121 protein-coding genes, 4 tRNA genes and 1 other RNA gene (2 of these 126 running past the window's edge) are annotated in these 115,343 nt (G+C 53.1%); 112 read left to right on the forward strand and 14 right to left on the reverse strand.

Translation table 11 applies throughout. The features are described 5' to 3' along the window. The 27 genes from dnaJ to EL294_RS02950 form a co-directional block, all read left to right on the forward strand. On the forward strand, positions 1-383 hold the 3' end of the coding sequence (gene dnaJ, locus EL294_RS02820) for a molecular chaperone DnaJ (protein ID WP_126465046.1). Its footprint begins 742 nt before the window's first position; the window shows 383 of its 1,125 coding nt (coding positions 743-1,125); the start codon falls outside the window, past its left edge; its stop codon occupies positions 381-383. Beyond that, positions 383-1,294: a 50S ribosomal protein L11 methyltransferase gene (prmA, locus tag EL294_RS02825; RefSeq protein WP_126465047.1), complete on the forward strand. Its 912-nt coding sequence runs from the start codon at positions 383-385 to the stop codon at positions 1,292-1,294. Before dnaJ ends, prmA begins: the two co-directional genes overlap by 1 nt. Beyond that, positions 1,291-2,016 carry an RsmE family RNA methyltransferase gene (locus tag EL294_RS02830; protein WP_164715192.1) on the forward strand — a complete coding sequence of 242 codons (726 nt, stop codon included), beginning with the start codon at positions 1,291-1,293 and terminating at the stop codon, positions 2,014-2,016. The genes prmA and EL294_RS02830 overlap by 4 nt, the downstream gene beginning before the upstream one ends. Further along, complete coding sequence (gene mtaB / locus EL294_RS02835; RefSeq protein WP_126465051.1) at positions 2,016-3,311, forward strand: tRNA (N(6)-L-threonylcarbamoyladenosine(37)-C(2))-methylthiotransferase MtaB; 1,296 nt, start codon at positions 2,016-2,018, stop codon at positions 3,309-3,311. The genes EL294_RS02830 and mtaB overlap by 1 nt, the downstream gene beginning before the upstream one ends. A 2-nt stretch (positions 3,312-3,313) precedes the next feature. Further along, positions 3,314-3,652 carry a histidine triad nucleotide-binding protein gene (locus tag EL294_RS02840; protein WP_126465053.1) on the forward strand — a complete coding sequence of 113 codons (339 nt, stop codon included), beginning with the start codon at positions 3,314-3,316 and terminating at the stop codon, positions 3,650-3,652. A 113-nt stretch (positions 3,653-3,765) separates the two neighbouring features. Then, the gene (gene rpsU, locus EL294_RS02845) at positions 3,766-3,945 is read left to right on the forward strand and encodes a 30S ribosomal protein S21 (protein WP_126465055.1); all 180 of its coding nucleotides are present in this window, start codon (positions 3,766-3,768) and stop codon (positions 3,943-3,945) included. Between the two features lie 16 nt (positions 3,946-3,961). Next, positions 3,962-4,405: a GatB/YqeY domain-containing protein gene (locus tag EL294_RS02850; RefSeq protein ID WP_126465057.1), complete on the forward strand. Its 444-nt coding sequence runs from the start codon at positions 3,962-3,964 to the stop codon at positions 4,403-4,405. 80 nt (positions 4,406-4,485) lie between these two features. Further along, a complete protein-coding gene (locus EL294_RS02855; RefSeq protein ID WP_126465059.1) occupies positions 4,486-5,169 on the forward strand; it encodes an NfeD family protein in 684 nt (227 codons plus the stop codon). A gap of 40 nt (positions 5,170-5,209) precedes the next feature. Further along, positions 5,210-6,169, forward strand: coding sequence for a flotillin-like protein FloA (gene floA / locus EL294_RS02860; RefSeq protein WP_371828957.1), 960 nt, complete (start codon positions 5,210-5,212; stop codon positions 6,167-6,169). Then, positions 6,170-6,676, forward strand: coding sequence for a hypothetical protein (locus EL294_RS02865; RefSeq protein ID WP_126465063.1), 507 nt, complete (start codon positions 6,170-6,172; stop codon positions 6,674-6,676). It abuts the gene before it with no gap. Between the two features lie 10 nt (positions 6,677-6,686). Further along, positions 6,687-7,703 carry a PhoH family protein gene (locus EL294_RS02870; protein ID WP_126465065.1) on the forward strand — a complete coding sequence of 339 codons (1,017 nt, stop codon included), beginning with the start codon at positions 6,687-6,689 and terminating at the stop codon, positions 7,701-7,703. Then, on the forward strand, positions 7,690-8,154 hold the full coding sequence (ybeY, locus tag EL294_RS02875) for an rRNA maturation RNase YbeY (RefSeq protein WP_126465067.1): 465 nt from the start codon (positions 7,690-7,692) through the stop codon (positions 8,152-8,154). The genes EL294_RS02870 and ybeY overlap by 14 nt, the downstream gene beginning before the upstream one ends. Next, positions 8,141-8,845 (forward strand): diacylglycerol kinase, encoded by a 705-nt coding sequence (locus tag EL294_RS02880; RefSeq protein ID WP_126465069.1) that lies wholly within the window; start codon positions 8,141-8,143, stop codon positions 8,843-8,845. The genes ybeY and EL294_RS02880 overlap by 14 nt, the downstream gene beginning before the upstream one ends. Before the next feature lie 4 nt (positions 8,846-8,849). Next, a complete protein-coding gene (gene cdd / locus EL294_RS02885; RefSeq protein ID WP_126465071.1) occupies positions 8,850-9,266 on the forward strand; it encodes a cytidine deaminase in 417 nt (138 codons plus the stop codon). Then, complete coding sequence (era, locus tag EL294_RS02890; protein ID WP_126465073.1) at positions 9,259-10,155, forward strand: GTPase Era; 897 nt, start codon at positions 9,259-9,261, stop codon at positions 10,153-10,155. The genes cdd and era overlap by 8 nt, the downstream gene beginning before the upstream one ends. Continuing rightward, positions 10,136-10,849, forward strand: a complete 714-nt coding sequence (gene recO / locus EL294_RS02895; RefSeq protein ID WP_126465075.1) for a DNA repair protein RecO — start codon at positions 10,136-10,138, stop codon at positions 10,847-10,849. Before era ends, recO begins: the two co-directional genes overlap by 20 nt. A 13-nt stretch (positions 10,850-10,862) precedes the next feature. Beyond that, positions 10,863-11,750, forward strand: a complete 888-nt coding sequence (glyQ, locus tag EL294_RS02900) for a glycine--tRNA ligase subunit alpha (RefSeq protein WP_126465076.1) — start codon at positions 10,863-10,865, stop codon at positions 11,748-11,750. After that, complete coding sequence (gene glyS / locus EL294_RS02905) at positions 11,743-13,836, forward strand: glycine--tRNA ligase subunit beta (RefSeq protein WP_126465078.1); 2,094 nt, start codon at positions 11,743-11,745, stop codon at positions 13,834-13,836. Before glyQ ends, glyS begins: the two co-directional genes overlap by 8 nt. Positions 13,837-13,844: 8 nt before the next feature. Beyond that, positions 13,845-14,474, forward strand: coding sequence for a transcriptional regulator CcpN (ccpN, locus tag EL294_RS02910; protein ID WP_126465080.1), 630 nt, complete (start codon positions 13,845-13,847; stop codon positions 14,472-14,474). Then, positions 14,458-15,303: a pyruvate, water dikinase regulatory protein gene (locus EL294_RS02915; RefSeq protein ID WP_232006501.1), complete on the forward strand. Its 846-nt coding sequence runs from the start codon at positions 14,458-14,460 to the stop codon at positions 15,301-15,303. The genes ccpN and EL294_RS02915 overlap by 17 nt, the downstream gene beginning before the upstream one ends. Before the next feature lie 9 nt (positions 15,304-15,312). Further along, positions 15,313-16,329, forward strand: coding sequence for a deoxyguanosinetriphosphate triphosphohydrolase (locus EL294_RS02920; RefSeq protein WP_126465082.1), 1,017 nt, complete (start codon positions 15,313-15,315; stop codon positions 16,327-16,329). A 15-nt stretch (positions 16,330-16,344) separates the two neighbouring features. After that, positions 16,345-18,111, forward strand: coding sequence for a DNA primase (dnaG, locus tag EL294_RS02925; protein ID WP_126465084.1), 1,767 nt, complete (start codon positions 16,345-16,347; stop codon positions 18,109-18,111). Continuing rightward, positions 18,112-19,233 carry an RNA polymerase sigma factor RpoD gene (gene rpoD, locus EL294_RS02930; protein WP_126465086.1) on the forward strand — a complete coding sequence of 374 codons (1,122 nt, stop codon included), beginning with the start codon at positions 18,112-18,114 and terminating at the stop codon, positions 19,231-19,233. Continuing rightward, complete coding sequence (locus EL294_RS02935; RefSeq protein WP_126465088.1) at positions 19,230-19,898, forward strand: tRNA (adenine(22)-N(1))-methyltransferase; 669 nt, start codon at positions 19,230-19,232, stop codon at positions 19,896-19,898. The genes rpoD and EL294_RS02935 overlap by 4 nt, the downstream gene beginning before the upstream one ends. Then, positions 19,873-20,640 (forward strand): Nif3-like dinuclear metal center hexameric protein, encoded by a 768-nt coding sequence (locus EL294_RS02940; RefSeq protein ID WP_164715196.1) that lies wholly within the window; start codon positions 19,873-19,875, stop codon positions 20,638-20,640. The genes EL294_RS02935 and EL294_RS02940 overlap by 26 nt, the downstream gene beginning before the upstream one ends. A 10-nt stretch (positions 20,641-20,650) precedes the next feature. Continuing rightward, positions 20,651-20,977: RNase P RNA component class A (gene rnpB / locus EL294_RS02945), an RNA gene on the forward strand. Positions 20,978-21,029: 52 nt separating this feature from the next. After that, positions 21,030-22,187, forward strand: coding sequence for a CapA family protein (locus EL294_RS02950; RefSeq protein ID WP_164715197.1), 1,158 nt, complete (start codon positions 21,030-21,032; stop codon positions 22,185-22,187). A gap of 67 nt (positions 22,188-22,254) precedes the next feature. On the opposite strand, the gene EL294_RS02955 is transcribed toward EL294_RS02950, so the two are convergent. The 7 genes from EL294_RS02955 to EL294_RS02985 all read right to left on the reverse strand — a co-directional run bounded on the left by EL294_RS02955 (position 22,255) and on the right by EL294_RS02985 (position 28,695). Next, a complete protein-coding gene (locus tag EL294_RS02955) occupies positions 22,255-23,019 on the reverse strand; it encodes an ABC transporter ATP-binding protein (protein WP_126465095.1) in 765 nt (254 codons plus the stop codon). Continuing rightward, entirely contained in the window at positions 23,000-23,986 is a 987-nt protein-coding gene (locus tag EL294_RS02960) for an ABC transporter substrate-binding protein (protein WP_126465096.1), read from the reverse strand. Before EL294_RS02960 ends, EL294_RS02955 begins: the two co-directional genes overlap by 20 nt. A gap of 10 nt (positions 23,987-23,996) precedes the next feature. Then, positions 23,997-24,761, reverse strand: coding sequence for an ABC transporter permease (locus EL294_RS02965; RefSeq protein ID WP_126465098.1), 765 nt, complete (start codon positions 24,759-24,761; stop codon positions 23,997-23,999). Continuing rightward, a complete protein-coding gene (locus EL294_RS02970; protein WP_126465100.1) occupies positions 24,736-25,029 on the reverse strand; it encodes a thiamine-binding protein in 294 nt (97 codons plus the stop codon). The genes EL294_RS02965 and EL294_RS02970 overlap by 26 nt, the downstream gene beginning before the upstream one ends. Positions 25,030-25,151: 122 nt before the next feature. Beyond that, positions 25,152-26,507 (reverse strand): aspartate kinase, encoded by a 1,356-nt coding sequence (locus tag EL294_RS02975; RefSeq protein ID WP_197721111.1) that lies wholly within the window; start codon positions 26,505-26,507, stop codon positions 25,152-25,154. Between the two features lie 154 nt (positions 26,508-26,661). Then, positions 26,662-28,299 carry a zinc-ribbon domain-containing protein gene (locus EL294_RS08210; protein WP_126465104.1) on the reverse strand — a complete coding sequence of 546 codons (1,638 nt, stop codon included), beginning with the start codon at positions 28,297-28,299 and terminating at the stop codon, positions 26,662-26,664. Positions 28,300-28,413: 114 nt separating this feature from the next. Next, positions 28,414-28,695, reverse strand: a complete 282-nt coding sequence (locus EL294_RS02985; RefSeq protein ID WP_126465106.1) for a hypothetical protein — start codon at positions 28,693-28,695, stop codon at positions 28,414-28,416. 171 nt (positions 28,696-28,866) lie between these two features. Between EL294_RS02985 and dnaX the strand changes: the two genes are divergently transcribed. Genes dnaX through recR form a run of 3 tightly spaced genes read left to right on the forward strand, consistent with a single transcriptional unit; the run spans position 28,867 to position 31,389 of the window. Next, positions 28,867-30,456 carry a DNA polymerase III subunit gamma/tau gene (gene dnaX, locus EL294_RS02990; RefSeq protein WP_126465108.1) on the forward strand — a complete coding sequence of 530 codons (1,590 nt, stop codon included), beginning with the start codon at positions 28,867-28,869 and terminating at the stop codon, positions 30,454-30,456. Further along, positions 30,449-30,787, forward strand: a complete 339-nt coding sequence (locus tag EL294_RS02995; RefSeq protein WP_126465110.1) for a YbaB/EbfC family nucleoid-associated protein — start codon at positions 30,449-30,451, stop codon at positions 30,785-30,787. The genes dnaX and EL294_RS02995 overlap by 8 nt, the downstream gene beginning before the upstream one ends. A gap of 2 nt (positions 30,788-30,789) precedes the next feature. Next, positions 30,790-31,389 (forward strand): recombination mediator RecR, encoded by a 600-nt coding sequence (gene recR, locus EL294_RS03000; RefSeq protein WP_126465112.1) that lies wholly within the window; start codon positions 30,790-30,792, stop codon positions 31,387-31,389. A gap of 53 nt (positions 31,390-31,442) precedes the next feature. Here recR and EL294_RS03005 read toward each other — a convergent pair whose 3' ends face one another. Next, positions 31,443-32,120 (reverse strand): GerMN domain-containing protein, encoded by a 678-nt coding sequence (locus EL294_RS03005; RefSeq protein ID WP_126465114.1) that lies wholly within the window; start codon positions 32,118-32,120, stop codon positions 31,443-31,445. Positions 32,121-32,508: 388 nt separating this feature from the next. Here EL294_RS03005 and ftsH point away from each other — a divergent pair, with 388 nt between their 5' ends. Genes ftsH through EL294_RS03025 form a run of 4 tightly spaced genes read left to right on the forward strand, consistent with a single transcriptional unit; the run spans position 32,509 to position 38,601 of the window. Beyond that, a complete protein-coding gene (gene ftsH / locus EL294_RS03010) occupies positions 32,509-34,470 on the forward strand; it encodes an ATP-dependent zinc metalloprotease FtsH (RefSeq protein WP_126466302.1) in 1,962 nt (653 codons plus the stop codon). Positions 34,471-34,503: 33 nt separating this feature from the next. Beyond that, a complete protein-coding gene (locus tag EL294_RS03015; protein ID WP_126465116.1) occupies positions 34,504-35,877 on the forward strand; it encodes a 4-alpha-glucanotransferase in 1,374 nt (457 codons plus the stop codon). Then, entirely contained in the window at positions 35,867-38,233 is a 2,367-nt protein-coding gene (locus tag EL294_RS03020; protein WP_126465117.1) for a glycogen/starch/alpha-glucan phosphorylase, read from the forward strand. The genes EL294_RS03015 and EL294_RS03020 overlap by 11 nt, the downstream gene beginning before the upstream one ends. Beyond that, on the forward strand, positions 38,233-38,601 hold the full coding sequence (locus EL294_RS03025) for a helix-turn-helix domain-containing protein (RefSeq protein ID WP_126465118.1): 369 nt from the start codon (positions 38,233-38,235) through the stop codon (positions 38,599-38,601). The genes EL294_RS03020 and EL294_RS03025 overlap by 1 nt, the downstream gene beginning before the upstream one ends. Positions 38,602-38,786: 185 nt before the next feature. On the opposite strand, the gene EL294_RS03030 is transcribed toward EL294_RS03025, so the two are convergent. Continuing rightward, positions 38,787-38,862, reverse strand: a tRNA-Lys gene (locus EL294_RS03030). A gap of 165 nt (positions 38,863-39,027) precedes the next feature. On the opposite strand from EL294_RS03030, the gene EL294_RS03035 reads away from it, so the two are divergent. From EL294_RS03035 to EL294_RS03090, 11 genes are all read left to right on the forward strand, one after another. After that, positions 39,028-40,842 carry an acyltransferase family protein gene (locus tag EL294_RS03035; protein WP_164715198.1) on the forward strand — a complete coding sequence of 605 codons (1,815 nt, stop codon included), beginning with the start codon at positions 39,028-39,030 and terminating at the stop codon, positions 40,840-40,842. Positions 40,843-40,858: 16 nt separating this feature from the next. Beyond that, entirely contained in the window at positions 40,859-42,202 is a 1,344-nt protein-coding gene (locus EL294_RS03040) for an aminopeptidase (RefSeq protein ID WP_232006502.1), read from the forward strand. 68 nt (positions 42,203-42,270) lie between these two features. Then, positions 42,271-42,357 (forward strand) — tRNA-Leu (locus EL294_RS03045). A 1,033-nt stretch (positions 42,358-43,390) separates the two neighbouring features. Then, a complete protein-coding gene (locus tag EL294_RS03050; RefSeq protein ID WP_126465124.1) occupies positions 43,391-43,687 on the forward strand; it encodes a type II toxin-antitoxin system RelE/ParE family toxin in 297 nt (98 codons plus the stop codon). Between the two features lie 17 nt (positions 43,688-43,704). After that, positions 43,705-44,751: a helix-turn-helix domain-containing protein gene (locus EL294_RS03055; protein ID WP_126465126.1), complete on the forward strand. Its 1,047-nt coding sequence runs from the start codon at positions 43,705-43,707 to the stop codon at positions 44,749-44,751. 191 nt (positions 44,752-44,942) lie between these two features. Then, entirely contained in the window at positions 44,943-45,647 is a 705-nt protein-coding gene (locus EL294_RS03060; RefSeq protein ID WP_232006503.1) for a phage portal protein, read from the forward strand. Beyond that, positions 45,640-47,169: an ADP-ribosyltransferase gene (locus EL294_RS03065; protein WP_126465128.1), complete on the forward strand. Its 1,530-nt coding sequence runs from the start codon at positions 45,640-45,642 to the stop codon at positions 47,167-47,169. The genes EL294_RS03060 and EL294_RS03065 overlap by 8 nt, the downstream gene beginning before the upstream one ends. Next, positions 47,147-47,329, forward strand: a complete 183-nt coding sequence (locus tag EL294_RS03070; protein WP_126465130.1) for a hypothetical protein — start codon at positions 47,147-47,149, stop codon at positions 47,327-47,329. The genes EL294_RS03065 and EL294_RS03070 overlap by 23 nt, the downstream gene beginning before the upstream one ends. 490 nt (positions 47,330-47,819) lie before the next feature. Beyond that, on the forward strand, positions 47,820-48,017 hold the full coding sequence (locus tag EL294_RS03080; RefSeq protein WP_126465132.1) for a hypothetical protein: 198 nt from the start codon (positions 47,820-47,822) through the stop codon (positions 48,015-48,017). A gap of 31 nt (positions 48,018-48,048) precedes the next feature. After that, entirely contained in the window at positions 48,049-48,267 is a 219-nt protein-coding gene (gene relB / locus EL294_RS03085; protein ID WP_126465134.1) for a type II toxin-antitoxin system RelB family antitoxin, read from the forward strand. Next, on the forward strand, positions 48,264-48,530 hold the full coding sequence (locus tag EL294_RS03090; protein WP_126465136.1) for a type II toxin-antitoxin system RelE family toxin: 267 nt from the start codon (positions 48,264-48,266) through the stop codon (positions 48,528-48,530). Before relB ends, EL294_RS03090 begins: the two co-directional genes overlap by 4 nt. Before the next feature lie 47 nt (positions 48,531-48,577). Here the strand turns inward: EL294_RS03090 and EL294_RS03095 are convergent, their stop codons facing one another. Beyond that, positions 48,578-48,898, reverse strand: coding sequence for a YjgN family protein (locus EL294_RS03095; protein ID WP_126465138.1), 321 nt, complete (start codon positions 48,896-48,898; stop codon positions 48,578-48,580). Between the two features lie 257 nt (positions 48,899-49,155). On the opposite strand from EL294_RS03095, the gene polA reads away from it, so the two are divergent. The 49 genes from polA (at position 49,156) to EL294_RS03340 (ending at position 96,168) form a co-directional block, all read left to right on the forward strand. Next, positions 49,156-51,792 (forward strand): DNA polymerase I, encoded by a 2,637-nt coding sequence (gene polA / locus EL294_RS03100; protein ID WP_126465140.1) that lies wholly within the window; start codon positions 49,156-49,158, stop codon positions 51,790-51,792. Beyond that, positions 51,779-52,387: a dephospho-CoA kinase gene (gene coaE / locus EL294_RS03105; protein WP_126465142.1), complete on the forward strand. Its 609-nt coding sequence runs from the start codon at positions 51,779-51,781 to the stop codon at positions 52,385-52,387. The genes polA and coaE overlap by 14 nt, the downstream gene beginning before the upstream one ends. Next, a complete protein-coding gene (locus EL294_RS03110; RefSeq protein ID WP_126465144.1) occupies positions 52,374-54,035 on the forward strand; it encodes an ABC transporter substrate-binding protein in 1,662 nt (553 codons plus the stop codon). The genes coaE and EL294_RS03110 overlap by 14 nt, the downstream gene beginning before the upstream one ends. A 148-nt stretch (positions 54,036-54,183) precedes the next feature. Continuing rightward, positions 54,184-54,270: transfer RNA gene (locus EL294_RS03115), tRNA-Leu, on the forward strand. Positions 54,271-54,428: 158 nt separating this feature from the next. Further along, positions 54,429-54,515, forward strand: a tRNA-Leu gene (locus EL294_RS03120). Between the two features lie 153 nt (positions 54,516-54,668). Beyond that, entirely contained in the window at positions 54,669-55,820 is a 1,152-nt protein-coding gene (locus tag EL294_RS03125; RefSeq protein ID WP_126465146.1) for a hypothetical protein, read from the forward strand. A gap of 142 nt (positions 55,821-55,962) precedes the next feature. Beyond that, entirely contained in the window at positions 55,963-57,225 is a 1,263-nt protein-coding gene (locus EL294_RS03130; protein WP_126465148.1) for a carboxyl transferase domain-containing protein, read from the forward strand. A 9-nt stretch (positions 57,226-57,234) separates the two neighbouring features. After that, positions 57,235-57,450, forward strand: coding sequence for an acyl-CoA carboxylase biotin carboxyl carrier protein subunit (locus EL294_RS03135; protein ID WP_126465150.1), 216 nt, complete (start codon positions 57,235-57,237; stop codon positions 57,448-57,450). Positions 57,451-57,733: 283 nt separating this feature from the next. Further along, a complete protein-coding gene (rsxC, locus tag EL294_RS03140; RefSeq protein WP_126465152.1) occupies positions 57,734-59,059 on the forward strand; it encodes an electron transport complex subunit RsxC in 1,326 nt (441 codons plus the stop codon). A gap of 12 nt (positions 59,060-59,071) precedes the next feature. Then, positions 59,072-60,037 (forward strand): RnfABCDGE type electron transport complex subunit D, encoded by a 966-nt coding sequence (locus tag EL294_RS03145; protein ID WP_197721112.1) that lies wholly within the window; start codon positions 59,072-59,074, stop codon positions 60,035-60,037. Continuing rightward, a complete protein-coding gene (locus EL294_RS03150; RefSeq protein WP_126465154.1) occupies positions 60,038-60,619 on the forward strand; it encodes an RnfABCDGE type electron transport complex subunit G in 582 nt (193 codons plus the stop codon). It abuts the gene before it with no gap. 10 nt (positions 60,620-60,629) lie between these two features. After that, the gene (gene rsxE, locus EL294_RS03155) at positions 60,630-61,223 is read left to right on the forward strand and encodes an electron transport complex subunit RsxE (RefSeq protein ID WP_126465156.1); all 594 of its coding nucleotides are present in this window, start codon (positions 60,630-60,632) and stop codon (positions 61,221-61,223) included. A gap of 10 nt (positions 61,224-61,233) precedes the next feature. Further along, positions 61,234-61,809 (forward strand): electron transport complex subunit RsxA, encoded by a 576-nt coding sequence (gene rsxA, locus EL294_RS03160; protein ID WP_126465158.1) that lies wholly within the window; start codon positions 61,234-61,236, stop codon positions 61,807-61,809. Between the two features lie 12 nt (positions 61,810-61,821). After that, the gene (gene rnfB, locus EL294_RS03165) at positions 61,822-62,787 is read left to right on the forward strand and encodes an RnfABCDGE type electron transport complex subunit B (protein ID WP_126465160.1); all 966 of its coding nucleotides are present in this window, start codon (positions 61,822-61,824) and stop codon (positions 62,785-62,787) included. A 95-nt stretch (positions 62,788-62,882) separates the two neighbouring features. Further along, the gene (locus EL294_RS03170) at positions 62,883-63,263 is read left to right on the forward strand and encodes a NusG domain II-containing protein (protein WP_126465161.1); all 381 of its coding nucleotides are present in this window, start codon (positions 62,883-62,885) and stop codon (positions 63,261-63,263) included. Positions 63,264-63,267: 4 nt separating this feature from the next. After that, positions 63,268-63,774 carry a Gx transporter family protein gene (locus tag EL294_RS03175; protein WP_126465163.1) on the forward strand — a complete coding sequence of 169 codons (507 nt, stop codon included), beginning with the start codon at positions 63,268-63,270 and terminating at the stop codon, positions 63,772-63,774. A 2-nt stretch (positions 63,775-63,776) separates the two neighbouring features. Further along, positions 63,777-64,313, forward strand: coding sequence for a nucleoside triphosphate pyrophosphatase (locus EL294_RS03180; RefSeq protein WP_126465165.1), 537 nt, complete (start codon positions 63,777-63,779; stop codon positions 64,311-64,313). Positions 64,314-64,325: 12 nt separating this feature from the next. Further along, a complete protein-coding gene (radC, locus tag EL294_RS03185) occupies positions 64,326-65,042 on the forward strand; it encodes a RadC family protein (RefSeq protein ID WP_126465167.1) in 717 nt (238 codons plus the stop codon). 5 nt (positions 65,043-65,047) lie between these two features. Further along, positions 65,048-65,887, forward strand: coding sequence for a rod shape-determining protein MreC (gene mreC / locus EL294_RS03190; protein WP_126465169.1), 840 nt, complete (start codon positions 65,048-65,050; stop codon positions 65,885-65,887). Then, the gene (locus tag EL294_RS03195) at positions 65,884-66,378 is read left to right on the forward strand and encodes a hypothetical protein (protein WP_126465171.1); all 495 of its coding nucleotides are present in this window, start codon (positions 65,884-65,886) and stop codon (positions 66,376-66,378) included. Before mreC ends, EL294_RS03195 begins: the two co-directional genes overlap by 4 nt. Beyond that, the gene (locus EL294_RS03200; RefSeq protein ID WP_164715200.1) at positions 66,371-69,589 is read left to right on the forward strand and encodes a penicillin-binding transpeptidase domain-containing protein; all 3,219 of its coding nucleotides are present in this window, start codon (positions 66,371-66,373) and stop codon (positions 69,587-69,589) included. Before EL294_RS03195 ends, EL294_RS03200 begins: the two co-directional genes overlap by 8 nt. Position 69,590: 1 nt before the next feature. Continuing rightward, a complete protein-coding gene (locus tag EL294_RS03205) occupies positions 69,591-70,253 on the forward strand; it encodes a hypothetical protein (RefSeq protein ID WP_126465174.1) in 663 nt (220 codons plus the stop codon). A gap of 66 nt (positions 70,254-70,319) precedes the next feature. Beyond that, positions 70,320-72,179: a TIGR03960 family B12-binding radical SAM protein gene (locus EL294_RS03210; RefSeq protein WP_126465176.1), complete on the forward strand. Its 1,860-nt coding sequence runs from the start codon at positions 70,320-70,322 to the stop codon at positions 72,177-72,179. Beyond that, positions 72,154-72,837, forward strand: coding sequence for a TIGR03936 family radical SAM-associated protein (locus EL294_RS03215; RefSeq protein WP_164715201.1), 684 nt, complete (start codon positions 72,154-72,156; stop codon positions 72,835-72,837). Before EL294_RS03210 ends, EL294_RS03215 begins: the two co-directional genes overlap by 26 nt. Continuing rightward, complete coding sequence (locus tag EL294_RS03220; RefSeq protein ID WP_126465179.1) at positions 72,821-74,002, forward strand: ribonuclease E/G; 1,182 nt, start codon at positions 72,821-72,823, stop codon at positions 74,000-74,002. The genes EL294_RS03215 and EL294_RS03220 overlap by 17 nt, the downstream gene beginning before the upstream one ends. Positions 74,003-74,103: 101 nt before the next feature. Further along, on the forward strand, positions 74,104-74,412 hold the full coding sequence (rplU, locus tag EL294_RS03225; RefSeq protein WP_126465181.1) for a 50S ribosomal protein L21: 309 nt from the start codon (positions 74,104-74,106) through the stop codon (positions 74,410-74,412). Then, the gene (locus EL294_RS03230; protein ID WP_126465183.1) at positions 74,412-74,741 is read left to right on the forward strand and encodes a ribosomal-processing cysteine protease Prp; all 330 of its coding nucleotides are present in this window, start codon (positions 74,412-74,414) and stop codon (positions 74,739-74,741) included. Before rplU ends, EL294_RS03230 begins: the two co-directional genes overlap by 1 nt. Continuing rightward, positions 74,742-75,032: a 50S ribosomal protein L27 gene (gene rpmA / locus EL294_RS03235; protein ID WP_126465185.1), complete on the forward strand. Its 291-nt coding sequence runs from the start codon at positions 74,742-74,744 to the stop codon at positions 75,030-75,032. 126 nt (positions 75,033-75,158) lie between these two features. Beyond that, positions 75,159-76,430, forward strand: a complete 1,272-nt coding sequence (obgE, locus tag EL294_RS03240; RefSeq protein WP_126465187.1) for a GTPase ObgE — start codon at positions 75,159-75,161, stop codon at positions 76,428-76,430. Positions 76,431-76,438: 8 nt separating this feature from the next. Next, positions 76,439-76,729 carry a ribosome assembly RNA-binding protein YhbY gene (yhbY, locus tag EL294_RS03245; protein WP_126465189.1) on the forward strand — a complete coding sequence of 97 codons (291 nt, stop codon included), beginning with the start codon at positions 76,439-76,441 and terminating at the stop codon, positions 76,727-76,729. A 3-nt stretch (positions 76,730-76,732) separates the two neighbouring features. Further along, complete coding sequence (gene nadD, locus EL294_RS03250; protein ID WP_126465191.1) at positions 76,733-77,341, forward strand: nicotinate-nucleotide adenylyltransferase; 609 nt, start codon at positions 76,733-76,735, stop codon at positions 77,339-77,341. Next, positions 77,338-77,910 carry a bis(5'-nucleosyl)-tetraphosphatase (symmetrical) YqeK gene (gene yqeK / locus EL294_RS03255; RefSeq protein ID WP_164715202.1) on the forward strand — a complete coding sequence of 191 codons (573 nt, stop codon included), beginning with the start codon at positions 77,338-77,340 and terminating at the stop codon, positions 77,908-77,910. The genes nadD and yqeK overlap by 4 nt, the downstream gene beginning before the upstream one ends. Then, positions 77,907-78,803: an LCP family protein gene (locus EL294_RS03260; RefSeq protein ID WP_126465195.1), complete on the forward strand. Its 897-nt coding sequence runs from the start codon at positions 77,907-77,909 to the stop codon at positions 78,801-78,803. The genes yqeK and EL294_RS03260 overlap by 4 nt, the downstream gene beginning before the upstream one ends. A 30-nt stretch (positions 78,804-78,833) precedes the next feature. Further along, positions 78,834-79,184 carry a ribosome silencing factor gene (gene rsfS / locus EL294_RS03265; protein ID WP_126465197.1) on the forward strand — a complete coding sequence of 117 codons (351 nt, stop codon included), beginning with the start codon at positions 78,834-78,836 and terminating at the stop codon, positions 79,182-79,184. Continuing rightward, entirely contained in the window at positions 79,181-79,555 is a 375-nt protein-coding gene (locus tag EL294_RS03270; RefSeq protein ID WP_126465199.1) for a RidA family protein, read from the forward strand. The genes rsfS and EL294_RS03270 overlap by 4 nt, the downstream gene beginning before the upstream one ends. A 6-nt stretch (positions 79,556-79,561) precedes the next feature. Next, the gene (locus EL294_RS03275; RefSeq protein WP_126465201.1) at positions 79,562-80,167 is read left to right on the forward strand and encodes a ComEA family DNA-binding protein; all 606 of its coding nucleotides are present in this window, start codon (positions 79,562-79,564) and stop codon (positions 80,165-80,167) included. A 56-nt stretch (positions 80,168-80,223) separates the two neighbouring features. Further along, the gene (gene uvrC / locus EL294_RS03280; RefSeq protein WP_126465203.1) at positions 80,224-82,086 is read left to right on the forward strand and encodes an excinuclease ABC subunit UvrC; all 1,863 of its coding nucleotides are present in this window, start codon (positions 80,224-80,226) and stop codon (positions 82,084-82,086) included. Continuing rightward, positions 82,079-83,026 carry an HPr(Ser) kinase/phosphatase gene (hprK, locus tag EL294_RS03285; protein ID WP_126465205.1) on the forward strand — a complete coding sequence of 316 codons (948 nt, stop codon included), beginning with the start codon at positions 82,079-82,081 and terminating at the stop codon, positions 83,024-83,026. Before uvrC ends, hprK begins: the two co-directional genes overlap by 8 nt. A 113-nt stretch (positions 83,027-83,139) precedes the next feature. Then, positions 83,140-86,682, forward strand: a complete 3,543-nt coding sequence (gene nifJ, locus EL294_RS03290) for a pyruvate:ferredoxin (flavodoxin) oxidoreductase (RefSeq protein ID WP_126465207.1) — start codon at positions 83,140-83,142, stop codon at positions 86,680-86,682. Positions 86,683-86,808: 126 nt separating this feature from the next. Beyond that, positions 86,809-87,267 (forward strand): glutathione peroxidase, encoded by a 459-nt coding sequence (locus EL294_RS03295; RefSeq protein WP_126465209.1) that lies wholly within the window; start codon positions 86,809-86,811, stop codon positions 87,265-87,267. A gap of 125 nt (positions 87,268-87,392) precedes the next feature. After that, positions 87,393-88,388, forward strand: a complete 996-nt coding sequence (locus tag EL294_RS03300; protein WP_371828956.1) for a substrate-binding domain-containing protein — start codon at positions 87,393-87,395, stop codon at positions 88,386-88,388. A gap of 124 nt (positions 88,389-88,512) precedes the next feature. Then, positions 88,513-89,370 carry a phosphate ABC transporter permease subunit PstC gene (gene pstC, locus EL294_RS03305; protein ID WP_126465211.1) on the forward strand — a complete coding sequence of 286 codons (858 nt, stop codon included), beginning with the start codon at positions 88,513-88,515 and terminating at the stop codon, positions 89,368-89,370. Further along, positions 89,370-90,191, forward strand: coding sequence for a phosphate ABC transporter permease PstA (gene pstA / locus EL294_RS03310; RefSeq protein WP_126465213.1), 822 nt, complete (start codon positions 89,370-89,372; stop codon positions 90,189-90,191). The genes pstC and pstA overlap by 1 nt, the downstream gene beginning before the upstream one ends. After that, complete coding sequence (gene pstB / locus EL294_RS03315; protein WP_126465215.1) at positions 90,192-90,950, forward strand: phosphate ABC transporter ATP-binding protein PstB; 759 nt, start codon at positions 90,192-90,194, stop codon at positions 90,948-90,950. A 17-nt stretch (positions 90,951-90,967) separates the two neighbouring features. Then, a complete protein-coding gene (gene phoU, locus EL294_RS03320) occupies positions 90,968-91,639 on the forward strand; it encodes a phosphate signaling complex protein PhoU (RefSeq protein ID WP_126465216.1) in 672 nt (223 codons plus the stop codon). 1 nt (position 91,640) lies between these two features. Next, positions 91,641-92,318: a response regulator transcription factor gene (locus EL294_RS03325; protein ID WP_126465218.1), complete on the forward strand. Its 678-nt coding sequence runs from the start codon at positions 91,641-91,643 to the stop codon at positions 92,316-92,318. 113 nt (positions 92,319-92,431) lie between these two features. Beyond that, positions 92,432-94,036 (forward strand): PAS domain-containing sensor histidine kinase, encoded by a 1,605-nt coding sequence (locus tag EL294_RS03330; RefSeq protein ID WP_164715206.1) that lies wholly within the window; start codon positions 92,432-92,434, stop codon positions 94,034-94,036. A 42-nt stretch (positions 94,037-94,078) separates the two neighbouring features. Further along, a complete protein-coding gene (locus EL294_RS03335; RefSeq protein WP_126465222.1) occupies positions 94,079-94,759 on the forward strand; it encodes a response regulator transcription factor in 681 nt (226 codons plus the stop codon). Next, positions 94,756-96,168, forward strand: coding sequence for a HAMP domain-containing sensor histidine kinase (locus EL294_RS03340; RefSeq protein WP_232006504.1), 1,413 nt, complete (start codon positions 94,756-94,758; stop codon positions 96,166-96,168). Before EL294_RS03335 ends, EL294_RS03340 begins: the two co-directional genes overlap by 4 nt. A 174-nt stretch (positions 96,169-96,342) precedes the next feature. Here the strand turns inward: EL294_RS03340 and EL294_RS03345 are convergent, their stop codons facing one another. From EL294_RS03345 to EL294_RS03350, 3 genes are all read right to left on the reverse strand, one after another. Next, positions 96,343-97,275, reverse strand: a complete 933-nt coding sequence (locus EL294_RS03345) for an IS3 family transposase (RefSeq protein WP_232006515.1) — start codon at positions 97,273-97,275, stop codon at positions 96,343-96,345. Further along, the gene (locus EL294_RS08015) at positions 97,188-97,769 is read right to left on the reverse strand and encodes a helix-turn-helix domain-containing protein (protein ID WP_232006505.1); all 582 of its coding nucleotides are present in this window, start codon (positions 97,767-97,769) and stop codon (positions 97,188-97,190) included. Before EL294_RS08015 ends, EL294_RS03345 begins: the two co-directional genes overlap by 88 nt. An 88-nt stretch (positions 97,770-97,857) precedes the next feature. Next, positions 97,858-101,298 (reverse strand): pyruvate carboxylase, encoded by a 3,441-nt coding sequence (locus EL294_RS03350; protein WP_126465224.1) that lies wholly within the window; start codon positions 101,296-101,298, stop codon positions 97,858-97,860. A gap of 134 nt (positions 101,299-101,432) precedes the next feature. On the opposite strand from EL294_RS03350, the gene cbiB reads away from it, so the two are divergent. The 18 genes from cbiB to EL294_RS03440 all read left to right on the forward strand — a co-directional run bounded on the left by cbiB (position 101,433) and on the right by EL294_RS03440 (position 114,966). Next, entirely contained in the window at positions 101,433-102,359 is a 927-nt protein-coding gene (gene cbiB, locus EL294_RS03355; RefSeq protein WP_126465226.1) for an adenosylcobinamide-phosphate synthase CbiB, read from the forward strand. Continuing rightward, positions 102,356-103,114: a sirohydrochlorin cobaltochelatase gene (locus tag EL294_RS03360; RefSeq protein ID WP_126465228.1), complete on the forward strand. Its 759-nt coding sequence runs from the start codon at positions 102,356-102,358 to the stop codon at positions 103,112-103,114. The genes cbiB and EL294_RS03360 overlap by 4 nt, the downstream gene beginning before the upstream one ends. Then, complete coding sequence (locus tag EL294_RS03365) at positions 103,111-103,812, forward strand: SAM-dependent methyltransferase (RefSeq protein ID WP_126465230.1); 702 nt, start codon at positions 103,111-103,113, stop codon at positions 103,810-103,812. Before EL294_RS03360 ends, EL294_RS03365 begins: the two co-directional genes overlap by 4 nt. Continuing rightward, complete coding sequence (locus tag EL294_RS03370) at positions 103,758-104,813, forward strand: pyridoxal phosphate-dependent aminotransferase (RefSeq protein ID WP_126465232.1); 1,056 nt, start codon at positions 103,758-103,760, stop codon at positions 104,811-104,813. Before EL294_RS03365 ends, EL294_RS03370 begins: the two co-directional genes overlap by 55 nt. Beyond that, complete coding sequence (locus EL294_RS03375; RefSeq protein WP_126465234.1) at positions 104,806-105,426, forward strand: precorrin-8X methylmutase; 621 nt, start codon at positions 104,806-104,808, stop codon at positions 105,424-105,426. The genes EL294_RS03370 and EL294_RS03375 overlap by 8 nt, the downstream gene beginning before the upstream one ends. Then, the gene (gene cbiD / locus EL294_RS03380; protein WP_126465236.1) at positions 105,423-106,472 is read left to right on the forward strand and encodes a cobalt-precorrin-5B (C(1))-methyltransferase CbiD; all 1,050 of its coding nucleotides are present in this window, start codon (positions 105,423-105,425) and stop codon (positions 106,470-106,472) included. The genes EL294_RS03375 and cbiD overlap by 4 nt, the downstream gene beginning before the upstream one ends. Further along, complete coding sequence (gene cbiE, locus EL294_RS03385) at positions 106,473-107,084, forward strand: precorrin-6y C5,15-methyltransferase (decarboxylating) subunit CbiE (RefSeq protein ID WP_126465239.1); 612 nt, start codon at positions 106,473-106,475, stop codon at positions 107,082-107,084. Continuing rightward, positions 107,062-107,607 carry a precorrin-6Y C5,15-methyltransferase (decarboxylating) subunit CbiT gene (gene cbiT / locus EL294_RS03390; protein WP_126465240.1) on the forward strand — a complete coding sequence of 182 codons (546 nt, stop codon included), beginning with the start codon at positions 107,062-107,064 and terminating at the stop codon, positions 107,605-107,607. The genes cbiE and cbiT overlap by 23 nt, the downstream gene beginning before the upstream one ends. Beyond that, positions 107,604-108,356, forward strand: a complete 753-nt coding sequence (cobM, locus tag EL294_RS03395; protein ID WP_126465242.1) for a precorrin-4 C(11)-methyltransferase — start codon at positions 107,604-107,606, stop codon at positions 108,354-108,356. Before cbiT ends, cobM begins: the two co-directional genes overlap by 4 nt. Beyond that, positions 108,353-109,327, forward strand: a complete 975-nt coding sequence (locus EL294_RS03400) for a cobalt-precorrin 5A hydrolase (protein WP_126465243.1) — start codon at positions 108,353-108,355, stop codon at positions 109,325-109,327. The genes cobM and EL294_RS03400 overlap by 4 nt, the downstream gene beginning before the upstream one ends. Further along, complete coding sequence (gene cobJ, locus EL294_RS03405) at positions 109,324-110,052, forward strand: precorrin-3B C(17)-methyltransferase (protein WP_126465245.1); 729 nt, start codon at positions 109,324-109,326, stop codon at positions 110,050-110,052. The genes EL294_RS03400 and cobJ overlap by 4 nt, the downstream gene beginning before the upstream one ends. Further along, positions 110,049-110,783, forward strand: coding sequence for a precorrin-6A reductase (cobK, locus tag EL294_RS03410; RefSeq protein ID WP_126465247.1), 735 nt, complete (start codon positions 110,049-110,051; stop codon positions 110,781-110,783). Before cobJ ends, cobK begins: the two co-directional genes overlap by 4 nt. Next, positions 110,776-111,036, forward strand: coding sequence for a cysteine-rich small domain-containing protein (locus tag EL294_RS03415; RefSeq protein ID WP_126465249.1), 261 nt, complete (start codon positions 110,776-110,778; stop codon positions 111,034-111,036). The genes cobK and EL294_RS03415 overlap by 8 nt, the downstream gene beginning before the upstream one ends. After that, positions 111,023-112,099, forward strand: coding sequence for a nicotinate-nucleotide--dimethylbenzimidazole phosphoribosyltransferase (gene cobT / locus EL294_RS03420; RefSeq protein ID WP_164715207.1), 1,077 nt, complete (start codon positions 111,023-111,025; stop codon positions 112,097-112,099). The genes EL294_RS03415 and cobT overlap by 14 nt, the downstream gene beginning before the upstream one ends. After that, entirely contained in the window at positions 112,096-112,632 is a 537-nt protein-coding gene (cobU, locus tag EL294_RS03425; protein WP_126465252.1) for a bifunctional adenosylcobinamide kinase/adenosylcobinamide-phosphate guanylyltransferase, read from the forward strand. The genes cobT and cobU overlap by 4 nt, the downstream gene beginning before the upstream one ends. Further along, positions 112,557-113,345: an adenosylcobinamide-GDP ribazoletransferase gene (gene cobS / locus EL294_RS03430; protein ID WP_126465254.1), complete on the forward strand. Its 789-nt coding sequence runs from the start codon at positions 112,557-112,559 to the stop codon at positions 113,343-113,345. The genes cobU and cobS overlap by 76 nt, the downstream gene beginning before the upstream one ends. After that, positions 113,342-113,893, forward strand: a complete 552-nt coding sequence (locus EL294_RS03435) for a histidine phosphatase family protein (protein ID WP_126465256.1) — start codon at positions 113,342-113,344, stop codon at positions 113,891-113,893. Before cobS ends, EL294_RS03435 begins: the two co-directional genes overlap by 4 nt. Positions 113,894-113,979: 86 nt before the next feature. Further along, positions 113,980-114,966, forward strand: a complete 987-nt coding sequence (locus tag EL294_RS03440) for an S-layer homology domain-containing protein (RefSeq protein WP_126465258.1) — start codon at positions 113,980-113,982, stop codon at positions 114,964-114,966. 62 nt (positions 114,967-115,028) lie between these two features. On the opposite strand, the gene glmS is transcribed toward EL294_RS03440, so the two are convergent. Continuing rightward, positions 115,029-115,343: the 3' portion of a glutamine--fructose-6-phosphate transaminase (isomerizing) gene (glmS, locus tag EL294_RS03445; RefSeq protein ID WP_126465260.1), read on the reverse strand. The gene runs 1,506 nt beyond the window's last position; the window shows 315 of its 1,821 coding nt (coding positions 1,507-1,821); its start codon lies off the right edge, out of view; its stop codon occupies positions 115,029-115,031.

Raw genomic sequence — 115,343 nt, forward strand, 5'->3', positions numbered from 1 at the left:
GTACGGTGTACGTCTATCTGCATATCGAAGAGGACGCGATCTTTAAGCGCCTGGGGCAGGATCTCTACGTGGAGATCCCTATCCGCTACGAAGACGCGGTTCTGGGCGGTACGATTCAAGTGCCCACCCTAAAAGAAATCATCGACTACGAGATCCCCGCCGGCACCCAGGGCGGCGAGACCTTCCGCATCGAAGGCGAGGGCGTGCCCTATTTGCGCCGCGAAGGAGCGGGGGATCTCCTGTTTACCGTCAATATCCTGGTACCCAAAAAGATTTCCCGGGAGTATCGGGAACAACTGGAGTCCCTGCGGGCGGTCGCCGGCGGCAAAAAGTCGGAGGACGAAAAGGGATTCTTACAAAAGATTAAGGACTTTTTCGAGTAATGGACTACATTCTATTGGAAATTCAGGGACCCGACGCCGAGGAAGCCACCGCCGCTGCCGTACTCCACGGCGCGGGAATCGACGCCTTCGAGATCATTTCCCGAAACAGCGTGGAAGAACTGAATAGCAGCGAATTTACTTGGGATTTGGTGGACGAGAGCCTGCTCGCGGATGCGCAGGAAGGCTTTACCATCAAAGCGTATTTTGAACGCGGAGACGAAGCGATTGATGCGGTAAAGGCGCGGCTCGATGCGCGCGGCTTTTCGACGCGCATCCTTCCCGTAGAGGCGCGGGATTGGGCCAACGACTGGAAGCGGTATTTTCGCCCCATCGCCGTGGACCGGAGCCTCGTCATCGTGCCGAGCTGGGAAGACTACACGCCCGATGCCGACGAGGCCGTATTGTATATGGATCCGGGCATGGCATTCGGCAGCGGCAATCATGAGACGACGCTCTTTTGCGCCCGCTATCTGCGCCAATACGTGCGAGAAGGGGATCTAGTATTGGACATCGGCACCGGGAGCGGGATCCTTTCCTTGGTCGCCCTAAAGAGCGGCGCGGCGCGCGCCATCGCCGTGGATATGGACCCGCAATCAGTGGCCTCGGCCAAAGAGAACGCCGCAAAAAACCGCCTCGACGACCGAATCGACGTGCGACAAGGCGACCTGTTCGGCGTGGTGGAGGAAGTGGCGGATCTCGTGGTGAGCAATATCTTTGCGGAGATCATTATCGGCATGATCCCCGCACTCACAAAACACATCAAGCCCGGAGGCGTATTTATCGCCTCGGGCATACTCAAGGAAAAGCGAAAGAACGTAGAATCGGCGCTTATAGAATCGGGTTTTGAGATCCTGGATTCCGACGAAAAAGGCGACTGGGTCGCGATTGCGGCGAAAAGAGGAGTGCATTGAGACATTTTTTTGTAAGCGAACGACCGATACCGAAAAAACACGTCGCCCTGTCCTCGGCGGACAGCCGGCATCTCTTGCAGGTGCTCCGGGCGAAGAGCGGCATGGAAATTCAAGTCGCCTACGACGGCAGCTTATACCGGGGACGTCTGGTGGCGATCCGGGGCGACGCCTTTGTCGCCGTAGAAGAAGAGATTCCCATGGAGGGTCCTTTGGCCAGCGTGGTCTTGGTACAGAGCGTGGGCAAAGGCCAAAAGTTGGAAGCCGTCATTAAACACGCGACCGAATGCGGCGTCGATGCCTTCCTGCCCCTGCAGGCAAAGCGGAGTGTGTCGGACCTTACGAAGAAATACGAGTCCAAGCGTATTCGCTACGAAAAAATCGCGCAAGAGGCCGCCAAGCAGTCTAATCGCCGCCACATTCCCGAGATTTTGGACCTGGCGGACATGGAGTCCTTTCTCGCGTGCACTAAAGAAAACGACGAGATCCTCGTATGTTATGAAGAGGAGCGGCAGCAGGACATCCTCGACGTGGAGCTGCGCCTGCAGGGAGATGTGTACGTGGTCGTCGGGCCGGAAGGGGGATTCGATCCGGAGGAAATCGCGCGCTTAAAAGAAGCGAATGCGAAATTTGTGAGCCTCGGAGATACGATTCTCCGCACCGAGACCGCCGGCGTTATCGGGGGCTATATCGCCGCCCGATTGGTAGAAAGGCGGACGCGTTGATGCGTTTCAGCACATATACACTGGGATGTAAAGTCAATCAATACGAGACCGAAGCCGTAGAGGAGATGCTCGAGGCCGCGGGATACATTCGGGATCAAAGCGACGAGGCGGACATCGCCCTTATCAATACCTGTACCGTCACCAATACCAGCGATCAAAAGAGCCGCCAGATCATTCGGCGGCACAAGAGAAAGAGAAAAGATTGCATCGTCGTCGTACTGGGTTGCTACGCCCAAGTCTCCCCCGAAGAAGTGGCCGCCGTCGAAGGGGTGGATCTGGTTTTGGGCACCAAAAACCGGGCGAATCTGCTCGAAGATTTAGAGGCCGTGCGCCGGGGCGAAGGGCCGATCGTCGACGTGGAGGAACACGAACGCACGGATCCCTTCGAAGCCCTGCATGTGGAAGATGCCGAAGCGCGCACCCGCGCCTATATGAAAGTACAGGACGGTTGCAATCGCTATTGCAGCTATTGCATCATTCCCTATGCCCGCGGGTTTATCCGTTCCCGCGCCATTGATGACGCCGTAAAGGAAGCGCGGCGTCTCGCGCAAAACGGCTTTCGCGAAGTGGTGCTTACGGGAATCCACATCGGCAGTTATGGCAAGGATCTCGACGAAGCGGTCGAACTCATCGATCTGATCGAGGCGATCGGCGCCGTCGATGGGATTCTGCGCATACGCCTCTCGTCGGTGGAGCCGATGACGATTACGGACGAATTTCTGCAGCGCGTACAAAAGATTCCGAGCTTTATGCCGCACTTTCACCTCTCGTTGCAGAGCGGTTCTAAAAAAGTGCTCGAAGAGATGAATCGAAAATACACCCCGGCGGAATACAAAGAAACGGTAGAAAATATACGCCGCTACTTTCCCGACGCCGGCATAACGACCGATGTGATCGCGGGCTTTCCCGGCGAGACGGAAGAAGAATTCGAAGAGGGCCTCGCCTTTGTCCGAGACATCGGATTTTCGGACCTCCACGTGTTTCCCTATAGTATGCGGAAAAACACGCCGGCGGCAAAGCGAGAGGATCAAATTCCCAAGGCGATTAAAAATCGGCGCGCGCAGCGTCTGATCGAAGCCGGTAAAGAAATGCACAAAAAGTTCGCCGAATCCATGGTCGGCAGACGCTTCTCTGTTCTTTTTGAGGAAGAAAAAGACGGAAAGTACTACGGCTTTACGCCGAACTACCTGCGGGTTTTCGTCGAGAGCGACGAAGATCTTCATAACGCCGTGCGATGTGTTACAATACAGGGTATAAGGGAAGAGGAAATCATCGCTGTACTCGGAAAGGAGTGACCATGGACTGTTTGTTCTGTAAGATCGCGGCGGGAGAAATTCCGTCCGATTGCATCTACGAAGACGAGAAGATCTTTGCCTTTCGGGATATCGACCCCCAAGCGCCCGTACATTTTCTCGTCATCCCGAAAGTGCATATCGAATCGCTGGATGCCCTAAAGGATTCCGACGCCGGGCTGATCGGCCATATCTTTACGACCATTCGCGACCTGGCGAAAAAAGAAGGCCTCACCGGCGGCTACCGCGTCGTCAACAATATCGGAAAGGACGGCGGGCAGTCGGTCGCACACCTGCACTTTCACGTTCTCGGCGGCAGAAGCCTGCAATGGCCACCGGGTTAAATCTTTGAAAACTCTTTGCCGTTATTGAATTCACCTCCCGAATCGTGTATAATTGTAAGGAATTTAGCCAGACTCCTGGCTAATCACTCTTTTCTAAAGAGGGGAGGGAAATTATGTCGGAAATCCGCGTTGGAGAAAATGAGTCTTTGGAATCCGCCCTTAAGCGATTTAAGAGACAATGTGCTTCCAGTGGCGTTTTAAAGGAAGCGCGCAAAAGAGAACACTACGAAAAACCCAGTGTTAAGCGCAAGAAAAAATCTGAGGAAGCACGCAGAAAAAAACGTAAATACTAATTGAGAAGGTGTAATTTTGTCTTTAAAAGAAACCTTGATGCAGGATCTCAAGACTGCGATGAAGGAAAAGAACAAAAAAACGAAAGATACCATCACCTTAGTGCGCGCGGCGATCAAACAAAAAGAAGTTGACGAACGCATCGAACTGGATGATGAGGGCGTTTTAAAAATCCTTTCGAAACAAATCAAGGAAAGACGCGGAAGCATCGAAGAATTTGAAAAAGCCGGCCGGGATGACCTGGTCCGGGAAACCGAAGAGGAAATTCAAATTCTCATGCGCTATATGCCCGAACAATTGTCGGAGGAAGAGCTCGAGAAGCTGGTACGCGAGGTTATGGCGGAACACGACATCACCGAGAAGAAGCAGATCGGCCTTCTGATGAAAAATATTATGCCCAAAGTGCAAGGGCGTGCCGACGGAAAAGCCGTCAACGCAATAGTAAATCGCATCTTAAATTAAGATAACCCGGGGATTCATCTCCGGGTTACTTTTCGATTTGCCCGAAATTTCGAGGGTATAATACAAAAGGAGGTTTGTGTATGAAAAAGCGTATCCTTCTCTTTGTATTCTCTCTTGTCCTCTTGCCGCAAGCCGTCTACGCACGGGGCGTAGAAATCGCACCGTTTCTCTATTTGGTGCGCGCACTTCTCGTGATCGCGGGGCTTTCGAGCCTGGTCTACGGCTTGTTTTCCCGAAAGGGATCGGCCAGTTGGATTTTCGGTCTATTTTGCATCGTTTTGTACTTCGGACTGGGGCTTTACATCGGCATCGGCTCGGCCATTCCCTTTGTATTGTTTTTGCTGAGCGGCATACTCTTTGCCGTGGAGTTTGTGGTGCCCGGTTTCGGCATTGCGGGCATCAGCGGCATCGCCTTGATGGCCTATTCCCTCGCCGCTTCTATGGGGAATCCCTCTGTGGCGGCCGGCACATTGGGGCTATCGGCGCTGGTGCTGTTCGTCTTGATCCGCAATTTGATCGAGCGCGGCGAAGACATTGCCTTTCTCGAAAAGCTGATCTCGCCGGAAAAGCAATATACGCAGTTTCCCGCGGCCTGTGCCGTCGGCGATCGGGGAAGGAGCGTTTCACCCCTTCGGCCTTCCGGCACCGCCGAAATCGACGGAAAGCGCCTATCCGTGCAATCCGTTACGGGTTTTGTCGATGCGAATCGGCCCTTAGAAGTCGTATCCGTTACAGGCAATCAGATATACGTCAAGGAGGTTTGACATGTTTCAAGCAGCAGGCGCCGTTTTGGGGACCATATTAATGTTCGTCCTGATCGTCGTCCTTATCGCCATCTTTACCATGGTTCCCGTCGGGCTGTGGGTGACCGCATTTTTCTCGGGCGTCAAGGTACGCCTTTCCGATTTGATCGGTATGCGACTGCGCAGGGTCAAGCCGCGCAGAATCGTAAATCCCATGATCAAGGCCACCAAGGGCGGCATGCATATCAACATCGCCGACTTGGAAGGGCACTACCTCGCCGGCGGCAATGTGGATACCCTGGTAGATGCGCTGATCGCCGCCGAGCGCGCGGATATCGAATTGAATTTTGAGCAGGCTGCCGCCATCGACCTCGCCGGGCGCGACGTCTTGGAAGCGGTACAGGTAAGCGTCAACCCGAAAGTGATCGAAACGCCGAATATCTCGGCCGTCGCCCAAGACGGGATCGAGGTCGTCGTCATCGCCAAGGTGACCGTGCGCGCAAATATCGACCGCTTGGTCGGCGGTGCCGGCGAAGAGACGATTATCGCCCGCGTCGGGGAAGGGATTGTCACCACGGTCGGTTCTTCCAATAGCTACAAAGAAGTGCTCGAAAATCCCGACAATATTTCTCGCATGGTACTCAGCAAAGGGCTGGATTCCGGCACGGCGTATGAAATCCTCTCTATCGACATCGCCGATGTGGACGTGGCGAGAAACATCGGGGCACGCCTGCAAACCGACCAGGCGGAAGCCGACAAGCGCATCGCCGAAGCAAAGGCTTCGGAACGCCGCGCTATGGCGATCGCCCGCGAACAGGAAATGCACGCCGAAGTCGAAGCGATGCGCGCCCGCGTGGTAGAAGCGCAGTCTCAAGTGCCCCTCGCATTGGCGGAGGCCTTAAAGAACGGCAATCTTTCGGTGGACGGGTACTACCGGCTCGAGAACTTAAAGAGCGATACCTCTATGCGGGAGGCCATTGCCAAGGGTTCCGAGTCGACCGACGAAGAAAAGGACATCTAAATGTTGGGTTTTGCCTTTTCCAATGCCGTGCTGATCGTGCTGATCTTCGCGCTGATACAGGCGAAGGAAAAGAAAGCGCGGCAAAAACAGCATAGCGGCCGCAACGCTTCGGCATCGAAGAAGGCTTTTTCAAAAGGGACGTCTGTGGCAGAAAAAATTCGAGAGGCGCAGGCGGCCATCGGTGCGGCCGTTTCCGAGAACAGGGCCGAAGGAAGCAATGCGAAAGCCGCCAATTCCCTAAGAAAATCGGCACAACACACGAGTTCGCCTTCGAAGCGGAATCCTTCGAATTTGCAGGAGGCTTCGGCACAGGCGGCCAAGCGCGTTACGCAAAAAAGCGACCCGTATTTTTACGAGAAGAAGAGCGAATTCGACGATTATGAAACGCCGAAAGCGGCTGTGCCCAAGCGGAAGCATCCCTTTTTCGCCATCGAGGCAAAGGATCCCGCCCAACGGGCGATGCTGTACCGGGAAATTTTAGACAAACCGAAGTGTATGCGGAAGTAAAGGAGACGTTTTGCAAGGAGATTTGGTCATAGAAGTGAACGAACCCCGAATCGTAAAGGAACTGTTCGGGCATCTCGACGAAAACATCGCATTGGTGGAAGCGGCATTCGGCGTGAAAATCCGTTCCGCCGAAGACGGCCTTACGGTCGAAGGCGAGGACGAAGCCGTTCGAAAGGCCCAACTGGTGCTTCGCAATTTGATCGAGGCGATTCGAAAGCAAAAGCGCATCGATAAGAAGGACATTCGATATAGCATCGAGTTGGTGCGGGCGGGGGTCGAAGACAGCTTTACCGCCCTTTTAGACGATGTCATCGTCTATACGGAAATGGGGCGGCCTCTGCGGCCCAAGACGCTCGGGCAAAAGCGCTATCTCGACGCCATCCGCGGAAACGACGTGGTATTCGGCATCGGCCCGGCGGGTACAGGAAAGACCTATATCGCTATGGCGAATGCGGTAAAGGCCTTTAAGGAAAAGGAAGTCAACCGCATCATCCTCACGCGACCCGCCGTCGAGGCGGGGGAAAGCCTGGGCTTTCTGCCGGGGGATTTGCAGATGAAGGTGGATCCCTATCTTCGCCCGCTCTACGATGCATTGTTCGAGATTCTGGGGCAGGAAGCTTTTCAGAAGTATCTCGAAAAGGGCATGATCGAAGTGGCGCCCCTCGCCTATATGCGGGGGCGTACCCTCGACAATGCCTATGTGATCCTGGACGAGGCGCAAAACACCACCAACGAGCAGATGAAGATGTTCCTTACCCGCCTGGGCTATGGATCCAAGGCGGTAATCACCGGCGATGTAACCCAGATCGACCTGCCCCGTGGCAAACAATCGGGTCTGAAAACCGTAATGCGGATCTTAGAAGGCGTGCGGGGAATCGAGATCATCCGCATGGGCCGAAACGACATTGTGCGCCACCCCTTGGTGCAGCGCATTATCGACGCCTACGACCGCTACGAGACCAAAGAAGAAGAAGCGCGCAAAGAAAAAGCGCAGGCACGGAAGGAAAAAGGCGATGCGGCGTCTTAATCTCTATATCGACGATCGCCAGACGGCACTTCCCGTTTCCGACGAAGAGCGAGCGCTCCTCAAAGCGCTCTTTCACCATGCCGTCTTCTGCCTAATCGAAGAAGATGCGGCGGAACTCTCGGTGAGTTTTGTCGACGGTACAGAAATCCGCCGATTGAACCGCGACTACCGCGGCATCGATCGGGAGACCGACGTGCTCAGTTTTCCCCTCGACGAATCTGTGGACGGGATGCGGCTTTTGGGCGATATCGTCATCAATACCGAGCGGGTGCGCAGCCAGGCGGAGGAATTCGGCCATAGCTACCGCAGGGAACTGACGTATCTCGCCGTACACAGCCTGCTCCACCTGACGGGCTACGACCATATGGAAGAAGAGGAGAAAAAGCGCATGCGACGCGCCGAGGAGGCGCTGCTCGCATCCTTTGAAGGAGCGGAAGATGAAGCGCGGTAATTTCATTCAATCCTTTAACTTCGCCGTACAGGGCATCATCAGCTCCATCCACTCGGAGCGCAATATGAAGTTTCATTACGCCGCCGCCCTGGGCGTCATCGTATTCAGCTTGCTCTTTAATCTGTCGCGCATCGAATTTATCGCCTTGCTCTTCGCCGTTACCTTTGTGGTGGTTTCGGAGCTGTTCAATACGGCGATCGAGCGAACGGTGGATATGGTGACGCAGGAATACCACCCCATGGCGAAGCTCGTCAAGGACGTCAGTGCAGGCGCCGTGCTGCTCGCCGGCATAAACGCTGCCGTTACGGGCTATCTGCTGTTCTTCGATCGGATCCTCTCCTTCTCCGATGTGGTCTTGATTCGCATCAAGAATTCCGGCCCGCACTTGACCTTTGTCGCCATCCTCATCGTATTGATCCTCACCGTGGGCTTCAAGCTCTACAATCGGGACAAGGGCGGCAGCTACTTTCAGGGCGGTGCGGTCAGCGGCCACTCCGCCCTCGCCTTTTGCATGGCGGCGTCGATTTCTTTTATTTCCATGAACGGATTTATCGCCGCGCTTGCCTTCGGCCTCGCATTTCTCGTGGCGGAAAGCCGGGTGGAGGGAGAAATCCACAAGCCCATAGAGGCCGTGGCCGGCGGCGTGTTGGGTGTTGCGATCGCAGTGATTATATTTGTATGGATGGGATAAAGACATGAACAGAGAAGAGAACATAAAACAATTAATACGCGCGGCCATCGAAGCCAAGAAGCGCGCTTATGTGCCGTATTCCGGGTTTTCGGTGGGCGCCGCTCTCGAAACTGAAGACGGTTCGATCTACACGGGTTGCAATATAGAAAACGCCGCCTATACCCCTACGGTCTGCGCGGAGCGGGTGGCGATATTTAAGGCGATCAGCGAAGGCAAAAAATCCATCGCGCGCATCGCCGTCGTCGCCGGGGAAGAGATGAGCTTTCCCTGCGGCGTCTGCCGGCAAGTGATCCGAGAATTCGGCGCCGATGCGGAAGTGATCGTCGCCAAGGACGCCGAAACCTATTCGATCTATTCCGTAGCGGAACTGTTGCCCCATAGCTTCGGGCCCGAGGATTTAGGAGGAGACTACGATGTATAAATCCGGATTCGTATCTGTCGTCGGCAGACCCAATGTGGGTAAGAGCACGCTCTTAAACCGCATCCTTAAAGAAAAAATCTCTATCACCTCGAACAAGGCGCAGACGACGCGCAATACGATCACGATGATCCATTCGGAAGATCGGGGACAGATCGTATTTCTCGACACCCCCGGCATACAGTCGCCACGCAACAAATTGGGCGACTATATGTTAAAGGCCAGCGTATCCTCGATGGAGGGGGTCGACTTAATTTTGATGGTCGCCGATATGAGCAATTATATGGGACCCAAGGAAAAGATGATCTTAAACGCCCTCGAATCCTATAAGGGCGAGATTCCGATTTTTCTCGCCATCAATAAGATCGACGCCGCCCCCAAAGAAGAGATCCTCCCGATCCTCGACAGTTTTGCGAAGACCGGGCTCTTTCAGGAGATTATTCCCATCTCCGCAGCAGAGGGAGAAAACGTAGACCATCTGATCGATACCATCTTCGAATACCTGCCCGAGGGGCCGCAGTATTTCCCCGAAGATATGATCACCGATCAACCGGAAAAATTCGTCGTCGCCGAGATGATTCGCGAAAAGGGACTTACCTATCTGCGCGAGGAGGTGCCCCACGGCATCGCCGTCGCCATCGAAAAAATGAAGCACTTTGACGACAAAGAGATGACCGCGATCGACGCCACCATCTATGTGGAACGCGACAGCCACAAGGGGATCATTATCGGCCGGGGCGGGCAGATGCTCAAGAAGATCGGCACCGAGGCGCGCAAAGAAATCCAAGGACTTTTGGGCGAGAAGGTGCACCTTAATCTATGGGTCAAGGTAAGCAAGAACTGGCGGGAAAAAGACGAGAAGGTCTCTTCCTTTGGCTACCGAGCGGATTGATTGCCTGGGCGTGGTCCTTTCCGCTTCGATCTACGGCGAAAGCGACCGCATCGTGCGTATGTATACCGACCGAAAGGGCAAGATCAGCGTAATGGCAAAGGGCGCAAAGTCCGTGCGCTCCCGCACGCTGCCCTTGACGGAGGTCTTTACCTACGGGCGGTATCGCCTGAGTGCGGGAAAGACTTTTTATTATCTAAACGGCGGCAAGATTCTCGAATCCAATCTCGCCATGCGCGAGGAGTACGACCGCCTAATCTATGGCTCCGCCCTGGTAGAAATCGCGGATCGAAGCAGTTTGGAAGGGGAAGGCACGCCGCGGATTTTTTCGCTGCTCCGAAAGTCTCTTCATATTTTGGCGCATGCGGAAGAGCCGCTGTGGATTTTTCTCGCCTTCGTCATTAAATACGTATCCTATATGGGCTATCGACCGTTGATTCCGAACGCTATCGAAGGGGAGTATATCTTTCTTCCGGATAAGGGCATCGTCAAAAAAGAAGACGGCGGGCCGCATGGTACGGAAATCGATTCGCAGGTTATTTACACTTTTCGGCATTTGCTATATACTTCCTTAGATAAGATCGATCTCGGGGAGATTTCCCCAGCGGCCATAGAAACGGTCTATCGATGCCTCACGGAGTACGTCGTCGTCAATTTGGAATTGGAAAGAATACAGTCTCTACAACTCAGGATGTAGAGGGGAGGAAAATATGCATTTTCAAGCAATGGTGCAGAAATTACAGGAATATTGGAACGAACAAGGCTGTACGGTTCTCGAACCCTATGACACCGAAAAGGGCGCGGGTACCATGAGCCCCCATACCTTTTTGCGTACCTTGGGGCCGGAACCTTGGAAGACTGTCTATGTGGAACCGTCTCGCCGCCCGGCGGACGGCCGCTATGGGGACAACCCGAACCGGTTGTATCAGCACCATCAATTACAGGTGATCTTAAAGCCGTCTCCGGAAAATGTGCAGGAGCTGTATCTGGACAGCTTAAAGGTCTTGGGCATCGATCCCTTGGAACACGACATCCGCTTTGTAGAGGACAACTGGGAATCGCCGACTTTGGGCGCGTGGGGCCTGGGTTGGGAAGTTTGGCTCGACGGTATGGAGATCACACAATTTACTTATTTTCAACAGGTCGGCGGCATCAACTGCGATCCGGAAAGCGCGGAGTTGACCTTCGGCCTGGAGCGGATCGCCATGTATCTGCAAAAGGTCGAAACGGTTTACGACATTCAGTGGAATGAACATATAAAATACGGAGATATCTTTAAGCGCGGCGAATACGAGCATTCCAAATACAGTTTCGAAATCGCCGATATGGATATGCTCCGCCATCTCTTCGACATCTATGAAAAAGAAGCGAGCCGCGTCCTCGAAGAGGATCTGATTCTGCCGGGTTACGACTATGTACTAAAATGCTCCCATACATTCAATGTACTGGACGCCCGCGGCGCGATTTCCGTATCGCAACGGGCCGCGTATATCGCGCGGGTTCGCAATTTGGCACGATTGGCGGCACAAAAGTATATCGCACAGAGAGAAGCGTTAGGATATCCTCTCCTAACAGAAGCGGGGGATCATCATGAGTAATCAAGAAAACACATATCTAATCGAGATCGGCGTCGAAGAGCTGCCTTCTTCCTATGTACGGGACGCGCTGGAAGATTTTCAGAATCTGGTGGAGGTCGCTCTCGAAAAGGAACAACTCGACTTCGACCATATCGACGCCTACGCGACGCCGCGCCGCCTGAGCCTGATGATCCGCGGTCTTGCGGAGGCACAGAAAGACGTCGAGGATTGGGTAAAGGGGCCGGCCGAAAAAATCGCCTATCGGGAGGACGGCACCGTCAATAAGCCCTTGGAAGGGTTTATGAAGAGCCAAGGCGTCACCGAAGACGATCTGGAGGTGCGCGAAGTAAAGGGCAATCGCTATATTTACGCCCACATCCACAAAAAAGGAGAAGGCGCAGAGGAAATCTTACGCCGCATCATTCCCGATGCCATTCGCCATATCGCCTTCCCCAAGACCATGCGTTGGGGCGGAAAGAATCTGCGTTTTGCGCGGCCCATCCGCTGGTTGGTCTCTATGCTGAATGCGCGCGTCGTAGACTTTGACCTCGAGAAAATCCCCGTCTCCAATCGAACCCGCGGTCACCGCTTTTTGGGCAAATCCGACATTCCCCTCGCCCACGCAGAGGCGTATGAAGAGGCGCTGGAGGAAAATTATGTAATCGTAGATCACGAAAAGCGAAAGACCGACATTCGCTATCAGATTCGTCAAATGGCGAAGTCCAACGGCGGCGAAATCCGCCCCGATGAAGATCTGCTCGAAGAGCTGACCTTTATCGTCGAGTACCCCACCGCGATCTTGGGCAATATTCAAGAAAGATATCTCGCCCTGCCCGATGTGGTTGTGACGACGCCAATGCGCGAACATTTGCGCTATACGCCGGTGTATTCCCCGGACGACGACTTGATGCCGTATTTTATTACCATCCGAAACGGAAATGCCACCCACGGCGATATCGTCGCCAAGGGCAACGAAAAGGTCTTGGAAGCCCGTCTGGAAGACGCGCGGTTCTTTTTTGAAAACGACCGCAACCGTCCCCTCGAATCCTATGTGGAACAGCTGGACGGCATCGTCTTTCAGGAAAAACTCGGCACCATGGCCGATAAATCGAAGCGCAACCGCGCCCTTGCCGTACGCATCGGAGAAATCCTCGCCGTCGGCGAAAAGACCATCGAATCCGCCAAGCGTGCCTGCTATCTGTCCAAGGCAGATCTGATGACCAATATGGTACAGGAATTTACCGAGCTCGAAGGCATTATCGGAAGCATCTATGCCGATCTCGACGGGGAAGAAGAGATCGTCGCTCAGGCCATTCGGGAACAATATATGCCGACGGGAAGCGGCGCGGAACTGCCCGCCTCCACCACCGGGACCATCGTCTCTTTGGCGGACAAGCTGGATACGATTTGCGGTCTGTTTGCCATCGGCCTGATTCCCACCGGCAGCCAGGACCCCTTCGGCCTGCGGCGAAAAGCCATCGGCATTTTGCGGATGATCAAAGAAAAACGATGGGAACTCACCCTCAGCGAATGTGTGGACGCCGCCCTGTATGCACTGGTCGATTCCTGTGGCCTCGTATTCGACAAGGCGGATGTACGCAATCAAATCCTCTCGTTCTTCCGCGGCCGGATCGATGCCATGCTTTCCGATGCGGGGATCCGATACGATATCGCCCAGGCGTTAAACGACGTCGACGGAGAAGACGCCCTGCATATCTTCGAAAAAGCGGAGGCACTGCAGAAGTTTTTCGACGGCCACGACCGCAAGTCCTTCCTGGAAGCCGTAACGCGCGTGGAAAACATCGCCGCCAAGGCGGATCCCATACCGGGCGCGATCGATACCGACCTCCTCACCGAAGCGGAAAAGCCGCTGTATGCGAAGGTCAATGCATTGGAAGAACAGCTTGAAGAGGCCTACGGCAAGCGCAAAGATGCGGAATATTTGCAACTCTTAAATATGCTGACCGACGACATTCACGCCTATTTCGACGAAGTCATGGTCCTCGCCGAAGACGAGAACCTGCGGGCAAACCGGTTGCGGCTGATTCAGCGCATCGACCGTTTGGTACAGAGGGAATTTGACGGCAAACAAATCGTCGAAGGATAGGTGCAGAAATGAAACTTACGGAACGACAGGAAAAGATTATAGAAATCGTCCGTGAGCAAGGCCCCGTGATCGGAGACGATATCGCGAGTATTCTGGATCTGTCTCGGGGAACCATTCGTAACGATCTCAGCGTATTGACCATGCTGGGGTATCTGGACGCCCGGCCGAAAGTCGGCTATTTTTATAAGGGAGATCCGTATCGGATGCACATCCGAGAGCTCTTGGAATCCATAAAAGTAGAAGATGTAATGAGCGTGCCGGTGGTATTGGACGAACAGTCCAGCGTATACGACGGCATCGTCACGGTCTTTCTCGAAAACATCGGCACGATCTTCGTCACAAACGACGGAAACCTCGTCGGCTGCGTATCGAGAAAAGATTTGCTGCGCTCCGCCGTCGGAAAAACCGATTTGGAAAAGACGCCGCTTTCGATGATTATGACGCGGATGCCGAATCTCGTCACCATCGGCCCCGACGAATCCATCTATGCCGCGAGTATAAAGATCGAGCGCGGCGAGGTGGATGCGCTCCCGGTGATTCAGGGAGAGGAGAAGATCCGCGTCGTGGGCAGGATAACAAAGACCAACATCAATCGACTGGTCGTAGACTTAGGGGGAGACGATGAAATCGAACTATAATATGGAAGGGGCGCGAGACGATCAGCCCTTATTTATCTATGTGATCAGCGACAGCATCGGGGAGACGGGCGAGCTGATTGCCAAGGCCTCCGTACGACAATTCGACACCAAGGATTTCCTGATTAAGCGCTATCCGTATCACAACAGCGTCGAGCAGATCGGACCGCTGTTGGAGGAGGCGGCCGAACACGAAAATACCCTGATCGTCTATACCAATGTCGATGAAAAGACGCGCGCCTATATCAAATGTAAAGAAAAAGAGCTCCACTTGAACACGGTGGATGTGATGGGACCGCCTATGGATCGGATCGAGGACATCTTGGGCTATGCGCCCATTCGCGAGCCCGGTTTGATTCGGCGACTCGACGAAAATTATTTTAAGAAGGTCGAGGCCATCGAGTTCGCCGTTCAGTACGACGACGGCAAGGATCCGCGGGGCATCGTAAAAGCGGACATCTGTCTGGTGGGCGTAAGCCGCACCTCGAAGACGCCCCTTTCGATGTATCTCGCCAACAAGTTGTATAAAGTGGCAAATGTGCCGCTGGTACCCGAGGTGCCGGTGCCCAAGGAAGTCTACGAAAAGGACAATCGCAGACTCTTCGGTCTGGTGGCGAATTCGCAAAAACTCTATACCATCCGCGAGGAACGGCTGCGGGCGTTGGGACTGAATTCTTCCGCCAAGTACGCCAATGTGGACAGAATCGAAGAGGAAGTGGATTATTCCGTTCGCGTTATGAAAGAGATCGGCTGCACCATCATCGACGTGTCCAACAAGGCGATCGAAGAGACGGCGGAGATTATCAACGACTATATGGTCAGCCGTTTTTAGGAGGGCAATATGCTGTTGAGAGAGCGATGGGAACAAACGGAGCGAGAAATCCTCGCTTCGCAGGCGACTTTGGCGGCGGAATCGAAAGGTCGCAGAATAGACGAGCCGGAATGTGCGATGCGCACCTGTTTTCAGCGGGATCGGGACCGGATTCTGCATTCGAAGGCATTTCGGCGCCTGAAACACAAGACGCACGTATTTATCGCGCCGCAGGGCGATCACTATCGAACACGCCTCACCCATACCCTGGAGGTGGCGCAGATCGCGAGGACCATCGCCCGTGCGCTCCGCCTAAACGAGGATTTGGTCGAGGCGACCGCATTGGGCCACGACCTGGGGCATACGCCCTTCGGCCATACCGGAGAAGCGGTGCTCGACAAGCTGCATCCCGGCGGCTTTAAGCACTATCTGCACAGCCTGCGCGTGGTGGATTTTTTGGAATCCAAGCCGGGACGCGACGGCCTGAACCTGACCTGGGAAGTGCGCGACGGCATCGCCAATCACTCCGGCGAAAACCGCGCCCATACCCTCGAGGGAAAGATCATTAAATTTGCCGATCGCATCGCCTATATCAATCACGATATCGACGATTCCATCCGCGCCGGTGTACTGCATATGGAAGACATTCCGAGTGCGCTCCTCGAGACCCTCGGCCGTTCCCATTCCGCCCGCATCTCTACCATGGTACAAAGCGTCGTCGAAAACAGCGCCGACTACCGGGATATCCGCATGGACGAGACCGTCGGCGGCGCCATGAACCGCCTGCGGGATTTTATGTTTGAACATATTTATTACAGTAAAATCGTAAAGAGCGAAGAAGAAAAGGTGGAAATGCTGATCCGAGATCTCTACGGCTACTATAAAAAGCGACCGGAAAAGCTGCCGAAGGAGGTCTTGGCCTTTGCGGCGCGCCGTGAAGTCGCCGAGGACGATATGATCACGGACTATATCGCCGGCATGACGGATCGATTTGCCATCGCCGTGTGGCGAGATCTGTTCGAGCCCAAAGATTGGCACAGTCTGTAGAAAGAAGGTGGGTCTATGGCATCCATTATCGACGACGATATTATCGCCCGCGTAAAAGAAGAGAGCGATATCGTCGAGTGGATCGGACGCTATACGAAACTGGAAAAAAAAGGCAGAAATTATATGGGTCTTTGTCCATTTCATTCGGAGAAGACCCCTTCTTTTTCGGTGCAGCCGGAAAAGGGCTACTACCATTGTTTCGGCTGCGGTGCCGGCGGCGATATTATTAATTTTTTAATGGAAAAAGAGGGATTGGGTTTTATCGACGCCGTGGAAAAGCTGGCGGAATCGCTGCATATCGAGCTGCGTCCCGCCACAAAAAACCCGGCGGTCGAAGAGAAAAATCGCCGCATATTCGCCGCCAATCGCGAGGCGGCGGTCTATTATATGAAAATTCTAAGCCGCAACAAATACGCCTTAGCCTACCTCAACGGCCGCGGCATCGGGCGGGATACCATCCTCGCCTTCGGGTTGGGATTTGCACCCGCAGGCGGCGATCAGCTGTTGGGGCATATGAAGCGGGCGGGCTTTTCCGAAGCGCTGCTCTATGAAGCGAATCTCTTGTCGCGCAATCGGGAGCGCAATAATTATTTCGACCGCTTTCGCAACCGCATTATTTTTCCCATCGTCGACACGAAATCCCGCGTGGTGGGATTTGGGGGCAGGGTGCTGGACGACAGCAAGCCGAAATACCTGAATTCCTCGGATACGCCGGTCTATAAAAAGAGTCGGGAGCTCTACGGACTCAACCGCGTCGCCAAAACTTCGGATCGGGAAAAGATCCTCTTGGTCGAGGGCTATATGGACGTAATCTCCCTCCATGCGAGCGGGATTTCCTATGCGGTGGCGAGCCTGGGCACTTCGTTGACGACGGAGCAGGCGCGGCGGATCAAGCGATTCGGAAAGCAAGTGTATATCTGTTACGACGCCGACGAGGCGGGCAGAAAGGCGACCAATCGTGCCATCGACATCCTCCTAAAAGAGGACGTAAGGCCGCGGATCGTCTTGTTGGAACGTGGCGCCGATCCGGACGACTATATCCGCGAGCACGGCAAGATCGCCTTTGAGGCGCAGCTGGCCCGCGGCGTTTCCGCGCCCGAATACCAAGTCGAAATATTAGAAGAATCATACAATCTGCACGATGCGGCATCGCTCTCGGAATTCTTGCGAGAAGTAACAAAGGTGATCGAAAAAATCCCGAGTCCCGTAGAGCGAGACGTCTATGCAAAAAAGTTCGCCGAGAGATACGGCGTGCGCAGCGAATCATTTCGACGTGAAATGGGTAAATTTACCCATAAGAGAGAAGACCTCTCCCGAAGGGAAAAGCAGACCGATTCCGAGCGACCGCTATGGACACAGCTGCTTCTCTACGCCTTGGAGCAGGAAGACTTTTACGACATCGCCGCAAAAAACGACGCCTGGCAATGGGTCGTGGGCGAGGCGGACAGGCACGCCTTCGACTTCTTGGGTGAACTGTATCAAGAAGGCGTAAAAAACGGGACGCGGCGCGTACGATTCTTAGACGCCTACCCGACGTATGAGGCGCTTTTTATGCGCAGTGCCAAAAGCCTCGATCTGCAGCGCGGCGAAGAAATCGTCAGGGAACTGGCGGAGCGCCTCTACGAAGAGGGGCTCAGAAATCGGAGCGAAAAACTGCTTTCGGATATTCAAACGATCGAAAAAGAGGGGACACAGAGCGGCGACGATCTGCGGCAAAAGCTGCAGGAGCTCACCGAAATCAACCGCCGTCTCCACGAACTAGAGAAGGGGGAGCCATCATAGATGAACGATAAAAAGAAAAGCGTACATTTCGACAGCGCCGAAGAAAGCATCCTGGAAAAGGATCCGGCCATCGAAAAACTGTTTAAAAAGGGCATGCAAAAGGGCAGTCTGACCTGGAAGGAAGTGGTCGACGCCCTCGACGAGGTCGAGTTAACCAGCGACGATATGGACGATTTGTACTCGGAATTCGAAGACAACGATGTGGAAATCCTCAAAGAAAAAGACGAGGAAGACGACGAAAAAGACGGCGCCGCCCCGAAGAAGGACAAAAAGGACGCCGGCAATAAAAATATCAATGTAGACGACCCGGTGCGTATGTATCTGAAGGAGATCGGCAAGATTCCCCTTTTGGAACCCGACGAAGAAGTCGCCATCGCCAAGCGCATGGAGGCGGGAGACGAACTCGCCAAGCGCGAACTGGCAGAGGCGAATCTACGTCTGGTGGTAAGTATCGCCAAGCGCTATGTGGGACGGGGCATGAGCTTTTTGGATTTGATTCAGGAAGGCAATTTGGGCCTGATGAAGGCGGTCGACAAATTCGACTACACCAAGGGCTTTAAGTTCTCCACCTACGCCACCTGGTGGATCCGCCAGGCCATTACCCGCGCCATCGCCGACCAGGCGCGCACCATCCGCATTCCCGTGCATATGGTCGAGACCATCAACAAACTCGTGCGGGTACAGCGGCAACTGGTACAGGAGTTGGGCCGGGATCCCCAACCCGAAGAGATCGCCGAGGAAATGGGCATCACCGTAGAAAAGGTGCGCGAGATCCAAAAGATCGCCCAAGAGCCGGTGAGTTTGGAAACCCCCATCGGCGAGGAGGAAGATTCCCATCTGGGCGATTTTATCCCCGATGACGACATCCTCTCCCCGCAGGAGGCGGCGACTTTTATCTTGCTGAAAGAACAGTTGTCGACGGTACTGACCACGCTCACCGAACGGGAAAAATCCGTCCTCACCCTGCGATTCGGCTTGGAAGACGGAAGGGCCCGCACCCTCGAGGAGGTCGGCAAGGAATTCGACGTCACCCGGGAGCGCATTCGCCAGATCGAGGCGAAGGCGCTACGGAAATTGCGGCATCCCAGCCGCAGCAAGAAACTGAAGGACTTTTTGGAATGATCGAAAGTTCAAAACGCCTCTCTGCCGTATTCGCCATGGCGGAGCGGGCTAGTGCTATCGGAGATATCGGCTGTGACCACGGCTATATCTCCTTTGCGCTTTTACGGGATGGGATCGCTGAGAAAGTCGTTGCGACCGACATCTCCGCCCCGAGCTTGGAAAAAGCCCGGCGTCTGTTAGAAGCGGTCTATCCCGCCGAGAAATTCCGCATCGCCCGTGGCGACGGATTTATGCCCATCGCGCCGGGAGAGATTCAGGCGGCGGTTATCATCGGCATGGGGGGGCAGTTGATCGCCGAGATTTTAGAGCGCGGTTGGGAGGTCATCAAGGAATTGGACTATATCCTCGTACAGCCGATGCAGGGGGCCGAGGAGTTGTTTCGCCATATCAACGCCTACGGCTATACGATACTGGATGCGCAGCTGATCGAGGAGCGGAAGAAATATTATCCGATTCTGAAACTGCGCGCCGGCGGAGAGGACCGCGCGGACTGGGGACGGTTTCGCCACTCTCCGGTCTTTTGTGAGATGGCAGAGCAGAATCTCGCGCGCTTGGAGAAAATCGCTGAGGCGGTACGAAACGCGAAGCCCGAACGACTGAAAGAAGTGGAAGAAGAGATCGGCCGATGGGAGGAATATCTTGAAAGTATCGGAAATCGCGGCTAATCTGCGCCGCTGGGCGCCGGAGGCGTCACAGGAAGAATGGGACAATACGGGTTTTCAGTTGCGCCTTTTGGACCGGGAAGTGTCAGATGTGGTCGTCGCCATGGATGTGACCGAGGATGTGGTGGAACTCGCCGTCGAGACCGACGCGCAGTTGATCCTCACCCATCACCCGATGTTTTTTCAGTCCCTCAAGCACATCGATATAGAGGAAACAAAGGGGCGTATGGTTGCGCGTCTGATTCAAAATAATATTTCGGTCTACGCGAGCCACACTGCCATGGACAAGGCGAAAGGCGGCGTAAACGATCTGTGGATCGACAAGCTGGGCTTGAATGCCGTAGCGACCCTTACGGAAGAGGGAATCGGCATCGTCGGCGATCGCGAGATCGAACTCGCGGATATTCTGCAGATATTTCAAAACGAAGAAATCCCTTCGGTGCGCGCTTATGGACGCGGCAAGACGCAGTTTCAGCGTATCGCCTTTGTCGGCGGATCGGGCGCCGATTGCATAGACGATGCCGTCTCAAAAGGCTCCGATCTACTCATCACCGGCGATGTAAAACATCACGACGGTCAGCATGCCTACGAGCAAGGCTTAATGGTTATCGATATCGGACACTTCCACAGCGAAAAAGCGGTGCTTGCCGCTATGGCCCAGTGGGTAGAATCGTTGGGAGAGATTCGCGCGCATTTGGTCGTAAACAGCCCTTTTGCTTTTGAAATACCGGGAAAAATGTGGTAAAATACAGACTCGAGTACGTCGGTTAACTGCGCGCAAGCGAGGAAAGTCCGTGCTCCATAGAGCGAGGATGCCGGATAACGTCCGGTGGGGGCGACCCCAAGGCAAGTGCAACAGAGAGATACCGCCATTAATGGTAAGGGTGGAAAGGTGAGGTAAGAGCTTACCAGCGCATAGGCGACTATGCGGCTATGTAAACCCCATCCGGAGCAAGACCGAAGTGGAACCAAGGCGGCTGCTCGTCGTCTCCAGTAAGGTAGGTCGCTAGAGCTTTCCGGCGACGGAAAGACCAGACAGATAGTTAACAAGACAAAACACGGCTTATAGACGTAGTCGAGCGAAGCGGAGGGTTCTCCGCTTTTTTTTACATAGCTATGAAAATAGGAGGCGAAATGAAAAGACGACTGATCGTATGGATCCTCGCGATCCTGTGTTTGGCGGGCTGTACGGCGCCCGCGGTTCGAAAGCCAAATGCGACAAATGCTAAAAAAACCCCGCCGCCGGCGCCTCCGAAGACGGTGCGCGTCGTCGCCTTCGGCGATTTTATGCTCCACCGCCCGCAACTCGATGCCGCCAAGGGGCCGGAAGGCTACGATTTTAAGGAGAATTTTCGCTACCTTCGTCCCTATATCGACGGGGCGGATATGGCGATGATCAATCTGGAGACGACCTTAACCGACGGCAGCCGGGGCTACACGACCTATCCGGTGTTTTCTTCGCCGAAAGAAGTCGCTCGGGACTTCAAAGAGACGGGATTCGACGTGATTTCTACGGCGAACAACCACGCCTACGACAAATTGAAGGATGGCGTGGACTATACCTACGACGTCTTGAAAGAACAGGATCTCGACGTGGTGGGCACCGGGAAGGAAAGGGCCGAACCGCTCGTCAAAGAGGTAAACGGCATCCGCCTGGGCATTCTCTCCTACACCTACGGGCTGAACGGCTTCGACGGCGTATTGGCAAATAGCGAAAATCCCGAAAGCGTCCGTCTTCTCACCCGGGAACGGGTGCAGGAGGACGTGGCGCGTCTGAACGAAGAAGGGGTCGACTTAATCCTCTCTTATGTGCATTGGGGCGAGGAATATAGGAAAGAGGCCAATGCCGATCAAAAGGAAAAGCTGAAAATGCTCGCCGATGCGGGCGTCGCCCTCGTATTGGGGAGCCACCCCCACGTTCCGCAGGGGATCGACAATGTCGTCGGCAAAGAAATGACCACATTCTGCGCCTATTCCATGGGAAATTTCGTATCCAATCAGCGCAGAAACAATATGGGCGGCCGGCGCACCGACGTCGGGCAGATGGTCACGGCACAGATCATAAAGGACGAAAGCGGGACGCGGATTGCGGAATTTATGCCCAAGCCGCTATATGTCGACAAATACGTCGACGGCGGCCTGCATTACGAAGTCATTCCCGCGGAGGCGGCCCTTTTGGGCGAGATTCCCGTAGAGCGCATCGAGACGCTCCGACCCGTATTGGAAGAGACGGTCGCGGATCATACGGTACGAATTTCGCCGGATCTGTTGCTTTCCAATGACGGCATATAGCGCGAGAAAACCGCATATCATAAAAAAAGGCAACCATTCTACAAAGAGTGGTTGCCTTTTTGTGCGCCTATTCTTGTTCATCGCTTAAGAGCGCTTCTTGAATTCGGTTCTTTGCGTCCATATATCCCCGGCTCGCGAGGAATTCTTCGCGGTTTCCCGCGGGAACCTCGTAGCGATACGCGATGTCGTGGGTGCGGGGGGAGAGTACATAGACGGCATCGGATAGGCGAAGCGCCTCGTCGATATCGTGGGTGATCAGAAGCGTCGTCAGCGCGTATTTTTTTCGAATCTCGAGATACCAATCCTGCATCTTCAGACGCGTAATGGCATCTAAGCGGGAAAACGGCTCGTCGAGCAATACGATGTCTTTGGCAAAGAGAAAGGTGCGCAGAAACGCGGCGCGCTGCGCCATGCCGCCGCTTAAAGACGACGGGTAGAGCGTCTGGGTGCCTTCCAGACCGAATTCCGAAAAATAGGCGGATGCGGTCTCCCTAGCCGTCTTTTTATCCTTCCCCGCGAGGCGCAGGGGTAGGGAGACATTGTCTATGATCTTGAGATGCCGCAAGAGTAAATCCTTTTGCAGCATATAGGCGATATGCCCCGGTGTAGCGGTAATGTCTTTGCCGCGAAAGCGCACTTCGCCCGTATCGGGCGCGGCGAGGCCGGCGAGGATATTAAACAGGGTGGTCTTTCCGCTTCCGCTCTGTCCCAATAACGAGACGACCTTTTTCGCCGGGATGCGAATATCTACGGCATCGAGGATGACTTTGTCTCCATATGCCTTAGAGATGCCGATCCCCTCTAAGAGAATATCACTCGGGGAGGTATGCATTGGTAAAACCGAAATCTTCGGGAATCTCTTTTTCCAGCAGGTTGTTTTCGTAGAGCCACGCGTAAAAATCGTTCCAACGCTTGGCGTCGATAACGCCGAAGGGCTTGCCTTCGTCTTTGTATTGCTTTGAGAGATAGGCCTGGCTCTTTACGATCATCGCCTCGTCCAGTTCCGGCGACGCTTTTAAGAGGATTTTTGCGGCCTCTTCGGGATTCTCTGCCGCGTAGTCGTAGCCCTTGGCGATGGCGGCGAGGACTTTCTTTGCGGTGTCGCCGTTTTTCTCGAGATAGTCGTTATTGGCGATCAAGATCGGGCTATAATAATCGAATTCGGGGTGGCTTTCGATAAAGGGGATATAATTGGTTTCGAGCCCCGCATTTTCCGCGGCGATGCCGTCCCAACCATAATACACCCAGACTGAATCGACATTGCTGTTGAGTGCCGCGACGATGTCGGTGACGGTGGAGGGGATCAGTTCCACTTTGGAGAAATCGCCACCATCGTCTTCGACCATGGTTTGGATCATGGCGAGTTCCACCGGGCTGTTCCAAGTGGCGTAATTGTGGCCGCTCAGCTTGCCCATAGAGTCGATGCCCTTTTCCTTTAAGCTCAATAGACCCGAGGTATTGTGCTGCAGGATCGCCGCCACCGCCGTTACCGGCAGCGGATCGTCCTTTGCCCAGGAAGCGGCGATGGTATCTTGAAAGGAGATGCCGAAGTCGCCGCCGCCGGAAGCCACCAGGCTCTCGGCGCCGCCTTCCGGCGGTTGCAGGATTTCGAGTTCGATGCCTTCTTCTTCAAAGAAGCCTTTTTCTTGGGCCACATAGATGCCCGTGTGATTGGTGTTCGGGGTCCAGTCGAGGACGAGCTTTACCTTTTGTATATTCTCCGCCTTGCCGGCATCGTTTCCGGCGGCGCAACCCGCCAATAGCACAAATGCCAACAGGATGGGTATGAGTTTTTTCATGGAATTCCTCCTAATTGTCGCTTTCTGCCCAGGGCATGGCTTTTTTCTGCAAGATATGCACGCCCGCCATCAGGAGCAGACTGAGAAATGAAATTAAAAAGATTACGGCGAACATTTTGTCGTAGCTATATGCGTTTTTTACCCGCGTCATATAGACACCCAACCCGCGAAAGCCGCCGAGCCATTCGGCGATGACCGCGCCGACCACCGAATAGGAGGCCGCGATTTGCAGGGCGGAAAAGAAGCCCTCCAAGGCGTTGGGCAATTTGACGTAGAAAAAGATCTGTCCGGGGCGGGCCCCCATGGCGCGCAGAAGTCGAATTTCGTCGGGATCCGCCGCGGCAAAGCCTTCGTAGAGATTAACCGCCATGGGAAAGAAAGTTACCAGCACGATCAACAGGATCTTCGGCGCCATACCGTATCCCATCCACAGCACCAATAGCGGAGCAATGGCGACGGTGGGAACGGTTTGGGTGAGCACTAGAATGGGGTAGAGGGCGTCGCGGATCAGGGCATTGCTGTTCATCAAAAAGGCACAGAGAAAACCCGATGCGATGCCCAGTAAAAGACCCAGTACCGCCTCTAGGAGGGTAATTTGCAGGTGGAAAAATAAAAGGGATGCGTCGTGAATAAATGCCTCTACCACCCGCATCGGCGCGGGCAAGAGATAGCCGGGCAATATGCCGGATGTGCTCAATACCTGCCATAGGACGAGCAGCAGCACGATAAAGAGACTGCCCCGGTAGATTTTATTGATATTTGCCGATTTTTTCATCGATGGTCAGAATAGACTCTTTGCCGTGACTCAGTTTTACATAGCAATAGACGGCTTCGGCGCCTTCTTCCATCACTTTCTTTTCGCAGGCGCGCAACAGGTCGATGATTTCGTCCATGGAATCGCCTTCTACGGTGGTCTCGAAGGGACCGACCACATAGTGGAGACCGCTCTTGGCGATCAGATCGATGACGGCATCGACGATGCGTACGACTTCGCGATCGCCTTCCACCACGGGAAGGACTTGGATGGCCATGCTTGCTTTCATATCTATTTCTCCTTTCAGAACAAAAAAGCCGATGCGAACGTGCATCGGCTCATTCCTTACACAGCATTATCTGCACAAGTTCATCGGGTTGAGTTTCCTCTCTCAGCGCGCTGCACCCCGTCTCATTCAGTATACTCCAAATCCTCGCCGTTTGAAAGTGCATCCGAAAAGGCGGCGTCGTAGATGGCGCGTACGGATTTTTCCGCCTCGGCCTCCAAGACCCCGATGATAATATTCATTTCGCTCGCCCCCTGCACGATGACACGGATATTTACCTCGGCATCGGCCAGCGCCTTAAAGATCAATGCGCTCATGCCGATGCGGTTTTTCATATTTCGGCCGACCACGGTAATTAGGGCGATGTTGTGGTCAAGGCTGATGCGATCCGCATTGGTAAAGGTCTGGAGCTCGGCGAGGACCTGCTCGGTCTTATTTTTCAGATAGCGTCCAGAAATCACCAAGGAAACCGAGTCGATGGACGAGGGCATATGCTCCAAATACAGATCGTTCGCTTCGATCACCGAGAGGACCTTGCGGTGAAAGGCGAGGTCTCTGTTCATGCGGTATTTTTCGATATTGATCACGTCGAAGCCCTTGCGACAGGCGATGCCCGTGATGTCGGCGCCGCCCGCTTCTTCAGGCACCGAGCCCAGGATATAGGAGCCGTCTTCGTCTTTGGCATTGGTGTTTTTGATCACCACGGGGATGTTTTTTTCGATGACGGGAAACATCGCTTCGTCGTGCATGACCTTGGCACCGCTGTAAGAGAGCTCCCGCAGTTCCTGATAGGAAATAGAGTGAATTTTTGCGGGAGAGTTTACGATCGAAGGATCCGCCGCCAAAAGCCCGGAAACATCGGTCCAGTTCTCGTACAGATCGGCGCCGACGCCATGGGCGACGATCGAGCCGGTGAGGTCGCTGCCGCCGCGGCTAAAGGTAAAGATATCGCCTTTGTCGTTTGCACCGTAAAAGCCGGGGATGACGGCATTTTCGTGTTCCGATGCCATGGCCGCAAGCGACCGGTAAGTGGCATCTGCATCCCAGAAGCCGTCGTCGTCAAAGCGGATGACGTCCTTTGCATCGACGAAGTCGAACCCCAAATAGGCGGCGAGGATCTTGCCGTTTAAGTATTCGCCCCGGGAAAGCACATAGGCCTTTTCGACCCGCCCGTCGGCGATGGTGTTCCGTATGCGATCCAACTCCGCCTCCAGGGGAAAGCGGATGCCGATTCCGTCGATGATCTCCCGATACCGGGCTTCGATCATCTGGAGCACCTCATTGGCGCTGAGTCTGTGGATCGCCATATTGTAGAGGAGGATCAGAAGGTCGGTGACCTTTTGGTCGCTTTTTTGCGCCTTACCCGGCGCCGAGGGTATGATATAGCGGCGGTCGGGATCTTCCCGAACGATATCTGCCACCTTTTGAAACTGCGTACTGTTGGCCAAAGAAGACCCTCCGAATTTACAAACAATCGTCATAATATCCTCCTTCTTTATAGTTATACTCTATTGTAGTGAGTTTCCCACGCGGGCACAAGGTGAAAGCGGATTTGGAAGCGATTGCACAGAAATAAAAGCGATCCATAGAAAAAACGACACCGGTTTTGCCGATGTCGTCTGCGATTTGTAGGGACTATGCAAATGTCGAGGTAATAAAAATCGTAAGAATCCAAAAGAGTTTGGAGATCAGATCGATGCTGATAAACAAAATGCCGTACCAGGCGATAAAATCTCTGCGTCCTCCGGCGACGAGGTCTTCCTGTGCCGAAGCCAAGGCGAGGAAGATAACCCAGAAATACAGGAGGATGCTTAAAATAATATGCGGCGTTACGGCGCCGAGCACCGTTCTTCCCATGGCCAAAGACGAGGGAAGGAGGAAAAACACCAAAGTGGCGGGGATCAAATACAGGATCCAGTGCAACAGGCTGTCGATTCTCCGCGTCTTTTTGAAGACGGGACGGCAGGTGTTGTTCCTCGCGATTTCGTTGGCGTAGGTAAAGGCGAAAATGCCGATGGCGACCTTTAGGATGGTAAAGAGAATCGCGAGGATCGAGACCCCGCGGAATGCGAAGAGGATCGGCGCGGCGCTTAGAACCGCCCCGATGCCGATCAGTGCGTACAATCCGTTGGGTCCCGCTTCCTTGACCTTTACGCGGGCGGCCTGTAACCGTTCGGCCGCGGCATGTAAGGCGGCGATTTCGGTCTCATGGCCGGCGCCCGCATCCGCTTCGGCGGCGGGTGCCACGTCGTAGATTTCAGTGGCATCGAGGGATTCGGTCCCTTCGTTTCGGGAACGCGCTTCTTTTTTGGTGCGAAGTCGCTCTTTGAAGGCGCGGCCGCGCGCTTTCAGATCGGCCAAAAGGCGTTCTGCGCGGTCGGTTCGCGTCGGTGCATCGGAATGATCGTCCGCATCCGCGCGCTTCCCGGCGGGCGCCTCGTAGTCGTCGTAGGCGCGAATTTCTTCGGCCGGGGCGTCGTCGGAATCGGGGACCGCATAGGAATCGGATGTCTGCGTATCTTCCGCGTCGTATTCCACATCTGCTTTTCGGGACGCGCCTTCTTTCGGTGACTGCTTGAAGAAGGAGGAGAGAATGCCCTTGGCGGTGATCTTCTCTTTTTCCCGTTCCCGTTCCTGCTCTTCGAGGATCTCGTTGACCTTGTGGTTTAAGGATCCCACATCGCCGGTTTGGTTAAAGGTATCTTCTTCCACATCGCGAGAGATGCGCAAATTGTCCGCCTCGGTAGAGGAGATCGCCGTTTCGTCTTTTTCCAAGCGGTCCGCCATTTCGCCGAAGACCGAATAGGGATTGTCCTCTTCGTCGATAAAGCGGTTCCAGATCTCCGAGAAGCTCTTTTTCTTTTGCTTCGGTTGCACATCCGCTTCGGGCTCCGTTTTCTCTGCAACCGACGGCTCTTCCTCCGGTTCGACTTTCGGCGCCTCGTCTTTTACGTTTACAGGCGCTTGCTCTTCGGCCGTACTGTCGGTGGAAATGCCGGAGAGGGTTTCGTGCTTTTTGAGATTTTGTCCCACATTCGTATCGACGGTATCCAGATAGGATTTTAAGTACTCGCCGTCTTCCGGGTCGGAGGAGTAGGCGACTTTAGTATCTCCGCCGGGCGAATTGGGTCGGGTAGAATTAGGATGGGATTCAGGGGAGGATTTTTTGAATTTCTTTTCGAAGAGTCTCCTGGCATCTTCCTGATTGGCGCCGCAGACGTGACAGAATTTGGCACCCTTCACCAACTCTTCGCCACACTGAAAACAATACAATTTTTCGCCCTCCTTCTTATAGTATATTTAAATTATAACATAGCCACATAGATTTAGAAGAATAAAAAAAGCTCCGGAAACCCGGAGCTTTTACGTACTTGAATCGAAAATCGATTATTGAGCAGCTTCTTCCGTTTGTGCGTTGTCAGCAGCTTCGTCAGCTTGGTCTGCAGTAGCGTTTGCTTCAGCAGCAGCGTTTTGTGCTTCAGCAGCTTCGTTTTCCTTAGCGTTTGCTTCAGCGGTAGCGTTTTGTGCTTCTTCGGTAGCGTTTTGTGCAGCGGAGTTTGCTTCGTTAGCAGCGTTGTTTGCCTTTTCAGCGTTGCCTTGGCAAGCAACCAGACCGAACATAAGGGTACCTACTGCCAATGCACTTGCGATTTTCTTCAGATTTTTCATTTTCAAATACCTCCTAAAATACATATCCTTGATATGGTCTTAGTATAGCTACCCTATGTGATGATTTGGTGTAAATCCTGTCAAAATTAAAGGAATTCTGTTTGCGCCGGATCTGTGAATTGTATTGGGAAGAAAGGGAGGATAGGGTATACTGGTATTTCGGAGGAGATTATGCAAGCCTTATATAGAAGATACAGACCGAAGACATTTGACGAAGTCGTCGGTCAAGAAAAAATCGTAACCGCGCTAAAAAATCAAATCACAGAAGACCATATACATCACGCTTACCTATTTTCGGGCACGCGGGGGACGGGGAAGACCTCGGTGGCGAAGATTTTTGCCCGGGCGATCAACTGCCTAGAGCCTCGGGGGGCGAATCCCTGTAACGCGTGCGAGGTGTGCCGGGGCATTCTCGAAGAATCGCTCTTCGACGTCATGGAGATCGACGCGGCGAGCAATAACTCGGTCGACGACATTCGCGAGATCCGCGAAAACATCGTCTACGCTCCCGCCGTGGCGAAGAAAAAGGTATATATCGTCGACGAGGTCCATATGCTCAGTAAAGGCGCCTTTAACGCCTTGTTAAAGATTTTAGAGGAGCCGCCTGCGCACGCCGTATTCATCTTGGCGACGACGGAACCGCAAAAGATTCCCGCGACGATCCTGTCGCGTTCCCAAAAGTTTTCGTTCTCCCGCTTAAAAGAAGTGGAGATCGCCCGTGAACTGGGGCGCATTTTGGACGAAGAGGGCCGCAATTATACGGAAGATGCGCTGCATATCGTTGCGGTACACGGCGACGGCTCTATGCGCGACAGCCTGTCCATACTCGATCAGGTCCTCTCTTTGTCGGAGGATACGATCGATGCGGCGGCGGTACGAAATAGCCTGGGGTTGAGCGAGGACGAGCGCATCTTTCGGATTCTGGACGGAGTGATCGCAGGCGATGCGGCGCTCCTTTTGGATGTGGTAGAAGATGCGTATCTCGGCGGTAGGAATCTCGCGCTCTTATACGACGCGCTCCTCAGGTATTTTAGGGAGCTCTTGTTCTACCGCTACGCCGAGAAGATTCCGCCCCGATTTGCGGAAGAGGAAAAAGAGACTTTTATCGCCCAGACGCGGCAGCTGACAGAAAAGGACCTGTTTCGCTGTATCGACCTGTTCGATGCGGCGAGGGACGCTTTAAAATACGCCAAGGAGCCCCGCGGGGTGCTGGAAGTCTTACTGTTAAAGACGCTGTATAAAGAAGCGGAAGAGGAACCTGTCGATAAACCCGTGCGCGTGCGCACTCCGAAGAGAGAACCCGCACAGAAATCCGATACATCCTCGCCTTCTGTGCGGCCCCCCAAACCGCAAGAAAGCGAGAGCCCGCGCGAAGCCGAAGAGGCGTCGGAGGCTTTGAGGGACGATTCGGATCGTGATATAATACCTTCCGAAGAATTTCAGCCGGCGCGCTGGGAAGAAATTGTATCGCGCGTGCGCACAGAAAACATCGCCTGCGCTGCGCTCTTAAAGGACGCGGAGACGGTGTATGCGAAGAACCGGGCGCTCCATATCGGATTTTTGCCGCGATTTCGCTTCCATCTGAATGCGGTGCAGAAGGATACCAATCGAAAGACCCTCGAAGAGAGCGTGCGTGCGGTGCTCGGCGAGGACTGGGCCGTAATTATCGAAAAGACGGACGAGGACGCCACCTTGGACGCGCTGCGCCGGGTGTTCGGAGACGAAAAAGTAGAAGTAGATAGAGGAGGAAAAAATGGCTAAAGGTTTCCCCAATATGGGCGGAAAGAATATGAATTCCATGATGAAGCAGATTCAAAAGCTGCAAAAGGAAATGGAGACAATGCAGGAAAATCTCGACAAGGAAGAATTTGAAGCCACCGCCGGGGGCGGCGTGGTAAAGGCGATCGTCAACGGAAAGAAGGAGCTCTTAAAGGTAGAGATCGATCCCGACGTGGTCGATCCCGACGACGTAGAGACCCTTGAAGACTTGCTGCTCGCGGCGGTTCGAGAAGCCATGAGCGCGGCGGAAGAAAAGACCCAAGGGGAAATGAGTCGTCTGACCGGCGGCATGAATCTGCCGGGGATGTTTTAAGCGTGGAACGGCCTCTGGAAGAACTCGTCTTTCGCCTTTCCCGCCTGCCGGGCATAGGTGTAAAAACCGCCCGGAGGCTCAGTTATTTTCTCTTGGAATCCGACCAGGGGGAAGTGGAAAAGCTCGCCAAAGCGATCCTCGAGGCGAAGGAAAAGATTCGGGAATGCGAGATCTGTTTCGACTACACAGACGAGGAGATCTGCCCCATCTGCAAGAGCGCGCATCGGGACCGGCATACCATCTGCGTGGTGGAAGAGCCCAAGGACGTGCAGGTGATGGAACAGACCGCCAAATACAACGGCCTCTACCACGTATTGCACGGTGTCATCGTGCCGGAACGCGGGGTACTGCCGCCGGATCTTCGCATCAAGGAGCTCTTTGAGCGCCTTAAAAAAGAGGAGATTCGCGAGCTAATCCTCGCCACCAACCCCACCAAGGACGGAGACACCACCGCGCGCTATATCGCGAGAATGCTCAAAGACGTCGACATCAAGATCACCCGCATCGCCCACGGCATCCCCGTCGGCGGCGACTTGGAGTATTACGACGAACTTACGGTGGCGACGGCCATGCAACATAGGACCGAGTTTCGAGACGGATAAAAAAAGGAAGCCCCTTTTGGGAGCTTCCTTTTTCTGTGTCCGGATCGATGAATTTACAGGGGCGCCGTAAAGGGCTCGGTGATGTCCACATGGCCCATCAGGGTTTCTGCGGGTTTGCCGTTTACGGTAAACTCGACCGATTGAATGCCGTCTACGGAGAGCAGGCTGTTGACGACGGAAGTGACGATGACGTCTTCTTCCAAAGAGCCGCCGCTCGCATTGCCCGCGATGTCGACTTTTGCGGTGGTGCCGTCGAGCTTGGACTTCGCGTAGTCGAATTTATCCAATCCCGTGGGTTCTGCGCCTTCCGCGGCGGGATCTTGTGCCAAGCGGTCCAATACTTTCTTTACGATATCGGATTCGCTCGCCTTGATTTCGGCAGAGGCGGTTTTCGTCTTGGCGTCTTCCTTGCCGTCTACAATATAGTCGGTGGAAGGATAGCTCAGGGTGACGGAATAGGTTTTTTCTTCTTTTGCCGTCTCTTTTGTATCTGCGTCGGTTTCCTCTTTTTCAGTGTCATCTTTTAAGTTTTTCTTTGTATCGGTGTTTTCCGTATCTTCTTCGACCATCGCGTCGTCTTTTTCTTCGGCATTTAAGGTTTCCGTATCCTTTTGATTTTCGACGACCTCGACTTGGTTTTCGGGCACTTCTGCCGCCGAGGAATTTTGTTGGCAGGCGACGGTGACGAGGCCCATAGCAAGGACGATGCCGGTAAGTGCGATTTTTTTCATTGGCGTTCCTCCTATCGCGTGTTCCGCTGAAATGGCGGAATTCCGCTATTCTTCGTGTTTCGATTTCTGTTTCGTATTTTACCACAGCAAAATCGGATTGTCACCCGAGAAGGCGGTGTTTTCGCGTTCTTTCACAGACTCGACATAGAACACACAAGATTTTCCATGAATGTCTAATATCTGTCTCGATTTGCGGGCGAATTCGACTATTTTTTGCGCTGCGGTATCCTTTCCGCCGTGGGTGTAGTATAGTACGGTTTCAGAACCCGTTCGTATAGTAAGAAACGGCCCTCGCAAATGCGGCCATGAATAATAGTTTCCTTATAAGTGTATAAATAAATACGGACGTGAATGGAGGCGTGTATTGAAAAAAGATTTTAACCGACCGATGTTTCTGTACTACGGCATCGGCATCATAATCGTATTTTTAATCTCGTTTATGCTGATGCCCAAGATGCGGCAGGACACCGTACAGACCAAAGAGGTCAGCTATAACGAGTTTTTGACATTAGTAGACGAAGGAAAGGTAAAAGAGGCCCATATCGCCGATAAGGCCATCGGCTTTACGGTGAAGGGCGAGGACAAGGTCCGTTACGATACCTCGCGCTTTCCCGACGAAAGTCTGGTCAACCGCCTGTATGAAAACGGCGTAGAGTTCGACCGGGAATACCCCAGCGAGATGAACCCCATACTCCAGAGCCTGTTGAGCTTCGGCTTAATGGTGCTGTTGATGGTGGCGGTGGGGCAGATCTTTATTCGCAGCATGACCAAGTCGATGGGAAAAGGCGGCGTAGGTCCCATGAGCTTTGGCAAGAGCAATGCCAAGATCTACGACCAGAGTGTCGAGGGCATTACCTTCGACAATGTCGCCGGGCAGGACGAGGCCAAAGAAGCGCTCCGAGAGATCGTCGACTTTCTCTACAATCCCAAGAAGTATAGCGAAATCGGCGCCAAGCTCCCCAAGGGGGCGCTCTTGGTCGGCCCGCCGGGTACCGGTAAGACCTTGATGGCAAAGGCCGTCGCCGGCGAGGCGTCGGTGCCCTTTTTCTCGATCTCCGGCTCGGAATTCGTGGAGATGTTTGTCGGCCTCGGCGCCGCCAAGGTACGGGACTTGTTCGAGCAGGCAAAGGAAAAGGCGCCCTGTATCGTCTTTATCGACGAGATCGACACCATCGGCAAAAAGAGAGACGGGGCGGGATTTTCGGGCAATGACGAGCGGGAGCAGACTTTAAACCAGCTCCTCGCGGAAATGGACGGATTCGAAGGAAACGGCGGCGTCGTCATCCTTGCCGCCACCAACCGACCCGAATCCCTGGACCCGGCGCTTCTGCGCCCCGGACGGTTTGACCGCCGCATTCCCGTGGAACTGCCGGATCTGATGGGTCGCGAGGCGATCCTCAAGGTGCACGCAAAGGACGTAAAGACCGAACCGAACATCGACTATAACGCCGTCGCCCGCGCCACCGCCGGTGCGAGCGGCGCCGACCTCGCCAATATGATCAACGAGGCGGCGCTGCGCGCCGTGCGCATGGGCAGAGAGCGAATGCGCGAAGAGGACTTGATGGAGAGCGTAGAAGTGGTCATCGCCGGCTACGAGCGCAAGAATATGGTGATCAGCCCCCGCGAAAAGCAAATCATCGCCTATCACGAAGTGGGCCATGCCTTGGTGGCAGCGCTGCAAAAGGAATCGGCGCCGGTGCATAAGATTACGATCATTCCACGTACCAGCGGTGCGTTGGGCTATACCATGCAGGTCGACGAGGAGGAGCGCTTCTTAATGAGCAAAGAAGAGGCGTTTAACAAGATCGTCACCTTGACCGGCGGACGGGCGGCGGAAGAATTGATCTTCAACACCCGCACCACCGGGGCCTCCAACGACATCGAACAGGCGACGAAGATCGCCCGCGCCATGATTACCCGCTACGGCATGGCGGACGAGTTCGGCTTTGTCGCCATGGAGACCGTCACCAATAAATATCTCGGCGGCGACACGACCCTTGCGGTATCGGACCGCCGCGCCTTTGACGTGGATATGGCGGTGCACGCCATTGTCACCGCCGCGCAGGAAAAGAGCCACGAGATCCTCACCGAAAATGTGGACAGCCTGCACGCCATTTCGAATTACCTGCTCAAAAAAGAAACCATCACAGGGCAGGAATTTATGGATATTTTACAAAAAAATAGCGACGTCAATGTGCCGCTTACCGTCGAGGACGAAAAGCCCCAAAGCGTTAGTGGGGCATCCTCGGATCTTCCCGCCGCAAAAAATCCTGAAGAGACAGATGGCGAAACGGGTATACTCCCTAAGGAAAACGAGGACGACGAACCATCGGATGAAAACCCTGCATAAGCAGGGTTTTTTGCTTGTGCAAAGGAGGCGCATGTGAAAGCGGGAATTCTATCACCGATCTTTTCTCTGCCCGTGCCCGGCGGCCGGGGAGATTTTTCTGTCGTGAAAGACTATTTGAACTTTCTGCACCGCAGCGGTCTGTCGTACTGGCAGATTCTGCCCATCAATCCCGTGGATGCCTACGGCAGTCCCTACGCTTCTTTTTCTTTGTCGGCGGGGGATCTGGGTCTGTTGGATCTTACGGCGCTTGCAGAAGACGGATTGCTCGCCCGGGCGGATGTGGTGGCGGCGGAAGAAAAGGAAGACTATCTCTTCGAGTATTTGGATTTCGAACGCGCGGCGCGCGAACCGGGATACGCGGTCTTTTTACAAGAAGAGGGCACATGGGCAAAGGATGTGGCGGTATTTCGCGCTCTGCGCCGGCAGTACGGCGTGCTGATGAATTGGCCGGATCGCTACCGCATTTACGATGTAAATACCGTGGCGCCGTTGTGGAACGAGTCGGCGGTGCAAAAATACGCCGTGCTCGAGTACCTCTTTGACCGGCAATGGTACGCGCTCAGAAACCACGCGAGGGGCCTCGGCATAACGATCGTCGGCGATCTTCCCTACTACCCGGGGCGGGACAGCCTAGAGTTGTGGCGCATGCCCGAAAACTTTTTGCTCGACGAAAATCGAAACCCGCTCTATATCTCGGGCGTTCCCGGCGACGATTTTAACGACGCCGGCCAGACCTGGGACTCGCCGGTCTACGATTGGGAGCGTTTGCGGGCGGACGACTTTCGCTTTCACACCGCCCTCTTTCGCCGCGCCTTGAAGCGCTACGATCTGGTGCGCCTGGATCACTTTCGCGGGTACGAGAAGATCTTTCACATTCCCTACGGCGAGACCCCGAAGGAGGGACATTGGGCGCCGGTGCCGGGGCGCGAACTCCTCTCGCGCTTTCTGTCGATGCGGGATCGATTCCTGATCGAGGATTTGGGCACATTGGATCGGGCGTTTTATGAATTCCGCGACGCCTTCGGATTTCGGGGGATGGGGGTATTGCCCTTCGAGGCGCCGGGGACAATTTCAGCGTATCCGCGGATCTACTATACGGGCAATCACGACACGGCGCCTTTGGGCGGCTATGTTTCAGAGATGGGCGCGTTCGAGCGCAGGGGTTGGGAAGACTACCTGAAAAAGCCCATCTCGCGGGAAAATCTGTTACAATATGCACTGGAACGACCGGAGGAGATCGTGATCTTTCAGCACACCGATCTATGGGACGATGCACCGCGCATCAATGTACCCGGTACCGAAACGGGGAATTGGCGGGCGCAGATTCCCGCGCGCTATATGGACGAGAAGACGGCCGAGTACATTCGGCAGAGAATAGGAGAAAGGGCGGATAACAATGGATATTGAAACCTGGAAGAACAATCTGCGAATGACATTGGATCTGGAAACGGCAAAGCCCGCACACGAAGCGTCCATCGCGTCGAAGGCGAGGGCGCTGTCGAAGGCGGTGCGCCTGCGCTATCACGACCGGCGCATTCGATCCCACAATCTGCACGAAAAGGGAAAGATCGCCTGTTATATGAGCCTTGAGTTCTTGATGGGAAAGAGCCTGCGCAACCACCTCCACGCGTTGGGGTCCGATACCAAGGCGTTGGTGGCAGAACTCGTCGAAGAGATCTACCAAGTAAGCATCGAAGAGTTATATGAATTCGAGCCCGATGCGGGGCTCGGAAACGGCGGCTTGGGGCGTCTCGCCGCCTGTTTTATGGACGCCTCGGCCACCACGGGCGTACCCCTACGAGGTTACGGGCTTCGTTACGAGATGGGGATGTTTTCGCAGAAATTCGAAAACGGGTTCCAGGTGGAAGTGGGCGACGACTGGCTAAAAGACGGCGATCTCTGGGGGCAGCGGGTCGAGGAAGAAACCGTGATCGTCGACTTCAAAGACGTATTCCTAAAAGCCGTGCCCTACGACTACATCGTCCCCGGCTACCAGGTGGACAATGTGAATCGCCTCCGGCTCTGGAAGGCGGAAGCGGTCAATGACTTCGACTTTCGGAAGTTTAACGAGTTCGATTACATCGGCGCCGTGGAAGATCGGGAACTCGCCGCCAATATCACCCGGGTACTCTATCCCAACGACGAGCGCCGGGAGGGGAAGGTCCTGCGCTTTATGCAGCAGTACTTCTTTGCCCAGGCTACGATTCGCGACCTTATGCGCCAGGGCGGCATCGAACACCGTGATCTCAAGACGCTGAAAAACATTATCTCCATCCAACTCAACGACACCCACCCGGTGATCGGCATTCCCGAAGCGGTGCGCATCCTCACCGAGGAATTGGGATTCGCCTTCGAAGATGCCATCGATGCGGTAGAGAGCATATTTAGCTATACCAACCACACCATCCTGCAGGAAGCGATGGAAAAGTGGCACCGCAATATTCTCGATGAGGTCTGTCCCGATACGATGAAGGTGATCGAGCGCATGGACGCCCATTATGTGGAGCATTTGCGCATACGCGGATACGACAATGATCGGATTGAGCGCATGCGGATTTTGAGACACGATACGGTGTATATGGCGCATTTGGGAATTCTCGCTTCCCATACGGTCAACGGTGTAGCGGAGCTTCATTCCAGGATTCTTCGAGATACGGAGCTTGCGGATTTTTCAGACTTCGACCCGAACAAATTTACCAATGTCACAAACGGCATCACGCCCCGTCGATTCTTTATGCTCGCCAATCCCGAGATGGCAAAGGCGGTGGATCGCTGGATCGGAAACGGCTGGCGCAAGAATTTCAACGAGATCGAAAAACTCAAAGCCCTCGCCGACGACGCAGAGGTTTTGTCGGAATTTGCCGAAATCAAAAAGAAGAACAAGCGCCATCTCGCCGAGCGAATCCGAAAGGAATACGGCATCGTCGTCGATCCCGACTCCATCTTCGACATCCAAATTAAGCGCATCCACGAATACAAGCGGCAGCTGATGTATGCCTTCTATGTGCATCACTTGTACGCGCGTATCAAGGCCGACCCCCACGCGCCCTTCACGCCACGCACCTGTATCTTCGGCGGAAAATCCGCCACGGGCTACCACCGCGCCAAGGCGATTATCAAATACATCAACGAGCTCGCGCGGGTGGTGAATGCCGACCCGGACGCCGACGGCAAGTTGAAGGTCGTCTTTATCGAAGACTACAATGTCTCCTGGGCGGAGCATTTGGTCGCGGCGGCGGATGTCAGCGAGCAGATTTCTACCGCGGGCAAAGAAGCGAGCGGCACGGGCAATATGAAATTTATGATGAACGGCACCGTCACCCTGGGTACGATGGACGGCGCCAATATCGAGATCTTTGAAGAAGCGGGGATCGACAACAACTATGTATTCGGTGCCACCGTGGAGGAACTGCGGGCGGCAGAGTACGATCCCCATGCCCTCTATGCGAGAGATTCCCTGGTAAAAGAAGCGGTGGATAGCTTGACCGGCACCTATCTCGACGACGGGGGCAGCTTTAAGTTTTTGGACCTGTACCGAGCGCTGATGGACAATCAGTGGGGCAGAGACGACGAGTACTATATCCTCTATGATCTGCGCTCGTATATCGAAACCCAGGACCGGATCGAGCGCGATTTCTCCGACAAAGCAGCTTGGAACAAAAAGAGCTTTTTGAACATGGCCGCATCCGCCAAATTCACCGCCGATCGCACCATCTTGGAATACGCCGAGAGAATTTGGCATATAGAACCGAAGGTGCTCTAATGCGCTTCGGGGACAAAATCAAAATCCTGAGGACCGAAAAGGGATGGATCCAGCAAGAGCTTGCGGATGCCGTGGGCGTAAGCGTACGCACCATTAAAAATTATGAACTCGGCGACAGTTATCCCAAAAATCGGCTGATCTATAAAAAACTCGCGGAGATCTTTTCCGTCGACGTCAACTATCTTTTAACCGAGGACGAAGGATTTGCCATGCCCGACAAATCCCACGCGGGCTATGACGACTATCGCGCGCTGAAGCAGGCGAGCGAGGCGGTCCACCGCGTCTTTCAATCCGAATGGATTCAACAGAAAGACAAGGACGTCTTTCTGCGAAAAGTTTGGGAATGGTATTGGGAGGAGAAGGAATAAGAAAAGCGCCATAACGGCGCTTTTTTTGGCGAATGTATGTGGAATAGATAGAATCGAAGTTAAATGCGCGTTAAAGTCTGAACAAGCGAGTGCACAAAAAAAGGGAGGATCCAAAGATCCTCCCTTGGGCAAAGGACGAATAAAATCGTCATTTGCTGTACCGATAATGCCTGTAAATGGCGATTTGGTGCATCTTCAGGGACTCGAACCCTGGGCCCACTGATTAAGAGTCAGTTGCTCTACCAACTGAGCTAAAGATGCATGTCTCGGCAACAGAGATTATTATACCTACTTTCGGTGGTCTTGTCTACCTTTTCTTCGAAAAAAATGTAAAAATCTTATGAACGCGATTTTTCGGCGATTCTTCTGCCTCCGGGCGCTTTATGATAGAATGAGAGAATCATGACGAAGGAGAGTTTTTGTGGAATGAATGCATACAAAGAAGATGTCGAGCGCGGGCTGAAAGGCTTCGCCCTCTGTTTTATAGTTCTATATATCGCGGCGGATAAGATCTTTACCGGCGCGCACCTGGGCTATCATTTTTTGTTCGCCCTATTCGGATTTTTGAGTGTCGAGACCTACATTAAAGAGAAGATCTATGCCGGTCCGTATTTTGCAGAAAAAATCCGGCGACTTTGGCCGCCGCTCTTGGCGATGGTCTGCGTAAGTACCTGCTTATACGCCATATTCTTTTTCCAGGATTTGCCGCTGATTCGCGGCCAGGCGCTGAGCGCCTTATTCTTCGGCAATAATTTTTTTCAGAGCATAGAGGGCCATCCGCTGAGCATTCATCAGCCGTCGCCATTGGGCCATTTGTGGTTTCTCTCGCTTTTGGTGCAATTTTATCTGGTGTTTACATTTTGTATTACGGGGAAAAAGACCAAGCAAAAGATCATTTCTTTATGTTTGCTCTTAGGCCTCATCTCCGGTGTGTCGGTGCTCTTGATGGGCATTTACGGGGGATTGGGATTTTCCGCCACGCGGATTTTTTATATGCCCGACAGCCGACTATTTAGCTTTTTTCTCTCGGGCCTCTTCGTCCTCTATGCCACCATGGGAAAGGGGAGAGCGGCAGAGGGAAATCGAGACATCGCCTTATTGGGGATTTTGATCCTGTTTGTGATTTCGGTATTTTTCATGCCCGAAGGCCCCCCCGCCTATTTCGGCGGGCTGCTGTGTGCCACTTTGCTCTTTAATCTCTTCTTCCTTTTCTTATTTCGGGACGGGGAGTCGTTTTTCAGCATCTTCACGTTTCCGCTCTTTTCGTTTTTGGGGGAGCGCGTCTATGAAATCTATCTGTATAGCATGCCGAGCTTCTTTTTTACGGGCAGGTTGGTCCGCGCCCTGGGCGGGAGCGAGACCTTACAGACTTTGCTCGCCTTTCCCGTATTGCTGATTGCGGCCCAGGCATCCCACTACTTTTTTGAAAAGCGAGAGATCGCATCGCGCCGTGTCTTGGCGGCATTTGCAGTGCCCCTGATCATGTTGCTCGCCGTAAGCTACGCGACCCAAGAAGAGAAACCGATGCTTCCCATCTATCACAGAGAGAAAGTGGTAAAGACGGTGGAGGCGGACAAAAAAGATACGACAGAAAACCGATCCGTCACCGAGCGCTTTCAACCGTCGAACGAACTCGCGGCGGCGATCGAGCAAATCAACGCCCAAAAACCCGCCTACAAACTGACCAACGACGATCTATTTATCCTACAGGATAAAAAGGCATATGTATGGGGCAATAGTGCCATAGAAGGGCTTCGGGAGGCCTATGCAAAGATCATGCCGTCAATTTCTCTCGAGGCGGGCAAACATCTTACGATTCCCGAGATCGCAAAACGGGTAAAAGATATCGATAAAGACACCCCCTTGGTGCTCCAGATCGGAAACGACGGACCGGTCAGCTATGCCGAGGTAAAAGAAATCGTCGATGCCGCCGAAGGGCGGGCGATCTTTCTCTTTACCGTCGTCGCCGATCCCGCCTACGAAGACAAAAACAACGACGTCTTCAACCGGATTGCATCCGACTACGCCAATGTGGCGCTGATCGACTGGTACGGCGAGGCCAAGACCCAGGGAGATTTTTTTGATGAAGACGGCAATATGAAACAGCCCGCCAAGCGCTTAATGGCGCAAATGCTGGCATACAGCCTTCTTCACAAAGCGCCGCCCGCCACGCAGGCGACCGACGCCGCGGAGGGCGCAAATGCGACGCAAACGAACGAAAACAGCGAACAGACAGAATGAAAGGACAGGGATACCGTTGGAAACGAAGACGATATGGAGAGAAACCGAACAGATCGATGCCATCTACGACTTTTCGGAGGGTTATAAGGAATTTTTGAACGCCGCAAAGACCGAGCGCCTCGCCGCCCGTGCCATTGTCGAAAAGGCGAAGGCACACGGCTTCGAAGAGTTTTCCGAAAAAAAGACCGTATCGCGCGGGGATAAGTTATATGTCTTGAACAAAGAAAAATCCGTACTGCTCTTTCGGATCGGCGAAGACATAGAGGCGGGCATGCGCATCGTCGCCGCCCACATCGACTCGCCCCGATTGGACATCAAAGCAAATCCCCTCTATGAAGAGGAGAATTTGGCGCTTTTAAAGACGCACTACTACGGGGGCATTAAGAAATACCAATGGACGACGATCCCCCTCGCCATCCACGGCGTAATCTTCAACAAAAAGGGAGAAAAAATCGAGGTAAATATCGGATCCGACAGAGAAGATCCCATCTTTACCGTCACCGACCTCTTGCCGCACTTGAGCAAGGAGCAGAACAAAAAGACCCTAGCGGAGGGCATCACCGGCGAAAACCTCAATGTCCTCTTCGGCCATAAGGACGCGAATGACGACGTAAAGGCCGAAATTCTCGCCCTGTTGAAGGAAAAATACGACATCGAAGAGAAGGATTTTGAAATCGCGGAACTGGAAGTCGTCCCCGCCTTCGAGGCGAGAGATCTTGGGCTGGACCGCAGCATGATCGGCGCCTACGGACAGGACGACCGCGTCTGCGCCTACGCGGCGATGGAGGCGCTGTTCGCCGCAGAAGATCCCGAAAAGACCTGTGTCGCCGTGTTTGCCGACAAGGAAGAGATCGGATCGGTCGGAAATACCTCTATGAGCGCGCGCTATCTGGAAAATGCCGTGGCGGAAATTCTCTATGCCATGGGCAAAGACAGCCATATGGCGGTAAAGCGCGCCCTGGCTCGAAGCACCGTACTTTCCGCCGATGTGACCGCCGCCGTCGACCCCAACTATAAAGATGTAATGGATGCGAAAAATGCGGCGCGCCTGGGCGAAGGCGTATGCCTCATGAAGTATACCGGCGCCCGCGGAAAGAGCGGCACCAACGATGCCAACGCGGAATTCCTCTCTGCACTTCGGATGCACTTTTCCAAAGAAGGCATTCGCTGGCAGGTGGGAGAAATGGGCAAAGTCGACCAAGGTGGCGGCGGCACCGTGGCATTTATCCTGGCGGAGACCGGAGCGGACGTCGTCGACTTGGGCACCGCTCTTCTTTCCATGCACGGGCCCTTTGAAGTCGCATCCAAGGCGGATATCTACTCCACCTATCGCGCATACGAATCTTTCCTTCGTATGTAATTGACAATTTCAAAATATATCCTTTACACGCGGCCGAACCTCTGTTATAATTACATGGTATCGGTCGAGCCGGAGTGATGGAATCGGCAGACGTACTGGACTCAAAATCCAGCGGTGGCAACACCGTGCGGGTTCAAGTCCCGCCTCCGGCACCAAGGATACAAACGGCTAAATTGCGCTAACGTTGCAATTTAGCCGTTTTTTAATGCTCAATTTTGACGCCATCAGCGGGATTCGTGTCGATAATATCCAGGTAGATCGCTTAATTCAGCAGAGCTCTGAGGGCGTCTTGGTAATGTTTTGTGGTTTTTGACGAAAGAGGTTTTCCTGTCGCCTTGCTTACCATCCTTTGCAATCGCCTTATAAATTCAATGATATGGGTACGTTTGATATCCACGATGCATATAGATTCAAAGTAATCCGTGCCTCGCTTCGATAGGTAGTTATAACAGTGTATAGTGCGAGGCTCGACTTCACGATCGTAGAGTAAGATTTTTGCAAACTCTGCGCAGGTGGCTTTGCTATAATCTTCTAGCATGTCATCTTTTACAAGTAGATCATGGTGAGTTTAGTCTCAAGTATGATAAAGCCAAATACTATGAAGTGGATTGCAACGATGTGCCGCTTTAATCGTGAGTATATCGTGCGATAACTTAAGTATAATTACAAAAATCAGCAGTTTAATCGCGCGACAATCGTGTGAATATGTAGAAAGGGAAAAGGTGGATAAACAGCAGCTTGCACAGTATCGGGATCTAAAAAGGAGATTGTGCGAATAAAAAAGCTAAGTTTGCCGGTGCGCGATCGTGTGCGGGCTTTTAACCTTCACTCAGATTGAGAGCGAAGATAGTGGCCCGTACAAGCGGCTATTACAAAGAATCTTACAAAAGAGAAAAGCGAAATGCACAAAAATGACTTTGGAAGTGGAGTCATTTATTGCGTCTATACCGGATAGCCGAACTCGGATGATCTTTGAGAGGCGTTATGTTGATGGGTGGACTTGAACCAAAACATCAATGTACATAGGGAGCACAAACGAAGCAACAGCAAGATCCATTCACGATCGTTATTTGAATTGGTTTTTCAGTGACTGTTTGGATAAATAATTTCTAGATTCCTTGATCATCATAAACACTTGGTATATAATAATATTAACCTATGGGGTTAATATTATTAAGGGGTGAACCGTTGCAGATAGGCTATAAAACCAAAAAGCTAAAGAGAATTTGTACAAAATATGCAATTGCAAATAAAGAATATGGACCAGAAATGGCAATAAAAATACATCAACGTGTCAATGAAATTGAAGCTGTAGATACGGTTCATACCTTGGTTCAGTTTAGAATTGGACGGTGTCACGCCTTAAAAGGAAGACGAGAAGGGGAGTATGCTGTTGATCTAGTCCATCCGTTTCGACTAATTTTCACGGTGAAGAAAGATAAAATGATGATAGCGCGAATTGAAGAGATAGTGGACTATCATTAGAACTTTGGAGGTGAAAAATGATAAGCAAAAATTATATAGCAATTCCGCCTGGCGCTACCATTAAAGAGCAACTTGAAGACAGAGGTATGATTCAAAGAGATTTTGCATCTCGCATGAACCTATCGGAGAAGCATGTATCTAAATTAATTAATGGACAGTCTCAACTAACCCAAGACGTTGCTTATCGTTTGGAAATGGTACTAGGGATTCCCGCAAGTTTCTGGAATAATTTAGAGTCCATCTATAGACAGAACCTTACGAAGGTTGAGAAAGAAAACGAAATGGATCAAGATATAGAGATTTCAAGAAAAATATCATATAATGAAATCTCTAAATTAGGTTGGATTGAAGAAACTAGAAAGCCAAAAGAGCGTGTTGTTAATCTCAGAAAGTTTTTTGAGATTACAACTTTAGAATTGCTTGCTGAAAACGCACCTATGCAAATTGCGTGTAGAAAATTAAATGAAGCCAACAAAGAAGATCTTAATTTGTTAGTATGGGCTCAAAAGGCTAAATTAGAAGCTAGGAATATACCAGTTAAACCGATTAATATAGATGGTTTAAAACGAAGCTTAAATGAAATTAGGGCGTTAACAACTTCTAAAGATTCGCACTTTAGTATAGATCTTCAACAAAAATTGGCGAACCTTGGGATTGCGCTGGTTTATTTGCCGCATTTACCGGGCTCTTTTCTTCATGGCGCTACGTTCTACGATTCCAAAAAAATCGTTATCGGTTTAACGTTACGAGGTAAAGATGCAGACAGGTTCTGGTTTAGTCTATTTCATGAGATAGGCCATATCATACTAGGACACATTAATGATAATTTGGGATTAACCGAACATCATGAATACGAGGCAGATGTTTTTGCCAGAGATATCTTAATTCCGCCGGATGAATATGATCTCTATATTCAAAACCATGATATTGGTTATGACACCGTAAAGAATTTTGCAGAAAAAATTAATATCTCACCGGGGGTGGTTGTAGGTAGATTGCAAAAAGAAGGAAAAATCGGTTATAATCAGTTGAATGATTTGAAGATTAGGTATGATTTCAATTAAATGACAGGAAGATATTAAGGTTTTTTATAGGGAGATCTGAATTGTTTCAGCATCTCCCGTTTTTTAGGTCTATTTTTAACTTTGCATGTTTTGCACGGTTTTTCCATGAGACAATTGTATTGTAGATAACTATATATATTTCTTGCGTCCTTGTTGGGGGCGTTTTTTATGCAGATTTTTAGAGGGGTGAGGTGATTGACGCGCAAAAGAAAAATGTATGTGAAGCAAAGACGCGAACGGGCACACCATGTAAAAAGCGGTCGAATGGGAGCAGATCATCCGAGTACTGGCCGCTGTTAGTTACATGGTGGATCGAGTATAGAGCCGAAGCCAGAAAGTATGCGAAGAAGCAAGAATGCGGAGAAGCATGGCTTGTTTGCGAAAGTGTTGCCCGAAGAAATGATGGAGCCTATGATTTGATCGTGGAGTTTATGGACAAGCCCGATGGCGATGCGACGCAAGAGCACCTGATTAATCGGCTGGAGACGCTGATTTTTAATTTGTCGATGGTGGCCAATATCAACGACAAGGATTTCGGGGCATCCAGTGGGATTGCTTTGCGGTATAAGCTGCAGAGCATGAGTAATCTCGCCAATACAAAGGAGAGAAAGTTTACGAAAGGCTTTCGTCGCCGTTATCGGTTGATCGCGGTGCTTGCCAATACGGCGATCGCACCCGAAGATCTAGCCGGACTGCACTTTATATTCACGCGAAACACGCCTGCGAATCTGCTTGAGGAAGCGCAAACGGCCAACTTGCTGACGGGTCTTGTGAGCGATGAGACAGCGCTAAATAGCCTATCGATTATTAAGGATGCGAAGGCGGAGATGAAGCGGATTCAGGAAGAAGAGGCACCGCTGCCGACGTTTGATGCGGAAATGAACGCCGATGAATAGAGATGAATTTATAAAGCGTCAGTTTGCGTATACTAAAGCAAGGGAAGCGGAACATTTTGATCAGGTGATTCGCGATGATCTGGCATACAAAGAGGCGCTAACGAAGCTGTACGAAGATACCGCGAAGGATATGCTAAAGACAGTAGAAAGTCTATATACGCGGTATGCCTTATCTGAAGGGGTTCCGATCGAGGAGGCAAAAAAACGGATCACCAAGTTCGATGCGGCGGGATTTGCAGAAAAAGCGCAGAAGTTGGTGGAAGCGAAAGATTTCAGCGAAGAGGCCAATCGGCAGTTGAGGCTATATAACTTAAAGATGCGCGTTTCCCGGCTGCAAATGATGGAACACGAGATGCGCCTGGAGACCATTGGTCTGGCCGACAAAGAAGAAAAGATGCTTAAAGAGCGACTGCAAAAAGCATATGCAGAAGAAGTCGAAAGACAAGCGGACATTCTGGGCCTTCGAAAAGGAACAAGAGAAAAGATATTAAAACGAGCCGATCGGGTCATCAATGGGGACTTTCGATCGGCTCGTTTTAGTAGTCGGATATGGGCAAGTCAACACGATCTACAGGCGAAGCTGGAGCGCGGGCTTACGCGGTCACTCCTTCGGGGAGAGAATCCGAAAGTTTGGGCGCGGGAAATGCGAACTCTGGTACGGAAAAATATGGCAGATACGGGAAGGGAAAACACGCTGTATGCCGCCAATCGATTGGCCATTACAGAAACCTCCAGGGTGATGAACGAGGCACGGATCAGCGCTCTTACCGAAGCGGGGTTTAATGCCTATGTGTGGATTTGTGAACCCGGTGCGTGCCATATTTGCGCACCGTACGATGGCGAAGTTTTTTCGTTGGCGAAAGGAAATATTGGCGAGAACGTGCCGCCGATGCATCCATTCTGCAAATGTTCGATAGCCGGATTTTATGAATATGATCCGGATGAGAGTATTTTCCAAGTTGTAGAAGATGAATTGATGGAAAAAATTCAAGAAGATCATGACTTGGTGTATGACCAATTACCTGAAGATGAACGCAATGTGCTGACAGAGTATATGCTGGATGGATATATAAAAATAAATCAGCAGTTAAATCGACCACAGGAAATAGATGCAAAGACAAAGTCTAGAATCGAAGTATTAGATGCCACTTTAGACAAGTTTAGTACAGAGGAAAGTATTCTTGTTTATAGAGGGGCAAAGCGAGAAATTTATGAGGGGCACAGTATCGGGGAAATTATTACTGAAAAGGGGTTCCTTTCAACTTCTGTAGAACGCAGAATCGCAAAAACATTTCCAAAAGCCACAGAAGAGGGAAAGAAAGTGCTCTTCGAAATACGGGTGCCCAGAGGCAAGAATGGTGCTTATATCGGCTGGAACTCGCCCTATGGGGAGAATGAGTATATATTGAAAAGGGGTAGCCAATTTGAGATAATAAACATCAACAAGGAAGAAAATGTTCCTGTGTATACTTTACGAATGCTAAAAAAGGAGGTTGAAGATGGATCAAAAAGAGACGAGTAACCCAACTTTAACACCCGAGCTAAGAGAAGAAATCAAACAAAGAATCAGAAATTTCCAAGAAAGGATGAAAGAAAATCCGGAACTGGCGCGAATACATTACGAAAGAAGGATGTCGATGGACACGCATCCGGTGTTTACCAAAAAAGAGAAAAATAAATAAGATTTAAGGCATCCCGGCGGATGCCTTTTTTAGTGAATTATGAAGCTGACGATTAAGAAGTGTACAAATCTTGAACGCCCGTGATTATTGAAGCGTGAAGGCGGTCAGTACACACAACACGCGCATTTTTTCACCAAAAAAGAAGCGAAGTGTTGTAGACGGCTGATTGACCAGCGAAGGTATCCATACGAGAAGAAATACAAGATTGCCATGCAAAGAATTTTAGACGAGGAAGAGTTTAAAGCGCTGCAGAAAAAGCAGCGTTATTTTAATGTGCAGAAAGGCCCCCGCAAATGAGAGGGTCCCGGGCAAGACCTTAAACTGCCCCGACACCTCCTTTCTTTATAGTACGGCCGGAGGGATGGGGCTCCGGCCGCGTGGATAGAAGAGTAGACTTCGTGCAACTCCGGGGCTATCCTTGCCCAAGCGTTGAAGGTGTAAAAAGCTACGGGAAGTCAAGCATTGTAAATTTAAACTATGGGAGGCAGATATGAGCGAAGAATTGAAGGAAGAAATAGCAGTCGATGCACACACGGCTCAAGAAAACAATGATCGCGAACCGGAAGAGAAGAAGGATTCGAAATGGGTGAATTCGGCGTTTAGCCGGTCGTTGGTAAACAGCTTTTTAATGCCCAGATTTTGTTGTGTTGCAATCTTAAACAATCAAATCTTCAAATTTAATTTCTGACGTGTTACAATGTAACATAAGGAGGGAGGATATGGAAACAATTACTATCCGCGTAAAATCAAGGGACAAAGCACTTTTCAAGCGAGTCTCGAAAGAAAAGAACAAATCGATTTCGAATTGGGCCAGAGAGACGCTACTTTCCTCCATAGAGGATGAATACGATGTAGGCATCGTGGAAGAGTATCTCAAGAATGAGGATTCTATGAAGTTCTATACCGCCGATGAGGTCGATAAAGAGTTAGAAAGATGAGTTATACACTTATCTACTCCGAGCAGTCTCTGCGGCAGCTAAAGAAGCTCGACAAAGCTGTTTCCACTCGAATACGAAAGTATCTGCGTAAGATTGAAAGCTTAGAAGAACCCAGGTATAGAGGAAAGGCGCTATCCCAAAACTTGCGAGGATTTTGGCGGTATAGGGTCGGGGATTATCGAATCCTATGTGAGATCGACGACAACAAGTTGATTATCGTGGCAATCGACATCGAGCATCGAAAAAAGATTTACAAGAAATAAAGCACCCGGCGCCGGGTGCTTTTTTGTTGCCCAAATCGATGAAGGCATCAATATTCGTATTCGAGATGTTTCGTCTTCCACTTGATCAACGCGAGATTGACCCAAAATCCATAAATGCCGAAGGTGATTACGGTGAGCAGAAGCCACTTTACCCATTGGCCGAATAGGCCCATGGCGGTGCCGGTAAAGCGGAGTCGCCTGCCTTCGATCACCGTATGTCTCGCTTCGTAATTATAGATCAGGGTAAAGGCCCAGGGGGCGGCGAGGCCAAATGTCAGGCCGCAGACGATTGCGCCAAGAATCTTTAAGCCGATCAGTTCGAGCAAGCCGCCATCGAAGTATGAGGCAGCTTCAGGATAATATGCCATATGTATTTCTCCTTTTTACCGCGCCGAAACCGTACCGTATAGGATTGCACGACGGGATTTCGGCAGAGGGATATGTGAATGGGCAGACGAGATACGGCGAAGTCGATTTGCGGTACCGCCGCGCCTTTCCCCGATGATTGTACGGGGTAGAGACATAAAAAACAAGGGGAATTGCAAAAGCAAAGAATGCCGGGGATTTCTTTTCATCGATCCTTCGCGACGCGCCGAACTCGTGTATAATGATCGAAGGAGGGACTATGAATCGAGATACTGTATTAGTAATAGATGGAAGCAGCTTGTTTTTTCGCGCGTTTTACGCCCTGCCGCTCTTAAAGACCAAGCGGGGGATGTATACGAATGCGGTCTACGGCTTTGTCTCTATGATGGAAAACGCCATCGAACGGATCGATCCGGGCTATGTTTTGGTCTGTTTCGACCAAAAGGGACGCAACTTTCGCCATGCGCTCTACGACGCCTATAAGGGCACGCGGCAAAAGACGCCTTCGGAGCTGGATCAGCAGTGGCCGTATTTGATGAAGATTTTAGAGAAAATGCATATCAAGACCGCCGATTCGCCCGATTACGAGGCAGACGATTTAGCGGGCACGGTGGCGAAGATGGGAAAGTCGGCGGGAAAATCGGTCTATCTGCTCACCGGCGATCGCGACTACTACCAGTTGGTCGAAGAGGATATCTTCGTGCTGATGACGAAGAAGGGAATCTCGGAGATGGAGGTCTTCGACGTGGCGCGGATCGGCGAGGAATACGGCCTTACGCCCGAGCAGTTGATCGACCTCAAGGGACTGATGGGCGACAGCAGCGACAATATCCCCGGCGTACCCGGCATCGGCGAAAAGACCGGCATCAAGCTCCTTACGGAATTTGAGACGCTCGAAAATATTTACGACAATCTCGACAAGGTCAGCGGCAAGAAGCGTCGCGAGAACTTGGAAGAAAATGTACAGCAGGCGTTTTTGAGCAAAAAGCTCGGCACGATTATTACCGATATTCCGCTGGATTTGGAGCTGGCGGATATCGAGCGCAAGCCCTACGATATGGAAGGCCTACGCGATCTCTACAAGGAGTACGAGTTCTTCAGTCTGCTGAACCGCCTGCCTTCGGAAGAAGAGGACTTTCACGAAGAAGCGACGCCGCTTCCCTTGGTCGATGCCGCAACAGCGGCGAAGGAGATGGCGGATCGGGAGCGGGTCTATGTGCATTTGGTCGCCGAAGAAAAGCCCTATGACGGTGGTACGCCGGATTATCTCCTCCTCTATACCGAGGATGCGGGCTGCATCGTAAAAGAACCCGATGCGAAGGCGTTTTCTGTGCTGCGAAGTCTTTGGGAGGATCCGAAAGTGACCCTACGGGGATCGGATCTCAAGGACCTCTTTCTCTATGCCTTTTCCTACAGCATCGACCTGAAGGGGGTCGACTTCGATACGGGAATCGCCGAATATTTGCTCGATCCCACCAAATCCAATTACGAAGCGGCGCATTTGATCGGCCTTTACGAAAATCGAGAGGTCAAGTCCAAGGCGGCGATTCTCGGAAAGGGCAAGAGCCGTATTGCGCCCGGCGAAGCGGAAGAAGACGTCGTGTTGTATCTGTCCGAACTGGCGCGCTTTTTGCCCCATGTGATCGAAAAGCAAGAGGAAAAGCTGCGCACGCTGAATATGTGGGCACTCTTTTCAGAGATCGAAATGCCCTTGGTCGAGGTCCTCGCCTCGATGGAATACGAGGGAATGTGTGTGGATGTCGAGGTCCTCGATGCGATCGGAGAGGATCTTTCTGCGCATATCACAGAGCTCACCGAGAGAATCTATGCATTTGCAGAAGAACCGTTCAATATCAACAGCACCAAGCAGCTGTCCGCCGTTCTGTTTGAAAAGCTGGGACTTACGCCGATCAAAAAGACCAAGACCGGCTACAGTACGGGGCAGGATGTGCTCGAAAAAATCCGCCACGAACACGAAATCGTCGATCTGATTTTGGCGTATCGCCAGTATACAAAGATTCAATCGACCTATGTCGAAGGCCTCAAGAGCGTTATATCCGATGACGGAAAGATCCACTCGGTCTTTCAACAGACCGTCGCCGCCACCGGACGCATTTCGTCCACGGAGCCGAATCTGCAGAATATTCCCATCAAGACCGAAATCGGGCGCAGCATTCGAAAAGCCTTTTATGCGGAAGAAGGCGCGCGCTTTATCGACGCGGACTATTCCCAGATCGAACTGCGCATCCTCGCGCATATTTCGGGCGATCCGGTGATGCAACAGGCGTTTCGCGACGGAGCGGACATTCACCGCACCACCGCATCGCAGGTATTTCACGTCGCGGCCGATGCCGTCGATACCTTGATGCGATCCAGGGCGAAGGCGGTGAACTTCGGCATTGTCTACGGCATCAGCGACTACGGACTTTCGCAGGATCTCGACATTCCGCGGAAGGAAGCAAAGACCTATATCGACAACTATCTGGAGAAGTTCAGCGGCGTGCGCCGTTTTATGGAAGAGATCGTCGAGACGGGAAAGGCGCAGGGCTATGTGGAAACCCTATTTCACCGCCGGCGATATATCCCGGAGCTTTCCGCCAAGAACTTCAGTGTGCGTTCCTTCGGCGAACGCATCGCCCTCAATATGCCGATCCAGGGGACGGCGGCGGATATGATCAAAAAAGCGATGGTCGAAGTATATTTCCGGTTGAAGGAAGAGTGCCTCGCGGCAAAGCTGCTCTTACAGGTGCACGACGAATTGATTCTCAGCGCACCGGCATCGGAAGAGGCGCGCGTCAAGGCGCTGTTGGTACGCATTATGGAAGAGGCGCTGCCGCTCGATGTGCCGGTCAAGGTGGATGTAGAGACAGGAGAGAATTGGTATGAAACAAAGTAAAATCGGAATTACGGGGAGCATCGCATCGGGAAAAAGCATTCTTTCCGCCTATTTGGGCGGCTGGAATCTGCCGGTGATCGATGCGGATTTGATCGCGCGGGAATTGGTGGAGCCGGGTTCTGTCTATCTCGAAAAAATCGCCGAGACCTTCGGCGACGACGTGTTAGAATACGGTGCACTGAACCGCGAAAAGTTGGCGGAAGTCGTCTTTTCAGACGCGGCGAAGAGAAAGGCGCTCAATGCCATTTTGCACCCGCCGATTTACCGCGCCATGCTCGACCTTTCGAAGAACTTATACGGCCCGGTATTTTACGACATTCCGCTTTTAATCGAGAACCTCGACGAAATGCGCGAAAACGGCCTGGTATTCGACGAAATATGGCTGTTGGACACAGACCCCGAGGTGCAGAAAAAGCGCCTGATGCAGCGGGACAATATCGACGAAGAATACGCCCTGCGAAAGATCGCCGCCCAAATGCCTTCGGAAGAAAAAAAGCAATACGCCACCCGGATCTTTGACAACTCCAAGGATCTCCTGCACCTGTATCACCAGGTAGACACCGCATTGGAGGCGCTGGGTATTGAAGGCGCGTAAATTTCTCGTCCTTCTGCTCTCTCTTTTGCTTCTGCTCGTCGGCTGCAGCGGCGGCCTGCGAAGCGCCAAAGAGATAGATTCGAAGGATCGACCCGTGGCCGAACGCAGGGAGGGGGGCACGCTTCACGTTCCGCTCACCAATATCGATACGCTGAACCCTTTGCTGACCGAAAACCAATCGTATTTTCAGCTCAGCAAATTGCTATACGATCAGCTCTTCGTCTTCGAGGGGAGTGGCAGAATGATTCCTTCTCTGGTAGAGCACGTGGAGGTTTCCAATGGGGGCAGGCGGGTGAGCTTGACCCTTCGCAAGGGGATTTTTTGGGAAGACGGCACGCCTCTAACCACCAAAGACGTCGATGCGACCTTTCGGGCGATCAAGGCGATGGACGCCGAGGCGCCGTATCCCCGCATGATTCGCCATAGTGCCGGCGTGCGTTCGGCAAAGCCCCTCGCCGATATGATGCGGGCAGTGATCTTTGATGCGCGCAATATCGACTTCGAATTCGACCGACCCTACGGAAATTTTCGCGAAATGCTCGCCTTTCCCATCCTGCCGTCGCATTTGATGAGTACCGAAGATATGGCGGAAAAAGATGACTTTAAGGTGACGGGATCCGGCCCTTATATCTTTAAGAAATTCGAAAAAAACAAGAAAGTCTTTTTGGAAAAAAACCCCAACTACCACGGCAATCTTCCCTATGTCGACGAAATCGTGGGGATCATCCTCTCCGATCCGGCGGCAATTCGCCAGGCATACGAGGCGGAACAGATCGACCTCTGTGTGTTGGACGATTACACCTGGGACAAATACCGCGCGGGCCATCCCAAACGACTCGAACCCTTCGAGTCACAGCGCGTAGAGACGGTGTGCCTAAACACCGCCAATGCCGATCTTTCGGATCCCGCCCTCAGAAAAGCGTTGGACTTCGCCGTCAATAAGGGCAGAATTCGCGACAGCTTGTACCTTTCCCAGGGAACCATCGCCAACTTTTTCTTAAATCCCAAGATCTCCGGCGGTCTTTTTGCCAAAGAAGAAGCATATACCAGCACCGATGCCGCCGCCGAACTGTTGGACAAAGCCGGCTACAAAGACACAAATGGAGACGGTTACCGGGAAAAGCCGGGCGGCGCACCCCTCAGACTTTCGATCCTTGTCGACCCCGCCTACGAAAAAATGAAGACCGAAGCGGGCATGCTCAAAGACGACTGGGCAAAAATTGGCGTACAATGCGAGCTCAAGACGCTGGCGGTTCCTACGGAAGGAGAAGCGGAAGAAGGCGGGGACTTTCTTTCGACGGTAAAAAGCGGCGGCTATCAAATTGCCATCGTCGGCATGAACTTCTCCGCCGCGCCGGATCTGGAGTCGGTGCTCCATTCCGCCTCTGTGGGGGAGATGAATCTTAGCCGATACGGCAATCCGGAAGCGGATCGAATATTGGAGAAGCTCGCCTTGACGCGCGGCGAAGACGAGCGCAGAGCCTTGGTGCAAGAGCTCTACGGCATCTTTCAAAAGGATACGCCCTATATCCCCATCCTATTTAAGCAAAAAGTGCTGATCAAGGGGGATCGAGTGCAGGGCATGCTCAGGCCCAATGTCTACAATGTCTACAATGGTATGGACGACGTGTATTTGTCCGAAGAATAAATAAGGCAAAATTCAACTTTGCATTTCGAAATCGATATGCTATAATAAGAGTCTCAGTTCACGAGAACGGAAGAAATTTTTTCCCGATAATTTAAATTTGTGTTTACACACTGTAAGCACTGTGTTATAATTTATTATCGTGAGGCGAGCGGAGATGCTGGAATCGGCAGACAGGCATGTTTGAGGGGCATGTGTGAGTCATCACGTGAGGGTTCAAGTCCCTTTCTCCGCACCAACACAAAGCGGCGACGGAAAGCGAAAGCGCGTCGCCCTGCCAAAGGCGACCGGCAAGGTTCTTGTCGGTCGATTTCTTTTGGCGATACCTACCGTGCGGATTTGTTAATCTTTATTTACAGAAGGTAAAGTCCGTGTTATAATGTTGAACGGTAATAGGCGGGGATGCTGGAATCGGCAGACAGGCATGATTCAGGATCATGTGTGAGCAATCGCGTGAGGGTTCAAGTCCCTTTCCCCGCACCAAATCGCAGGAAAAAGAGCGCTCTACGGAGTGCTCTTTTTTTGTTTTATAATTTGCTTTCATATTCCGGAAGAAAAGCCATTGTTTCATTTTTTTTTTTTTTTTGTGGTATGCTGATTGGACCGGTAGCACTGTACTATGCGAAAGGAGATCCCATGTATCCACAAAAGACACTCTCTCTGCTCGCCTTGGGCGCCGTTTGTCTATGCGCCGCACCGGCGACGGCTTGTGCCCAAGAAACGCCGCAGACCGTGCCGACGACAAATAATCATATGCGCGACGCGTCGGCAATAGCCGCAGAGGCGAACATCGACGTAAACGGAAACCAAAAGTCGACGCCGTCGTATGTGATCGGAGGCGAAAACTATTTGCGCATCCGCGATGCCGCACTGCTCTTAAAAGATACCGAATCGAAATTTTCGGTCGAATGGAATGCCGCGGATTCTGTGGTCGATGTCCAAAAAGGGGTGGCCTATGCCGAGGAGGCATCGCCCGAAAATCCCGTCGAACGGCCCGAACTATTGCCCGCAAGCCCCGTTCGAGAATCGGATAAGGGCGTAATCGAATTGCGCGGCTACCGTATCGGTGGCTACAATTACTATCGCCTGCGGGATATGGCGAAGGCATTCGCGTTTCAGATCGATTACGATGCTGCGAATAAGATAGTAAGTATTCAAACCGATGATGGAAAAGCGAATGCAAATTCGACAAATGACGCTTCGTATCCCGCGCTGAGTTTCACCGAAACCGCCGACGCCTCCGACGAGATTGTGCGCGCAAAATTTATCGGCTACACCGATCCCTTTACCGTCACTCCGGAAAAAGGAAACACTCCGCGCGTATTTCGGGATGCAAAGTTTGAAGTGAAAGCGCGCTATAAGGGATCTGCCGAAGTCGGCGATGTTTTGTATGTCCGCACCGGGGTAAATGCCGTGCAGGATGGCGCGTTTTCTATCTCTACGGGAGACGACGAGATCCGGTTCGAGGGCGATATGCTTCTGTTTCTCGCAAAGCCCGCGCGCGACGGCTATATCACCGACGAAGTGTATTGGGTGCCCGTCGCGGGTCCGATAGGGGTCTACAAGATCCAAAGCGATCGCGCGGAAAATATCGCGGATCCCGAAAAGTCCTTTGCCCTCGAATCCCTAGAGACTATCGATGCGAGCGTCGATCCGGAGGAATTGAGCCGGCAACAGATGCAAAGCAATTTCGAATCGGGCCGCATTACCGAGGACGAATACGACGCGTATCTGCGTTCTTTACAGGAGCCGATCCCCTACGCCGAAAAATCGGACATCCGCAAGTAAAACGATATATCTTTATAAAACGACGAAAGGAGATGCGCGCTGCATCTCCTTTTTATATCGGCAAAAAGAGGCCGCTCTGCCGATTGTAAAGCCTCAGCGGGGGTAAAACATAACAAGAGATAGGATGAGAAAGGAGTGAATTGTGAACCGAGCATTGGGACGGCTGGCGGATCTCGTCGATCCCCACAGCCTACAGATTGTCGAAATGAATCGCTCGGCGGTGATTCTCGCCGCCGGGAAAATTGCGGGGCGGCCGGTGGTGCTTTTTGCCTTTAATGAAGCCAAGTACGGCGGTGCTTTCGGCTATTTCGAGGGCGCGACCATTTCCCGCGCGCTACATATCGCAGAAGAAGCGGAGGCGCCCTTGGTTGGACTTTTTTGCACGGCGGGGGCAAATCTGCGGCAAGGGCAGCTCGCGCTGAGGGCGTATGGGGACCTGTTTATGCGGTATCATCGCTCAACGGTCTTAAAGATATACCTTTCTTATGGCGCCTGTGCCGGCGGCGGCGCGTATCTGGCGGGGCTTTCCGACATCGTGCTGGGGATCCGGGATGTAAGCAAATTGTTTTTAACGGGGCCCGTCGTGGTGCGCCGCGCTATTTTTGAAGAGGTCGATGCACACGCGTTGGGCGGCACCGAAGTGGTAAACCGCTACGGCGGCTTTCACTATATCGAGCCCTCGGCGGCGGATATGGCGAAGCGGTGCAAAGACCTAATCGCCTTTTTCTACGAAAAGAGGCGGCCCGCAACGCAGGCGGCCGAGCTCGATATCTTGCCCTATGTCTACGAAGAAATCGTCGACATCGATCGGATTCTCGCGTCGATATTCGACGGTGGCCGCTACTCGGAGCTATGGAAGGACTGGGGAAGAAATGCCGTCTGCGCTTGGGGGTATGTCGGCGGAAAGCGCGTCGGCGTATTTGCCAATCGTCCCATAGAAAAGGGCGGCGTGTTGGACCGTACGGCGGCGGAAAAGGCGGCGGCGTTTTATCGCCTGTCCGCGCGAATTCCCGTGCCGGTGCTGAGCCTCGTCGATACGCCGGGATTTTTGCCGGGTACGGAATCCGAGCGATCCGGCGTCTTAAAGGCGGGGGCGGAGATGCTCAAGGCATATATGGCCCATCCCGAAAAGAAGCTGACCGTCGCGGTGGGAAAGGTCTTTGGCGGCGCGTATATGGCGATGGGCGCAAAGGAGATGGGCGCGTGTCGTTACTACGCCCTTTCTCGCGCGCAGATCGGCATTATGGGCGCATCCTATGCGGCGAGCTTGTTGGATTTTGACGAAACCCAACGGGAATTCTATCGCCTGCGCCATCTCTCTGCCCACTCGGCGGCGGCATCGGGCATGATCGATGCGGTCATAGCCCCCGCCGAAATTCGAAACGCCGTCATCAAGACGCTATAAGGAGACAATATGAAGATCTATGCACCGCTTCCGGGGAAGATAGAAACGGTTTTTTTCGAAAAAAACAATATGGTTTCAAACCATGCGATCCTTATGACCTTGGAGAGCATGAAAATGTACTTGCCGATCTTCGCCAATGCGACAGGCGTTCTGGTGTTTACGGTTCGTGCCGGCGATACGGTTGTCGCCGGCGATGTCTTAGCGGAGATCGAAACGGAGAAATAGTTTTCCCGCTATTAATAAGAAGGAACGGCGAGACTTCGCCATGTACCCCTTGCCGGCGAAAATCGGGAACAGGTTTTCATATTTTTCTGCTGTAGATGTCTTTGTCGAAATCCCCGTTCCATTTTTACCAAATACTAGATTTTTTATCATGCTTTTGATAAGATAATGGAAGATGAAAGCTGAAGAGCGACCAAATCGGGGAGGATTTCTCCACCCCGATTTTTCCGGTACAGCAAAACGATTGCCGGCGCTCTTCATTTCCAGAAATGCAAGGGGTGAAAGAATGGCAAAGACGAATCTCACTTTTTCTGTGGGCGGCATTCATTTTGATGAACACAAAGAGCTTACAGAAGGAGTAGCAATCGAAGTTATGCCTTTACCGAAGGTGGTTCGCATTCCCATGAGCCAACACATCGGTGCTCCGTGTAAACCGACAGTGGCTGTCGGCGATCACGTTTTGAAAGGGCAAATTGTCGGAAATTCCGACGCGTTTATCTCAGCGGCCGTACATAGCAGCGTATCGGGCGAAGTCGTATCCATCGAAAAGGGATATGCGGCAAACGGTATGTATACGGATATGGTCGTAATCGAATCCGACGGCAAGGACGAATTGGATCCTTCCATTCAACCGATTGAAAACTATGACGATTTGACCATCGATGAAATCGTACAGCTCGTCAAAAACGCCGGCATCGTCGGCATGGGCGGGGCGGGATTCCCCCTCCATGCGAAGTTAAAAAGTGAAGATCCGGTACTGGATGTGGTCGTATTAAACGGCGCGGAATGCGAACCGTTTTTGACTTGCGACCACCGTTTGATGTTGGAAAAAGCCGACGAACTCTTCGGTTCTTTAAAGCTCTTCCAAGATTTGTATAAGACCGACGAAGCGTATCTGGCGATCGAAGAAAACAAGCCCGATGCGATCGAAAAGGCGAATCAAATGGTCGCCGACGTCTACCCGACGCTCAAGGTAGCGACCATGAAGACCAAGTATCCCCAAGGGGACTCGAAGCGGCAATCCGAAGCGATCTGTGGCAGAATTGTTCCCCAAAACGGCGTTACCAACGACGTCGGCGTATTTTTGACCAATGTCGCCACGGCGAAGGCGTATTACGACTTGGTGACCAAAGGTATGCCCTCGATCGAAAGAATTCTCACCGTATCGGGATCGGGTATCGAAAATCCGAAGAATCTGGTGGTACGCGTGGGTACGCCGGTACAGGATATCCTGGAATTTTGCGGCGTAAAGGACAATGTCGTCGAATTTATCTGCGGCGGTCCCATGACGGGTAAGTCGATCTTCGACTTCAACTCTCCCGTAACCAAGACATCTTCGGGGATTTTGGCGTTTACGGAAGAAGAGATTCAACCGGCCGAAGAAGGCCCCTGCATTCAATGCGGACGTTGTGTCGATCACTGTCCGGCCAATATCAATCCGACGCGAATCAACGCATCGATCTTGAGACATAGACTGGACCTCTGCCAGGAATACTATGCCGACCAATGTATGGAATGCGGCATCTGTTCGTTCGTATGTCCGGCAAAACGCTATCTCAGCGAGTCGGTCAAGCTGGCCAAACGCGAAGTTCGCGCCAACGCTCGTAAATAACAGGAGGTCAACGTGGAAAAGAACTTAAATACCAAATCTCCTAGTTTACAAGGAGACGGGCGCTTCGTACAACTGGCGCCGCACATTCGTTCGAAAGAAACCGTATCGAAGATTATGCGTGACGTATTGATCGCGTTGGTACCGGCCGTCGCTGGCAGTATCTACTTCTTCGGCATGAACGCGGTGATCATCTACATTATCAGCATTCTCTGCTGTGTACTCAGCGAGTATGCCTTCCAAAAGATCGCCAAAAAACCCGTGCAAATCGGCGACCTGTCCGCCGTGGTAACCGGGGTCCTTTTGGCAATGAATATGCCCGCGGGCATTCCCTGGTATGTACCCGCCATCGGCGCGGTATTCGCCATCGTCATCGTTAAGGAAGCCTTCGGCGGCATCGGCGGCAACTTCGTGAACCCGGCACTTGCGGCACGGGCGATGTGTATGCTGTCCTGGCCGGCTTTGATGGCGACCTATCTGAACCCCGACGGCGTCGCCGCCGCCACACCGCTTACGATTATTAAAGAGGGCGCGGATTTGGCACAACTGCCTTCTCTGCAAAGAATGTTTATGGGAGACATCGGCGGCGTAATCGGCGAGACTTCCGTACTGCTTCTCTTGATCGGCGCGGCCTATCTCTTGATCCGCAAGGTCATCGACTGGAAGATTCCCGTCATCTATATCGCATCGGCGGTCGTATTCTTGCTTCTCTTCGGCATCGATATGAACACCATTCCGTACGAAGTCATGGGCGGGGGCCTTATCCTCGGTGCCTTCTTTATGGCGACCGACTACAGCTCCACGCCGCAAGGGGACAGAGGCAGAATCATCTTTGCCATCGGCTGCGGTCTGATCACGGCCTTGATTCGCACAAAGGGATCCATGGCGGAAGGCGTTTCCTACTCGATCCTCTTAATGAATGTGGCAAGTCCTCTGATCGAACGCTTCACGAAGACCGAAGCATATGGGGAGGCGAAATAAATGAACAATTTCTTACGTAACGGCATCGTCCTGTTGGTTATCGCCGCCGTATCTGCCGGTTTGCTCGCCGTGGTAAACGGCTTTACCTCGAAGGTAATCGCGCAGGCGGAATTCGAAAAATCCGTAGAAGCCTATGTGGAGATCTACGGCGATAAGGCGGACGACTTTGAGCCTTTGGAAGAGGCGAAAAAAGCGGCCATCATCGAAAAATATCCGTCGGTACAAGACATCTTTGTCGCCAAGAAGGGTGGCGAGATCGTAGGCTACGGCATCAACCACATCACCTCCGGCTACGGCGGGGAAATGACCAATGCCATCGGCCTGTTGAACGACAACACCATCGCGGGATTCCGCAATATTCAAAACGCCGAGACCCCCGGCATCGGTACGCAAATTACCGAAGCGCCGTACTTCGACAAATTCGAAGGCAAGTCTTTTGCAAACGGAGAATTGAAGGGCAGCCCCGAAGCCTCCGGCGAAGATGAAATCCCCATGATCAGCGGTGCCACGGTTTCGTCCACGGCGGTGCTCGACGGTGTAAACTCTGTCCTTCCCGCCTACGCGGAAATCAGTGCACAGTAGGAGGTAGATCATGAGTTTAGGAAAAGTTTTTACAAACAGTATCTTTAAGAACAACCCGATCTTTATTCAAATGATCGGTCTGTGTTCGGTCCTCGCGATCACCACGCAGGTATCCTCGGCAATCGCCATGGGCGTTGCGGTTACCTTCGTATTGATCTGCTCCAACGCGGTCGTCAGTATCTTGCGCAATGTGATTCCCGAAAACGTTCGGATCCCCGCATTTATCGTCGTCATCGCCACCTTCGTAACCTTGGTCGAAATGGTGCTTCACGCGTACATGCCCGCGATCTATGCGGCACTGGGTATCTTCTTGCCCTTGATCGTCGTCAACTGCTGTATCCTCGGGGAAGCGGAAGGCTTTGCCTACCAAAACAAGCTGGTTCCTTCCATCGTGGACGGCTTAGGGACCGGGATCGGCTACAGCATCGCCGTTCTCGCCATGGCCATCGTCAGAGAACTGTTCGGAAGCGGTACGCTTTTGGGCATGCAGGTATTCCCGGAATCCTATCCCGGAATCGGCGTTCTGATCTCTCCGGCCGGCGCGTTTATCCTCTTGGGTCTCTATATCGCAGCGTATCGCAGCTTTATGGCGAAGAGAGCTTAGGGGGTAGACAATGAACTCGATTTTAACCATTCTCATTTCGACCATCCTGGTCAATAACTATATTTTTGCACGTTTCTTGGGGATCTGTCCCTTCCTGGGCGTCTCTTCCAAGACCGAAACCGCGACGGGTATGGGCATCGCCGTAACCTTCGTCGTCGTCATCGCATCGGCGGTCACCTGGTTGCTGCAACGCTTCGTCCTGGACGCATTCGGACTCGGTTACTTACAGACCATCGTATTTATTTTGGTCATCGCTTCTTTGGTGCAGTTCGTCGAGATGTTTATCAAAAAATCCTCTCCGGCGCTGTATTCCGCCATGGGCGTATTCTTGCCCCTGATCACCACCAACTGTATGGTACTCGGGGTTACTGTGTTGAACGTACAAAGCGAATACAATCTCTTTGAAGCCATTATCAGCGGCCTGGGCGCATCCTTGGGCTTTACCCTCGCACTGTTGCTGCTGAGTGCCTTGAGAGAGCGCATGGAAATCATGCCGATACCGAAACCCCTGCAAGGCGTGCCGATCGCATTGATCAGCGCCGGCCTGATGGCCATCGCCTTTATGGGATTCCAAGGATTAGTATAGGAGGCGCATACCGTGGATATGCAAAATGTAATTTATGCAGTCTTGATTCTCGGTGTTTTGGGTCTGTTCTTCGGGGTCGTACTGGCATATGCATCGAAAGTATTTGCCGTTGAAATGGACCCGAGAGTCGTCAATGTCATCGACGCACTGCCCGGCGCAAACTGCGGTGCCTGCGGGTATCCGGGTTGTGAAGCGATGGCCAATGCCATCGTCGCCGGCGAAGCACCCGTCAACGGCTGTGCCATCGGCGGACAAGAAGTTGCGGAAAACGTCGCGGAAATCATGGGACAATCCGTGGGCGATGTGGAAAAACAAGTGGCTGTCGTACGCTGCCAAGGCGATTGCGATAAGTCCAAGAACAAATACGAATACAACGGCCTCGTGGACTGCCGCCTGATCGGCGACTTCGCCCAAGGCGCCAAGGGTTGCTCCTCCGGATGTCTCGGCGGCGGCACCTGCGTCAGCGTCTGCGAGTTCGACGCCATCCACGTACACAACGGCATCGCCGAAGTGGACAAGGAAAAATGTGTGGCTTGTAAGAAGTGTATCGAAATTTGTCCGAAGCACATCATCGGCCTGATGCCCTATAAGCAACAGACCGAAGTCAAATGCTCTACTCACGATCCGGGCAAAGTCGTGCGCACCAACTGCTCCATCGGCTGTATCGCCTGCGGACTGTGCGAGCGCAACTGCCCGAAGGATGCCGTTCACGTCGTAGACAATCTGGCGAAGATCGACTACGAAAAATGCATCAACTGCGGCATCTGTGCATCGAAGTGTCCCACCGGCGCGATCTTCGTCGAATACCCCGAACGGGTTGAAAAGATGAAGGAAAAGGACCGCCAAAAGAAGGCGGAAGCGGCCAAGGCAAAACAAACCGTGTCCGCCGGCGCCAAGGCGAAGGACAACGACGAAAAAATTAAAGCCGCCGACGACGAAAAAGTCTTAAAGGCGGAAAATAAAAAGAAAAACAAATAACGGTTTTTCCTCATAAGGGGATGCAGTTGGGCTGCATCCCCTTTCTGTTCCCCGGTTTTTGTGTGGTATAATAAGAAAATGAAAAAGGGGGAAGCATGAACCGAACGGACCGAATCATCGCGCTTTTGGTACTCGTCGTCGCACTGGGACTTGCGGCGACGCAGCTATTGCCGAATCGAGCGCCGAAGGGCGATGTATATATCAGCATCCAAATCGACGGCAAGGAGACGGACCGAATCCCGTTTCGCCGCGAAAATTTCAATAAGCGCTTCGTCTATCACGGCATCGAGGGCACCAATGTGATTACATTAGACGAAAAGGGGGCGAAGATGATCGAGGCGGATTGCCCCGACCAAATCTGTCTGCGCATGGCGCCGATCAAAGAGCCCGGCGAAATGATCGTCTGCCTGCCCCATCGCGTCATCGCAGAAGTGAAATCCGAGGAAGTACAGGATATGGACATCCTGCTTAGGTGATGCGATGAATCGCTATACTATACGCAAACAAGTATTTTTGGGCGTGCTCCTCGCCGTCGCCGTGGCGGTGGGCTATATCGAGACCATGATCCCCCTTCCGGTCGCCATGCCCGGGGCGCGTCTGGGTCTTTCCAATGTGGTCATCCTTACGACCATCGTGGTATTCGGTTCCAAGGAAGGCTTTTCTCTCGCGCTGTTAAAGAGCGTGCTCTTGATGTTGGTCACCGGGAGCGTGACGGGATTTTTCTACAGTTTTTCGGGCGCCTTGCTCTCGTCCATCGCCATGATCCTCGTCTATCGCTATGTAAAGAGCGCATCGATGATCGGGGTGAGCATCGCCGGATCTTTTTTTCACAATCTGGGACAGGTGTTGATGGCGATTTATATCGTAAAGAATCCGGGGCTTTTGACCTATCTGCCCCTTCTGTTGATCCTGGGGCTCTTTACCGGATACTTTGTAGGACTCACTGCCGATAGGGTGAGTACACATTTGCAAAAGATCGGAGTATAAACATGGGTTTGATTTTGGCGTCGAATTCGCCGCGCAGAAAGGCGATTTTACAGCGGGAGGGCATCGCGTTTACGGCGATCTCTCCGAACTTCGAAGAAGAACAAATTCGGCGTTCCAAGCCGGAAATCTATGTAATGCAGCTCGCCTACCAAAAGGCGATGCGCGTGCGAGAACAGCACCCGAAGGATGTGATTCTCGCCGCCGATACAGTCGTGGTACTGGGAGAGGAGATCCTCGGAAAGCCGCGGGACAGAAAAGACGCCGAGTCGATGCTCTCGCGGCTGCGCGGCAGGACGCATCGGGTGCTGAGCGGCTATTGTATTCTCGGGAAGGAAAAATACGTGGACTACGAAGAGACACGAGTACACTTTCCCGATTTTTCGGATGAAAGTATGGCTGCGTATCTCGACCGCGATCTATACGCCGATAAGGCGGGCGCCTATGGCCTGCAGGATATTACCGAATTTATGGTCCAAATCGACGGATCTTACGACAATGTAGTGGGGCTTCCCGTCGAAGCGATTCGGGCGCATCTGTAAGGAGGGGGAAATATGGCAAAGGAAGCGGTTCAAAAGCGACCCTTTAAGGAACTCAGCGATCACGAAAAACCCGAGGAGAAACTGCGTATGTACGGCGCTTCCGCCCTCAGCGACGCCGAGCTGTTGGCGCTCTTTTTGCGCACGGGCACCGAAGGCACGACCGTCTTGGAACTCGCAGATACGGTGTTGGAAGCACTGTGTGCCAAGACGCCGACGGCCCCCGGCTTGAGCAGTTTGCTCTACGGCAGCTACGACGATTTTCTCGCGGTCCGCGGCATCGGCAAGAGCAAAGCGGCCCGCCTTGCCGGCATGTCAGAGATCGCCCGGCGCATGCGCGCAACGCGGGTGCAGGGACAGGCGATGACCTCTCCGGCCATGATCGCAGCGTATTTTATGGACGATATGCTGGGCCTGCAGCAGGAAGAATTTCGGGTCGTCGGGTTGAATCCCAAAAAGGAGATCCAATTCGTCGAATGCGTCACCAAGGGCACGATCAATTATACGGTGGTCCATCCCCGTGACGTGTTTCATTTTCCCGTAACCCGACTCTGTCATTCGATCATCTTGGTGCACAACCATCCGACGGGGAACCCCGTCCCTTCAAAGGAGGACCGGGATCTGACCCTGCGCCTCAAACGAGCGGGCGAAATCATGGGGGTTCCCGTAGTCGATCACATTATCATCGGCGGCGATACATATTACAGTTTTTGTCAGGACGGAGCGTTATAGAATTTATGAAATCATTGGAACAAGTGAAACGGCGCCGCAATCTGCGATTTGCGGCCCTCGTGCTGATTCTTTTTTTCGGCATCAGCGGCCCCGGACGATCGATCCTCTCCGCCTTTGAGGGCCTCGTCGCCGCGGCGATCTCGCCGGTGACATCGACGGCGGGCGCGGGGATGAGTCGCACCGCCGATGTCGTCGACAGCATTTTGCATGTGGGGAGCCTGCGTCGCGAAAACCGCGCTATGGAGGCGGAACTCGCCAAATTGCGGGAGGAAAACCGCAATTTGAACGACATCGTCAATCGTTCTTCCTACCTTTCCAATGCCGCCGCCATCGAGGGCAATCACAGCAAGGGCGCGGTCAAGGCGAATATCGTCGCCAAGCCCGCGGGTATGTATTTCTATCGCTTTACGATCGACAAGGGAACGAAAGACGGCATCCGAAAGGGGGATACCGTCGTCAGCGCCCTGGAACAGGGAAGCGACGCCTCGGTGGAAGGACTGGTGGGCTATATCACAGAAATCGGACCGCATACCGCCAAGGTGCGCAGCATCGTAGACGAAGAAAACGCCGTGAGTTTTCGAAGCATTCGCACCGCCGACGGCGGCATCGTGCGCGGCCTTAACCGCAAGCTCGAAGGGTACGCCTTCGATATGTACGCGGATTTGGTGGTGGGAGACCCCGTGTTTACGACGGGAATCGGCGACGGCTATGAAAAGGACGTCTATATCGGCGCCGTAAAAAAGGTGGAAACGGACGAGGATAAGATGGTTAAGAGCATTAGCTTGGAAAGCGCCGTAAACTTTCACAAGCTCTATGAAGTCTATGTATTAAAGGGGGCGCGATGAAACTTCTCTTGTATGTCCTGATCTTTCTTGCGCCGTTTTTGTACCCATCGATGCTCTTTCAAGGGCTTCCGCTCCTTTTGCGCGGGTATTTGCCCTTCGCCGTGGCGGCGGCGCTTTTTATCAGAAGTCGCCCCCTCGCCTGGGGGGCGGGCATCTTCTCCGCCATACTCTTAGACGTCTTGCTCGCGCCGGCACCGGGGATCTTTCTTCTCTTTCACGCCCTGTTTTTGGGGAGTTTGTATATTACGCGGGGGTTGTTTTTTCAACCCTCTCCCGTCGGCATGGGCGTTTTTGTGGCGGCGGATATGCTGGTGCTCGAGATCGTGTATTTTCTGTTGCTCTTGATTTTGGGCTGGAAGGTGCCGTCTATGCCCGCAAATGTATACGTCATGATGCCGCTTTCTACCGCACTGTATACCGCCGTCTTTGCGACGGGTGCCGCGGATGCGCAGCGCGGTTATCGGAGGATGGGAAGGAACGCTGATGAATAAGCTCTATGAAAAACTGAAAGACGCGGATCGCTATAAGATATTTAGCGGCATCGTGCTGTTTCTTTTGGCGGCGCTCGTGCTTCAGTTGGCGCGCATCACCCTGATTCACGGCGACGAATACAGAAAGCTTGCCGACAGCCGGCGCGTCAAGGACATCGCAATTACGGCGCAGCGCGGCAAGATACGGGATCGAAACGGCGTCGTGCTCGCCGGCAATCGACCGGTATTTGCCGTGCAGCTTCGTAAGGACGAGGTCAAAGCGCTTTCGAGCAAAGACCGAAACGGCAGCTATCTTTTGCTGAGCCGCTATCTGGAAGAAGACGGCACAAACTATATGAAGTCCAGTCCGATTCTCTTAGACAGCTTTGTATATACGGACATCGAATCCTACCGGCACAAGGGCGATCCTCAAAAAGCGGTGCTCGAAGCCCTCGTAGGCTCTGAAAAACTGGAGAGTTTTCTGCGCGCCGCCTACACAAAACCCTATGACAGCCACTATGCGTTTCGCGTATTGGACCGCATCTTGGGGAACGAAAACTTTGGCGATGCCATGATCGCGCGCGGGGGAAAGCCCGTCTATGTCGATTCGCAAAAGACGACGGAATTTAAGGAGCGCTACGGGCTCCCCAAGGAATCCGACGCTATGGCGGATCTGTTGCAGGTGGTCCGGGAAAATCCGGTGTATATTCAGGAAGTGCTGGACCATCCCATCGGCCGGCGGCTCGCCTATGAACGAATCGGCGCCGAAGTGCCGGGCATCGGCCTAAGAGACTACGGCAACGAATATTACGACGCCTATATTCAAAATAAGGTGCGTCTGATGGAGATTTCTCCTGACGTCAGCTGGACCAGTTCCGCAGAAGACGACTTTGTCAGTGTTTTGATCGAGCGAGATGCCGAACGATTTTTGACCGCCAATGTGTCGGTCACCGAAGAGGCCATATCCTTCTTAAAGCAAGAAGGGGCAGACATTCGCGCCGCGAAGGAAAAGGGCGATGTCGTGCCCATCGACGACAAGAAAAACCCCGCATACGGCGCGCTTTCCGAACTCGCGAAGGACAAAAAGCGCTTGCGAAAATTTCTTCGGCGCGAGGGGATGTATGCCGCGGCGCAGGACCATCTGATCGAAGCGGGAATCGCTACGGGCATCTCGGTCGCCGGGGATGCGCCTGCCTATACGCAACTGAACAACGCGGTGGATCTTTCGAAGCGCGCGGGACTAAAGGATTCCCTCTCTTCGGAGGAGATCTTTCACGCGCGTGCAGAAAAGCTGGGCATCAATCCCCAACTCAGCCCCTATGAAATCGCCGACATCGTCAATATTTATGATTCCATCGGCAGCCAGGGCAATTACGCCTATATTCCCATTCACTATGCCTACGAAGTGAAGGACGAGACCGTGGCAAAGATCGAGGAAAATCTCAACAATCGCGCCGGCATCCATATCTCTGTGGAGCCGATCCGCTATTATCCCGAGGTCAATGTGGCGAGTCACGTGCTGGGCTATATCGGCAATATCGCCCAAGAGAAGGAAATCAAAAAATACATCGACGAGTTGGGGTACAATCGCAACGACCTGATCGGAAAGACCGGCATGGAGCAGGTCTTCGAGGAACGCCTGAAGGGAAAAGACGGCCGCAGAACCGTTACCGTAGACTCCTCGGGAAACACCACCGGCGTGATCCGCGAAGAAAAGCCCGTCGCCGGAAAAGACGTGCGCTTAAGCATCGACGTCCATCTGCAAAAAAAGGCGGAGGAGAGCCTCGCCACCGTACTGCAACAGATTCGTACCGGCGAGATGTATCAATCGCCCTGGGGTAATTTTAATTATCTTACCAGCAAGGACAAGGGCGGGCCGTACAAAAACGCATACAGCGGCGCCGTGGTGGTGGCCGATGTAAAGACGGGACAGGTGCTCGCCATGGCGAATTATCCTTCATTTGACCCGAATCTGTTCGCCACCGGCATCAGCCCCACCGCCTGGGAGAGCCTCAAGCCCAAAGAGGAGAAGAATCTCCTCGCGCCGCGGCCGCTCTACAATATCGCCACGCAATCCGCCATTCAGCCGGGGAGTATCTTCAAAATGGTCACCGCCTCGGCCGCCCTGGAAAAGGGTCTGGATCCGGAGATGGCGATACCCGACGGCGGCTATGTCGACGTAGACGGGCAGATATTCGGTTGCTGGCTCTGGAACCAAAGCCGCCAGGTGCACGGCAACGAGACCCTCGCCATGGCGCTTAGGGATTCCTGCAACTATTATTTTTATTCCCTCGGACTGGGTAAAGATCAACGTAGAGACAAAGATCTCGGCATACGCGTCAAGCCGGAAGAAATCAACGACATGGCAGAACGCTTCGGATTGGGAGAAAAGACGGGGGTTGAGATTCAAATCCCCGCCGAAGCCGGCGGCACGCGGCCGGATCCCGAAGGCAAGGGAAAGATCATCAAATCGCTGCTCAAGCGACATCTCGACGCCAATATGGATGTCTACCTGAAGGGCGTTAATACCGATCGCGAAAGGGAAAAGATTCGAGACCAAATTCTCGCGATATTGGATGCGGAAGAAAAACCCGATCGCACCGCCGTCTATGAGCGACTAAAGGCGATCGGCGTCGATCCCGATGCCAAGGGCCGCGGGCAAAAGGTGGGTCTGGCGGATCTGATCAAATATACCTATGTGGACCAGGCGCATTGGAACACCGGCGATACGATGAATGTCGTCATCGGGCAGGGCTCCAATGCCTATACGCTTTCGCAAGTTACGCGCTATATGATGGCGCTCGCTAATAAGGGCACCCTCTATCCGCTTTCGCTGGTGGAGGAGAAGAATCCGGCGCAGGAAGTGCAGAAAGTGGGCATGAATCCCCGCTTCTACGACGATCTGAAAAAGGGCATGGTGATGGTCTCTAAAAGCGGACTCAACGGAAAGCTCTTTAATGAATTTCCCGTCGAGATCGCCATGAAGACAGGGAGTGCCGAGCGGGCAGGCGCCAATCCCTATACCGGCGAGACCTATGACGCCTTCGGCTGGCAAGTGGCCTATGCCCCCGCGAACGACCCCGAGATCGCGGTGGGCGTCGTCCTCTTTCAGGGCGGAAACGGCGCCAACTGCGGACCCGTTATGCAACAAGTGATGGCGGAATATTTCGGCCTATATAAAGACGTAAAGGACGATATGCTCCCCATCGAAACCGGATTGGATTTGGAGTAATATGATACGAGTACTGATAGGAACCGCCGGCGGCGTGGGAACGAGCGCCATCGCGCGGGATTTTGCAAGAGAAAAGGACGGGGCGCTTCTGATCGAAGCGAGCAATCGCATGCGCGTGCAAGATCTATTTGTAGAGGGCGCGGACAGCCATATCTACGATTATTACGATTGGATCTCCGGGCGCATAGAGTCGGAAAAAATCCCCTTTCGACACGAAGCGTACGATCTCATACAAGGGAACCCCTTTCAGGACGCCGAAGACGTGGCAGAGAGCGACTTTGCAGCTGCCGTGGCGGCGTTGGCGTATGAGGAGATCGTCGTCGACCTCTCCCGTTACAGAGACGTAGACCTCCTTCGCTGGATCCAAGCGGCGGATGTGGTCCACCCCGTACTGCGCGCCGATGCGGTGTCGGAAAGGGGGCTCGACCGTATCCTCCTGTTGCTGATGCGGCATCGTATCGACGCCGACATTCGCCCGATCTACAACCGCCTGCTTCCGGGCGGGAGAGAAAAAATAGACGTAGACAAATGGGCGGAAGATGCGGTATTGTATTTTGAAGAGTCCGAAAATGTGCGGTTTACGACAGAAGAAACTGCGCCCGCCGCGAAAGAAGAGAAGACCGCGGGGCGTTTTTGGGATATTTTCCGACCGAAGAGGCAGTAGGAAAGCTACTGTCTTTTCTTATATGCGGGGACGCGTCCCGTCGATAGAAAGGCGAAGAGGAGTGCTATGATTCAATCGGAAAAGCTGGAGAAATGTCTGAAAAAAGTAGAAAAGCCCGCTCGCTATATCGGCAGCGAACTGAACAGCATCTACAAAGAGGATCCGAAACTGCGTTTTGCATTCTGTTTCCCCGACGTCTACGAGGTGGGCATGAGCCATTTGGGAATGCAGATTTTGTATTTTGCCATCAACGAACAGCCCCTCCTCGCATGCGAGCGCGCCTTTGCGCCCTGGCCGGATATGGCGGAGGAGATGAAAAAGGAATCGATCCCCCTCTACGGATTGGAATCGAAGTTGCCCCTTTCCGAGTTCGACGTGGTGGGCTTTACCCTCCAATACGAAATGAGTTATACCAACATCCTCTATATGTTGGATCTCGCGAACATTCCCTACAAGGCCGACGCGCGGCGAGAAGACGATCCCATCATTATCGCCGGCGGTCCTTGTGCCACGACGCCGGAGCCCTTGGCAGATTTTATCGACTGTTTCGTCGTCGGGGAAGGGGAAGAGATAAATATCCGCCTTCTGGAGACCGTGCGACGGGGAAAGGAAGCGGGAAAGAAAAAGCGCGAGATCTTGCGAGATCTTGCAGAGCTCGAGGGCATCTATATCCCCGCCTTTTACGCAGTGGATTACGACGAAAACGGACTGATCGCCGGGCGCCGCGCCCTCGTACCGGAGGCGAAGGAGACGATTTGCCGCATACGCCTTCACGATATGAACGAAGGCTTTCAACTGGATCGGCAGATCGTGCCCTTTATCGAAACGGTACACGATCGGGCGGTGGTGGAGCTCTTTCGCGGCTGCACGCAGGGTTGCCGCTTTTGCCAGGCGGGGATGATGTATCGTCCCATCCGTGAGCGCGATACCGAAACGCTCCTTACCATGGCGGACAACATCCTTAAAAACACCGGCTACGACGAGGTGTCTTTGACCTCGCTTTCTTCGTGCGATTATCGCATGTTGATGCCTTTGGTCGACGAATTGGTGCGGCGGTATGAATCGGACAATGTGGGCATCAGCCTGCCGTCGCTGCGCCTGGACAGCTTTATCGTCGACGTACTGCGCCAAATCGAAAAGGTGCGAAAGAGCGGCCTCACCTTTGCCCCCGAAGCGGGGAGCCAAAGAATGCGCGATGTGATCAACAAAAACGTCACCGAAGAGGATCTCATGTGGGTGGTGAACAGCGTCTTTGCCGAAGGGTGGAGCCGCATTAAGCTCTACTTTATGATCGGCCTGCCGGGCGAGGAGATGGAAGATGCCCTGGGCATACGCGATCTCGCCTATAAGGTGAAAGAGGCGTTTTTCGATCGCCCCAAAGAAGAGATTCGCGGGCATTTTACAGTGACCGCATCGGCGTCGTGCTTCGTTCCCAAGGGGTTCACCCCCTTTCAATGGGCGCCGCAGGACAGCCTCGAGACCTTTTTCGAGAAAATTCAGGCGCTGCGTGGGTCGATACGCGATCCCAAGGTAAAGTTTCAGTACCACGACCCCTATACTTCGCGCATGGAGGCGATCCTCGCCCGGGGCGACCGGCGGACGGGGGCTTTGATCCAAGAGGCCTATACGCGAGGACAGATCTTCGACGGCTGGAGCGAATACTTCCGCTACGATGTTTGGGAGCAGGCGATGGAGGCCGCCGGGATCGACGGCGACTTTTACGCCAATCGCACCCGCGCCTTTGACGAGATTTTGCCCTGGGATTTTATCGACATCGGCGTCAGCAAAGCGTATCTGAAAAAAGAGTACCAAAAGGCGATGGAAGGCATTACGACGCCGGATTGCCGGGGTGCCTGCAATGGCTGCGGCATCCGAAACTGCGAAATGTGGGAGGAATTTCATGCAACTGCGCCTGGCATTCAGTAAAAAAGGGATGATTAAATTTATTTCCCACCTCGATACTGTGCGTGTCTTTACCCGCGCCATTCAACGGGCGAAAATCCCGGTCCTCTGGTCCGAGGGCTTCAACCCCCATCAGAAGCTTTCCATTGCACAGCCTCTGAGCGTGGGAACCGAGAGCGAATACGAGGTGGCGGATTTCGAGGTGGAAGACGGCACCGACCCCGAAGCCGTGAAGCGGGCGCTGAACGAGGCGCTTCCCGACGGCATTCGGATCCTCGCGATAAAGGACGACTTCGACGCGACATCGGTGTTCGAGCGCATCGAAACCTCGCGCTACCGGCTGTTCTTTCCCGCGACGATCTATCCCGCAATAGAAGCACTCGGGGAGATCACCGAACGCGCCCTGGCGCGGGAGGAAATCCTCGTTCGGCGGCGCAAGAAAAAGGGCAAAAAGCGGATCTTTATCGACGAGGACATTAAACCTGATATATTTTCGATCGAATGGAAAGAAGAACGGGGCGGCAGCGCCCTCTACGCCCTGTTAAAGGCGGGCGGCCACGGCAATCTGCGGCCCGACCGATTTTTGGCTGGCGTATTCGAAGAATCCGGCCTGGATACGGACTATGTGCAAATCAGGAGGATGATGAGTATGGATCGTGACGGCAATGAAGTACAAATCTGACGCCTTTTTATTTGTCGATGCGGAAGAGCCGAAACTGATGGGCCGAATCGAATCCGGCGTCTTAAAGGAGATCCACCTCTTCGGCAGGTCGTCGATGGTGGGAAATATATACCGCGGCTATGTAAAAAATGTCCTGCCCGCCATGGACTGCGCCTTCGTCGACTTCGGCGAGGGCGAAGCGGGCTACCTCCCCATGAAATATGTCTATCCGCTTCCGTATCGAAAGTCGATCAAAGGCGGCGATACGGTGATCGTCGAGGTCAAAAAGATGCCTTTGGGGGACAAGCGCGCGGTTCTTTCTACCGATTACAGCCTGCGCGGGGAGTATCTGGTCCTCTTGCCCGCCAATCGCGGGGTGCGAATCTCGAAAAAAATCGAAGACGACGCCGCCCGCACGCGCCTCAAGCGCTGGGCAGAAGGGCTGCCCGACCGTCCGGGTTTGATCGTCCGCACCGAGGCGATGGCGTGCGATGCCGATGTGTTGGAGCGGGAATACCTGCGGCTGGCGGAGATCGCAGAGGCGATCGAAAAAGAAAGAAATTTTTTGCCCCCGACCAAGCGTCTCCGATCGGACAATCTGCAGGCGAGTCTGTTTGTCCGCCACCCGGAGCTTCCGATCGTAATCAATGATCACGCCGTCGAAAAATACATTTCCGATTCCTATCGGACCGTCTACGATCCTTCCTTCAGTTTGCGGGGACTGGCCCAATATCGAAAGCAATTCGACGAACTCTTTTTTGGCGTCGTCCCCCTTCCTTCGGGCGGCAATATCGTCATCGACGAAACCGAAGCCTGCGTCTGTATCGACGTCAACAGCGCATCGGTCAAGAAGCAGGGGAGTTTTCAGGCGATGCGAAGGTCCGTCAATGCCGAGGCGATGGAGGCGTGTATTGCACAGATTCTGCTGCGCAATATCAGCGGCATGATCGTCATCGACTTTTTGCACGGTATGGACGAGGAGGAAAAGGCGGAGATCGCCGAAAGATTTCGTCGCGGACTCGCGGACGATCCCATGAATTCTACGGTCTACGGCTTTACCGCCATGGGCCTGTTTGAGCTTTCTCGCCAGCGACGGGAAGCCTCATTTCCCGCCGCCTACCGGGCGCGAAAAACCCAGAACCGCGAGCGCATAAAAAAAGAGATTTCTCGAGAGAAAAAATTGTAATTTCTAAAAAATTGTGGTATCATACTTTGATGTAACCGCACCTAAACAGGTCAGAAGCGAATCACCTGTTGGGGCGAGTCTTATTATGAGGAGGTGCTACAATGTACGCAGTTATCGAAACCGGCGGAAAGCAATACACCGTTCACGAAGGCGACTTGGTGAAAGTGGAAAAGCTCGACGCGAACGAAGGGGATTCCGTATCCTTTGACAAAGTTCTCCTGGTACAGGAAGAAGGCGGTCTGAAGGTCGGCAAACCCTATGTAGAAGGTGCAAAAGTCGAAGCAAAGGTCCTGAAACAGGCCAAAGACAAAAAGGTCATCGTCTACAAGTTCAAGGCGAAGAAGAACGAACGTAAGAAAAAAGGCCATCGCCAACCGTATACGCTCGTAGAAATCGGCAAATTGGCATAATGACGAAGATCGTACTCTACTTTCGCGACGGAAAGCCCATCGGCTTTTCTGCGCGGGAGCACGCGGGAGACGGGGACGAGATCGGCGAAATCGTCTGTAACGGCATTTCGGCACTGACTTTGACCTGTATCCTGTCGATCGGAGAGATCGCAAAGATTTCCGAGGACGATATGCACATCGAGCAGTCGGAAGCCTATCTGTTCTTTCGGCTCAAAGACGGCGTGGAATCGGAAACGGCGGTAACGCTGTTGCGCTCCATGATCGTAGGTCTTAACGCCATTGCAGAGAAATACGAAAACTACATGAAAATAGAGACTCAGGAGGTTTAGATGATTCAGTTTACGCTCGAACTCTTCTCTTCGAAGAAGGGAATGGGTAGTTCTAAAAACGGTCGCGACTCCGAATCCAAGCGTCTCGGCGTGAAGAAGGGCGATGGACAACACGTACTCGCCGGCAACATTCTCGTACGTCAAAGAGGCACTAAGATTCACCCCGGTATCAATGTGGGGATCGGTAGCGACGACACCTTGTTCGCTAAAGCCGACGGTCGCGTTTCTTTTGAAACCCGCGGCAAGAACAAGAAAATCGTAAATGTACATCCTATCGAAGAATTAGCATAAACAAGGCCGCAGAGAAATCTGCGGTTTTCTTTTTATCTTATATAGTTATTAGACTTCCTTTTCTTCAATTATAAAAGAGTCAAAACCGTGCTGTGATATAATGAAGCAAGGAAACGGGAGGTGTCTATGTTTGTTGATATTTGCCGCATTTCCGTGAAAGCGGGAAACGGCGGCGATGGTGCCGTCGCATGGCGCAGAGAAAAATATGTACCCGCCGGCGGACCGGCCGGGGGAGATGGCGGGCGCGGCGGCAGCGTGGTATTGGAAGCCGACGAGAGCATCCACACCTTGATGGACTTCCGTTACAAGCGCGTCTATAAAGCGGAGAACGGCGAAAACGGCCGCAGCAAAAAGCAGTTCGGGGCCGACGCAGACGATATCGTGCTCAAGGTACCGGTGGGTACCGTCGTGCGCGACGAAAAATCGAACAAGGTCATCGTCGATCTAAAGCGACCCGGGGAACGCTTTGTCATCGCCCAGGGCGGGCGCGGCGGCAAGGGCAATGCCCGCTACACCACCAGTACGCGTCAGGCGCCCACCTTTGCCCAACTGGGCTTTCGCGGCCAGGAGCGGGACATCGTGCTCGAACTCAAGATGATCGCCGATGTAGGGCTGGTCGGCTTTCCGAACGTGGGAAAATCGACCCTTCTTTCGGTCATCTCGAGTGCTCGACCCAAGATCGCCAATTACGAATTTACGACCCTATCTCCCAATTTGGGCGTCGTGTATTTGGGACCGGAGCAGAGCTTTGTCTGCGCGGACATTCCGGGTTTAATCGAAGGCGCATCGGAAGGCATAGGGCTCGGCCACGATTTTCTACGACATGTCGAGCGAACCGGCGTCCTGATCCACGTATTGGATGCGAGCGGCGCGGGTTATCGTGATCCCCTGACAGATTTCGAGACCATCAATCGCGAGCTGGCCGACTACAACGCGGCGCTGACCGAAAAGCCGCAGATCGTGTTTTTGAACAAGATGGATCTGCCCGAGGCGCGCGAAAACGAACCGGCGCTGCGAAAAGCGCTGGAGGAGAAGGGCTACGAAGTCTTCTCCGGTTCCGCCGCCACCACGGCGGATATCCGTCCCATGCTGTATCGGGCATTTGACATTCTTCAGAATACGAAGATCGAATACGAGACGCTGGACGAAGAACGCTATGTAGAAGAAGAAAAGCGAGAACCCGGCATTTCCGTCCGCAAAGAGGCGGGAAAATACATCGTCGACGGGGGCTACATCGAGCGCCTTTTGGGCTCTACTTTTTTCGACGACCGGGAATCTCTGCGCTATTTTCAGGAGAATCTGCGTAAAAACGGCGTCATCGATCGGCTCCGGGAATTGGGGATCGAAGAGGGCGAATCGGTCTTTATTGCAGGATATGAATTCGAGTTTTTTGAATAGGGAGGACTATGATTACCGCAAAACAGAGGGCGCAGCTGAAACGGCTGAGCCATGGCATGAAGCCCTTGATGCAAATCGGAAAGAACGGCATTACGCCGGGGGTGATCGAGCAGATCGACGCGTTATTGGAAGATCACGAGTTGGTGAAGATCACCTTGTTACAGAATACGTCCGTAGAAATGCAAGAAGCGACCGATGCGCTCTTGGAAGAGACGGGTGCAGAATTCGTACAGTCGATCGGCTCTAAGCTGACCTTGTACCGGGCATCGAAAGAAGATCCGCAGATCGTCCTGGAGTAGAAAATGAAGATCGGCATCATGGGCGGCTCGTTCAATCCCATCCACATGGGACATTTGATGATGAGCGAATACATTCGGGCGGAGCTCGGCCTCTCGAAGGTCCTATTTATCCCCACGGGAAACGCGCCCCACAAGCGAGATTATTCCGTGCCCGCTTCGGACCGTTTAAAGATGGCGGAGCTCGCGGTGGCGGACAATTACTATTTTGAAGTATCGGATATCGAAGTGACCCGCACCGAAACCACCTATTCCGTGGACACCTTAGAGAGTCTGCGGTCGCTCCATCCGGAGGCGGAGTTTTATTTCTTTTTGGGTTCGGATATTTTACAGGATCTCAAGACCTGGAAGCGGTTCGGAGAGCTGGCGCAGTTGACGCGCTTTGCGGTGGCGGTGCGACCGGGCTTCGGTCAGGTGACGCGGCGGGCGATCGGCCAGGAGATCCGATACTTAAAGGAGCACTTCAATGCGGGCATCGTACTGATCGACACGCCGCTCTTGGAGATTTCCTCGACCAATTTGCGCAATCGGATTCGCCAGGGCAAGTCCGTAAAGTACTTTTTGCCCGACGATGTGATGACCTATATTCGAAAAAAGGGGTTTTATCAATATTGAAGACACCGAATTTTAAGAAAATTGAATCGGATATCGGAGAAAAACGGTATTTGCATACATTGCGGGTGACGAAAACCGCCGAAGAACTGGCGGAAATCCACGGCGTGAACGGTGAGAAGGTCCGGATTGCGGCAAGGTTGCACGACGCCTGTAAATATCCCGATGCGGCGGCGATTCGGGATCGCGCACGCGCTTTAAATATGAAAGAAGACGACGTGTTCAAAGATTTTCCGCAGATTCTCCATGCCTATGTGGCCGCGACGTGGGCGCAGAAAGAGCTTGGCATTACGGATCCCGAGATTCTCGACGCCATCCGCTACCATACCACCGGAAGGGCCGATATGCGTCCGTTGGAAGAGATCGTGTTTTTGGCGGATTATCTCGAGCCGATGCGCAATTTTGAGGGCGTAGAGGCACTTCGCGCACTGGCGAAAAAAGATCTCACCCAAGCCATGGCGGCATCGGTGGCGCAGAACCTAAAGTACCTACTCGAGAAGCGGATTCCCGTCCATCTCGACACCGTGCGTTGCTATAATTACTATATCGGACAGATCGGAGGCGGCCGATGAAGAGTTTCTTTCGAGGGTTTTTTGCCACCCTTTTGATCGTCTGCGCCCTGTTTTTCGGGTCGCAGTGGTATATCAACCGCAGCGACAATACCGCGGCGCAGACTTGGGTGGAAGATCTGAAAAACAGCAACGAAAAATTTCAGGTCCTTCTTATCGGCATCGACAGTCTGGACTCGAAACAGGCGGAGAATACGCGCAGCGACGTGATGATGGTATTGGACGTCGACGGGGCGAAGCGCACGGCATCCCTCGTATCCGTGCCGAGAGACAGTCGGGTCCCCATCGAAGGGCATGGAAAGACGAAGATCAATCACGCCTATGCCTATGGAAAACAGGACCTCGCCCTGCAAACCGTCAATGAAAATCTGGGGCTCAACATCCCCTACTATATCGTCGTCGACTACGCCTTTGTCAAAGACGTGGTCGACATTGTCGGCGGGATCGACGTCGATGTGCCGATGGATATGGATTATGAGGATCCTTCGGCGGATCCGCCGCTGTATATCCACCTCAAACAGGGTATGCAGACCCTAAACGGCGACGAGGCGCTTCAATTCGTGCGCTTCAGAAAGGGCTATAAAAACGCCGATCTGGACCGCGTAAAGGCGCAGCAGGCGTTTATTTCCTCGCTGGTTAACAAGGTAAAATCTCCCGGCGGTCTGCTCCATGCGCCGTCTTTGTTCGTAAGCTATATGGACCATACGACGAGCAATATGCCCCTATCCAAGGTGTCGCGCATGGGACTTACGTTGATTTCCATCGGCGAAGAGAATCTGACGACCAACACTTTACCGGGTACGCCGAAGACCATCGACGGGATTTCATATTTTATCGTCGACGAGGCCGGCACCGACCGACTGTTGAAAGATCTGCACATGAAACCCTTGAAATAGGGTATACTGAAATAGAAATAAGGAGGTAGAATGGAAAAAGTCGAATTGACCGGAAAGTTAAAAATTATCGATCAAAGTGCCGAAGCCAAGGGCGGTGCGGACATACAAGTCCTGGACATCCGCCAGATGACTTCCATAGCCGACTATTTCGTGATCGTGAGCGGAAACTCGACCCCGCAGCTGAATGCCATCGCCGAAGAAATCGAAGACAATATGGCAGAAGCGGGCTATGAGACCTACCACCACGAAGGAAACGGCATGTCCCGCTGGATTGTATTGGATTATGGTGATATTATCGTCCATATCTTCCACCGGGAAATGCGCGAGTTCTACAACTTAGAGAGACTTTGGACTCAGGATTTTAAGGAGGAAACAGAATGAACATTACCCAAACGGATAAAGCACCTGCGGCCATCGGCCCCTATTCCCAAGCCGTCGTATCCGACAGTGTGGTCTATACGTCCGGCCAGATTCCGGTGGACCCGGCGACCGGCGAGCTGAAGACCGACATCAAGGAAGCGACCCACCAAAGCCTGACCAATCTGAAAAACTTATTGGAAGCCTCCGGGTCTTCTTTGGAAAATACCTTGAAGGTCAATATCTTTATTACCGATATGGACCAATTCGGCGCCATCAACGAAGTCTATGCGGAATACTTCAGCACCCACAAACCGGCGAGAAGCTGTGTGGCCGTAAAGACCCTGCCGAAAAATGCCGTCATCGAAATCGAGGCAATCGCCCGCACCAAGTAATGGATCATGGATCTTTCGCCCCGGGAAAAAAATATTATCCTCTGCTCCATCGCCCTAATTGTCCTCGTGGTTTCGTATTTCACCTATAAGGACAAGAAACGACAGGAGCCCGATGCGCCGATGATGCTATATGCCGAAAGCGGCGATTTTTCCGGCGCGCAAAATGTGGAGCGACAAATAGAAGTGCCGGTGGAGACGGGCACGATTTTCGTCGACATCGGCGGTGCGGTACAGCGTCCCGGACTCTACGAACTCGACGCGGGAAGCCGCGTAAAAGACGGCATCGTCGCGGCCGGCGGCATCATTGGCGAAGCGGATATGTCGCAGGTCAACCAGGCGAGAAAGCTCTCCGACGAGGAAAAGCTCTACATCCCCCACCGGGGAGAAGAAGTGCCGCAAGGCGAGGCAGGTGAATCGGAGGGGGCGGGGCCCGTTAGCATTCAAACCGCATCCAAAGAGCAGTTGATGCGCCTTCCCGGCATCGGCGAGAAGACCGCCGATAAGATCATCGAACATAGAAATGCCCATCCTTTTCAACAAGCGGAGGACTTAAAAGAAGTTCCGGGCATCGGCGAAAAGACCTATGAAAGTTTAAAACCATATATCAAATAGAAAACTGACCTTCCCGGTCAGTTTTTTACTAGGATAGAAAAGGAGCATTGCGGCGAATGAGCGAAGAGAGTATACGAGAAAAACTCGCCAAATTGCCCGACGATCCCGGCGTGTATCTGATGAAAAACAAGCTGGATCAAATCATCTATGTTGGCAAGGCAAAGAATTTAAAAAATAGAGTTCGACAATACTTTGGCTCCTACGGCAAGGGCGATACAAAGGTGCGGAGTATGGTGAGCCATATTGCGGATTTCGAGTATATAATCGTAGAAAACGAATTGGAATCCTTAATTCTCGAGTCGAATCTGATCAAAGAGTATCTGCCCAAGTACAATATCTTGCTCAGAGACGACAAACAGTACCCCTATATTAAGATCACCAACGAGCCCTTTCCGCGGGTGTTAAAGACGCGGCGGATTCTCAAGGACAAGGCAAAGTATTACGGCCCGTTTCCCGATGTGCTCGCGGTCAATCAGTCCATCGAATACCTCCACCGAATTTTTCCTCTCAGGAACTGCAAATTGGATCTTTCCAAGCCGAATTCCGTCGTGCGTCCCTGCCTCAACTACCATATAGAGCGCTGTGCCGGTCCCTGCATCGGGGCGGTCACCGAAGAAAAGTACGACGGCTATATTCGCGCCATTACCGATTTTCTCGACGGCAAGCCCGCGCCCTTTGTCGCCGATCTGGAGGAGAAGATGCAAACAGCTGCCCGCGAGATGGAATACGAAAAGGCAGCGGCATATCGGGACCAATTGCGGGCATTTCGGACGCTCATGGAAAAGCAGCGGATTACCGACGCCGGCAGTTCCGAAGAATTTGACGTCATCGGCATCGCCACCGACGACCGCGACGTCTGCATTCAGATCTTTTTCTTTCGCGACGGGAAAAACATGGGCAGGGAGCACTTCTTTATGGAAAATCGCTACGGCGACAGTTCCGCGCAGCTGCTCCACGCCTTTATCACCCAGTTCTATCACGGCACGGCCTATATCCCAGCCAAACTCTACATTCAAGAAGTTCTGCCGGACGGCGCATTGGTAGCGGAGATGTTGAGTATAAAGCGGGGCCAGGCGGTGCATATTCACGTACCCAAGATCGGCGAGAAGAAGAAGATTCTTTCCATGGTGCGAAAAAATGCCGTCGATATGCTCGACAAACACGGCGAACAGCTGCGCACCAAACAAAAAAAATCCGTCGACGCCTTGGCGGATCTCGCGACCAGACTTCATCTAGACCATATGCCCGAGCGGATCGAAGCCTACGATATTTCGAATATCTCCGGCGCCGAAAGCGTCGGTTCTATGGTGGTCTTCGAAAACGGCGAGGCGAAGAAAACCGATTATCGGCGGTTTCGCATCAAGGAAGTACAGGGCCCCGATGACTACGCGTCCCTGAGGGAAGTCCTATACCGCAGATTCCGCCGGGGCCTTCGGGAGCGCGCCGGGGAAGGGGAGGCGCGGGGGTTTTCCACCTTTCCCGATTTGATTTTGATGGACGGGGGAAAGGGCCAGGCAAGACAAGCGGAGATCGTCCTCGAAGACTTGGGGCTCGACATTCCGGTAGCGGGTCTCGTAAAAGACGACTTTCACAAGACCCGTGGCATCTATCTCAACAAACAGGAAATCCCCTTGCCGCAAAACGCACCCGTCTATCGCCTCGTCTACGGGATTCAGGAAGAGGCACACCGCTTTGCGATCACCTATCACAGAAGCCTGCGCTCTAAGGCGGGCTTTAAATCCGAACTCGACGACATCCCCGGAATCGGCCCCAAGCGCAAGGAGGCGTTGATGCGGTATTTTCGCTCTATTGAAAAGATCAAGCACGCCGACATCGAAACCCTTTCGGGCGTACAGGGCATGACGAAGCGGGCGGCCACATCCCTTTACGAGCACTTTCACGGAGGAAAAGATGACTGAAGAATATAGAACGAGTTTTACCGTCGAACAATTGATTCAATCCAACGACTTTGAAGTGGTGCATAAGGCGGTCAATGTCGATCGCGTGCGCTTATATACCCCCGAGTTCAATCGGCCGGGGTTGCAACTCTGCGGTTTTTACACGAAATTCGTCTCCGACCGCATTCAGATTATCGGCGGGGCGGAGTGGCACTACCTAAAGGCATTGGACCCGGAAGTGCGGCGGTCCCGTCTCAAAACCCTATTCGAGCATGAGATACCGGTCTTGATCGTCACCCGCGGCCAGGAAATCTTCCCCGAGATGCTGCAATTCGCCGGCGAACACGACTGCACGATCCTGCGAACCGTAGACCCAACCTCCCGGGCGGTCAACAATCTAATCAACTTTATGGACGCCGCCTTGGCGCCGACCATCCGCAAACACGGCATACTGCTCGATATATACGGCGTGGGCGTGTTGATCGTCGGCGACAGCGGCATCGGAAAATCGGAGACGGCGCTTGATTTGATCGTAAACGGACACAAACTAATCGCCGACGATTCGGTGCGCATTCGCAAATTGGAAAACCGCCTGATCGGCACCTCGCCCAAAGTCACGCGCCACTTTATGGAGATCCGGGGCATCGGCATTATCGACGTGGAACGGCTCTTCGGGATCGGCTGTATTATGGAAGAAAAGGAAATCGAGCTGGTGATCCACCTCACCCAATGGGACGATTTTGCCGATTACAATCGGTTGGGGATAGAGGATGAAAGGGTTTCTATACTCGACATTTCTTTGCCCAAAGTGGAGATTCCCATGCGCACGGGAAGAAACACCGCGGTCATAATAGAGATCGCGACGCGAAACTTCAAACAGAAAGAAATGGGATATAACGCCGCATTGGCTTTAAATCAACGTGTTTTGGAGTCGATCGAAGAAAATAAGCGCAACCGATAAGACGGTTATTATCATTTTTGTAATATTGCATACTTCTTGCGTCTACTTGAATATTCATCGATGACTGATATAATTAAGCATATAGGAAAATGTTGTTTATTTAGGAGGTTAAAATGGCAAAAATGATGAAAACTATGGACGGGAACACGGCGGCGGCACACGTCTCTTACGCGTTCTCCGATTTGGCGTGTATCTTCCCGATCACCCCGTCCTCTCCCATGGCCGAACATATCGACGCATGGGCAAGCAACCACAGAAAGAATATTTTCGGTCAAGAAGTCAGTGTTAAAGAAATGCAATCCGAAGCCGGCGCAGCAGGTGCCGTTCACGGTGCATTACAAGCAGGCGCTTTAACTTCCACCTATACCGCATCGCAAGGTCTCCTCTTGATGCTCCCCAACATGTATAAGATCGCCGGTGAACTGCTTCCCGGTGTTTTCCACGTTGCGGCTCGCGCATTGGCAAGCCACGCGCTGAGCATCTTCGGCGACCATCAAGACGTTATGGCGGTACGCGCTTCCGGATTCGCCCTTCTCGGTTCCGGTTCCGTACAAGAAGCAATGGACCTCGCAGGCGTTGCCCATTTGGCAGCCATCAAAGGCCGCGTACCCTTCGTACACTTCTTTGACGGATTCCGTACTTCCCACGAAATTCAAAAGATCGAAGTTCTCGACTACGACGATCTCGGAAAATTGGTGGATATGGATGCCGTCAACGAATTCCGCGCACGCGCTTTGGCACCCCAAGACCCCGAAGTTCGCGGTACCGCACAAAACCCCGATATCTACTTCCAAGAAGTGGAAAGTGCCAACCCCTACTACAACAATATCGTTGGCATCGTAGAAGAGTATATGGGCAAAATCTCCGAACTCACCGGAAGAGAATACGGCCTGTTTAACTACTACGGCGATGAAAACGCAGAAGATGTTATCGTAGCTATGGGTTCGGTCACCGAAACCCTGGAAGAAGTGGTAGACTACTTAGCTGATAAGGGCGAAAAAGTCGGTGTACTCAAGGTTCACCTCTATCGTCCCTTCTCCAAAAAGCACTTCTTGGACGCTATGCCCAAGAGCGTAAAACGCATTGCCGTTCTTGACCGCACCAAGGAAAAGGGCGCAAACGCAGAACCCCTTCTCCTCGACGTCAAGGACATCTACTACAACGAAGAAAATCGTCCCATGATTATCGGCGGACGCTACGGTCTGGGCAGCAAGGACACCACGCCTTCTCAAATGCTCGCCGTATTCAAGAACTTAAGAGCCGATGAACCCAAGGAAGGCTTCACCGTAGGTATCGTCGACGACGTAACCAACCTCTCCTTGGACATCGACGAATTTATCGAAACCGAACCCGAAGGAACCATCGGATGTAAATTCTGGGGCTTCGGATCCGACGGTACCGTAGGCGCAAACAAGAGTGCCATCAAGATCATCGGCGATGGCACCGATATGTATGCACAAGGTTACTTCGACTACGACTCCAAGAAGTCCGGCGGGGTTACCATGTCCCACTTGCGCTTCGGCGATAAGAGAATCACCTCGACCTATCTTCTGACGGCAGCCAACTTCATCTCCTGCTCCAAGCAATCCTATGTTCACCAATACGACTTGCTTCGCGGCATCAAAAAGGGCGGTACCTTCCTCTTGAACACCACCTGGGATGAAAAGGAATTGGAAGAAAATCTTCCCGCAAGCCTGAAGAAATTCATCGCAGAAAACGAAGTCGAATTCTACACCATTAACGCGACCAAGATCGCAGGCGAAGTCGGACTCGGCGGACGCACCAACATGGTTATGCAAGCGGCATTCTTTAAGCTCGCAGAAGTTCTACCCCTCGAAACCGCAATCGAAAAGCTGAAAGAAAGCATCGTTTCCGATTACGGCCACAAGGGCGACGAAATCGTCAACATGAACTTTGCCGCCGTCGACCGCGGTATGGACGCCACCAAGAAGATCGAAGTTCCCGCTGAATGGGCAAACCTCAGCGAAACCGAATCCTACGAAATCGAAGGTGCACCCGAATTCATCAACAAGATTCTTGTGCCCATCAACCGCCAAGAAGGGAACGACCTTCCCGTCAGCACCTTTGTCGGCATGGAAGACGGCACCTTTATGTCCGGTACCAGCCGTTACGAAAAACGCGGTATCGCCGTAAACGTACCCCAATGGCAAATCGAAAACTGTATCCAATGTAACCAATGCTCCTTCGTTTGCCCCCACGCCGTCGTTCGTCCCTTCTTGCTAGACGAAGAAGAAGCGGCCAAAAAGCCCGAAACCTTCGAAACCAAGGAAGCAAAGGGCAAGGGATTGGATGGTTATGAATATCGCATTCAAATCTCTCCCCTCGACTGTACCGGTTGTGGAAACTGTGCACAAGTTTGCCCCGCAAAGGAAAAGGCACTCGTCATGGTTCCCTTCGAAGAAGAATTCGAAGTACAATCCAAAAACTGGGAGTTCGCTTCTAAGGAAATCAAGTCCAAACAAGACGAAATTCCTGCTGACAGCGTAAAGAACTCGCAATTCCACATGCCGCACCTCGAATTCTCCGGTGCCTGTGCAGGTTGTGGTGAAACCCCCTATATCAAACTGGTAACCCAACTCTTCGGCGACCACATGATGATTGCCAACGCAACGGGATGTACCTCCATCTGGGGCGGCTCCACTCCCTCCATGCCTTACTGCACCAACGATATGAACCAAGGTCCCTCCTGGGCAAACTCCTTGTTCGAAGACAATGCGGAATACGGCTACGGCATGAAGATCGCTGTCGATCAACAACGCGACACGATCCTCGCAAATATGGAAGCATTCAAGGAACTCGGTGCCGACGAAGAAATCGCAAAGGCATTCGACAAATGGCTTGAAAACTACAACGACTACAAAGCCACCAAGACCGCAACGGCAGAAATTCTTCCCTTGCTCGACAAGAAGACCGGAAATGAAGAAGCGGACAAATTGCTCGCCAACATCAGCAGCATGAAACGCCTCCTTATCAAACCTTCCCAATGGATCTTCGGCGGTGACGGATGGGCATACGACATCGGTTACGGCGGATTGGACCACGTTTTGGCCAGCGGCGAAAACCTCAACATCCTCGTCGTCGATACCGAAGTATACTCCAACACCGGCGGTCAATCCTCCAAGGCTACCCCGACGGGTGCGGTTGCGAAATTTGCCTCCAACGGTAAAGAAGTTCGCAAGAAGGACCTCGGTCTCATGATGACCAGCTACGGCTACGTATATGTCGCACAAATCGCCATCGGCGCCGACAAGAACCAAGCCCTCAAGGCCATAAAGGAAGCCGAAGCCTATGACGGACCCTCTTTGATCATCTGCTACGCTCCCTGTATCAACCACGGCATTCGCCAAGGTATGGGCGTATCCATCGCAGAAGAAAAGAAAGCCGTCGAAACCGGTTACTGGCACCTCTACAGATTCAATCCCGAGCTCACCGCAGAAGGAAAGAATCCGTTCTCCTTGGACTCCAAGAAACCGACCAAACCCTACAGAGAATTCCTCGAAGGCGAAGTTCGCTACACCTCCCTGCAAAAGCTCTTCCCCGAACGTGCGGAAGCGCTGTATGAAGCAGCAGAGCAAAATGCGAAAGAACGTTACGAAAGTTACGAACGCCTCCACAACATGGAAGCGGGAGAATAAGTCTCTGAACGATAAAAAAGTACCGAGCCATGGCTCGGTACTTTTTTTGTGTCTATGAAAAAGATTTCATTTTCAAATTGAGAATTGGGGAAAAATAGCGTATACTAGCCATTAAGGGGGGATAAAATGGACTTGTATTCGATTTCCGTAAAGGACATTTACGGACAGGAACAGACATTGGAAAAATATCGGGGTATGGTGATCTTGATCGTCAATACCGCGGGGGAATGCGGCTGTACGCATCAATACGAAGGACTCCAACGACTGTATGAGCGCTATCACGAGGACGGATTTGTCGTACTCGGCTTTCCCTGTAACCAGTTCGGGGGACAGGAGCCGGGGGACGAGAAGGAGATCCTGAACTTTGTGCAGACGGCCTATGGCGTCTCTTTTCCCATGTTTTCAAAAGTCGACGTGATCGGAAAACACGCCCATCCGCTGTTTCGCCATCTGACTGAAGGGGACGAGGCGATCCATTGGAACTTTGAGAAGTTTCTGATCGACCGCGACGGGAATCTGCAAAGTCGTTTCCCCGCCGATATGGAACCGAGGGACCTTGTCGACGATATCGACGAATTGATTTAATTATCACCAAACAATCACATTCCGGCCCGATGATTTACATTGAATTTACAATACTGACATACGAGTTTAATTGGTCTCGGATAGAATATAATCAGTGTGAAGAACTATGAATTAGGAGGATGAAGATGATCAATTTGAAAAACATTAAGTTGGCAGTAGGGGTATCCACCCTCGCTCTGACCCTTGTAGCTTGCGGTGGCGGACAAAACACAGCAGGCGGCAACGAAGGCGCCAATGCACCGACGAACAACACCCAACAAACCGAACAAACCCAAGAAAATAACGCGGCAACCACCGAAGAAGGCGAAAAGACCGCCGATGCCGGTGACCTCGAAAAATTGGGTCAAATCGCAGTTATCACCCGTGAAGAAGGTTCCGGTACCCGCGGCGCGTTTACCGAAATCGTAGGCCTTTTGGAAAAGAACGGCGACGAAGAAGTCGACAACACCACCCAAGGTGCCGCCGTACAAAACTCCACCAATGGCGTTATGACCACCGTTGCCGGTAACCAATCTGCAATCGGATACATCTCCTTGGGTTCCTTGAACGACACCGTAAAGGCCCTCAAGGTAGAAGGCGTAGAACCGACCGCAGAAACCATTCTCAGCGGAGAATACAAAATTGCTCGTCCCTTCCTGCTCGTAACCAAGGGCAAACCGGAAGACGGCAGCATCGAAGCGGATTTCCTCAAATTCGTCCTCTCCAAACAAGGACAAGAAGAAGTTGAAAAAGACGGCTACGTTAAGGTAGAAGGAACCGAAGAATACACCCCCGCCGACCTCAGCGGAGAAATCACCATTGCAGGTTCCACCTCCGTTACTCCCTTGATCGAAAAGTTGGCAGAAGCATATAAGAAATTAAATCCCAACGCCAACATTCAAATCCAATCCAACGGTTCTTCCGCAGGTATCACTGCAGCAGCTGAAGGCACCGCACAAATCGGTATGTCTTCCAGAGAACTGAAAGACGAAGAAAAATCCAAGGTAGAAGGTACTGTTTTGGCACAAGACGGTATCGCCGTTATCGTAAACAAAGACAACGGCTTGGAAGACATCAAAATGGATCAAATCAAGAGCATCTTCAAGGGCGAAACCCCCGCATGGGCTGACCTCGCAAAATAAGATGTATCTACCCAATAAAGCCGGTCCCGTAACGGGGCCGGCTTTATTTTACATAGACTTTACAAACAGTAGATCTTTCGATGACGCATAGTTGATATAGTAGCGGAAGTTAAGGAGGAAAATAATGCAATCGAAAACATTCGAAAAAATTTGGGAGATCGTGTTTCTGGCCTGCTCGCTGGTTTCGGTTCTCTCGATCATCGTGATCTGCTATTTTATTTTCGTGAATGGTGTTCCCTTCATTTTGAAGACGGGAATCGCCGAATTTATCTTCGGTTCCGAATGGCGACCCACGGCATCTCCCGCCAGCTTCGGGATCTTGCCCATGATCGCCGGATCGGTCTTCGTTACCATCGGATCGATCGTCGTCGGCGTACCGATCGGCGTCATGACCGCAATTTTTATGGCTTTTTATTGCCCCAAAAATATCTATAAGATTCTGAAGCCTGCGGTAAACCTGATGGCGGGGATCCCCTCTATTATCTACGGTTTCTTCGGCTTGATGGTCTTCGTACCCATCGTGCGCAGTTGGTGGGGCGGTACGGGGATGACCGTATTTACCGCGGCCGTCTTGTTGGGGATTATGATTCTGCCGACCATTATCGGCCTTTCCGAATCGTCACTGCGCTCGGTTCCCAAGTCCTATTACCAAGGGTCCATCGCCCTGGGCGCCACCCACGAACGGTCTTTGATGGGCGTCGTCGTGCCCGCCGCCAAGTCCGGGATTCTTGCGGCGGTTATTCTGGGGATCGGCCGCTCCATCGGGGAGACCATGGCGGTTATCATGATCGCCGGTAACCAGCCCATGATTCCCCAAAGCATCAAGCAGGGGACCCGTACGATGACCGCCAATATCGTACTGGAGATGGCCTATGCCACCGGCCCGCACCGGGATGCGCTGATCGCCACCGGCGTCGTGTTGTTTATCTTTATTCTGTTGATCAATGTGATCTTTAACGTCGTAAAAAGGAGGATGAAGTAATGAAAACTCGTTCCGGAATCGTGCGAGGACTCGTTCTCGGGAGTGCGTTTATTACTTTCGCCATCCTGATCGTACTCGTCGGCTATATTATTTTGAAGGGCGTACCGCATCTGAATGCTAAGATGTTTGAGCCCGTCTATACCACCGAAAATGTTTCGATGATGCCCGCTATCGTAACGACGCTGATCGTCGTCGTATTGTCTCTGCTCGTCGCCACTCCCTTGGGCGTATTTACCGGTTTCTACTTAGTGGAATACGCGAAAAAGGGCAGCAAAGTCGTCGAGATCATTCGACTGACCACGGAAACCCTCTCGGGCATTCCCTCGATCCTATACGGTCTGTTCGGGATGCTGTTTTTCAGTATCGCCCTTTCCTTGGGATACTCGATCCTATCCGGGGTATTTACCCTCGCGATCATGATCTTGCCCTTGATCATCCGCTCCACCGAGGAGGCCTTACTGGCGGTGGACAATAGCTTGAGAAACGGCTCTTTCGCCCTGGGCGCGGGCAAGCTGCGCACCATTATTCGCGTGGTTCTGCCGGTCGCGACGCCGGGTATCCTCTCCGGGGTAATCCTCGCCATCGGCCGATGCGTCGGCGAGACGGCGGCGCTTATGTTTACGCTGGGTACGACCACGGATATGCCGAAGAGCCTCTTGTCTTCGGGCCGTACCCTATCGCTGCACATGTACGTTCTGTCTACGGAAGGGCTGTTCGTCAACGAGGCCTTTGCAACGGGTTTTGTGTTGATCGTCGTCACCCTTTTGATTAACGGCTTAAGTACCTATATCGGAAACAAATTAGCAGGAGGAAACAATTAAATGGAAGATACAAAAATTCTCGTTCAAGACGTCGATCTTTGGTACGGTGATTTTCAAGCGCTGAAAAAGATCAACTTGGATATTAAAGACAAAGAGATCACCGCATTTATCGGACCCTCGGGTTGCGGCAAGTCGACGATGCTGAAATGCTTAAACCGCATGAACGACTTGGTAGAAAACTGCCGCATCGAAGGCACCATGACCTTAGACGGAAAGGACATCTACGCGCCTTCCTATGACGTAAACCAATTGCGTAAAAACGTCGGCATGGTATTCCAAAACCCGAACCCGTTCCCCATGAGCATTTACGACAATATCGCTTACGGCCCCCGTACCCACGGTATTACCTCCAAGAAAAAGCTCGACGAAATCGTAGAGCGCTCCCTGCGCGGCGGCGCCATTTGGGACGAAGTCAAAGATAAGTTGCAACAGAAGGCAACGGAAGTCTCCGGTGGACAACAACAGCGGATCTGCATTGCCCGCGCTTTGGCGGTCGAACCCGAAGTGTTGCTGATGGACGAACCTACCTCCGCATTGGACCCGATTTCCACTTTGAAGATCGAAGAACTTGTTCAAGAGCTGAAAAAAGAATATACTATCGTTATGGTAACGCACAATATGCAACAAGCTGCTCGGGTATCCGACAAGACCGCATTTTTCCTTACCGGTGAGGTCATCGAAATGGACGCTACGGAAAAGATTTTTGCGAACCCGCAAGACGAACGTACGGAGGACTATATCACCGGCCGTTTCGGTTAATCAGAAGGAGGTTAACAATGCGCAAACAGTACGACATTGAATTGAGCGAACTCAACACCAATCTAATAGAGATGGCGGCCTATGTGGAACGCGCCGTCGCCGATTCTCTGCAAGCGTTAAAAGACAGAGATAAGGAACTCGCCGTAGAGGTATCCAGAAACGATCGCTCCGTCAACCGCATGGAACGCAAGATCGAAGATATGTGTCTGATGCTCTTGTTGCGTCAACAACCCGTCGCGGGAGACCTGCGTTTTATCTCTGCCGCACTTAAGATCATCACGGACTTGGAGCGCATCGGCGATCACGCGCAAGACATCTGCGAGATCTCCCTCTCTATGGACGACAAGCCCTTGGCGGTTACGCCCGATACCATCGACAAGATGTATGAAGAGTCCTCGACCATGATCAAAATGGCGATCGACGCGTTTATAACCAAGGACGAAGATTTGGCGAGACAATGTATCGCCCACGACAATATCGTCGACTCTCTCTTCGTCGATACCAGAAACACCATCGTAGAGGCGCTTCAGGCAAAGCAAGGAGACGCCGAAGAACTGATCGACCTGCTCCAGATCGCAAAGTATCTCGAACGGGTCGGCGATCACGCACAAAACATCGGCGAATGGGTCATTTTCTCCATTACCGGACACCATAGGGATTATCTCGGCGTAGAAACCTTCGGTGTGTAAGATGATCTATTGTGTAGAAGATGAAGCGAACATTCGTGATCTGATCGTCTATGCCTTAAAAAACAACGATCACGAAGTGCAGGGTTTCGCCAGCGGAGAGGAACTCTTCGAGGCGATGCAGATCGAACTGCCTTCGCTTATACTATTGGATATTATGCTGCCGGGAGAAGACGGACTGCAAATTCTGGAGCATATTCGGGAAAACGAGCAGACGGAAGACATCCCCGTTATTATGTTGACGGCGAAGTCCTCCGAACTCGACAAAATCGTCGGCCTGGACAAAGGCGCCGACGACTACATCGTAAAGCCCTTCAGCGTCTTGGAACTGATCGCCCGGGTCAAAGCGGTGCTGCGCCGCGCGCAACCGCGAAAGATGCACCACGATATGGTGGACATCGACGGGGTCAGCATCGACAATCAACAGCGTTCGGTGACGGTAGATGGGGAAGAGATCAACTTGACCTTTAAAGAGTTCGAATTGTTGTTGTATCTGTTCCAAAACAAAAATATCGTCCTGAATCGAGAAAAGATCATGACCCATGTGTGGGGCTATGATTTTGAAGGGGAGTCCCGAACCGTCGACGTGCATATCGCCTCTCTCAGGCAGAAGCTAAAAGAAAAAGCGTATCTGATCGAGACGGTCCGCAATATCGGTTATAAAGTAGGTAGCAAACAATGAAAGAGCGGATCCGATGGTTTAGTATCGTGATCGCGTTTTTCATAGTCTTCATATTTCAAATTTCTGTATCCCTCGAGAGTAACAATCGAGGGATACGTTTTAGAGAAGAAGGGGTGGAGTTTCTAGCCGATTCTTTGGAAGCCGTACACTCTTCCGACGAGAGAATCGGCATCTTGAAACGTCGAGAAAAACACGATCGCGATATTCTGAATATATATGTCAGCCCCTCCGAAGAAATCTTGTATAGCAGCAGTTTTCGGTCGAAGGCGGAAAAGGCCTTGCAGTACGTCAAAGAGAACCCGCAGTTATTGGAACCGAAGGACGCGAAGGGCCTGTATAAATCCGGTTTTTTGAACAACGAATACGTTGAAGCCCGAAATTACGATGACGGCTCTATGTTTATCGGCGTATTTCGAGCGGAATCCATGGTCTCCACTGCCTTACATCACTTTTCCTATACCGTGCTCGCCGGTTTGGTCGGTGCGTTTTTGTTGTATGTGGTGCTGAATCACTTCGTCGAGCAACACCAGGAAGAGACGCGCTACTTTTTGCAAAATTCCAAAAAATACGTGCAGGATCCGGATTATAAGATGGAGCTGAAGGCGCTCGTCAAGGAATACGAGCCGACGCTCGCAAAAGAAGCCGGCGAACTGCGCGAGCACTTGGATCAGCTGAATTCGCGTCTGACCGGCTTAAACGACATGGTCGACAATATGATGGAGGGGGTCATCCTCGTCGGAAAGGACCGGAAAATCATCTCTATCAACGAGTCGGCGATCAAGCTCTTGAACGCTTCGATCCACATCAATTACAAGGGCAAGGACCTATTATATCTCTGCCGGGCGATGGAATTTTACCGCGCCTTTACCCATGCCTTCGACCGCGCCAAGGACGAGATCCGAAAGATCGAGCTGGACGGTACGATCATCAAATTTTTCTTCGACCCCGTCTTTAACGAAAAGGGCGAGTTTTACGGCATGATGCTCTTGATGATCGACGAAACCCAGCAAACCCTCGCGGAGCGGAGTCGGCGCGAATTTACCTCCAATGTCACCCACGAACTCAAGACGCCCTTGACCTCGATTCGCGGCTATGCGGAGCTATTGCGCACCGGCGCCGTGGCAGAGGCGGATGTGAACCGCTTCCTCGATATAATTCTCGACGAGTCGCAAAAACTCTTTGAACTCATCGACGCGGTCATTTCCATGTCCCGCTTGGAAGAGAAGAACCGAATCGAAGAGTATCGGGTGACCAATCTCGAACTCTTGGTGCGGGAAGTGCTGCGTTCTTACCAGCCGGATTTCGAAGAGAAGGAACTGCGCGTCCAGCTGCGTGCCGATATGGACAGCAAGCTCTATACCCATCCGGAACTGATGAAGGAATTGATCACCAATCTCGTCGATAACGCCACATCCTACAATGTGCAGAGGGGCGAAATCAATATCGACCTGGATGGTTCCGATCCGGAAATGTTTAAGATCGTGATCCAAGATACGGGGATCGGCATCTCTTACGACCACCAAAAGCGAATTTTTGAACGTTTTTATATGGTCGACAAATCCCGGTCTTACAATAAGAAATCGACTGGTCTGGGTCTCGCCATCGTCAAACACAATGTCGAGAGCCTGAAAGGCACCATCGAATTGAACTCGCAGATCCATCACGGCACCGTCTTTGTATTGAAATTTCCCAGAAACGGTCTTTCCTCTACACAATAATTTCACGAAGAGATTATAGTATAATGGGAGTGGAGGATGCCTATGTTTAAAATTTTGGTAGTGGACGACGAAGAAAAAATCCGCGAGGTCATTCGAACCTACGCGGAATTTGACGGACATGAGGTGGTCGAAGCCGCCGACGGTCTGGAAGCGGTGGAGATCTGTCAAAACGAGGACTTCGACGTGATCGTCATGGACATTATGATGCCCAGACTCGACGGCTTTAGCGCCTATAAAGAAATCAGAAAAGAGAAGGACATTCCCGTCCTCATGCTCAGCGCCAGGGGCGAAGAGTACGACAAGCTCTACGGGTTTGAGATCGGCATCGACGATTACGTCGTAAAGCCGTTTTCGCCCAAGGAGCTGATGGCGCGGCTCCAGGTCATCGTAAAGAGAAACAACAATATTTCACAAAACCACACCCTGGACTTCCAAGGGGTTTCCATCGACTTGGACGGCAGAGAAGTCTATGTCGACGAAGAGGCGGTGGAGATGACCCCAAAGGAATTCGACCTATTGGTGTTTATCGCCCAAAACGAGAACATAGCCTTGAGCAGAGAAAAGCTGTTGAATAAGGTATGGGGATACGATTTTTACGGCGACGACCGCACGGTGGATACCCACATTAAAATGTTGCGCAACAGCTTGGGGCCGTACAGAAACTACATCGTTACCGTCCGCGGCGTGGGCTATAAATTTGTCGGGGAAAGCGGGATCGAGTGAAAAGACGAGGCTATCCGGACGACAAGAGCATACGCGTAAAGTTTTGGCTGTACTTTTCCGGTATGGCCGTCTTTATATTGGTGCTTTTATGGCTTTTGCAGATAGTCCTGATCAATTCCTTTTACGAATCCATGAAGATTCGCGATACCGAAAAGGTGGGGCGCATCGTCACCGCGGCATTCGGCAAGGACAATTTTGAGGAGACGCTGTTAAAATACAGCTTCGAAAAAAACCTGAGCCTCCAAGTCTATAACGAAGAAGGCGGCCTCGTCTTTCCGCTGAATCCCTTGGACTATATCTACCAGCCGATGATCAGCAGCGAGGACTTTTTCACCTACTTTATGCCGCTCTTGCGAAACAATGTGTCCGAAAAGACCTATGTCAAAGAGTATCAGGGCGAGGAATCGTCCTCGATTCTCTATGTCTCGTATTTGGGCGAGGAGGCGGGGGATAAGTTTTTCCTCGCCGCGGCGACCAATGTGGACCCGGTGGAGTCGACGGTGGACATCCTAAAAAACCAGCTGATCATCGTCAGCATTATTTCTATGATCGTCGCCTTCGGGCTTTCGTTTTATCTCAGTGCGCGGCTGGCAAAGCCCCTTTCGGATATGGCGAAGACCGCGCGCGCCTTGGGCCAGGGGAACTACGACGTCAAGTTTCGGCCGCAGGCCTACACCGAAATCAACGACCTGGCGAACACGTTGAACTACGCCACCGGCGAATTGACCGGGGCGCTCGAGATGCGCAAAGACCTTATCGCCAATGTGAGCCACGACTTTAAGACGCCGCTTACGGTCATCAAATCTTATGGCGAGATGATTCGAGATATTTCCGGCGACGACAAGGCACTGCGGGAAAAGCACATCCAGACGATTTTGGAAGAAGCGGACTATCTCACCGACTTCGTCAACGATCTTTTGGATCTTTCCAGAGTAGAGTCGGGCCTAAGCGAACTCGTCATCGAACCCTTGGACCTCAGGAATTTGACCGAGGAGGTACTGGAGCGATTCCGCCATCTGAAAGACAAAGGATACGTCTTTGCCGTCCACGGCGATGCCACCATAGAAGCCGACCGGAGCAAGATCCGCCAAGTGATCTATAATTTTATATCCAACGGTATCAACTATTCGAAAGACAAAAAGCGAATCGACATCTATATCGTCGACGACGGCGAGCGCGTCAGCTATGTGGTGCGCGACTACGGAAAGGGCATTGCCCCCGAGGACATCGATGCGATCTGGGAACGGTACTACCGCGGCAGAGACCATCACGAACGACAAGTCGTGGGCACCGGCCTGGGCCTTTCCATCTGCAAGAATATACTGGAACTCCACGGCTTCGCCTACGGCGTAAAGTCCAAGCTCGGCGAAGGAAGCAGCTTCTACTTCCAATCTGAAAACAAGGCATAAAGCCCGAACAAGACCCCCGAACATATAGGTAGTAAAAGAGGAGGGCAACAAAAAGAAAAACTCTGCCTTTGAAATTAGGGCATAAAAAATAGCGGCTTCTATGTAGAGTGACCCCATAAAGTTGGACCAAATCGAGTAAGTAGATTTTACTTACTCGATTTTGTTTTACATATTTTACGATGCCGGCTTCTTGTTTTCTCGATATTGTCTCGGACTTAGCCCCCCTAACTTTTCCTTGATTCTATTCTCGTTGTAGTAAACGATGAAATTCTTGATTGCCAGAACCAACTCGCTACGACTTGTATAGACATAGCCGTCATAGATCTCGCGTTTCAGAATGCTAAAGAAGTTTTCCATGGGCGCATTGTCGTAGCAGTTCCCTTTGCGAGACATGCTTTGGAATATATGATGTTTCTCTAGCATGGCTTGATAGGTTTTCATCTGGTACCCCCAACTTTGATCGGAATGAAAGGTCCGCCGATAGGGGCAATTCTCTGATTGCCGAATGGCTTCTTCGAGGCCTCTTAGCATGCTTACTCCATTTGGTCGATCCGAGAGGGTGTAGCTGATGATTTCCAAGTTAAACATATCCAAGTAAGGATCGAGATACAGTTTTTTCATTTGCATTTTTCCATGCGTATCTTCTTCGTAGTATTTAAATTCTGTCGTGTCCGTGGTGATTTTTTGATACGGAATGTTGGTTTCAAACCGGCGATTGATTCGATTCTTTTTGATTTTCCCGATCGTCCCTTTGTACGAACTATATTTCTTGAATTTTCGGCCGTAGGAACGGACTTGCAGACCCAGTTGCTGGACAAGACGTTGCACTTTTTTCTTATTGATTGTCCATCCGCGGTTTTTCAATTCAAGATGAATCCTTCTATATCCATAATCTTTATGCGCTTTTCGAATAGACTGTATTTCTGCTTTTAGATCCGCATCTTTGTCTTTTTCCGCCCATTTCTTTTGCCAGTACATAAACGTAGACTTTGGAAAACGCACCGCGGCCAGGATCTCTGTTAGCGGGAATTGTTCTCGGAGTTTGGCGACGATCCTCGCCTTTTGCGCATTGCTTCTTTCCTCTCCAAACTCCTTAGCTGTTCCCAGAACATTTTTTGAATGGTCAACCGACGATTTTCTGCTTCTAGCTCTTGGATCCGATTCTCCAATTCTTCTCGCGTAGCTGTGTCCATTACTTCCGGTTTGGAAGACGGGGATGGTTGATCCGGATTTTTCTTATCTTTCATAGGTTTACCTTGCTTTTTAGGGCGCAGACCATCGATGCCTTGCTCTCGATATTGTCTCCGCCAATTCGCAATGAGGCTGGGATTCGTGAGGCCGAGCAAGAGAGCAAGTTCTTGATAGCTGCATTCACTCATTTCGTAGCGTGTAATGGCTTCTAATTTAAACTCTACACTGTACGAACGCTGATTTCTAGACCGTACCAACCCTTCATCACCAAAATGTTGGAAATTCTTGACCCACCTACAAATTATGCAATTATCTATGCCGTACTTGTTTTCGAGCTGCGAATAGCTTGTTTTTCCGCTTAGATATTCATCCACAATCCTACGTTTCAATTCATAACTGTATTTTGCCATAAAAAGACCCCCAATAGTTGGTTTCATACGTCCAACTTTTGGGGGTCAGTGCAATGGCCGCTATTTTTGTGTCTTTAATATTCTGTTCTTATTGTTCCGCCAGTTCAATCAAGAGTTGACCGCTTTCTACGGCATCGCCGGCCGCGACGTAGATGTTTTCTACGACGCCGGATTGGGGGGCGATGACGTTGGTTTCCATCTTCATGGCTTCGAGTACCATCAGGGGCTGCGATTCTTTTACGGTTTCGCCGATGGCTACATTTACCTTGACGACGGTGCCGGGAATAGAGGCGCCGACCTCGAGGAGATTGTTTTCGTCGGCCATTATGGTGCCGCTGCCGCCGGTGGTGGGCATGGGACGGGTATGGTCTTCGATATTGATGCTGCGGCGGGAGCCGTTGATCTCGAAGGTGAGGGTACGGGTGCCGTCCTCTTTGAGCTTGCCAATTTCTACGAGGGTGACGATCATGGTCTGTCCTTCGCTGACGGCGATTTCTGCGGTTTCACCTTCTTTTAAGCCGTGGAAGAACACGTCGCTGCCCATGCGCCAGAGTTCGTCGTATTTGGCGTAGTTCTTGGCAAATTCTTCAAATACCTTCGGGTACAGCGAGTAGCTGGTAAGGTCTCTCTCTTCGGGTTCTCGATGCATAATCGTGCGCAAGTACTCACGATCCGCTTCGTAGTCTTCGTCCTCTAAGAGGAGACCGGGGCGGACGGTGATGGGCTTTTCGTCTTTGAGCACGATTTTTTGCAGGCGTTCGGGGAAGCCGCCGTAGGGTTGTCCCATCATACCCTTAAAGTAGGTGACGACCGAGTCGGGATAGTCCATGCTCGCGCCTTTTTCGTAGATATTTTGCGGCGTGAGTCCGTTTTGGACCATAAAGATCGACATATCGCCGACCATCTTCGAGGACGGGGTGACCTTGATAATGTCGCCGACCATTTCGTTGACGGCTTTATACATTTCTTTGACTTCGTGGAATTTGTGGCCCAAGCCGAAGCTTTCCACCTGCGGCTTGAGATTCGAGTACTGACCGCCGGGGATCTCGTATTTGTAGATCTCGGTGGTGCCGCTCTTCAGATCCGATTCGAAGTTGGCATAGACCGGGCGCACCGCCGACCAATAATTGGAGATCCGGTCGACTTTTTCGAGGTCGCTGCCGGTCTTACGGGAGGTGTTTTCCAGTGCCGCGACCACCGAGTTGAGTGCCGGCTGCGAGGTGAGCCCGCTCATGGAATCGATGGCGGTATCGGCGATGTCGACTCCGGATTCCGCCGCCATGAGGATGGTGGCTACGCCGTTTCCGGTGGTGTCGTGGGTGTGGAGGTGAATGGGGACGGCCACTTCGTTTTTCAGCGCGCGAACGAGTTTTTGTGCCGCGTAGGGCTTTAATAGGCCGCTCATGTCCTTAATGCCGATAATGTGGCAGCCGGTTTTTTCCAGTTCCTTCGCCAAATCGACATAGTATTGGAGGCTGTATTTGTCCCGGCTTTCATCTAATATATCGCCGGTATAGCACATGGTGCCCTCGGCGATTTTTCCGTTTGCGATGGTCTCTTCGACGGCGAGGCGCATGCCTTCGATCCAGTTGAGGGAGTCGAAGATGCGGAAGACGTCGATGCCGAATTCGGCGGATTCCTTGATAAACTTTTTCACCACATTGTCGGGATAGTTTTTGTACCCGACGGTGTTGTTGCCCCGCACCAACATCTGCATCAGCAGATTGGGCATGGCTTCGCGCAACAGATCGAGCCGCTCCCAGGGGTCTTCGTGGAGGAAGCGGTAGGCGACGTCGAAGGTGGCACCGCCCCACATTTCCATACTGAACAGATCGCGCATATTGTAGTTCATCGCCTTGGCGATCTTTAAGAGGTCGATGGTGCGCACGCGCGTCGCCATTAAGGATTGATGGGCATCGCGCATGGTGGTGTCGGTCAAGAGCAGACGCTTTTGATCCAAAATCCATTGGGAGAATTTGTCGGCGCCCAATTCGTCGAAGATCTGCTTGGAGCCGCGGTAGTCGGTCTCTTCGAATTCCGGCACCACGGGCACGTCGAAAGAAGTGTTTGCGGTGGTCTTGTCGTTGACGACGATATTGCCGATGTATTCCATCAACCGCATTTCCTTATCCGTAGAGGTGTTGATATTAAACAGCTCGGGATGTTCGGCGATAAAGCCGGTGTCGCAGCTGCCGTTTCGGAATTCTTCGGAGTTGAGTACGTTCAGCAAAAAGCCGATATTGGTCTTTACGCCCGAGACGCGCAGTTCGCGCAGGGAGCGGATGGATTTGTTGACGGTGTCGTTCCAGGTTCTGCCTTGGGTGATGACCTTTACCAACAGGGAATCGTAGTAGGGGCTGATAATCGCGCCCTGGAAGCCGTTGCCCCCGTCGAGACGCACGCCGAAGCCGGAGGAGGAGCGGTAGAGGGAAATCTGACCGGTATCCGGGGCGAAGTTGTTGAGCGGGTCTTCGGTGGTGACGCGACATTGAATCGAATAGCCGCGCAGTTCTACCGAATCCTGGGAGGGGATGTCGATCTCGGGATCGGCGAGGGCATGGCCCTGGGCGATCTGGATCTGCGCCTGAATGATGTCGATGCCGGTGACCATTTCGGTGACGGTGTGCTCGACCTGAATGCGGGGATTGACCTCGATAAAATAGTGATTGCTCGCGCTGTCGACCAAAAATTCCACCGTACCCGCGGAACGATAGCCCAATGTCTTGGTAATCTTTAAGGCGTCGTCGCAGATTTTTTGACGCAGATCGTCGGGCACGGAAAACGCCGGGGTAAATTCGATGACCTTTTGGTGTCGGCGCTGAATGGAGCAGTCGCGCTCAAACAAATGTACGACATTGCCGTAGAGGTCGCCGAGGACCTGTACCTCGATGTGCTTCGGGCGGTCGAGGTATTTTTCGATAAACATGGAGTCGTTTCCGAAGGCCTTTTTCGCCTCGCTCTTTGCCGAGTGGAACTGGTCCAACAGTTCTTCTTCGCTGCGGACGACGCGCATGCCGCGACCGCCGCCGCCGGCCGCCGCCTTGATCATAACGGGGTATCCCGCCTGTGCGGCAAATTCCAGCGCCTCTTGGTCGGTGCGGATCGGTTCTTCGACGCCGGGAATGGTCTGTACCCCGGCTTCTCTGGCGATGATCTTTGACGAGATCTTGTCGCCGAGTTTGCGCATGGTGTCGGGGCTCGGGCCGATAAAGGTGATGCCCGCCTCCTCACATTTTTGTGCAAAATCCGGATTCTCCGCCAAAAAGCCGTAGCCCGGGTGGATGGCGTCCACGCCCTTATTCTGCGCCAGTTGGATAATCTCGTCGATATCCAAGTATGCATCGACCGGGTTTTTGTCCTTGCCGATCAAATAGGATTCGTCGGCCTTGGTGCGGAACAACGAAAGACTGTCCTCTTCGGAATATATAGCAACCGAACGGATGCCCAGTTCTCGACATGCGCGGAAAATGCGTATGGCGATCTCGCCGCGGTTGGCGACGAGAATCCGTTTAAACTTTTTCGTTTCCATGGAAACCTCCTTTAATATTCATCTATATATTATATCTCTTTTTTGGAATTTTATGCAATAGAGGGCAAAAGAAGGTCGAATGGATTGTAAGCGATGGGGGAGCATGGTACACTATACCAGTGAAAGGATAGTTTATGTATATTCTCATTGCTTTTCTACTAGATATAGTATTTGGCGATCCGGAAGGCATGGTGCACCCGGTGCGGGGGATGGGCCGATGGATTGAATTTGTATACAAAAAAATCACGGCATTGCCACAGGATCGACAGCGGACGGCGGGGATCGTCGCCGCGTTTGGATCCGTTTTCGGCGCTTTCTTTTTGGTACAAGTTCTCCTGCTGCTTCTGCCGGCACCGCTCGACGGCATCCTATCCGTCTACTTGCTGTATACCTCTTTGGCGGCAAAGAATCTCGCCGAGGAGGCGATGGCGGTGCATCGCGCCCTCGAGGAATCCCTCGAGGCGGCGCGCCGGCAGCTTTCTCGCATCGTAGGGCGCGAAACCGCCGCCCTCAAGCGCGAAGAAGTGATCTGTGCCGTCGTGGAGACGGTGTCGGAGAACACCTCGGACGGCGTGATCGCCCCGCTGCTCTATGCGTTTTTGTTCGGCCCGGCGGGGGCTGTGGCCTATAAGATGGCGAACACCCTGGATTCCATGGTGGGCTATAGGAACGAAACGTACCGCGACGCGGGCTACGGGGCGGCGAAGCTCGACGATATTCTGAACTGGATTCCGGCGCGCCTAACCGTAGCCGTGATGGCGATTTCCACCGGATCGGGTTTTGCCATGGTACGCGCCTTTAAGAGCGCAAAGCGCTACGGCCGCAACCATTTGAGTCCCAATGCCGGCTATCCCGAAAGCGCGGCGGCGGGTATTTTGGGGATCCGCCTGGGCGGCGGGCACTATTATTTCGGCGAGTACGTCGAAAAGCCCTATATCGGAGAAGCCGTGAGGACGCCGACGACAGATGACATCGTAAACGCCGTAGGACTTCTGTGGCGCTCGAGTCTATTGTTTATGTTGATAGGCCATGTTTTATATTGGATCGTGAGGGGAATATGAAGCAAGCACTGCTGATCGCATCCTTTGGCACTACCCATAGGGATGCGGAAGAATTGGATTTGAACCCGGTGATAGACGCCCTTCGGGACGCGCATCCCGACGCGGCGGTTCGCGCCGCGTTTACGTCTCGCATGGTGATTCGCGCCATCGAAAAGCAGACCGGTCGCAAGGTCGACAACGAACGGGAAGCGGCGGCGCGCCTCCGGAAAGAAGGTTTTTCGGAGGACGAGATTCGCATACAACCCCTGCACTTGATCGAAGGGGTGGAATACGAAAAGTTGACGCGAATTCATGATGAGATCCTCGTGGGCGAGGCGCTGTTTTCCAGGGAAGCGGATCTGTACGCGTTTGCGGAATATGCGACAAAGAGTTATACGACGCCGACCCTCTTTATCGGGCACGGAAGCGAGCACGAGGCCGATGCGATCTACCGGCGGCTCCACGAATGCATGGCGGAGGCCGGCGGTATGCACGGCGTCGCCACGGTGGAAGGCGAATTGGGCCGCGCGCACGCCTTACAGTGGCTGAAAAGCAGCGGCGCCGATTCGGTTCACTTGGTGCCCCTCCTTTTGGTGGCGGGGGATCACGCCAAGAACGATATTTTTGGCGACGACGATTCCTACAAGACCTTTTTGGAAGGGAAGGGGTATAGGGTTTCTTATAGAGAGCGAGGCTTGGGGTGCGACGCCTTTGTGCGGGAGATGTTCTTGAAAAAGTGCCGCGCGTTGATGGAAGACAAGGCGGGCGCGCGATGAAGCGGATCATCGGCGTGGGCGTCGGACCCGGCGCGCCCGATCTCTTGACGCTGCGAGCGCTTCGCCTGCTCCAAAAGGCGGATCACATCTATATCCCCGAAAACCGCGGCAAGTCGCGCGCCTATGAAGTCGTGCGAGAATTTGTCGACGACGAGAAGGTGGTCTTTTTGGAATTTCCCATGGGCGAGGCGATGGAAGCGCGGTATCGGGCGGCGATGGACCGCATTTTGGAGGAGACAAAGGACGGGGAGACGTCGCTGTTTTTAACATTGGGCGATGCCGCCGTCTACTCCACCTTCTTTAACGGCATGGCCGCCGCGGATATGGCCGATATGGCGGTGGAATCGGTCCCGGGAATCCCGGCCTTCTTGGCGGGAATCCACGGGATGGCGGCGTCTTTGGTGGAAACGGGCGAGTCCTTTCTACTGACCGATCACCTGCCCGATGCGCCCCTTACGGCGGACGCCGTCGCGGTACTAAAGACAACCGATCCCGCGTCCGTCTTCGAGCGACTGCGGCGTGAAGGGTACGCTCCCCTCTATATGGAAAATATCGAGGCAAAGGGCTGGAAGGCGACGGGGGATGCGGAAAAGCTCCCCGAACGTCGCTGCTATATGAGTCTAATTCTCGGGAGGAAGAGACCATGGAACACGGCGGAAATATCGAAACATATGGGCGCGGACATCCGGAGCTTCTGACGGATTTCAGCGCCAATATCAATCCCCTGGGGATCGATCCGCGCCTAGAGGCGGCGATGCATCGCGCGCTTTCGGCGGCGGATCGCTATCCGGATTTCACCTATCGCCGCTTACGGCGCGCGCTTTCGGAATACTTACACTGTGCGCCCGAGGCGGTGGTGGCGGGAAACGGCGCGATGGAGATTATCGCGGGCTCTATCGCCCTGTTTCCGAGGATATATCTGGCGACGCCGTGTTTTAACGAATACGCGCGGATTGCCAAAAGCCGCGGCATCGCCGTATATACCTTCGAAATGGCGCCGCCCTTTCGACTTTGTGTACCGGAATTTATCGAGAAGATGCCCGAAAATGCGCTGACGATCCTGACCGATCCCAACAATCCCACCGGATACACGCTATCGGATTCGGAGCGGGAGGCGATATACCGCGCGGTCGTAGAAAAAGGGGGCCACCTCTTACTCGACGAGACTTTTATGGAATTTGTGCGGCCTCCCTCTGAGGAATGCTCCTTTTACGACGAAAAGGACCGATTGATTACCGTGCGCGCGGCGACGAAGTTTTTCGCCTTACCCGGTATTCGCCTGGGCTACGGTATACTGCCCGCGGGCATTCGAAAGCGCTATCTCGCGCGGCAGCTCCCCTGGACGGTCAATGTGCTCGCAGAGGAAGCGGGGCTGTGGCTCAAGTCGCTGGACGCATATGGGGAGCGGACGCGGGCGTATGTGCAGAGAGAGCGCGAAAGATTGGCGACCTGTTTTCAAAAATCGAAGATTGCCGAGGCGTACCCTTCCGAAGCCAATTTTCTCTTGATTCGCCTCCAAGCACCGGTTGCGAAGCGTTGTTTTCAATTTTTTCTCGAGCGGCACATATTGCTCCGCATTTACCCGGCGGGGGGTGTGCTCGCCGATCGCTATATGCGGATTGCCGTCCGTACGGCGGAGGAGAATACGCGGTTTATGGCGGTTTGGCGCGAATTTGAAAGGAGTGTGGCGGATGTATGAAAAAAAACCCATGGCGATCGAAAATCGCTCCATGGATATCATCGACAGCTATTTGCGCGACGTGAATTTTTCGGCGGAGGAATTGCCCCTGGTGCGACGCATGATCCACACGACAGGAGATCCGGAGTATCGTAAGATTATCCGCATACGGAGCGATTTTTTTTCGGCGGCAAAAGAGGCCATCGCATCCGGCGCGAAGATCTATACCGATACGAATATGGTAAGAAGCGGCATCAACAAAAAGGCGCTGGCGAAAAGCGGCTGCACGCTGATTACCCCCATCGCCGAGGCGGAAGTGGCGGAAGAAGCCGAGGCGCGGGGCACCACCCGCAGCATCGTCGCTCTGGAAAAGGCGATCGAGCGCGGTGCGACGGCCTTTGTGTTCGGCAATGCGCCGACGGCACTTTTTCGCCTGCTCGAATGTATCGACGCGAAGCGGGTCGCGCCGAGTTTTGTGGTCGCCACCGTGGTCGGCTTTGTGGGGGCGGCCGAATCCAAAGCGGCGATAGCGGCATACGACGTGCCGCATTTGCGCACAGAAGGCACCAAGGGCGGCTCCAATGTGGCGGCGTCGGTGATCAACGGCCTCCTCTACGAAATGGGGTATCGATGAAAGACGTCATCGTCGACGGAAAACATATGCGGCCTGGCTATACCACCGGAAGCTGCGTGGTGGCGGCGGCCGCGGCGGCAATCCGCGCCATAGACGAAGACCGCGCCCAACACCGTATCGCCATCGACGTACCGGCGGGCATGCGCATAGAGATCCCGGTAAAAGAAGTGGCGCGCGATGGGACGAGTGCCACCTATTTGGTGATCAAAGACGCTGGAGACGATCCGGATGTCACCGACGGCATCGAGATTCTGTGTACCATACGGCGCGATCACACCGGAGATGTGCGTATTCGAAAGGGAACGGGGGTCGGCACCCTTACCAAGCCGGGCCTGTTCGGTGCGGTGGGAGAACTAGCGATCAATCCCGTGCCCAAAGGGGAGATTCTACGGCTTTTGGAAGACAACCGAAAAGACGGCATTTCCCTGCAGATCGACATCCCCCGGGGCGAGGAAGTGGCAAAAAAGACGTTCAATCCCAAACTCGGCATAACGGGCGGTCTCTCGATCCTCGGCACAACGGGGATCGTACGGCCCATGAGCAAGGACGCCTATATCGCCACCGTCGACATGGAATTACGGGCGCTTTCCGAAGAGGACGCACGTGCGGTGCTTCTCACCCCCGGAAATTACGGCGTGCAATACGCTGCTACGCATTTTCCCGATCTGCCGGCGGTGCAGGTGTCGAATTATTTCGGCGACGCGCTGGTTTTGGCGCGAGACTACGGATTTCGCGCGATCCAAATCCTCGGCCATGTGGGCAAGCTATCCAAGCTCTCCTTGGGCATATGGAACACCCACTCGGCGGTGAGCGACTGCCGCATGGAGGCCTTCGTCTATTATCTCGCGAAGATGGGGGCGAATGCGCGCCTGTTTGCGGCGGTGGAAGCGGAAACCACGGCGGACGGCGCTTATGCCATCTGCCGAAAGGCGGGCAATGGCGATATTTTGCAACATATGGAGGCGGGAATCGAAGCGCGGGTGCCACGGTTTCTGCAAGACGATGCAATCGCCGTATCGGCGAAGATTTACACAATGGAGGCATAAATGCTTACGATGATCGGTGCCGGTCCCGGCGACATTCGGTATCTGACCTTAGAGGCGGCGGAAGAAATTCGCCGCGCGCCTAGCCTGCTTGCCTTTCCCCGGGTGGCGGAATCAATCCGCGACCTGCGTAGGGATGTGGAGGCAGTGACCAGTGTGGACGAGATGCTGGCGCGCATTCGAGAGGCTGGGGATACGGATGTAGCCGTGCTCGTAAGTGGCGATGCACTGTTTTTCGGATTTGCCAAGACCCTACAGGCACGCGGCATTCGCCTGGACCGGATTCTTCCGGGCATCAGCAGCGTGCAGTACGCCTTCTCTAAGTTACAGATTCCGTGGGAAGGGGCGCGCTTTCTGTCGTTTCACGGTAGAGACGCAGACCTCGATGCCGTCGCGGGGTCGGGACCGGTGGCGATCCTTTTGGACCGTAAATACAGCGCAGAGCGGCTTTCCTTCGAACTCTATGCGCGCGGCGTGCGGGGAAAGATGACGGCGATCAGCCGAGCCTCGTATCCCGATGAGCGCATTGTGCGCGCATCGATCGGCGATGCGATGGCGGTGGATGCGGATTTGGCATTGGCGGTGATTGAAATTGAAGTGGACGGACGACGATAACTTTATGCGGGGGGCGGTGCCCATGACCAAGGCGGAAGTGCGCATACTTACCGTAGCGGCCCTCGAACTCGTGCCGGGGCAGCGATTTTTGGACATCGGCGCGGGCACCGGTTCCATATCGGTGGCTGCGGCGGCCTCCGGCTGTACGGTAGATGCCTGCGAATGCCACCCGGAGGCACTGGGCCTGATCGTAGAAAACGCGAAGGCCTTCGACGTGTCCATCGACATTCTGGCGGGGAAGGCGCCGGATGTGCTCTCCGAAACGGCATACGACCGCATTTTCATCGGCGGGAGCAAGGGACGTTTGGACGATATCCTGGGATACTGCCACGGGCATTTAACGAGCGGCGGCATCGTGTGCGGCAATTTCGTGACGCCCGCGAATGCGGTGCGTTTTCGGGAGTTTCTGAAAGCACGCGGCTATCTGTGGACGTTTCGGTATATCGCCGTATCCCGGGAGGACCGATTCGGCATGCTGCGCGCCGAAAACGGCGTATTTATGGTGAAAGGACAAAAACCATGATTTCATTTGTGGGGGCCGGACCCGGAGATCCGGATTTGATTACGATCAAGGGACGACAACGCATCGAATCGGCGGATGTGATTATCTATGCCGGAAGCCTCGTACACGAGGGGCATCTCGCCTACGCCAAATCCGACGCAGAGATCTTAAACAGCGCTTACATGGATTTAGACGAGGTGTTGGCGTGTATGGTCTCTCGCCACCGGGCGGGCAAATCCGTGGTGCGCCTTCACACCGGCGACCCCTCGGTGTACGGGGCCATTCGCGAACAGATGGATCCTCTCGCGGAAGCGAATATCCCCTACGAGGTGATTCCCGGCGTGAGCTCGTTTTCGGCGGCGGCCGCCGTCCTGAAGCGGGAATACACGCTCCCGGGCGTAAGCCAGACCGTGATCCTCACCCGCCGCGCCGGCCGCACCTCCGTGCCCGAAGGAGAATCCATAGAGGCGCTGGCGGCGCATAAGGCGTCGATGGCGATTTTTCTTTCCGCCGGACAGATTGAAAATGTAGCGCGGGAATTGGCGCAGTCCTACGCGGCCGAAACTCCCGTCGCCGTCGTATATCGGGCGAGCTGGGAGGACGAGCGGGTCGTTTGCTCGACGGTCGGGACGATCGCAAAGGATATGGAAGGCGCCGGCATTCGAAAGCATGCGCTGATCCTCGTCGGCGATTTCTTGGGCGACCGGTATGAGAATAGCAAGCTCTACGATCCCGGTTTTTCCACCGAATACAGAAAGGCCAAGCGGTGAAGGCGGTCCTCTGTTTTTCGCCGGGCGCGGCGCAACTGGCGAAAAAACATCTCGCCGATTTCGCGCCCTACGGAAAGGCGTTCGGCAATAGCCCCGATCGGAACAGTTTCGGCGCGCTGTTTCGGGCGGCGGAGGCGCTGGTGTTTATCGGCGCGGCGGGGATTGCCGTTCGCTATATCGCGCCGTGGCTTGCCGATAAGCGTACCGATCCCGCCGTCGTCGTCATCGATCCGGCGGGACGCTACGTCATTCCGATTCTAAGCGGGCATTTGGGCGGCGCCAACGCCCTGGCAAAGGAGCTGGCGGAGCGATTGAGCGCGGAGGCGGTGCTCACCACCGCATCGGATGTGCTCGGCTACGAAGCGCCGGATCTCTTTGCCCAAAAGCGAGGGTACGTGATCGACGATATGGCGGCCATGCGATGGATCGCGGCGCGCATGGTGGCGGGGGAGGCGATATATTGGTATTCCGAGCGAGATGCGGGGCCGCAGTATCCGCATTTGATCCGCGTTAGAACGCCCGAGGAGGCGGACCGGCCCGGGGGTGTGGTGGTCTCCGAACGCGATCTTTCCCCGGAACATGCTCTGAAACTCGTGCCGCGTTGCGTGCATCTCGGCGTGGGTTCCAAAAAGGGAACGACGGAGGCGGATTTGATGCGGCTATTAGAAAATACTTTAGACGTGCTCGGTTTGGATCGGCGGGCGATTCGCGCCGTGCATACTATAGATATAAAGCGAAAGGAGCCGTCCATCGTCGCCGTGTGCGAAGAATTGGGCGTTTCTTTGTATGGGTATAGCGCCGCGCAACTTTCGCAAAATGCGTGTCGATGTAGCGAAAGCGACTTCGTAAAAAGAACCGTCGGCGTCGGCAATGTGTCTTGCTCCGCCGCACTAATGGGTGGCAGTGAATTGTTGGCAGAAAAGATCGCGGAAAGAGGCTTTACCCTTTCCGTAACGAGGGAGGAAAAGTGAAAAAACTCTATGTAATCGGCATTGGCCCCGGCGGATCGGCGCTATTTACCGACCGCATGCGACAGGCGCTCGAGGAGAGCGAGGTGGTGGTGGGATATACGCCGTATCTGGGCTATATTCGCCACTTGATCGAGAACAAGACCTTGCTCTCCACCGGCATGAAGTCGGAGATCGAGCGCTGTAAAATGGCGGTGGAATCGGCGTCTTCCGGCCGCACCACCGCCATCGTCTCCACCGGCGATGCGGGGCTATATGGCATGGCGGGCCCCATTCTCGAGATCGCCGCGGAAACGGATATCGAGGTCGAAATCATACCGGGCGTCAGCGCAAATTTTGCCGCGGCGTCTCGGGTCGGCGCGCCGCTGATGCACGATACGGCGACGATCAGTCTGTCGGATTTGATGACACCTCTTTCCGTGATCGAAAAGCGGATTCGCTATGCCGCGGCCGCGGATTTTGTGATCAGCCTATACAATCCACGCTCCAAGGGGCGCGCGGGCTATTTGTCACACGCCTTTTCGATTATGAAAGAAGAAGGTTACGGCCCGGATCGCCCGGTGGCGGTGGTCAAAAACGCCTGGCGAGAGGGCGAAGAAATTCACATCAGTACGATGGATGCGGTGGATATCGAATCGGTGGATATGAACACCATAGTGATTGTTGGAAACTGTCGTACGTATATTGAGGGCGGAAAGATGATCACACCGCGGGGGTATGATCTATGAAGGTCTGGATCCTGGGCGGCACCGCCGATGCCTCGCGATTTGTGCGCAAGACCAAAAACCGCGATCTCGTCGTCACCGTCGCGACGGAGGAAGGGACGGAGTTTTTGCCCGCGGACATTGATGTGCGCGTGGGCCGGCTTTCCGAAGCGGATATGTGCCGGTTCATTGCCGATGCGCAGATCGAGGCGGTGCTGGATTTCACCCATCCTTTTGCCAAAGTGGCCACCCACACGGCGAAACGGGCGGCAGCGGCGGCGGGGATTTCGTACTATCGCTATGTGCGGCCTCGCGTGGACGGATTCGGCGATATGCGCTTTTCGTCCTATGCGGACTGTGCCCGGGCGCTAAAGGAAATGACGGGAACGGTTTTTTTTACCACCGGCTCCAACGAGGCGGCGCGCTTTCAGGCGGTGCGCGGAGAAAATCGATTCGTCTATCGCATTATCCCGTCGGAAGAAAGCCTGCATAAACTCAAGGCCTGCGGCGTCGAAACGGCGGATATCGTCGCGATGTTGGGGCCCTTTGACTACGAGATGAACGTCGCTTTGTTTCGCCACTATCGCCCCGCGTATCTGGTGACAAAAAACAGCGGCGAGGGCTCGGGATTTTGCGATAAAATGCGTGCGGCTGCGGATTGCGGCATGCGGACTTTGGTGATCGAGACCGAAGTGGAAAGCGGATACGATTTTGAAGAGATGCTAAAGATTGCAGAGGGGGATAGGCGTGGATAATTCGTATCGATTTTTTACCAATACAGACTGTCAATATTTTCCCTGCCATAGGCTTGAAGGACCGTTTAACTGTTTGTTTTGTTATTGCCCGCTGTATTTAATGGGCGAAGACTGCGGTGGCCGATTCGTCTACACGAACGGCGTGAAGGACTGCTCGGGGTGTACGATTCCCCACGTGCCGAAGTGCTACGACTATATCAACGAAAAATTACGCGAAGAGATCGCGAGGAGGCGAGACGGTGGAACTCGATAAATACATACAAGGCATATCCGAAACGGATGTCGATTTTGAAAACAGCGGCCGCGCACACTGGGACAGCCGTACCCATCCGGTGGGTTCTTTGGGCGCGTTGGAAGAATATTCCATTCGACTGGCGGGCATACAGCGGCGGAAGATCCCCCGCATTCGAAAAAAATCGATCCTCGTGATGTGTGCCGACAACGGGGTGGTAAAAGAAGACGTGAGCTCCTCGCCACCGGTCTTTACGCAGCTATTGGCCAATGCCATGGCGCGCGGAGAAACCGGCGTCTGCGCCTTGGCGAAGCACAACGGGGCGAAGGTCGTCGTGATCGACGTGGGTATGGAAAAAGGCATCGAGCGCGAGGCCGGTATTTGCGACGCGTCGGTGCGCGCGGGGACCGGCAATATCGCCACAGAAGACGCCATGACGAGAGAAGAAGCGGTGCAGGCGATTGGCGTCGGCATCCGCTATGCCGAGGCGGAGATCGAGGACGGGGCCGACATCCTCGGTACCGGCGAGTTGGGGATCGGAAACACTACTACCGCGTCGGCACTCTTATATATTTTAAGCGGCGAGGCACCCGAGGCGTGTGTCGGCTACGGCGCGGGGATTACCGACGCGCAGTGGCAGAAAAAAGTGCGGGCGGTGTGCCGGGCGAAGGCGCGTCTCGACGGATGCGAAGATGCGATCGACATCCTCGCCAAATCCGGCGGGTTGGATATCGCGGCACTCGCGGGCGTCTTTCTCGCCGGCGCCTACCACCGCGTGCCTGTCGTCTGCGACGGCCTGATTTCGGGGGTCGCCGCCTATCTCGCGATCCAAATGGAGCCTTTGGCGAAGGGCTATATCTTTCCGTCGCATAGGAGCGCGGAGCTCGCCGCATCGGTGCTCTACCGCGTCCTGGATATTACGCCGCCCCTCGATCTGCATATGCGCCTGGGCGAGGGGAGCGGCTGTCCGCTCTTTTTCTCGCTTTTGGAATCCGCCATAGCCTGTATGGAGTCTATGGGGTCCTTCGAAGCCAATCAGATCGACCCGGCGGTATTGGTGAGCCTTCGAAAGGATACGCCGTGATCGCGCTGGTGACCGGCGGCGCGCGGAGCGGAAAAAGTCGCTTTGCCGAAGAGAAATGCCGCGCCTACGACCGGGTATTGTATATCGCCACCGCAGAGATCACCGACGAGGAGATGCGCAGGCGGGTGGAAGAACACAGAAAGCGGCGCCCCGAGAACTGGGATACGGCGGAGTCGCTTCCCGATCCCGCTGAAATCCGAAACTACGACGCCGTCCTACTGGACTGCGTGACGCTCTTGCTCTCCCGCGAACTCTATCTCGTCTCGCAGGAGGTCGACGAAGGAGACGTGGAAATGGAGACGACGCGCCGCGTGATCGCCCGACTCGAAGGGTGGATTGATGCCGCGCGGGCGGCGGGGACCGATCTGTACTGTGTGAGCAATGAGGTGGGAATGGGTATCGTACCAATGGATCCCGTTTCCCGTGCCTTCAGGGATTGTCAGGGGAGGGTAAATCAATGGATCGCGAAACAAAGCGACGCCGTATACTGGCTCGTATCGGGGATTGCGGTTGCGATCAAATGCGCGGACTGATCCTCGCCATACAGTTTCTGACGCGCATACCGATTCCCGTCGAAGTGCCCTTTACGGCACAATCGGCGGGTCGGAGTCTGTTCTGGTTCCCTTGGATCTCCTACGGAATCGGCGCGCTGGTGGGCTTGATGCAACAAGCGTTCTATTACAAAAATCCGCAGATCGCCGCCTTTCTGGCGCTCCTCGCCTGGGTGGCCCTCTCGGGCGGCATGCATCTGGAAGGGCTTATGGATACGGCGGACGGATTTTTGGCGAATCGGGATCCCGAGTCGACCCGAAAGATTATGAAAGACGCCCATATCGGCAGCTTCGGCGCCGTCGCCTTGGTCTTGCTCCTCGGCGGAAAGTACGCCGCCCTTTCCGGGGTATTGTTTACGCCTCACATCTTGGGTCTGATCGCCGCGGTGGCGCGCATGGGGATGTTGACGGGCATGGTGTGGTTTCCGGCGGCGCGTCCCAAAGGGTTGGGCCATTTCTTTCGCCGGCATGCAAATCGAGGCGTATATTTTGTGCAGTGGACGCTATTGGCGGCTCTCTTGATCGCGACCGAAGGCGTACGATTCCTGTACTTTCCCCTGATCGGCATCGCCATCGCCTGTGCGATTTCCCGTTGGAGCCGAAAAAAGATCGGGGGACTCACCGGCGACGTCTACGGCGCGCTGATGGAAGTCTGCGAGTGCGGCCTAGTCCTCGTCTACGGTCTTATGCGATGACGAAGACCATCTATCTGATGCGCCACGGGCGCACCCGCGCCAATCTCGAAAAATACTACGGTTCTGCCGAAGAACCGCTTTTGTTCGAACCGGCGGCATTTTCCGAGGCAAAGGCCGTCGTCGCGCAGATCGATCCTGTGGGCATCGCAGCGAGTCCGTATCTGCGCGCAATGCAGACCGCCGCGATCGTAAAGCCCGATACGATCGCGAGGATCGACGAAGAGCCGTTGCTCCGGGAGGTCTCTATGGGCGTATTGGAAGGGCGCCGTTTTTCCGATGCCTATGACCAATACGGCGCCGCCCTCGACCCCTGGATCGACGACCCTTTCTCCAATGCACCGCCGAGGGGAGAGAGCCTAAAAGACGCAATGGTGCGCGCCGAAGCGTTTTTGCAAGCGGCAGAAGAAGGCCATTTGTACGTAAGCCACGACGGCATTATCCGCTTGATTCTCTGCGCGGTGGCCGGAGATATTCGGCGATTTTTCGACATATCCGTTCAAAATCTACAGATCGTTCCCTTGGATTGCAATGAGATTTCTAAAAGGTGACAATTCCGTTACAAATCTCCGGCGGATCTTTTTCTTTGTGTTCCGATTTGCTATAGTCTCTTGTGGCATAGAAAGGATGCATACCATTGAAAAATACATTTCAGAAACTATTGGTTCTGCTTCTGGTATTCGGCGCAGTGTTCTCTTCGAGCACGGCTTTCGCCGCAGAAGTAGAAAAGCCGCAATACGTTTCGTTGCGGCTCGAAAAAGACGAAAGCGGAAATTACAATCGCTTCACCATGTCCTGGCAGAATCCGGCGTGGGTAAAGGAAATTCTGGCGAAGGGAGAAACCGTACAGTTTGAGATCGACGGTAAGGTCGATTACGAACCCTGGTCCTCCAAATCGGGGATTGTCTATCGGGGAGAGATCAGCGCGGCCACGGCCGACGGCGTAAGCATCAGCATTCCCCCCGAGGCCTTCGCCCATCTAAAAGACGTCAAGGTGACCCGCAAGCTCTATAGCTTCCGCGTGCGCTACGCAAAAGGCGACTTGCGCAGCGAATACAGCAATGCGGTGGCGGTCGGCTATCGTCCGAGCTTCTCCAACTCCAGCCAATGGTCCATGGAAGAGCTTTCCGCCGCCGGGGAACACGGATTTATTCCCCCCGCCGTCCGTTCGGACATGAAACGCGACATTACCCGGGAAGAATTTACCGAGGTAATCGTGCGGGTGTACGAAAAGGCAAACCGCGTACACTTGGTGGCGGGAGATAGCCCTTACGTCGACACGAAGAACCCCTCTGTGATCGTCGCCACCCGCTTGGGCCTGGTACAGGGCGTAGGCTATAAGCACTTCGATCCCGAAGCCAAGATCAATCGGCAGGAAATGGCGACCATTTTGGCGCGGTTCTTGCATACCTTCGACATCGAAGCCGATAAGAGCAATACCAAGACATACGCCGATCACGAAAAAATTCGCGATTTTGCCGTAGAGCCGGTGTATACGCTGCAAAGCATCGGTTTGATGGAAGGCTACGAAGACGGCACCTTCCGTCCCCGCACCAGTGCGAGCCGCGAACAGGGCGTCGTCCTGGGCGAGCGATTCTATAATTTCGTCACGACAAAACAATGAGCACGCAAAAACGGTACGAACCCATTTCGGTTCGTACCGTTTTTTTGTGTGTCGATACGGATTTATTCGACGGTGACGGATTTTGCCAAGTTCCTCGGCTTGTCCACGTCGTTGCCCAACAGAACGCTGACCTTATAGGCGAGGATCTGTTGCGGCAGTACCGCGAGTATGGGCGCATAGAGATCCGAGATCGAGGGGATGCGCACGGTGGCATCGGCGACCTCGTCGATCATGCCGGCGACTTCGTCGGTGATGACGATGGTATAGGCGCCCCGCGCCTTCACTTCCTTGATGTTCGAAATGCTCTTTTCCACCAATTCGGATTGGGTAATCAGGGTAACCACCGGCAGATTTTCTTCGATAAGGGCGATGCTTCC

The sequence above is a fragment of the Aedoeadaptatus ivorii genome (assembly GCF_900638585.1).
GTDB classification, from domain to species: Bacteria; Bacillota; Clostridia; order Tissierellales; family Peptoniphilaceae; genus Aedoeadaptatus; species Aedoeadaptatus ivorii.

Coding starts and splice junctions, on each gene's coding strand:
- prmA (WP_126465047.1), top strand. CDS start 383: ATGGACTACATTCTATTGGAAATTCAGGGACCCGACGCCGAGGAAGCC.
- mtaB (WP_126465051.1), top strand. CDS start 2,016: ATGCGTTTCAGCACATATACACTGGGATGTAAAGTCAATCAATACGAG.
- EL294_RS02840 (WP_126465053.1), top strand. CDS start 3,314: ATGGACTGTTTGTTCTGTAAGATCGCGGCGGGAGAAATTCCGTCCGAT.
- rpsU (WP_126465055.1), top strand. CDS start 3,766: ATGTCGGAAATCCGCGTTGGAGAAAATGAGTCTTTGGAATCCGCCCTT.
- EL294_RS02855 (WP_126465059.1), top strand. CDS start 4,486: ATGAAAAAGCGTATCCTTCTCTTTGTATTCTCTCTTGTCCTCTTGCCG.
- floA (WP_371828957.1), top strand. CDS start 5,210: ATGTTCGTCCTGATCGTCGTCCTTATCGCCATCTTTACCATGGTTCCC.
- EL294_RS02865 (WP_126465063.1), top strand. CDS start 6,170: ATGTTGGGTTTTGCCTTTTCCAATGCCGTGCTGATCGTGCTGATCTTC.
- ybeY (WP_126465067.1), top strand. CDS start 7,690: ATGCGGCGTCTTAATCTCTATATCGACGATCGCCAGACGGCACTTCCC.
- EL294_RS02880 (WP_126465069.1), top strand. CDS start 8,141: ATGAAGCGCGGTAATTTCATTCAATCCTTTAACTTCGCCGTACAGGGC.
- cdd (WP_126465071.1), top strand. CDS start 8,850: ATGAACAGAGAAGAGAACATAAAACAATTAATACGCGCGGCCATCGAA.
- era (WP_126465073.1), top strand. CDS start 9,259: ATGTATAAATCCGGATTCGTATCTGTCGTCGGCAGACCCAATGTGGGT.
- glyQ (WP_126465076.1), top strand. CDS start 10,863: ATGCATTTTCAAGCAATGGTGCAGAAATTACAGGAATATTGGAACGAA.
- glyS (WP_126465078.1), top strand. CDS start 11,743: ATGAGTAATCAAGAAAACACATATCTAATCGAGATCGGCGTCGAAGAG.
- ccpN (WP_126465080.1), top strand. CDS start 13,845: ATGAAACTTACGGAACGACAGGAAAAGATTATAGAAATCGTCCGTGAG.
- EL294_RS02915 (WP_232006501.1), top strand. CDS start 14,458: ATGAAATCGAACTATAATATGGAAGGGGCGCGAGACGATCAGCCCTTA.
- EL294_RS02920 (WP_126465082.1), top strand. CDS start 15,313: ATGCTGTTGAGAGAGCGATGGGAACAAACGGAGCGAGAAATCCTCGCT.
- dnaG (WP_126465084.1), top strand. CDS start 16,345: ATGGCATCCATTATCGACGACGATATTATCGCCCGCGTAAAAGAAGAG.
- rpoD (WP_126465086.1), top strand. CDS start 18,112: ATGAACGATAAAAAGAAAAGCGTACATTTCGACAGCGCCGAAGAAAGC.
- EL294_RS02935 (WP_126465088.1), top strand. CDS start 19,230: ATGATCGAAAGTTCAAAACGCCTCTCTGCCGTATTCGCCATGGCGGAG.
- EL294_RS02950 (WP_164715197.1), top strand. CDS start 21,030: ATGAAAAGACGACTGATCGTATGGATCCTCGCGATCCTGTGTTTGGCG.
- EL294_RS02955 (WP_126465095.1), bottom strand. CDS start 23,019: ATGCATACCTCCCCGAGTGATATTCTCTTAGAGGGGATCGGCATCTCT.
- EL294_RS02960 (WP_126465096.1), bottom strand. CDS start 23,986: ATGAAAAAACTCATACCCATCCTGTTGGCATTTGTGCTATTGGCGGGT.
- EL294_RS02965 (WP_126465098.1), bottom strand. CDS start 24,761: ATGAAAAAATCGGCAAATATCAATAAAATCTACCGGGGCAGTCTCTTT.
- EL294_RS02970 (WP_126465100.1), bottom strand. CDS start 25,029: ATGAAAGCAAGCATGGCCATCCAAGTCCTTCCCGTGGTGGAAGGCGAT.
- EL294_RS02975 (WP_197721111.1), bottom strand. CDS start 26,507: ATGACGATTGTTTGTAAATTCGGAGGGTCTTCTTTGGCCAACAGTACG.
- EL294_RS02985 (WP_126465106.1), bottom strand. CDS start 28,695: ATGAAAAATCTGAAGAAAATCGCAAGTGCATTGGCAGTAGGTACCCTT.
- dnaX (WP_126465108.1), top strand. CDS start 28,867: ATGCAAGCCTTATATAGAAGATACAGACCGAAGACATTTGACGAAGTC.
- EL294_RS02995 (WP_126465110.1), top strand. CDS start 30,449: ATGGCTAAAGGTTTCCCCAATATGGGCGGAAAGAATATGAATTCCATG.
- EL294_RS03005 (WP_126465114.1), bottom strand. CDS start 32,120: ATGAAAAAAATCGCACTTACCGGCATCGTCCTTGCTATGGGCCTCGTC.
- ftsH (WP_126466302.1), top strand. CDS start 32,509: ATGTTTCTGTACTACGGCATCGGCATCATAATCGTATTTTTAATCTCG.
- EL294_RS03020 (WP_126465117.1), top strand. CDS start 35,867: ATGGATATTGAAACCTGGAAGAACAATCTGCGAATGACATTGGATCTG.
- EL294_RS03025 (WP_126465118.1), top strand. CDS start 38,233: ATGCGCTTCGGGGACAAAATCAAAATCCTGAGGACCGAAAAGGGATGG.
- EL294_RS03035 (WP_164715198.1), top strand. CDS start 39,028: ATGAATGCATACAAAGAAGATGTCGAGCGCGGGCTGAAAGGCTTCGCC.
- EL294_RS03055 (WP_126465126.1), top strand. CDS start 43,705: ATGATAAGCAAAAATTATATAGCAATTCCGCCTGGCGCTACCATTAAA.
- EL294_RS03065 (WP_126465128.1), top strand. CDS start 45,640: ATGAATAGAGATGAATTTATAAAGCGTCAGTTTGCGTATACTAAAGCA.
- EL294_RS03070 (WP_126465130.1), top strand. CDS start 47,147: ATGGATCAAAAAGAGACGAGTAACCCAACTTTAACACCCGAGCTAAGA.
- EL294_RS03080 (WP_126465132.1), top strand. CDS start 47,820: ATGAGCGAAGAATTGAAGGAAGAAATAGCAGTCGATGCACACACGGCT.
- relB (WP_126465134.1), top strand. CDS start 48,049: ATGGAAACAATTACTATCCGCGTAAAATCAAGGGACAAAGCACTTTTC.
- EL294_RS03090 (WP_126465136.1), top strand. CDS start 48,264: ATGAGTTATACACTTATCTACTCCGAGCAGTCTCTGCGGCAGCTAAAG.
- EL294_RS03095 (WP_126465138.1), bottom strand. CDS start 48,898: ATGGCATATTATCCTGAAGCTGCCTCATACTTCGATGGCGGCTTGCTC.
- polA (WP_126465140.1), top strand. CDS start 49,156: ATGAATCGAGATACTGTATTAGTAATAGATGGAAGCAGCTTGTTTTTT.
- coaE (WP_126465142.1), top strand. CDS start 51,779: ATGAAACAAAGTAAAATCGGAATTACGGGGAGCATCGCATCGGGAAAA.
- EL294_RS03125 (WP_126465146.1), top strand. CDS start 54,669: ATGTATCCACAAAAGACACTCTCTCTGCTCGCCTTGGGCGCCGTTTGT.
- EL294_RS03135 (WP_126465150.1), top strand. CDS start 57,235: ATGAAGATCTATGCACCGCTTCCGGGGAAGATAGAAACGGTTTTTTTC.
- rsxC (WP_126465152.1), top strand. CDS start 57,734: ATGGCAAAGACGAATCTCACTTTTTCTGTGGGCGGCATTCATTTTGAT.
- EL294_RS03150 (WP_126465154.1), top strand. CDS start 60,038: ATGAACAATTTCTTACGTAACGGCATCGTCCTGTTGGTTATCGCCGCC.
- rsxE (WP_126465156.1), top strand. CDS start 60,630: ATGAGTTTAGGAAAAGTTTTTACAAACAGTATCTTTAAGAACAACCCG.
- rsxA (WP_126465158.1), top strand. CDS start 61,234: ATGAACTCGATTTTAACCATTCTCATTTCGACCATCCTGGTCAATAAC.
- EL294_RS03170 (WP_126465161.1), top strand. CDS start 62,883: ATGAACCGAACGGACCGAATCATCGCGCTTTTGGTACTCGTCGTCGCA.
- EL294_RS03175 (WP_126465163.1), top strand. CDS start 63,268: ATGAATCGCTATACTATACGCAAACAAGTATTTTTGGGCGTGCTCCTC.
- EL294_RS03180 (WP_126465165.1), top strand. CDS start 63,777: ATGGGTTTGATTTTGGCGTCGAATTCGCCGCGCAGAAAGGCGATTTTA.
- radC (WP_126465167.1), top strand. CDS start 64,326: ATGGCAAAGGAAGCGGTTCAAAAGCGACCCTTTAAGGAACTCAGCGAT.
- mreC (WP_126465169.1), top strand. CDS start 65,048: ATGAAATCATTGGAACAAGTGAAACGGCGCCGCAATCTGCGATTTGCG.
- EL294_RS03195 (WP_126465171.1), top strand. CDS start 65,884: ATGAAACTTCTCTTGTATGTCCTGATCTTTCTTGCGCCGTTTTTGTAC.
- EL294_RS03200 (WP_164715200.1), top strand. CDS start 66,371: ATGAATAAGCTCTATGAAAAACTGAAAGACGCGGATCGCTATAAGATA.
- EL294_RS03205 (WP_126465174.1), top strand. CDS start 69,591: ATGATACGAGTACTGATAGGAACCGCCGGCGGCGTGGGAACGAGCGCC.
- EL294_RS03210 (WP_126465176.1), top strand. CDS start 70,320: ATGATTCAATCGGAAAAGCTGGAGAAATGTCTGAAAAAAGTAGAAAAG.
- EL294_RS03215 (WP_164715201.1), top strand. CDS start 72,154: ATGCAACTGCGCCTGGCATTCAGTAAAAAAGGGATGATTAAATTTATT.
- EL294_RS03220 (WP_126465179.1), top strand. CDS start 72,821: ATGAAGTACAAATCTGACGCCTTTTTATTTGTCGATGCGGAAGAGCCG.
- rplU (WP_126465181.1), top strand. CDS start 74,104: ATGTACGCAGTTATCGAAACCGGCGGAAAGCAATACACCGTTCACGAA.
- EL294_RS03230 (WP_126465183.1), top strand. CDS start 74,412: ATGACGAAGATCGTACTCTACTTTCGCGACGGAAAGCCCATCGGCTTT.
- rpmA (WP_126465185.1), top strand. CDS start 74,742: ATGATTCAGTTTACGCTCGAACTCTTCTCTTCGAAGAAGGGAATGGGT.
- obgE (WP_126465187.1), top strand. CDS start 75,159: ATGTTTGTTGATATTTGCCGCATTTCCGTGAAAGCGGGAAACGGCGGC.
- yhbY (WP_126465189.1), top strand. CDS start 76,439: ATGATTACCGCAAAACAGAGGGCGCAGCTGAAACGGCTGAGCCATGGC.
- nadD (WP_126465191.1), top strand. CDS start 76,733: ATGAAGATCGGCATCATGGGCGGCTCGTTCAATCCCATCCACATGGGA.
- EL294_RS03260 (WP_126465195.1), top strand. CDS start 77,907: ATGAAGAGTTTCTTTCGAGGGTTTTTTGCCACCCTTTTGATCGTCTGC.
- rsfS (WP_126465197.1), top strand. CDS start 78,834: ATGGAAAAAGTCGAATTGACCGGAAAGTTAAAAATTATCGATCAAAGT.
- EL294_RS03270 (WP_126465199.1), top strand. CDS start 79,181: ATGAACATTACCCAAACGGATAAAGCACCTGCGGCCATCGGCCCCTAT.
- EL294_RS03275 (WP_126465201.1), top strand. CDS start 79,562: ATGGATCTTTCGCCCCGGGAAAAAAATATTATCCTCTGCTCCATCGCC.
- uvrC (WP_126465203.1), top strand. CDS start 80,224: ATGAGCGAAGAGAGTATACGAGAAAAACTCGCCAAATTGCCCGACGAT.
- hprK (WP_126465205.1), top strand. CDS start 82,079: ATGACTGAAGAATATAGAACGAGTTTTACCGTCGAACAATTGATTCAA.
- nifJ (WP_126465207.1), top strand. CDS start 83,140: ATGGCAAAAATGATGAAAACTATGGACGGGAACACGGCGGCGGCACAC.
- EL294_RS03295 (WP_126465209.1), top strand. CDS start 86,809: ATGGACTTGTATTCGATTTCCGTAAAGGACATTTACGGACAGGAACAG.
- EL294_RS03300 (WP_371828956.1), top strand. CDS start 87,393: ATGATCAATTTGAAAAACATTAAGTTGGCAGTAGGGGTATCCACCCTC.
- pstC (WP_126465211.1), top strand. CDS start 88,513: ATGCAATCGAAAACATTCGAAAAAATTTGGGAGATCGTGTTTCTGGCC.
- pstA (WP_126465213.1), top strand. CDS start 89,370: ATGAAAACTCGTTCCGGAATCGTGCGAGGACTCGTTCTCGGGAGTGCG.
- pstB (WP_126465215.1), top strand. CDS start 90,192: ATGGAAGATACAAAAATTCTCGTTCAAGACGTCGATCTTTGGTACGGT.
- phoU (WP_126465216.1), top strand. CDS start 90,968: ATGCGCAAACAGTACGACATTGAATTGAGCGAACTCAACACCAATCTA.
- EL294_RS03325 (WP_126465218.1), top strand. CDS start 91,641: ATGATCTATTGTGTAGAAGATGAAGCGAACATTCGTGATCTGATCGTC.
- EL294_RS03335 (WP_126465222.1), top strand. CDS start 94,079: ATGTTTAAAATTTTGGTAGTGGACGACGAAGAAAAAATCCGCGAGGTC.
- EL294_RS08015 (WP_232006505.1), bottom strand. CDS start 97,769: ATGGCAAAATACAGTTATGAATTGAAACGTAGGATTGTGGATGAATAT.
- EL294_RS03350 (WP_126465224.1), bottom strand. CDS start 101,298: ATGGAAACGAAAAAGTTTAAACGGATTCTCGTCGCCAACCGCGGCGAG.
- cbiB (WP_126465226.1), top strand. CDS start 101,433: ATGTATATTCTCATTGCTTTTCTACTAGATATAGTATTTGGCGATCCG.
- EL294_RS03360 (WP_126465228.1), top strand. CDS start 102,356: ATGAAGCAAGCACTGCTGATCGCATCCTTTGGCACTACCCATAGGGAT.
- EL294_RS03365 (WP_126465230.1), top strand. CDS start 103,111: ATGAAGCGGATCATCGGCGTGGGCGTCGGACCCGGCGCGCCCGATCTC.
- EL294_RS03370 (WP_126465232.1), top strand. CDS start 103,758: ATGGAACACGGCGGAAATATCGAAACATATGGGCGCGGACATCCGGAG.
- EL294_RS03375 (WP_126465234.1), top strand. CDS start 104,806: ATGTATGAAAAAAAACCCATGGCGATCGAAAATCGCTCCATGGATATC.
- cbiD (WP_126465236.1), top strand. CDS start 105,423: ATGAAAGACGTCATCGTCGACGGAAAACATATGCGGCCTGGCTATACC.
- cbiE (WP_126465239.1), top strand. CDS start 106,473: ATGCTTACGATGATCGGTGCCGGTCCCGGCGACATTCGGTATCTGACC.
- cobM (WP_126465242.1), top strand. CDS start 107,604: ATGATTTCATTTGTGGGGGCCGGACCCGGAGATCCGGATTTGATTACG.
- cobK (WP_126465247.1), top strand. CDS start 110,049: ATGAAGGTCTGGATCCTGGGCGGCACCGCCGATGCCTCGCGATTTGTG.
- cobS (WP_126465254.1), top strand. CDS start 112,557: ATGGATCGCGAAACAAAGCGACGCCGTATACTGGCTCGTATCGGGGAT.
- EL294_RS03435 (WP_126465256.1), top strand. CDS start 113,342: ATGACGAAGACCATCTATCTGATGCGCCACGGGCGCACCCGCGCCAAT.